The organism is Riemerella anatipestifer (genome assembly GCF_009663465.1).
Lineage (GTDB): Bacteria > Bacteroidota > Bacteroidia > Flavobacteriales > Weeksellaceae > Riemerella > Riemerella anatipestifer_C.
Genome location: NZ_QXHU01000005.1, coordinates 1 through 91,228, shown reverse-complemented (window position 1 = coordinate 91,228; position 91,228 = coordinate 1). Strand labels below are relative to the sequence as shown.

88 protein-coding genes and 2 pseudogenes are annotated in these 91,228 nt (G+C 35.2%); 73 read left to right on the top strand and 17 right to left on the bottom strand.

Translation table 11 applies throughout. The features are described from left to right. A partial coding sequence (locus D1003_RS08065) for an HU family DNA-binding protein (protein ID WP_153936521.1) occupies positions 1 to 354 on the top strand: 354 nt, incomplete at its 5' end. Between the two features lie 291 nt (positions 355 to 645). Further along, a complete protein-coding gene (locus D1003_RS08060; protein WP_153936401.1) occupies positions 646 to 2,265 on the top strand; it encodes a hypothetical protein in 1,620 nt (539 codons plus the stop codon). A gap of 100 nt (positions 2,266 to 2,365) precedes the next feature. Here the strand turns inward: D1003_RS08060 and D1003_RS08055 are convergent, their stop codons facing one another. Both D1003_RS08055 and D1003_RS08050 read right to left on the bottom strand, forming a co-directional pair. Then, positions 2,366 to 3,526 (bottom strand): GlmU family protein, encoded by a 1,161-nt coding sequence (locus D1003_RS08055; RefSeq protein WP_038693832.1) that lies wholly within the window; start codon positions 3,524 to 3,526, stop codon positions 2,366 to 2,368. Positions 3,527 to 3,616: 90 nt separating this feature from the next. Continuing rightward, positions 3,617 to 3,871, bottom strand: a complete 255-nt coding sequence (locus D1003_RS08050; RefSeq protein WP_004918253.1) for a type B 50S ribosomal protein L31 — start codon at positions 3,869 to 3,871, stop codon at positions 3,617 to 3,619. A 168-nt stretch (positions 3,872 to 4,039) separates the two neighbouring features. Here D1003_RS08050 and D1003_RS08045 point away from each other — a divergent pair, with 168 nt between their 5' ends. The 4 genes from D1003_RS08045 to D1003_RS08030 are packed head-to-tail and all read left to right on the top strand — an operon-like array spanning position 4,040 to position 7,815. Next, positions 4,040 to 5,431, top strand: a complete 1,392-nt coding sequence (locus D1003_RS08045) for a hypothetical protein (RefSeq protein ID WP_153936400.1) — start codon at positions 4,040 to 4,042, stop codon at positions 5,429 to 5,431. A gap of 12 nt (positions 5,432 to 5,443) precedes the next feature. Then, complete coding sequence (locus D1003_RS08040; RefSeq protein ID WP_153936399.1) at positions 5,444 to 5,776, top strand: nucleotide pyrophosphohydrolase; 333 nt, start codon at positions 5,444 to 5,446, stop codon at positions 5,774 to 5,776. Position 5,777: 1 nt separating this feature from the next. Next, a complete protein-coding gene (locus tag D1003_RS08035) occupies positions 5,778 to 7,010 on the top strand; it encodes a 3-phosphoshikimate 1-carboxyvinyltransferase (RefSeq protein WP_153936398.1) in 1,233 nt (410 codons plus the stop codon). A gap of 4 nt (positions 7,011 to 7,014) precedes the next feature. Continuing rightward, the gene (locus tag D1003_RS08030) at positions 7,015 to 7,815 is read left to right on the top strand and encodes an SDR family oxidoreductase (protein WP_014938063.1); all 801 of its coding nucleotides are present in this window, start codon (positions 7,015 to 7,017) and stop codon (positions 7,813 to 7,815) included. Between the two features lie 75 nt (positions 7,816 to 7,890). Here the strand turns inward: D1003_RS08030 and hchA are convergent, their stop codons facing one another. The 4 genes from hchA to pgi form a co-directional block, all read right to left on the bottom strand. Then, positions 7,891 to 8,739 carry a glyoxalase III HchA gene (gene hchA / locus D1003_RS08025; protein WP_153936397.1) on the bottom strand — a complete coding sequence of 283 codons (849 nt, stop codon included), beginning with the start codon at positions 8,737 to 8,739 and terminating at the stop codon, positions 7,891 to 7,893. Between the two features lie 141 nt (positions 8,740 to 8,880). Next, on the bottom strand, positions 8,881 to 9,453 hold the full coding sequence (locus D1003_RS08020) for a Crp/Fnr family transcriptional regulator (RefSeq protein ID WP_153936396.1): 573 nt from the start codon (positions 9,451 to 9,453) through the stop codon (positions 8,881 to 8,883). A gap of 4 nt (positions 9,454 to 9,457) precedes the next feature. Further along, positions 9,458 to 10,342 (bottom strand): bifunctional 5,10-methylenetetrahydrofolate dehydrogenase/5,10-methenyltetrahydrofolate cyclohydrolase, encoded by an 885-nt coding sequence (locus D1003_RS08015; RefSeq protein ID WP_013446910.1) that lies wholly within the window; start codon positions 10,340 to 10,342, stop codon positions 9,458 to 9,460. A 38-nt stretch (positions 10,343 to 10,380) separates the two neighbouring features. Continuing rightward, positions 10,381 to 12,018 carry a glucose-6-phosphate isomerase gene (gene pgi / locus D1003_RS08010; RefSeq protein WP_153936395.1) on the bottom strand — a complete coding sequence of 546 codons (1,638 nt, stop codon included), beginning with the start codon at positions 12,016 to 12,018 and terminating at the stop codon, positions 10,381 to 10,383. A gap of 179 nt (positions 12,019 to 12,197) precedes the next feature. Here pgi and glyA point away from each other — a divergent pair, with 179 nt between their 5' ends. From glyA to rimO, 28 genes are all read left to right on the top strand, one after another. Beyond that, the gene (glyA, locus tag D1003_RS08005) at positions 12,198 to 13,466 is read left to right on the top strand and encodes a serine hydroxymethyltransferase (protein WP_153936394.1); all 1,269 of its coding nucleotides are present in this window, start codon (positions 12,198 to 12,200) and stop codon (positions 13,464 to 13,466) included. Positions 13,467 to 13,544: 78 nt separating this feature from the next. Next, the gene (locus tag D1003_RS08000) at positions 13,545 to 14,033 is read left to right on the top strand and encodes a regulatory protein RecX (protein WP_185148339.1); all 489 of its coding nucleotides are present in this window, start codon (positions 13,545 to 13,547) and stop codon (positions 14,031 to 14,033) included. Between the two features lie 89 nt (positions 14,034 to 14,122). Then, positions 14,123 to 16,051, top strand: coding sequence for a nucleoside-diphosphate sugar epimerase/dehydratase (locus D1003_RS07995; protein WP_153936393.1), 1,929 nt, complete (start codon positions 14,123 to 14,125; stop codon positions 16,049 to 16,051). A gap of 52 nt (positions 16,052 to 16,103) precedes the next feature. Then, on the top strand, positions 16,104 to 16,907 hold the full coding sequence (locus D1003_RS07990; RefSeq protein WP_153936392.1) for a polysaccharide biosynthesis/export family protein: 804 nt from the start codon (positions 16,104 to 16,106) through the stop codon (positions 16,905 to 16,907). A gap of 30 nt (positions 16,908 to 16,937) precedes the next feature. Then, entirely contained in the window at positions 16,938 to 19,310 is a 2,373-nt protein-coding gene (locus D1003_RS07985; RefSeq protein ID WP_153936391.1) for a polysaccharide biosynthesis tyrosine autokinase, read from the top strand. Positions 19,311 to 19,323: 13 nt separating this feature from the next. Next, positions 19,324 to 20,289, top strand: a complete 966-nt coding sequence (locus tag D1003_RS07980) for an SDR family oxidoreductase (RefSeq protein ID WP_153936390.1) — start codon at positions 19,324 to 19,326, stop codon at positions 20,287 to 20,289. A gap of 60 nt (positions 20,290 to 20,349) precedes the next feature. Next, positions 20,350 to 20,751 carry a four helix bundle protein gene (locus D1003_RS07975; RefSeq protein WP_153936389.1) on the top strand — a complete coding sequence of 134 codons (402 nt, stop codon included), beginning with the start codon at positions 20,350 to 20,352 and terminating at the stop codon, positions 20,749 to 20,751. Positions 20,752 to 20,758: 7 nt separating this feature from the next. After that, positions 20,759 to 22,075: a nucleotide sugar dehydrogenase gene (locus tag D1003_RS07970; RefSeq protein ID WP_260393373.1), complete on the top strand. Its 1,317-nt coding sequence runs from the start codon at positions 20,759 to 20,761 to the stop codon at positions 22,073 to 22,075. Positions 22,076 to 22,087: 12 nt separating this feature from the next. Beyond that, positions 22,088 to 22,429: a phosphomannose isomerase type II C-terminal cupin domain gene (locus D1003_RS07965; protein WP_153936388.1), complete on the top strand. Its 342-nt coding sequence runs from the start codon at positions 22,088 to 22,090 to the stop codon at positions 22,427 to 22,429. 21 nt (positions 22,430 to 22,450) lie between these two features. Next, positions 22,451 to 23,704, top strand: a complete 1,254-nt coding sequence (locus D1003_RS07960; protein ID WP_311709975.1) for an oligosaccharide flippase family protein — start codon at positions 22,451 to 22,453, stop codon at positions 23,702 to 23,704. Positions 23,705 to 23,706: 2 nt separating this feature from the next. After that, a complete protein-coding gene (locus D1003_RS07955) occupies positions 23,707 to 24,723 on the top strand; it encodes a glycosyltransferase family 2 protein (protein WP_153936387.1) in 1,017 nt (338 codons plus the stop codon). After that, positions 24,723 to 26,075, top strand: a complete 1,353-nt coding sequence (wzy, locus tag D1003_RS07950) for an O-antigen polysaccharide polymerase Wzy (RefSeq protein WP_153936386.1) — start codon at positions 24,723 to 24,725, stop codon at positions 26,073 to 26,075. Before D1003_RS07955 ends, wzy begins: the two co-directional genes overlap by 1 nt. Before the next feature lie 3 nt (positions 26,076 to 26,078). After that, on the top strand, positions 26,079 to 27,131 hold the full coding sequence (locus tag D1003_RS07945; protein ID WP_153936385.1) for a glycosyltransferase family 4 protein: 1,053 nt from the start codon (positions 26,079 to 26,081) through the stop codon (positions 27,129 to 27,131). Then, on the top strand, positions 27,104 to 28,735 hold the full coding sequence (locus D1003_RS07940) for a hypothetical protein (RefSeq protein WP_221410924.1): 1,632 nt from the start codon (positions 27,104 to 27,106) through the stop codon (positions 28,733 to 28,735). Before D1003_RS07945 ends, D1003_RS07940 begins: the two co-directional genes overlap by 28 nt. 9 nt (positions 28,736 to 28,744) lie before the next feature. Further along, the gene (locus tag D1003_RS07935) at positions 28,745 to 29,785 is read left to right on the top strand and encodes a glycosyltransferase family 1 protein (RefSeq protein WP_153936383.1); all 1,041 of its coding nucleotides are present in this window, start codon (positions 28,745 to 28,747) and stop codon (positions 29,783 to 29,785) included. A gap of 5 nt (positions 29,786 to 29,790) precedes the next feature. Next, entirely contained in the window at positions 29,791 to 30,615 is an 825-nt protein-coding gene (locus tag D1003_RS07930; protein ID WP_153936382.1) for a glycosyltransferase family 2 protein, read from the top strand. Next, positions 30,612 to 31,511 (top strand): NAD-dependent epimerase/dehydratase family protein, encoded by a 900-nt coding sequence (locus tag D1003_RS07925; RefSeq protein ID WP_153936381.1) that lies wholly within the window; start codon positions 30,612 to 30,614, stop codon positions 31,509 to 31,511. The genes D1003_RS07930 and D1003_RS07925 overlap by 4 nt, the downstream gene beginning before the upstream one ends. Before the next feature lie 5 nt (positions 31,512 to 31,516). Next, positions 31,517 to 32,065, top strand: coding sequence for a sugar transferase (locus D1003_RS07920; RefSeq protein WP_153936380.1), 549 nt, complete (start codon positions 31,517 to 31,519; stop codon positions 32,063 to 32,065). 1 nt (position 32,066) lies between these two features. Next, a complete protein-coding gene (locus D1003_RS07915; RefSeq protein WP_153936379.1) occupies positions 32,067 to 33,200 on the top strand; it encodes a DegT/DnrJ/EryC1/StrS aminotransferase family protein in 1,134 nt (377 codons plus the stop codon). A gap of 156 nt (positions 33,201 to 33,356) precedes the next feature. After that, a complete protein-coding gene (locus tag D1003_RS07910) occupies positions 33,357 to 33,941 on the top strand; it encodes a sugar transferase (protein WP_153936378.1) in 585 nt (194 codons plus the stop codon). 33 nt (positions 33,942 to 33,974) lie between these two features. Then, positions 33,975 to 34,520 (top strand): dTDP-4-dehydrorhamnose 3,5-epimerase, encoded by a 546-nt coding sequence (gene rfbC / locus D1003_RS07905; RefSeq protein ID WP_153936377.1) that lies wholly within the window; start codon positions 33,975 to 33,977, stop codon positions 34,518 to 34,520. Between the two features lie 16 nt (positions 34,521 to 34,536). After that, positions 34,537 to 35,616 (top strand): dTDP-glucose 4,6-dehydratase, encoded by a 1,080-nt coding sequence (gene rfbB / locus D1003_RS07900; RefSeq protein ID WP_153936376.1) that lies wholly within the window; start codon positions 34,537 to 34,539, stop codon positions 35,614 to 35,616. A 3-nt stretch (positions 35,617 to 35,619) separates the two neighbouring features. After that, positions 35,620 to 36,537: a glycosyltransferase family 2 protein gene (locus D1003_RS07895; protein WP_153936375.1), complete on the top strand. Its 918-nt coding sequence runs from the start codon at positions 35,620 to 35,622 to the stop codon at positions 36,535 to 36,537. Beyond that, positions 36,527 to 37,225: a GNAT family N-acetyltransferase gene (locus tag D1003_RS07890; RefSeq protein ID WP_153936374.1), complete on the top strand. Its 699-nt coding sequence runs from the start codon at positions 36,527 to 36,529 to the stop codon at positions 37,223 to 37,225. Before D1003_RS07895 ends, D1003_RS07890 begins: the two co-directional genes overlap by 11 nt. Beyond that, the gene (rffA, locus tag D1003_RS07885; protein WP_153936373.1) at positions 37,222 to 38,346 is read left to right on the top strand and encodes a dTDP-4-amino-4,6-dideoxygalactose transaminase; all 1,125 of its coding nucleotides are present in this window, start codon (positions 37,222 to 37,224) and stop codon (positions 38,344 to 38,346) included. The genes D1003_RS07890 and rffA overlap by 4 nt, the downstream gene beginning before the upstream one ends. Next, entirely contained in the window at positions 38,336 to 39,940 is a 1,605-nt protein-coding gene (locus tag D1003_RS07880; protein ID WP_153936372.1) for a hypothetical protein, read from the top strand. Before rffA ends, D1003_RS07880 begins: the two co-directional genes overlap by 11 nt. Beyond that, entirely contained in the window at positions 39,937 to 40,794 is an 858-nt protein-coding gene (gene rfbA / locus D1003_RS07875; RefSeq protein WP_153936371.1) for a glucose-1-phosphate thymidylyltransferase RfbA, read from the top strand. Before D1003_RS07880 ends, rfbA begins: the two co-directional genes overlap by 4 nt. A 104-nt stretch (positions 40,795 to 40,898) precedes the next feature. Next, complete coding sequence (gene rimO / locus D1003_RS07870) at positions 40,899 to 42,203, top strand: 30S ribosomal protein S12 methylthiotransferase RimO (protein WP_153936370.1); 1,305 nt, start codon at positions 40,899 to 40,901, stop codon at positions 42,201 to 42,203. A 10-nt stretch (positions 42,204 to 42,213) separates the two neighbouring features. On the opposite strand, the gene D1003_RS07865 is transcribed toward rimO, so the two are convergent. Next, the gene (locus D1003_RS07865) at positions 42,214 to 42,705 is read right to left on the bottom strand and encodes a dihydrofolate reductase (RefSeq protein ID WP_153936369.1); all 492 of its coding nucleotides are present in this window, start codon (positions 42,703 to 42,705) and stop codon (positions 42,214 to 42,216) included. A gap of 66 nt (positions 42,706 to 42,771) precedes the next feature. Here D1003_RS07865 and D1003_RS07860 point away from each other — a divergent pair, with 66 nt between their 5' ends. The 6 genes from D1003_RS07860 (at position 42,772) to D1003_RS07840 (ending at position 47,822) form a co-directional block, all read left to right on the top strand. Then, positions 42,772 to 43,377 (top strand): LemA family protein, encoded by a 606-nt coding sequence (locus D1003_RS07860; RefSeq protein ID WP_052911772.1) that lies wholly within the window; start codon positions 42,772 to 42,774, stop codon positions 43,375 to 43,377. After that, positions 43,377 to 43,808, top strand: a complete 432-nt coding sequence (locus D1003_RS07855; RefSeq protein WP_153936368.1) for a TPM domain-containing protein — start codon at positions 43,377 to 43,379, stop codon at positions 43,806 to 43,808. Before D1003_RS07860 ends, D1003_RS07855 begins: the two co-directional genes overlap by 1 nt. Further along, on the top strand, positions 43,789 to 44,571 hold the full coding sequence (locus tag D1003_RS07850) for a YgcG family protein (protein ID WP_153936367.1): 783 nt from the start codon (positions 43,789 to 43,791) through the stop codon (positions 44,569 to 44,571). Before D1003_RS07855 ends, D1003_RS07850 begins: the two co-directional genes overlap by 20 nt. 122 nt (positions 44,572 to 44,693) lie before the next feature. Continuing rightward, positions 44,694 to 46,844 carry a S9 family peptidase gene (locus D1003_RS07845; protein ID WP_153936366.1) on the top strand — a complete coding sequence of 717 codons (2,151 nt, stop codon included), beginning with the start codon at positions 44,694 to 44,696 and terminating at the stop codon, positions 46,842 to 46,844. Positions 46,845 to 46,904: 60 nt separating this feature from the next. Next, positions 46,905 to 47,150, top strand: coding sequence for an NAD-dependent epimerase/dehydratase family protein (locus D1003_RS11295; RefSeq protein WP_260393368.1), 246 nt, complete (start codon positions 46,905 to 46,907; stop codon positions 47,148 to 47,150). A 9-nt stretch (positions 47,151 to 47,159) separates the two neighbouring features. Further along, a complete protein-coding gene (locus D1003_RS07840; RefSeq protein ID WP_311710015.1) occupies positions 47,160 to 47,822 on the top strand; it encodes a TIGR01777 family oxidoreductase in 663 nt (220 codons plus the stop codon). Here D1003_RS07840 and lpxB read toward each other — a convergent pair. Next, positions 47,819 to 48,919 carry a lipid-A-disaccharide synthase gene (gene lpxB, locus D1003_RS07835; RefSeq protein ID WP_153936365.1) on the bottom strand — a complete coding sequence of 367 codons (1,101 nt, stop codon included), beginning with the start codon at positions 48,917 to 48,919 and terminating at the stop codon, positions 47,819 to 47,821. The genes D1003_RS07840 and lpxB overlap by 4 nt on opposite strands. Before the next feature lie 204 nt (positions 48,920 to 49,123). After that, positions 49,124 to 49,807: a zinc metallopeptidase gene (locus D1003_RS07830; RefSeq protein WP_153936364.1), complete on the bottom strand. Its 684-nt coding sequence runs from the start codon at positions 49,805 to 49,807 to the stop codon at positions 49,124 to 49,126. Positions 49,808 to 49,888: 81 nt separating this feature from the next. Between D1003_RS07830 and D1003_RS07825 the strand changes: the two genes are divergently transcribed. From D1003_RS07825 to pth, 19 genes and pseudogenes are all read left to right on the top strand, one after another. Then, a complete protein-coding gene (locus D1003_RS07825; protein ID WP_185148338.1) occupies positions 49,889 to 51,013 on the top strand; it encodes a GNAT family N-acetyltransferase in 1,125 nt (374 codons plus the stop codon). Between the two features lie 10 nt (positions 51,014 to 51,023). Continuing rightward, positions 51,024 to 51,203, top strand: coding sequence for a hypothetical protein (locus D1003_RS11290; protein WP_153936362.1), 180 nt, complete (start codon positions 51,024 to 51,026; stop codon positions 51,201 to 51,203). 123 nt (positions 51,204 to 51,326) lie between these two features. Beyond that, the gene (locus tag D1003_RS07815; RefSeq protein ID WP_014938097.1) at positions 51,327 to 51,692 is read left to right on the top strand and encodes an NADH-quinone oxidoreductase subunit A; all 366 of its coding nucleotides are present in this window, start codon (positions 51,327 to 51,329) and stop codon (positions 51,690 to 51,692) included. A gap of 43 nt (positions 51,693 to 51,735) precedes the next feature. Continuing rightward, the gene (locus D1003_RS07810) at positions 51,736 to 52,290 is read left to right on the top strand and encodes an NADH-quinone oxidoreductase subunit B (protein WP_014938098.1); all 555 of its coding nucleotides are present in this window, start codon (positions 51,736 to 51,738) and stop codon (positions 52,288 to 52,290) included. An 81-nt stretch (positions 52,291 to 52,371) separates the two neighbouring features. Further along, entirely contained in the window at positions 52,372 to 52,866 is a 495-nt protein-coding gene (locus D1003_RS07805) for an NADH-quinone oxidoreductase subunit C (protein ID WP_153936361.1), read from the top strand. 35 nt (positions 52,867 to 52,901) lie between these two features. Next, positions 52,902 to 54,125, top strand: a complete 1,224-nt coding sequence (locus D1003_RS07800) for an NADH-quinone oxidoreductase subunit D (protein ID WP_153936360.1) — start codon at positions 52,902 to 52,904, stop codon at positions 54,123 to 54,125. A gap of 58 nt (positions 54,126 to 54,183) precedes the next feature. Then, positions 54,184 to 54,696, top strand: a complete 513-nt coding sequence (nuoE, locus tag D1003_RS07795; RefSeq protein WP_004918343.1) for an NAD(P)H-dependent oxidoreductase subunit E — start codon at positions 54,184 to 54,186, stop codon at positions 54,694 to 54,696. Positions 54,697 to 54,709: 13 nt separating this feature from the next. Further along, on the top strand, positions 54,710 to 56,071 hold the full coding sequence (gene nuoF / locus D1003_RS07790; RefSeq protein WP_153936359.1) for an NADH-quinone oxidoreductase subunit NuoF: 1,362 nt from the start codon (positions 54,710 to 54,712) through the stop codon (positions 56,069 to 56,071). 97 nt (positions 56,072 to 56,168) lie between these two features. After that, positions 56,169 to 56,891, top strand: coding sequence for a hypothetical protein (locus tag D1003_RS07785; RefSeq protein WP_252339408.1), 723 nt, complete (start codon positions 56,169 to 56,171; stop codon positions 56,889 to 56,891). A 48-nt stretch (positions 56,892 to 56,939) separates the two neighbouring features. Then, entirely contained in the window at positions 56,940 to 57,959 is a 1,020-nt protein-coding gene (locus D1003_RS07780; protein WP_153936514.1) for a 2Fe-2S iron-sulfur cluster-binding protein, read from the top strand. 3 nt (positions 57,960 to 57,962) lie between these two features. After that, complete coding sequence (gene nuoH / locus D1003_RS07775) at positions 57,963 to 59,027, top strand: NADH-quinone oxidoreductase subunit NuoH (RefSeq protein ID WP_153936358.1); 1,065 nt, start codon at positions 57,963 to 57,965, stop codon at positions 59,025 to 59,027. Positions 59,028 to 59,100: 73 nt separating this feature from the next. Then, a complete protein-coding gene (locus D1003_RS07770; protein ID WP_013446881.1) occupies positions 59,101 to 59,628 on the top strand; it encodes an NADH-quinone oxidoreductase subunit I in 528 nt (175 codons plus the stop codon). Between the two features lie 3 nt (positions 59,629 to 59,631). Then, positions 59,632 to 60,129, top strand: a complete 498-nt coding sequence (locus D1003_RS07765) for an NADH-quinone oxidoreductase subunit J (protein WP_004918355.1) — start codon at positions 59,632 to 59,634, stop codon at positions 60,127 to 60,129. 6 nt (positions 60,130 to 60,135) lie between these two features. Continuing rightward, complete coding sequence (gene nuoK / locus D1003_RS07760) at positions 60,136 to 60,462, top strand: NADH-quinone oxidoreductase subunit NuoK (RefSeq protein ID WP_004918357.1); 327 nt, start codon at positions 60,136 to 60,138, stop codon at positions 60,460 to 60,462. A 7-nt stretch (positions 60,463 to 60,469) separates the two neighbouring features. Continuing rightward, positions 60,470 to 62,359, top strand: a complete 1,890-nt coding sequence (gene nuoL / locus D1003_RS07755) for an NADH-quinone oxidoreductase subunit L (RefSeq protein ID WP_153936357.1) — start codon at positions 60,470 to 60,472, stop codon at positions 62,357 to 62,359. Positions 62,360 to 62,362: 3 nt separating this feature from the next. Continuing rightward, the gene (locus D1003_RS07750) at positions 62,363 to 63,856 is read left to right on the top strand and encodes a NuoM family protein (RefSeq protein WP_153936356.1); all 1,494 of its coding nucleotides are present in this window, start codon (positions 62,363 to 62,365) and stop codon (positions 63,854 to 63,856) included. Positions 63,857 to 63,877: 21 nt separating this feature from the next. Then, positions 63,878 to 65,278, top strand: coding sequence for an NADH-quinone oxidoreductase subunit N (locus D1003_RS07745; protein ID WP_153936355.1), 1,401 nt, complete (start codon positions 63,878 to 63,880; stop codon positions 65,276 to 65,278). Positions 65,279 to 65,537: 259 nt separating this feature from the next. Beyond that, positions 65,538 to 65,630: pseudogene (locus D1003_RS07740) on the top strand (transposase); the annotation flags it as partial. A gap of 186 nt (positions 65,631 to 65,816) precedes the next feature. Further along, positions 65,817 to 66,380 carry an aminoacyl-tRNA hydrolase gene (gene pth / locus D1003_RS07735; protein WP_014937982.1) on the top strand — a complete coding sequence of 188 codons (564 nt, stop codon included), beginning with the start codon at positions 65,817 to 65,819 and terminating at the stop codon, positions 66,378 to 66,380. Between the two features lie 9 nt (positions 66,381 to 66,389). On the opposite strand, the gene D1003_RS07730 is transcribed toward pth, so the two are convergent. The 6 genes from D1003_RS07730 to D1003_RS07705 form a co-directional block, all read right to left on the bottom strand. Beyond that, positions 66,390 to 67,514, bottom strand: a complete 1,125-nt coding sequence (locus D1003_RS07730; RefSeq protein WP_153936354.1) for a hypothetical protein — start codon at positions 67,512 to 67,514, stop codon at positions 66,390 to 66,392. After that, positions 67,499 to 68,389, bottom strand: a complete 891-nt coding sequence (locus D1003_RS07725) for a phosphatase PAP2 family protein (protein ID WP_260393366.1) — start codon at positions 68,387 to 68,389, stop codon at positions 67,499 to 67,501. Before D1003_RS07725 ends, D1003_RS07730 begins: the two co-directional genes overlap by 16 nt. Positions 68,390 to 68,506: 117 nt before the next feature. Next, positions 68,507 to 70,111 (bottom strand): SulP family inorganic anion transporter, encoded by a 1,605-nt coding sequence (locus D1003_RS07720; RefSeq protein WP_153936352.1) that lies wholly within the window; start codon positions 70,109 to 70,111, stop codon positions 68,507 to 68,509. A gap of 148 nt (positions 70,112 to 70,259) precedes the next feature. Beyond that, a complete protein-coding gene (locus tag D1003_RS07715; RefSeq protein WP_153936351.1) occupies positions 70,260 to 70,556 on the bottom strand; it encodes a hypothetical protein in 297 nt (98 codons plus the stop codon). An 11-nt stretch (positions 70,557 to 70,567) separates the two neighbouring features. Continuing rightward, entirely contained in the window at positions 70,568 to 71,251 is a 684-nt protein-coding gene (locus D1003_RS07710; protein WP_153936350.1) for a carbonic anhydrase, read from the bottom strand. Positions 71,252 to 71,384: 133 nt separating this feature from the next. After that, the gene (locus D1003_RS07705; protein WP_153936349.1) at positions 71,385 to 71,936 is read right to left on the bottom strand and encodes a serine O-acetyltransferase; all 552 of its coding nucleotides are present in this window, start codon (positions 71,934 to 71,936) and stop codon (positions 71,385 to 71,387) included. A gap of 701 nt (positions 71,937 to 72,637) precedes the next feature. Here D1003_RS07705 and D1003_RS11445 point away from each other — a divergent pair. From D1003_RS11445 to gcvP, 10 genes and pseudogenes are all read left to right on the top strand, one after another. Beyond that, complete coding sequence (locus D1003_RS11445) at positions 72,638 to 72,853, top strand: hypothetical protein (RefSeq protein ID WP_409347766.1); 216 nt, start codon at positions 72,638 to 72,640, stop codon at positions 72,851 to 72,853. Positions 72,854 to 73,099: 246 nt separating this feature from the next. Beyond that, entirely contained in the window at positions 73,100 to 73,441 is a 342-nt protein-coding gene (locus D1003_RS07695) for a hypothetical protein (RefSeq protein WP_153936347.1), read from the top strand. 99 nt (positions 73,442 to 73,540) lie between these two features. Next, the gene (locus D1003_RS07690) at positions 73,541 to 75,892 is read left to right on the top strand and encodes a TonB-dependent receptor (protein WP_153936512.1); all 2,352 of its coding nucleotides are present in this window, start codon (positions 73,541 to 73,543) and stop codon (positions 75,890 to 75,892) included. A 37-nt stretch (positions 75,893 to 75,929) separates the two neighbouring features. Then, positions 75,930 to 76,496, top strand: coding sequence for a hypothetical protein (locus D1003_RS07685; protein WP_153936346.1), 567 nt, complete (start codon positions 75,930 to 75,932; stop codon positions 76,494 to 76,496). Positions 76,497 to 76,687: 191 nt separating this feature from the next. After that, positions 76,688 to 78,022 (top strand): trigger factor, encoded by a 1,335-nt coding sequence (locus D1003_RS07680; RefSeq protein ID WP_153936345.1) that lies wholly within the window; start codon positions 76,688 to 76,690, stop codon positions 78,020 to 78,022. 118 nt (positions 78,023 to 78,140) lie between these two features. Further along, positions 78,141 to 78,778, top strand: a pseudogene (locus D1003_RS07675) (IS1595 family transposase). A gap of 131 nt (positions 78,779 to 78,909) precedes the next feature. Beyond that, positions 78,910 to 79,407: a thiol peroxidase gene (gene tpx / locus D1003_RS07670; RefSeq protein WP_153936344.1), complete on the top strand. Its 498-nt coding sequence runs from the start codon at positions 78,910 to 78,912 to the stop codon at positions 79,405 to 79,407. Between the two features lie 53 nt (positions 79,408 to 79,460). Further along, entirely contained in the window at positions 79,461 to 80,105 is a 645-nt protein-coding gene (locus D1003_RS07665) for an NAD(P)H-binding protein (RefSeq protein WP_153936343.1), read from the top strand. A 1-nt stretch (position 80,106) separates the two neighbouring features. Further along, positions 80,107 to 80,727 (top strand): J domain-containing protein, encoded by a 621-nt coding sequence (locus tag D1003_RS07660; protein WP_311709965.1) that lies wholly within the window; start codon positions 80,107 to 80,109, stop codon positions 80,725 to 80,727. Between the two features lie 439 nt (positions 80,728 to 81,166). Continuing rightward, positions 81,167 to 84,025: an aminomethyl-transferring glycine dehydrogenase gene (gcvP, locus tag D1003_RS07655; protein WP_153936342.1), complete on the top strand. Its 2,859-nt coding sequence runs from the start codon at positions 81,167 to 81,169 to the stop codon at positions 84,023 to 84,025. Positions 84,026 to 84,368: 343 nt separating this feature from the next. Here gcvP and D1003_RS07650 read toward each other — a convergent pair whose 3' ends face one another. Continuing rightward, positions 84,369 to 86,039, bottom strand: a complete 1,671-nt coding sequence (locus D1003_RS07650) for a glutamine--tRNA ligase/YqeY domain fusion protein (RefSeq protein WP_153936341.1) — start codon at positions 86,037 to 86,039, stop codon at positions 84,369 to 84,371. 199 nt (positions 86,040 to 86,238) lie between these two features. After that, positions 86,239 to 86,619 carry a septal ring lytic transglycosylase RlpA family protein gene (locus D1003_RS07645; RefSeq protein WP_153936340.1) on the bottom strand — a complete coding sequence of 127 codons (381 nt, stop codon included), beginning with the start codon at positions 86,617 to 86,619 and terminating at the stop codon, positions 86,239 to 86,241. A 526-nt stretch (positions 86,620 to 87,145) separates the two neighbouring features. Here D1003_RS07645 and recJ point away from each other — a divergent pair. The 4 genes from recJ to D1003_RS07625 all read left to right on the top strand — a co-directional run bounded on the left by recJ (position 87,146) and on the right by D1003_RS07625 (position 91,022). Continuing rightward, a complete protein-coding gene (recJ, locus tag D1003_RS07640) occupies positions 87,146 to 88,855 on the top strand; it encodes a single-stranded-DNA-specific exonuclease RecJ (protein WP_153936339.1) in 1,710 nt (569 codons plus the stop codon). Positions 88,856 to 88,864: 9 nt separating this feature from the next. Further along, complete coding sequence (gene nadD / locus D1003_RS07635; protein WP_014937962.1) at positions 88,865 to 89,449, top strand: nicotinate (nicotinamide) nucleotide adenylyltransferase; 585 nt, start codon at positions 88,865 to 88,867, stop codon at positions 89,447 to 89,449. A 22-nt stretch (positions 89,450 to 89,471) separates the two neighbouring features. Continuing rightward, entirely contained in the window at positions 89,472 to 89,813 is a 342-nt protein-coding gene (locus D1003_RS07630) for a DUF3817 domain-containing protein (protein ID WP_153936338.1), read from the top strand. An 825-nt stretch (positions 89,814 to 90,638) separates the two neighbouring features. Beyond that, positions 90,639 to 91,022, top strand: a complete 384-nt coding sequence (locus tag D1003_RS07625) for an HU family DNA-binding protein (protein WP_153936337.1) — start codon at positions 90,639 to 90,641, stop codon at positions 91,020 to 91,022. Positions 91,023 to 91,228 lie beyond the last annotated feature (206 nt).

Below are 91,228 nucleotides of genomic sequence, written 5' to 3'. Positions count from 1 at the left end.
GGGCAACCAGGAGTTGCCGGTGGAGGCGAGAAAAAATACTACGCTTCTGCCAATGTAGTCAGCGAAAAAACTTTAGCAGGTCTGACTAGGGACATTGAGAAAATTTCCACCGTAAGCGGAGCAGACATCAGAGCGGTGCTTTACGCTTTGGTAGATGTGATGCAGTCTTCTCTAGCCGAAGGACAGATTATCCGCTTAGGCGAACTCGGTAGTATGAGGGTGAGCATCAGTAGCGAGGGAAAATCTAAAGAAGAGGAAGTAACCCCTGCAGCCATTAAAAATGCCAAGGTGGTCTTTACCCCAGGTTCTGACCTGAGAAAGATGCTGGCCACGCTAAGCTACGAAAAGCTCTAGCAGAGGGCGATAAAACGGCACGCGTGAAAAAAAAATCCGCAGGCGTGCGGTTGGGCAACCACAGGCGTGAAAATTTAAACGAGACGCCTGCGGTTTTTCAGAAGCAGGTGTGTATAAAAAAACACCTAAGGAGAAGTTCAGAATTTCCTGCCGTGAAAAAAAATTTTCCTAGCTAGGAAATCTTAATTCCCTAGTTAGGAAATTCTAAACGCCACGCTAGGGAATTTTTAACCCAAAGAATGACAAAGAAAAAATTAAACGAAATCATTAACAACTTTAAAATTAAATTTTATGAAAACAACAACAACCAAATTAAGTGTGTTAGCTTTTTTAGGCTTAGGATTAGCGGTTTATGGACAAAGTGGAAAAGTAGGGATTAATATCTCCTCACCTAGAGCTACTTTAGATGTTCAGCCCAATGCAACCAATAGCGAAGATGATGCTAAGACCAACGAAGGGATTTTAGCTCCGAAATTAAGTAAAATTCGTGTGGCAAGTATTGAGGCTCCTGTAGAAGGGACTTTGGTGTATGTAATAGATGACGTTACTAAGGTCAATGGGACTATAAATGCCTACACAGGTGTAGACCCTAAGGTCGCTAAAATTACAGAAAAAGGTTATTACTATTACAATGGTACGGAGTGGGTAAAGAGTGCCGCAGGAAACCTAGACCAAGAGTGGGTATATGATGCTACAACTAACAGAATTAACTTAAAGAGAAGTGGCACAACGCCTTTTGAAAATGAAGTGTATTTTGACCAAAAGGGAAATTTTGTAAGTAAAGACAGGGATTCTTTTGAACTTTATAATGGTACTAATGTTAGTACATATACTCCTAGCCTAGTCGCAAAAGAGAACTATATTATTAACGCTTCTAAATTAGACAGAAGTGAGTATTTTGCTTTTCCAGGACTTTATAATAAGATGCTATATAGCAGATATTTTATTGTAGATGCTGATGATGTTGGAGGAGTAGCAGATTCAAGAGAGATGAATAATAATAGAATGATTTTAGAGAGAAATAGGACAGGTGATTATAGGACATTAAGAAACGGGGTGTTTAGTTTTGAATCCTACGCAACTAGCGGAAATCATAGAATGCCTATTGGGGTTTGGGGTGCAGTTAATTACCGAGGGGGTGCTAATATTACAAATATTGCCATTGCGTTAAGAGGAGAAAATTATTTTAACTCAACGGGGACAGCTAATATGTTAGCAGGAGGATCTAATACTGTACAGGTTGCTCAAAATGCGGGAGAGGTTTCAAAAGCGTATGGTACACACTCAGCTTTGTCCATTCAAAATTTAAAAGTCAATGAAGGAGCTGCACTTAATTTATTATCAAATGTTGGTTCCACAGAAGTTACGAAGTTATTTGGAATTTCATTAAAAAACGAAGTTCCAACAACTAATAATGTAACTAGTAATTATGGCTTATATATTTATGATATAAGAAATGCAACAAATAACTATGCAATCTATACAGGTCTAGGAAAAGTTCGTTTTGGAGATAATGTAGGTATTGGTGTAGACGCTCCTACAGAAAAGCTAGAAGTAGCAGGTACTGTAAAAGCCACAGGTTTTACGGGAGCTAGTGGTGCTACTATCTTCCCAGATTATGTGTTTCAAAAGTATTACACAGGTACTTCTAGCCTAAAGGCAGACTATAATTTTAAAACGCTAAGCCAAGTAGAAGATTTTGTAAAGACTAATGGGCATTTGCCAGGGTATCAATCTGCAGAAGCTATCAAAAAGCAAGGTTATATAGACCTTATGGCTACCCAGCTTACCAATGTGGAGAAGATTGAGGAGCTTTACTTACACCTGTTAGAAAAGGACAAAGAGGTAAAAGCACTCAAAGCAGAGATTACAGAGCTTAAATCTTTAGTAAAAGACCTATTAGCTAAATAAGTTTTAACTCTAGAAGTATTTACTTTAATCAAAAAATCACTTGAAGATACATTCTTCAAGTGATTTTCATTTTATATAAAATAGATGTTAGATTGTCTGCTTAGTAATTTTCATAAATCCATTTAAGGATATTTTGGTCGTCTTCGGAGAAGGTTACATTTCGTCTTTGCATTACTTTCTCGGCAACTTCATAGGCTTTTTTTAGGTTAAACTTTTCATCTCCTCTTTGTCCGCCCCAACTAAAGTTTTCTACCAAGTTAGGCGGAAATCCACTTTTGAAAATGTTAGCCGCCACGCCCACAATAGTCCCAGTGTTAAGCTGGGTATTGATAGCCGTTTTTGAGTGGTCGCCCATAATCAGCCCACAGAATTGTAGTCCGCTATCTTCAAATTTCTTAGACTGGTAGTTCCAAAGTTTTACAGTAGCGTAGTTGTTTTTTAAGTTAGAGGAGTTGGTATCCGCTCCAAAATTACACCATTCTCCCACTACAGAATTGCCTAAGAAACCATCGTGTCCTTTATTAGAATATCCAAAGAAAATAATGTTGTTTACCTCACCACCTATTTTACAATAAGGTCCGATAGTAGTAGCACCATAGATTTTAGCACCTAGGTTGAAAATAGCATTATTACACAAAGCAATAGGACCTCTTAGATTACAGCCTTCCATTACTTCTGCATTCTTTCCGATGTATATTTTCCCTTTTTGGCAGTTGATGGTAGCGTATTCTATACTCGCACCTTCTTCTATAAAAAGATTTTCTGGGTCGCCTAAAAAGCCATTGGTTTCAGAAAGAGGTTGAGAGGTTCTTCCTTTGGTGATGAGTTCAAAATCAAAATCTATCGCTTTATCATTGAATGCAAACAAATCAGACGGTCTTTTAAAAAAGGTAAGAGGTTCTGTAATATCCGTCATTTTCTCTATTTGTTGTAGAGAAAAATCTTTCATATTTACTCTTGCTGCTATTAGTTCATCTTCGTAAACGAGAGCCTCACCAAGTTTAAGGTCTTTAATTTGGTTCAGTACATTTTCTGTAGGGATAAAGTTAGAAACTAAAAAAAGACTCTCTTCAGCCTGTGGCTTTGGGAATTTATTTTGTAAATAGTCTTCTGTAATATAAGCGGTGTGTTGAATGTCAAGTAGCTTTTGCCATCTTTCAGAAAAGGTAAGTATGCCGCACCTCATTTCAGCGATGGGTCTAGTAAAGGTAAGTGGGAGGAAATTTCCCCAGTATTGAGCGTCAGAAAATACAATTTGCATAGAGTTAAAATTTTAATGATGGGCTAATTTAATTAAAAAACCTTCCTAAATCAAATCTAGGAAGGTTTTAAAATATGTTTTGACAAAAAATTAGTTTTTAGCGAATTTTTTGTATTTGTTCATAAACTTATCTACTCTACCAGCAGTATCTACTAATTTTACTTTACCAGTGTAGAATGGGTGAGAAGTAGAAGAAATTTCCATTTTGATTAGTGGATATTCTTGACCTTCGTACTCGATAGTGTCCTTAGTTTCTGCAGTAGATTTGCAAAGAAACATTTCATCGTTACTCATATCTTTGAAAACAACTAATCTATAGTTTTCAGGGTGGATTCCTTTTTTCATTGTGATGATTTTTTAACTTTTTAATTTAATTTTAATAACTAAGCGGTGTAATGGCGTCGCTTTTTTACTATAAATTTTAGACTGCAAAAATAGAGTTTTTTTTTAATTCTGCAAAAACTTTTTTAGAATAAAAATTTCTATCTTTGAAAGGCTTAAATATAAAACGAAATGAAATCAATCCTAGTAGGTATTGTTCTGTTAATGAGTTTGTTTTTAGTTTCTTGTAGGCAAGAGATTGCTTTTGAAGAACCTTCTTTACCGTTGAGATTTTCTAAGGATACCTTGGTTTTAGATACCGTTTACCATAACACTCGTTCAGAAACCTATGCTATAAAGGTCTATAACGATGAAGATAAAGATATTAAAATACCTAGAATCCATTTAGAGAAGGGCAGTGCTTCTCCATACCGTATCAATGTAGATGGCAAGGCAGGGACTGATTTTGCAGATGTGGTGCTTCGTAGAAAAGACAGTCTTTATATCTTCGTAGAGATAGCTCCAGTGGCAACTACCACAGAAATGGTGGTGGAAGACCAAATTTTGTTTGGTAAGAATGATAATCAAAAGGTAACACTACTTTCCGTGGTGCAAGACGCAGAGTTTTTTGTTTCAACTAAAGATAATCCTAAAATAATTACAGAAAACACAACTTGGAACTCTACTAAGGCTAAAATTATTTACGGAACTTTACAACTTGCAGAAGGTAAAACGCTCACGATAGAAGAAGGGACTAAAGTCTATTTTTATAAAAACTCGGGTCTAAAGATTGCTAAAAATTCCGAGCTGAACATCAATGGAGCTTTCCAAAAGGAGGTCATTATGAGAGGGCATAGGAATGAGGCGAGATATGATACCATTCCTGCAAATTGGGACGGCATAGTGCTAGAACAAGGAGCAAGAGCTAATGTAAACTACGCTAAAATATTCGGTGGGAATACAGGGATTGAAGCCAATCACGCCGAAGCGAATTTAAAAAATACCATTATCCATACTTTCCAAGATTATGGGATTAAAGGGATTAACGCTACAGTGAGTGCAGAAAACTTAGTGATTAACAACTGTGGCTCGGCTAATATAGGCATTTTTAAAGGCGGAACTTATGATTTGCTACACGCAACATTGGCTAATTATTTCTCATTAAAATCTGTTTACACACCCTTGGGCATAGAGGCTTACAATGAATGGACGGACGCAAACGGTCAAAAAGTATATGCACCACTAAATCTTCAACTCAAAAATACTATTGTTTACGGAAAGTCAAATAATGCCATCGTTTTAAAGCCTAGCATAGGGCAAGTTTTTGATTATTCTTTCCAAAATTCGCTAGTTAAATATGGCTCGGATTCGGGTTATACTTGGGACGGTAACGCATCGGTGGTTAATTCTATAAAGAATGAAGACCCTCTTTTTGTAAATTATTTCACCTCAAAAATGAATTTAAGACTGCAAGATAAATCACCTGCAAAAGGCAATGCCAATCTCACTTCGGCTCAGAAAGCACCAAAAGATATTACACAAGTGTCAAGAACTAACAACCCAAGTATAGGGGCATATCAATAATTAATTTTCAAAATGGCTGAAATTCAACAATTACAAAATCAAGTAGATAAATGGATAAAGACTGTGGGTGTTCGTTATTTTAATGAATTAACGAATATGGCTATCTTATCCGAAGAGGTGGGCGAAGTGGCAAGGATTATCGCAAGACGATATGGCGAACAAAGCGAAAAAGAAACGGACAAAACTAAAGATTTGGGCGAAGAATTGGCAGATGTACTTTTTGTAACGCTTTGTTTAGCTAACCAAACGGGAGTAGACTTGCAGTCGGCATTTGACAAGAAGATGAAACTAAAAACCGAACGAGATGCCGAAAGACACGCCAATAATGAAAAGCTGAAAAAATAGAATGGAGCACCTTTATTTAAAACAATCGGAGCTTTTAGATCACCAAACCATTAGTATATCAGGTTCTAAAAGCGAATCTAACCGACTTTTGATATTACAAGGATTATTGGGAGATTTACAGATTAACAACCTCTCCAACGCCCAAGATACACAACTTTTACAAAAGGCTTTATATTCTAATGATGAGGTAATAGATATTCATCACGCGGGGACGGCAATGCGTTTTTTAACCTCTTACTTTGCTATCCAGGAAGGGAGAACTACGATATTGACAGGCTCGAAGAGAATGAAACAGCGCCCCATCGCTCCACTTGTGGAGGCTTTAAAGAGTTTGGGAGCAGAAATTACTTATCTTGAACAGGAAGGCTGTCCACCATTAAAAATTGTAGGGAAGAAACTATATAAGAATGAAGTTTCTATTTCGGCGGAGGTTTCGTCTCAGTTTATCAGTTCGTTATTATTGGTGGCTGGTTTTCTGGAAAATGGGTTGAAAATAGCTTTAGTTGGGCACATCACTTCTCGTCCTTATTTAGAAATGACTTTAAAAATGCTTTCCGATTTAGGCATTGAAACTGAATTTAAAGGGCAAACTATTGAGGTTAAACCATTAAAAAAAGAACTTGCAATAGACAACAAAGAATATACAGTAGAAAGCGATTGGAGTTCGGCGTCTTATTTTTATTCACTGGTGGCTATTGGGAAGAAGCAGGTGGCTTTAGAAAGTTTTAAGGAAACCTCTATGCAGGGCGATAAGGCTTTAGTAAAGATTTATAGGGACTTCTTTGGGGTAGAAACTCAATTTCAAAATGGAGAACGCTTAGTTTTAACACCTATAAAAGATTTTAAACAGCCTCTAAAAATTAATTTGGATATGAATGACTGCCCCGATATTGCTCAAACCGTTTGTGTAACGGCAGCGGTATTAGGCGTTCATTTTCAAATAGAAGGTTTAGCTACGCTTAAAGTGAAGGAAACGGATAGGCTAGTCGCTCTTAAAAACGAACTTCTAAAGATAGGCTTAGAAACCGAAATCACTGAAGACACCATCAAAAGCGTGAGGTTTTTCCAAGTGGAAGAAATCCCTTGTATTAAAACCTACCACGACCACCGTATGGCGATGAGTTTTGCACCATATGCGTTGGTGGGAGATATAAAGATAGAAGACCCAAGTGTAGTAGAAAAGTCGTATCCTTGTTTTTGGGAAGATTTTAAAACATTATCAAAAGAAAAATAAAAGTATGGCGAAGCATAGAGTTATGGTAATTACAGGAACTTCTACTGGGATAGGGTTCTGTTTAGCAGAATATTTTGGCAAGAAAGGCTATGCCGTTTACGGATTGAGTAGAAAAACAGTAGAGAGTCCTTATTTTACTTCCATTGCCACAGACATTACCGAAAACGAACAAGTTAAATCAGCTATAAATCACATCTTATCAAAAGAAAAAGCGATAGATATTCTCATCAATAATGCGGGTATGGGTATGGTAGGAACGGTAGAAGATGCGTCTAAAGAAGATATACATAAACTCTTTAATCTTAATTTGGTAGGAGCCGTTCAGATGATGACTGCAGTAATGCCAAGTATGAGGGAACAAAAGGGTGGTGCTATCATCAATATTTCTAGTATAGGGAGTGAGATGGGCTTGCCTTTTAGGGGATTTTATTCTGCCTCAAAATCTGCCTTGGATAAAGTAACGGAAGCGATGAGGTACGAAGTTTCCGAATGGAATGTCAAAGTGTGTTCTTTGCATTTAGGCGACATCAAGACTAATATTGCCAACCACAGAGTACAATCTCAAGTATCAGAGCCATATAAAAATACGTTCAATAAAGTTTACCAAGTGATGAACGCCCATGTGGACGACGGTACAGAACCTATAAAAGTAGCCGAATATATAGAAAATCTTTTGGCTAAAAAACAATGGAGAGCCCACTATTACTTTGGTAAGTTAGGGCAGAAGATAGGCGTACCTCTAAAATGGCTACTGCCACAAAACTTCTACGAAAAACTGATGAGAAAGTATAATCAAATGGATTAGACTTTGGGAGGATTTAATCAAAAAACCATTTCTTAAGAAATGGTTTTGTATGAAAGATATGAAAATAGAAAAAAGTTATCCTAGTAGAGCTTCAGCGCTCATTTTGCCGAAATTGTTGGCTGCTAGTGGGCTATCGCCTGTTACTAATTTTCTGTCCGTGTAGCACGCTCCAGAAATGTCCTCATTAAGAATTTCTATGCCTAGAGCCTTTAGTTTTTCCCCGTAGAACCAAGGCATTTCTCCTGGTACATAGCCAATAGCAGGCGTTTGCGTGTCTATAATGTCAGGGAAAGATTTTATTTTGTAGCCTTTATAAGGGAAGTTTTCCGCAGGTTCATCATGTGCTGCTGCTAATAATGCTGCTGGACCATGGCAAATAGCAAATACAAATTTCTCTTGTTGGTGAGCCCAATGGATTGTCTTTTTTAAATCATCATTTGTTGGTAGTCCTAGCATAGCACCGTGTCCACCGGGTAAAAATACGGCTACATATTCAGTTTCGGAAGCCATATCTCCTTCTACAAAATCTTTTAAACTTTTAGGTGTTTCAAATTGGGTTTTATACTTTTCAAAAACACCTTTTACGGCTTCGTCTTCGGAAGGCATTGCCCACATTTCTAAAACAGCTGGAGCACCTGTAGGAGTAAATATTTCTGCCTCAAAACCTGCTGTATCTAAATGTAACATTGGTACTAAGGTTTCTACAGGGTGGTTACCTGTGGAGAATTTTTTGCCATTTTGCATGGTCATATATTTTTCTTCGGTACACACTACTAGCACCTTTTTGTTTCTATCGGTGTTGGCATTAGGATATTGGGCAAAATCGTAGTCGGTTTTTGGAGCAACAAACATAGATAATGATAGTGGAGAAGGCTCGTAGCCTATACCGTCAAATACAGGTTGATTACTTAATTCTTGTGACATCTTTTTAATTTTTTTAGTGTTTAACATTAATTTCTTGTGCAAAGATAGACGGATGTGCTTAGAGGTCTAAGGATATAAATCACAAAAAAAGTGTGAGGTAAATCACAAGAGTAATTTTTATAGTAGGTTAGAGGAGGCTTACTATTCGCCTAAAGAAAGTCTGCTAAGAGTTTCTCTAGAAACGCCTAGATAACTAGCGATGGTTTGTTTAGGTAGTTTTTGTACTAAATGAGGATATTGTTTTAGGAAATTTTGGTAGCGTTGTTTGGCAGATTGGGTCATAAGGGAAATGATGCGTTCTTGTAAAGCAATGTATCCGAAATTAGTTTTGATTCTGAAAAATCTTTCTAATAGAGGAAACTTTTGGCAAAGAATGTCCATATTTTGCTGAGTAATGGCAAGTACACTACCATTTTCTAAACATTCTATGGAAAGTTGAGTCTTTTGTTGCCTGTAAAACGCAGAAAAATCTCCAGTCCACCACCCACTAGAGGCAAACTGGAGAATATGTTCTTTACCATCTGTATCAAAGAAACTAGATTTGAAAATCCCTGAGGCTACCCAATAAATTTCGTTACAAGTTTGGTATTCTTGTACGAGGAACTGTTTTTTTCTGATGTTTTTAATACTAAAGTATTCCCAAATTTCATCAAACTCCTCCCCCGAAAGAGAGATGATTTCTCTGATATGATTTAAGAAGTGTTCCTTTTCCAAATGGTTAGTCTTTGTATATGGTGTGTTTGTAGGCTAATAGTGTGTTTTTCATTAGCATCGCTCTAGTCATAGGACCTACGCCCCCTGGTACAGGAGTAATCCATGAGGCTTTTTCAGCACAGCTATCAAAATCTACATCACCTGCTAATTTATAGCCTTTTTCACTATCGTCATCTACTCTGGTAATGCCTACATCTATCACGATAGCTCCTTTCTTTATCATATCTCCTTTTAAGAAATAAGGGTCGCCCAAAGCGGTAATTACAATATCTGCATTTCTTGTAAAATCTTCTATATGAGGAGTGTAAGAGTGGGTAAGTGTTACGGTAGAATTACCTGGGAAATCTTTTCTTCCCATTAGAATACTCATAGGACGTCCTACAATACGACTTCTACCAATGATAACGCAATGTTTTCCTTTGGTTTCTATTTGATAGCGTTCTAGAAGGGTAAGGATTCCGAAAGGCGTTGCTGGTAAGAAGGTATCCATTTCCAGAGCCATTCTTCCAAAGTTTTCTGGGTGAAAACCATCTACATCTTTTCTTGGGTCTATCGCCATAATGATTTTCTCTTGATCCATCTGTTTTGGAAGTGGTAGTTGAACAATAAAGCCATCTACATCTGGATTTTCGTTGAGTTCTTTTATTTTTTCCAAAACTTCGGCTTCTGATGCCGTACTAGGAAACTTGTGTAAAGACGACTGAAAGCCAACTTCTGCACAGTCTTTAATTTTAGAATTAACATAAGCCTTACTTGCCCCATTATTTCCCACCAATATAGCGGAAAGATGAGGTAAACGCTTTCCAGATGCTTTGATTTTCTCTACATCTGCTTTAATTTCTGCTTTGATTTCTTTGGATATTTTTAATCCGTCTAAAATTTGAGCCATTGGTATATATTTTTATTAGATTTATTATGTATTGAAGATTATCGGTTGTCTTTAAAATAATTGATTAAACCATTGGTGGAACTGTCGTGAAACTGGGTAATTTCTGATGATTTCAGTTCCGTTAAAATATTTCCTGCCAAAACTTTACCGAGTTCCACACCGAATTGGTCAAAACTAAAGATATTCCAAATAACGCCTTGAACGAAAATCTTATGCTCGTACAAAGCAATTAGTTGCCCTAAAGAGAATGGTGTAAGTTCTTTAAATAATAAAGAATTGGTAGGGATATTTCCTAAGAATATTTTGTGATTAAGAAGTGCTTTAATTTCGTCCTTACTTTTCCCTTGTTGTTCTAGTTCGGCTTTAGCTTCTTCCTCGGTTTTACCGAAAGCAAGGGCTTCGGTCTGGGCAAAAAAGTTAGCTAAGAGTTTTTCTTGATGGTCGGCTACTTTATTACAAGATTGAGTGTAAGCAATAAAATCCGACGGAATAAGTTCTGTACCTTGATGAATGAGCTGGTAGAAGGCGTGTTGTCCATTAGTACCTGGTTCTCCCCATATAATAGGACCAGTTTGATACTCCACAAAATCTCCATTTCTGTCCACAGACTTTCCGTTACTTTCCATATCTCCTTGTTGTAGATAAGCAGGAAAACGGTCTAGATACTGTGAATAAGGTAGTACAGCATAGCTGGTAGAAGCATAGAAGTTGCGATACCAAATCCCAAGTAATCCCATAATCACAGGGATATTGTATTCAAATTCAGTGTTTTTAAAGTGAGTGTCGGTGTCGTAAGCTCCTTTTAATAAGGCTTCAAAATTATCATAGCCAATGGATAGCGTAATGCTAAGACCAATAGCACTCCACAAAGAGTATCTGCCACCAACCCAGTCCCAAAATTCAAAAATATTTTCTTCTGAAATACCAAAACTTTTAACCGCTTCAATATTGGTAGATAATGCCACGAAATGTTTAGACACCTCTTCTTTTGTTCCTGCTTTTAAGAACCATTCCTTTGCAGAAAGTGCATTGGTCATGGTCTCTTGTGTAGTGAAAGTTTTAGAAGCAATGATGAAAAGAGTAGTTTCGGGATTGAGTTTTTTTAAAGTTTCAGCTAAATGATTTCCGTCCACATTAGAAACGAAGTGAACATTAAGCCTTGTTTTAAAATGCTTAAGGGCAGAACAAACCATTACAGGTCCAAGGTCTGAACCTCCGATGCCAATATTTACTACATCGGTAATTTCTTTATCCGAAAACCCTTTGTGTTTCCCTGAAATTACAGCTTCTGAAAAGTGTTTCATCTGCTGTAGTACTTTCTGTATTTTTGGTTTAATGTTTTCTCCATCTACTATTATTTCTTTGTCAGAAAAATCCCTCAAGGCAGTATGCAGAACAGCTCTTTGTTCGGTTTCGTTGATTTTTTCTCCAGAAAACATACTATCTATCGCTTCCTTGAGCTTGACCTCCTTAGCTAGATTGATAAGCAATTTCTTGGTTTCTTCGTTAATGAGATTTTTGGAATAATCGAATAGAAAATTCTCTTTTTTGATAGAAAACTCATTAAATCTATTAGGATTGTTGAATAATTCTCGAAGGTCAAAGTCGTTTTGGTCAAAATGAGAAGTTAATTTTTGCCAAGAGGTAGTATGTGTGGGATTTATTTTAGGTAACATATCATGTCAATTTAATTCTTGCAAATTTAAGAAAATATAGATTGATTTGTCGCTTTTTTCTAAGGGTGTTGATGTAGAAAAAATAGCACTGTAAAAAATATTTTGTAAAGTATGCCGTGAGAATGTTTGGATTTTATTAAATTTGGGACTTTGTAAGTTTAGACATAAAAAGATAAAATATGAGAGATGTAATTTTTGATTTGATAGAGCAAGAAAGAACACGCCAAGTGCACGGTATAGAGCTGATTGCTTCTGAAAACTTCGTGTCTGACGAAGTAATGAAAGCAATGGGAAGTGTTCTCACGAATAAATATGCAGAAGGCTATCCAGGAAGACGCTATTATGGTGGCTGTGAAGTGGTAGACGAAGTAGAAAAACTAGCGATAGATAGAGCAAAACAATTGTTTGGAGTAGAATATGCTAATGTTCAGCCACATTCTGGTTCTCAAGCTAATGCAGCTATCTATTTGGCGTGTCTTAAACCTGGAGATACAATATTGGGGCTAGATTTATCAATGGGAGGACATTTGACACACGGTTCTTTTGTTAATTTTTCTGGAATACAGTACAATGCACAGTTCTACGGTGTAGAAAGAGAAACAGGGCTGATAGATTACGAAGCTATGCGTCAGAAAGCCTTAGAGGTAAAGCCAAAACTTATTATAGCAGGATATTCGGCATATTCTCGTGATTTAGATTATGCTAAATTTCGTGAAGTAGCTGATGAGGTTGGTGCTACACTTTGGGCAGATATTGCACACCCCGCTGGTTTGGTGGCTAAAGGTTTATTAAATTCTCCGTTTCCTTACTGCGACGTGGTAACTACTACGACACACAAAACTTTAAGAGGTCCTAGAGGAGGTTTGATAATGCTAGGTAAAGATTTTGAAAACCCTTATGGTCATAAAACGCCTAAAGGAGAAACCAAAATGATGAGTGCTGTATTGGATAGTGCGGTGTTTCCAGGTATACAAGGAGGTCCATTAGAGCACGTGATAGCAGCTAAAGCAGTAGCTTTTGGGGAGGCGATAGATGGTAAATTTGAAACCTATGCTAAACAAGTGGTAGCTAACGCAAGAGCATTGTCTAAATCTTTGATAGATAGAGGATTTGAAATTGTGGGTGGAGGAACAGATAATCATCTTATGTTGGTGGATCTCCGTAATAAAGGTGTTAACGGTAAAGAAATAGAAAAAGCCTTAGTAAAAGCCGATATTACTTGTAATAAGAATATGGTACCGTTTGATGATAAGTCGGCGTTCATTACTTCAGGTATCAGATTGGGAACTCCTGCAATTACCACTAGAGGACTTAAAGAAAGTGATATGGACTCTGTGGCTGAACTAATTTCTAAAGTGGTTTCTAATCTTAACAATGATTCTGTTTTAGAGGAAGTTAAAAAAGAAGTGAATGATTTGATGTCAGGAAGACCATTATTTCAGCATTGATTTTATTTAGTGATTAAGTAATCAAAGTTTCGAGGGTGTACTATTTTCGCCCTCGGAATTTTTTTTGTTTAGGAGTTTATGGATAAAAAATTGTTCACTTTTGACGAAATTAAACTAAAGATGGTAAATTATTGTATTTATCAAGACCGTTGCCATCAAGAAGTAGAGCAAAAAATGCGAGAATTTATGCTTATCCCTGAAGCTAAAGATGAAATCTTACTTTATCTTATGAGGGAGGATTTTCTCAATGAGGAACGCTTCGCAAGAAGTTATGTAAGAGGTAAGTTCTATCATAAAAGTTGGGGGCGAAAGAAAATAGCAAGTCATCTCAAATTTAAAGGAGTGTCTGAAAAGCTGATAACTATGGCAATGGCAGAAATTGATGAGGAGGATTATCTTGAGGTGCTAAATAAATTAACTGAAAAATATATCAAGAATTCAAAAAGTGGCATTGATTTTGACAGAAAGCAACGAGTTGTTAAGTATTTGTTAGGAAAGGGATATGAATATGAAGTTGTACAAGTAGTTGTAAATCAGTATTTTAACGGGGGGGGTAATTCTTTATAATAAAAATAAATAAATGAAAACTGACTTTTAATACCTATAGAAGTCGTTAGATTTATTACTTTTGTACGACATATTGATATGATTGAAAAATGAATTTTAGTGAACTGAAAAATAAAATCTACGGAGGGGATAATATGATTAGTCTTTCCAATGTTAGGTATTTGCCTAGATGGATGGTACTTCTTATAGATGTTTTGTTTTTGGTAGTTTCGCTTATGTTATCCTATGGAGTGGTGGGTAAATTATCTTCTGTAAGTTATCCCTATGTACTTAGTATTTACCAGAAGTATGTGGTTGTCGTGGGTGTAAATATCTTTTTTATGTTCTTGTTTCGTACTTATTCAGGGATTATTAGACATTCCACCTTTGTAGATTTATCTAAAATTTTGTTGGCTAGTTTTTGCACAGTTTTTACCTTAGGCACAGTTACTTACACGTATTATTTCTTTTTTAAACAAAAATTACTACTGTTTCCCGTTCTTTTGATATATTTCTGTATTTCTTTTACGGTTCTTTTTGTTTTTAGGTTGGTAGTGAAGGAAATTTTTCAATGGGCAAAAGAATATAGGAGAAGCTACTTAAGGAAAAAGATATTACTATTAGGAATAGGGGAAGAGTCGGTTGCTATTGCAAAAGCGGTGATAGGTAATCCTTTTTTGCCATACGAGGTAGTAGGGTTTATTACTGCTCGAAAGGATTCAAGAAAAGCAAAACTCTTAGGGAAAAGAATTTACACAAGAGATTTTTTAGAAAAAACGACTAAAGAAAATTTAGGTATAGATGGTATTTTAATCGGTAGTAATACAGCCTCAATGGAGGAGATTGCAGAATGGGTGAATTTGTTCTTAGAGAAGGATTTAAAGGTTTTTAAATCGCCAACGGTACAGAAGTTGAGAAATAATAATGGGAGTGATATTAAAAATTTTCAAATAGAAGACTTACTTAGTAGAAAGCCTATCGTTATAGAGAATGAGGAAGTTAAAAAGAGACACTACCAAAAGTCGGTTTTAGTAACAGGGGGAGCAGGCTCTATAGGTAGTGAAATTGTGAGGCAGGTAGCACAATTTGAGCCTTCGCTGATAGTGGTTTTAGACCAAGCAGAAACTCCTCTTCATGAGATACACTTGGAAACACAGGAAAATTATCCTAATATTAAGTTTGAGTTTATATTGGCAGATATAACCAATAAGGAAAGACTAGAGTCTATCTTTAAGGAGTATGATTTTTCTATGGTATATCATGCCGCTGCTTACAAGCACGTCCCATTGATAGAAAATAATCCACACGAAGCCGTTTTAGTCAATATACAAGGGAGCAAAAATTTAGCGCTTTTATCTAGTAAATTTAAGGTTAATAGGTTTGTAATGATTTCTACGGATAAGGCGGTTAATCCTACCAATGTGATGGGAGCATCTAAGAGAGCAGCAGAACTTTTTGTCCAAGCATTACAAAATGAACCAGATAATCAGACGAAGTTTATTACTACCAGATTTGGTAATGTGTTGGGGTCTAATGGTTCTGTAATTCCTCATTTTAGAAAACAAATAGAAAAGGGAGGTCCAATTACAATTACACACCCCGAAATAGTGAGATATTTTATGACTATTCCTGAAGCGTGTGAACTTGTTCTGCAAGCAGGAACTATGGGTAAAGGAGGAGAAATATTTGTGTTTGATATGGGAGAACCTGTAAAAATACTTAATTTGGCAAGAAGAATGATTAAACTTTCTGGTTTAGAGCCAGATGTTGATATAAAGATTATTTACACAGGGTTGAGGTCAGGAGAGAAACTTTACGAAGAACTTTTAAGCGATGGCACCAAAACGCTACCTACTCACCACGAAAAAATTATGATATCTAAGGATTCGGTAATGTTGTATGCTGAAATAGATGAATTAACCTCAAAGATATATAACAAAGCTAGAGCAAGAGATAAGGTGGAGGTTGTGAGAATCTTAAAGGAAATAGTTAAAGAATTTAAAAGTAATAATTCAGTATATGAGTCTTTGGATAAGTAGAAAGTTTTTAAATTCGTACATTTGCAAATACACTAATTAAGAGATAAGGTTTATGAGAATTAGGAATTATTTGGCTTCTTTATCAATATTACTTTTAGTTTTTTCATGCAAAACGAAAAGCGATATAGAGTATATGCAAGATATAGAGCAACAGGCGGAAGATGCTTATACGAGAGCTGCTAAAACTACCATACAACCAGGGGACGAAATAGCCATATTGGTAACGGCTAAAGATATGTCGGTTGTTGCTCCTTTTAATCAAGGGGTTACGCCGTCTAATAAACTTGGGACCTATTCATTATCAGAAGGAAATAGTCCTACAGGGAACCAGTCACCTATTAGTGGTTTTACTTATACTGTATATGCAACAGGATATATTGATTTTCCGGTGCTAGGAAAAATCGAGACTACTGGAAAAACTCTAGAGGATTTAAAACAAGAGCTATCACATAAATTAAAAAGGTATATTGTAACCCCCACAGTTAGTGTAAAATATACTAATTATAAAGTTACTATTTTAGGGGAAGTGAATAGACCAGGTCAATATATAATTCCTGATGGAAAAACGAGGATAGTAGATGCTTTAGGTTTAGCTGGAGATTTAACTATCTATGGTAAGAGAGATAGAGTGCTAGTGGTTCGTGAGCAAGACGGCATTAGAACTAAGGCTTATATAGACTTAACAAAGTCTGATTTTATCAACTCTCCGTATTATTATTTAAAACAGAATGATGTGGTAATGGTGGCACCAAATAAGACTCGTCAGACGGCAGCAATGTTTGGACCACAAACAGGGATTTATATATCAATAGCATCAGTTGTTGTTACTATTTTGGCTTTAGTTATTAGAAAATAATAAGTTATATCAAAGAATTAAAACGATACAATGGACAAAAAAATATCCAATCTGTCTACAAGCGAAGGGGAAGAAATCAATATTAGTGAGGTTATTAAACCTTATTTAATAAATTGGATTTGGTTCGTGGTTTCTATTGCTTTGGCGTTAGTCTTGGCATTTTTTTATTTGAAGGTTGCCACACCTATATATAAAGTTGAATCTTCTGTTCTCATTAAAGACTCTAAGGGAAGCAGTAGCGGAAGTGTAGAGGCAGATATGCTGAAAGATTTATCTGGTTTGGGAGGAATGAGTACTAATAGTATAGATAATGAGATAGAAGTTTTTAAGTCTAAAAAATTGATGACTACTGTGGTGGAAGCGAAAAATCTGCAGACTTCCATTACAGCTAAAGATGGTTTTACCAAGAGAGAACTTTACGGAGAAACCTCTCCAATTATAGTTAATATCGTTTCAGAAAAAAAAGATGAACCTTTTTTCAAAAAACCGATAAAGGTATCTGTTAAAAATAATAAAATCACTTTATCATCAGATGAGCTTTCATCAGAAGTTATTTCCGTGTTCGGGAAAACTATCGGTTTACCGTTTGCTAATATTATTATTCGTAAAAACCCAACCTTCGATTCTAAAAAAGCGGGTAATATAGATGAATTGGAGATATCTATACTTGATAAAGATAGTAGAGTAACACAATTACAAAAAGAGCTTAATGTGGCTCTTGTAAATAAAGATGTTACGGTAATAGGTTTATCCATGAATTCAGCCAATGTAGATAAGGCTAAAGATATTATCAACTATTTGGTTACGGCCTATAACGCTGATGCAATAGGAGATAAAAACTCGCAGTCCGAGGAGACTATGAAGTTTATAGAAAGCAGAATTAAAGTTATTTCTAATGAGTTGGGAGATGTAGAAACGCAGAAGGAACAATTTAAAACTCAAAATAAAATTACAGATATTCAGACAGAAGCAGAGCTTGACTTAAAAACTACTGCAGAAGCTAGAGCAAGACAGCTCGATGTAGATGCTCAACTTCAGCTTACAGATGGGCTTATTGCTTATCTAAATAGACAGGCTTCTTACCAAGTATTACCTTCTGCAATAGGTTTGGACAATCCTACAGCATCTTCAGGAATTGCTTCTTATAATGAGTTGGTTTTGGAGAGAAATAGATTGTTAGAATCTGCTACTCCTGAACATCCAGCGGTAATAAATTTATCTAAACAGCTTAATAACCTTAGAGGTTCTATTTTACAAAGTTTACAAAAAACTCGTTCAGGCTTACAGATAAGAAGTAATGAGTTGCAAGGTGAACAGAATAAAATATCAGGAAAAATTTCAAAAATTCCTACCATAGAAAAAATGTTTAGAGGAATTGAGAGGCAACAACAAATAAAAGAGCAATTATATCTCTTATTATTACAAAAAAGGGAAGAAACAGCTATTTCTCTTTCTCTTACAGGGAATAAGGCTAGAGTTATAGATAGTGCATATGCTTCTGATAAGCCAGTAGCTCCTAAGAAAATGATAGTTCTTTTAGTTGCGTTAGTGGCAGGATTGCTTATTCCGTTTTCACTTATTTACCTAAAAGAACTTCTTGATAATAAAATTAAAACTAAGCACGATATAGAGCGAATTTCTAATACTCCTGTTATAGCAGAACTTCCTAGTATAGCGAAAGGACAGTCGGATATTGTACAGTTGAATGACTTAACGCCAATGGCAGAAGCGTTTCGTATTTTGATTACTAATATGAACTTTATGCTTCCTAAGAAAGCCAAGGGGAAAGTAGTCCAGGTCACCTCTACAATTAAAGGTGAGGGAAAAACTTTTACCTCTGTTAATTTAGCATTAACATTGGCAACTCCTAGTAAAAAGGTAATTATTATAGGTTCGGATATCAGAAATCCTCAGTTGCAGAGATATAATGAATCTAGAAGAGGATTAGTGGGGCTTACAGAGTTTTTGTATGATAGTACGACTAAATTGGAAAGTATTATTCATCAAAGCTCATTTAATCCATATTTAGATGTGATTTATTCGGGGAGTATTCCACCCAACCCAACAGAACTTTTAGCGAACGGTAGATATGAAGAACTTTTGGAACAACTAAAATCTAATTATGATTATATCATTATAGATACAGCGCCTCTGTTGTTGGTGACTGATACTTTCCTTATTGCTAATTTAGCAGACGCAACAGTGTATGTAACACGCTCTAAATATACGGATAAAGAGTTGATTGATTTTGCTAATAAAAATATCAATGCAAATAAGATTAAGAATGTAGGTTTTGTATTGAATGATGTAAGTAAAAGTAACTTTGGTTATGGTAACAAGTATGGCTATGGTTACCATGCAGATGAAAAGACATGGTTCCAGAAGTTAAGGGATAAATTATAAATCATTAGATAAGATGAGCAAGATATTAATCACAGGAGGAGCAGGTTTTATTGGATCTAACTTAACGGAATCTTTTTTAAATAAAGACTATCAAGTAAGAGTTTTGGATAATTTTTCTACGGGTCATAAACATAATATAAAGGACTTTTTGGAAAATGAAAATTTTGAGTTACTTGAAGGAGATATTAGAGATTTAGAGGTCTGTAGAAAGGCTTGTGAAGGCGTGGATTATATTTTGCATCAAGCGGCATTGGGTTCTGTTCCTCGTTCTATTGAAGACCCCGTTACGAGTAATGAGGTGAATGTTTCGGGATTTCTTAATATGTTGGTAGCAGCAAGAGGTGCTAAAGTTAAACGCTTCGTGTATGCGGCAAGTTCTTCCACTTATGGGGATTCTAAATCGTTGCCTAAGGTAGAAGAGGTTATTGGAAAGCCACTGTCACCCTATGCGATTACCAAGTATGTTAACGAGCTCTATGCTGATGTGTTTAGTCGTACTTATGGTATGGAGTGCATAGGATTGAGATATTTTAATGTATTTGGTAGAAGGCAAGATCCTAAAGGAGCTTATGCAGCGGTTATTCCAAAATTTGTAATTCAGTTGATAAATCATCAGTCGCCAGTTATCAATGGTGATGGTACTTATTCAAGGGACTTTACTTACATTGATAATGTGATTCAAATGAACGAGTTAGCAATGTTAACCGATAATCCAGAAGCTGTAAATACCGTTTATAACACGGCGGTAGGAGATAGGACAACCATTAAACAAATGGCAGAATTACTGAAAGAATATTTATCGAAATACGATGAGAAAATAGGCGAAGTTGAAATTTTGCACGGTCCCAACAGAATAGGAGATATACCTCATTCTTTAGCCTCCATAGACAAAGCAAAGGAACATTTAGGATACGCTCCTACGCATATTTTTGAAGAGGGATTGAAAGAGGCGGTGGATTGGTATTGGGAGAATTTGTAAAAGTGTTAAGCTGTAAATAGAATTGAGGGGTGAAAGGATTAAGGGATGAGCAGATTGAAAATGAGTAATACAAAATATAAAGTTTATTCTTTTGAAAAGTTAGATGTATATACATCAGCTATGAATCTGAGCTTGAAAATTAGAAGAGTTATATCTGAGTTTCCAATGGAAGAAAGGTTTGGATTATCAGATCAATTGAGAAGAGCAATAGACAGTGTTCCTTCAAATTTAGCAGAAGGTTTAGCAAGGGCTGGAAATTATGATCAGGCAAGATTTACAAATATAGCATATTCCTCGATGATGGAGGTTGTTAATCATTTGAATCTATCATACGAACTTAAATATATTAATGAAGAAGATTATGTAGATATGAGATTGTCAATTGATGAAATTGTACGACAATTAAATTCATTGTATAAATATCAAGTTAATAACAAAAAAGACTTGAAAAATAAGGTATAAGATAATTATGGAATCATCTAATAAACCATTCATCAATTCATCTTTGATGAAAATAGCAATCATAGGTTTGGGTTATGTAGGTTTGCCTTTGGCGAGATTATTTGCAACAAAATATCCAGTTGTAGGCTTTGATATTAATCAGGAGCGTGTGGCAAAACTCAATCAAGGGCACGATGACACTTTAGAAGTAGCAGATGATATTTTACAAGCGGCATTGGTTCAAGAAAATCCATTTCCAACGGAAAAAATAGGGCTATACTGTTCTGCTGATTTGAAAGATATTCAAGACGCTACTATTTATATCATCACGGTGCCGACTCCTGTGGATAAAAATAATCGTCCTGTATTAACTCCATTAGTAAAAGCCAGTGAAACGGTAGGGCAAGTTTTGAAAAAAGGAGATATTGTGATTTATGAATCTACGGTTTATCCGGGAGCGACTGAAGAAGACTGTATTCCTGTATTAGAGCGAGTATCTGGTTTGAAGTTTAATGAGGATTTCTATGCAGGGTATTCTCCGGAACGAATTAATCCAGGGGACAAGGAGCATACTGTAGAGAAAATATTAAAGGTTACTTCAGGCTCAACTCCTGAAATTGGAAAAGAAGTAGATGGGCTATATAAATCGGTCATTACAGCCGGAACGCATTTGGCACCAACTATAAAAGTGGCGGAAGCGGCTAAAGTGATTGAAAATTCTCAGAGAGATATCAATATTGCTTTTGTAAACGAATTGGCTAAGATTTTCAATTTAATGGGCATTGATACCCATGCAGTTTTAGCAGCAGCGGGAACAAAATGGAATTTTTTGCCATTCAAGCCAGGCTTAGTCGGAGGACATTGTATAGGGGTAGACCCTTATTATTTAGCTCAAAAAGCCCAAGAGTACGGTTATCACCCAGAAATTATTTTGGCGGGTCGTCGTTTAAATGATTCTATGGGGAAATATGTAGCGGAGCAAGTGGTGAAAGCGATGATTAAAAAAGATATCCCTGTAAATAATGCGGAAGTACTTATGTTAGGGATAACTTTTAAGGAGAACTGTCCAGATGTCCGTAATACGAAGATTGTAGATGTGATTGCGGCATTAGAGGATTTTGGGGTGAAAGTAACGACTTATGACCCTTGGGCAAATCCAGAAGAGGTAAAACACGAATATGGCATTGAAAGTACCAAGGATTTGCCTGTACAAAAGTTTGATGCGGTAGTTTTAGGGGTGGCACATAAAGAATTTTCGGACTTGTCTATTGAGGCATTGAAGAAAGATAATGCTGTCGTTTACGATGTGAAAGGAGTATTGAAAGAAGCAGAATATAAGTTATAAATAGATTGTGATATGGAACATGATATAAGACCTTGGGGGGAATATTGGGTATTGGAAGATGCAGATACACATAAGGTAAAAAGAATACAAGTAAATCCGGGGGGAAGATTGTCTTTGCAATACCATCATAAAAGAAGCGAAGTGTGGACGATAGTTTCAGGTGTAGGAACCATCACTCTGGGAGAAGAGGTGATGGATTTCAAAGCGGGTGAAGTCGCTCAAATTCCGCAGGGAATGTTACACAGAATTGAGAATAAAACTTCCGAACCTGTAGTGTTTATTGAAGTTCAATATGGAACTTATTTTGGAGAGGACGATATTGTTAGGGTAGAAGACGATTACAATAGACAATAAGAGAATAAATGTAAATATATTGTGTTGGATATTAAGAATATAAAAGAAGTTATCTTGGGTAATAAAAAAATTATTGAAAACTATTTTTTTATGACCTTTTTGCAACTTCTCAATTCGTTCTTTTATTTGTTAATTTACCCTTATTTGATACGAGTTTTTGGAGCGGATTTGTATGGTGTATTTGTTTTTGGGACATCAATTGCGGCTTATTTTACTTTTTGGGTAAATTTCGGATTTGATTTACCAGCTACAAAGATGATTGCACAGAATGTAGATAATCAAAATGTTTTAAACGATACAGTTTCATCAATATTTACGGCAAAAGTTTATTTATTTTTGATTAGTTCAATAGTATTTTCTTTGGTGCTTTATTTTGTGCCGTTATTTCAAGAAAATTGGAAAATTTTTGGTTTGTGCTATTTAGCGATTTTTTCACATATATTATTCCCTCAATGGTTTTTTCAAGGGATACAGAAAATGCGTGTCGTAACAGGGATTCAATTGGTATGTAAAATTTTATCACTCCCATTTATTTATCTATTTGTAAATGATAATAATGATTTGATACTATACACATTGATTGTATCTTGTACATCCTTGTTTGGTGGAGTGATTGCCTTTTTTATGCTTAGGTATAGATATAATATATTGGTAAGCTTGAAAAAAACTTATCATCTGAGGGCTTGGTTTATAGAAGCATTACCTTTTTTTTACAGCTCTATTATTGGAGCACTTAAGGAATACAGTACACCAATTCTCATAGGATTGTTTTTTGGAATGAAGGAAGTAGCAGTTTACGATTTAGCGAACAAAATAGTGATAGTCCCTCGTACCCTATTTATGAGTGTAAATGCCGCAATATTTCCGAAGTTAATCAATAATATTAGGAATAGTATAGTTAAAAAGATAATATTTTGGGAAACAATAGTTTCGTTAGGTGTTATTTTGTCCATTGTGGTTTTTGGAAAATATGTAGTAGAAATTATGGGAGGTAAAGGAATGGAAGCAGCATATTATTTAGCAATATTACTAAGTATTACAATAATGTCTTGGTTAGTTGTAGGAGCTTATATCAATTTTGTGTTTATACCAAATAATAAAAATTATTATATTACAATAAATCAACTGATAGCATTAGTTACTTTTATTTTTTTTACGATAGTAGGATTGTTAATTTACAATAATATTTTGATTTTGGGAGGAGCTATTGCGTTATCTGGAATATTTGAAATATTATACTGTAAGTATAAAACTTATAAACATGAAATGTTGTAGAGATGAGTCTGTTTTCAATTATAGTTCCCGTTTATAATGCTTCAAAAACTTTACGGCAATGTATTGAAAGTATTTTGAAGCAGTCTTTTAAAGATTTTGAGCTTATATTGGTGAACGATGGTTCTACCGATGACAGTGGCAAGATAGCAGAAGATTATATTGCTAAAGATGGAAGAGTAAAAATTATTCATAAGGAAAATGGAGGTGTTTCTTCTACAAGAAATAGAGGAATAAAAGAGGCCAAAGGACAGTATCTTTTGTTTGTAGATAGTGATGATAGGATAGGAGATGATTTTCTTTTAGGATATTATGAAATATTGAAAGAATTCCCAAGTGCTTTGATATATCAAGGGTTTGTATCAGAATATTTAGATAGAAATGTTGTAGAAGCTTTGCCGCAAGCCGTTTACGAACAAAGTGCAATTGTAGATGCTCTTGCTATTTTGGAAGAGAAAAGGTGTTTGGGAGGAGCTTGTAATAAAATATTTGTGAGAGATATTATAGAGAAAAATTGTATTCTTTTCAATGAAGAATTTAGCTATGGAGAAGATAAAATTTTTACGCTACAATACATTCAGTATATAAATCAAATTGTTTTTTTAGATAAGACAGCATATTTTTATAATAGAAAGACAGAAAATTCTCTTTCAAAAAAGCATCATAGTGTGGCAGAATTGCAAAAATTTCTTAAAAAAGAAAGGTATTATTTTAATGTAATATTAGAAAAATACCCCAATAGCTATTTTAGAAAAATAGTAGATAGCAGATATTCTTCATTTGCAAAATACATTCTTTTATCGATGTATAGAAAAAATGAAAGTGTATCTCGTAGAGAAAGAGGAAGTTGGCGAAAAGACATTATAAATTTTGATAAACAAAATAAGCGGTTAGAACAATTTGAGATAGAAGTACCAGCATTGGTAAATAAGATTTACAAAAATGATGTAATAATGAAACTTCTGATGTTTTTTAGAGAAAATTTTATGTTGTTGTATAGATTAATATTAATAAGAAGGTAATGGATAAAATATATTCTTTTGTATTGTTAATGGTGTCATTGGTTGTGTGTTTATTGGCACCGTCTTTTTATAAATATGAATATACGGTACTTTGTGTTATACTGTTTTTTATCAATATTTTTTCATATTTGCTCCTTAAAAAGAAAAAAAACTATTTTGATTTTGATTGTTTATTTTTCATTACTTATTTTTTCGTAAACTTATATTATGGTATGTATATGTATGAAACAGATCCATACCGGTATGTTTTTTATCAATTATCATTTGATAAAAATACAATTCCGCTTTCTTCAGGTTTGGCTCTTTTAGGGATTTCAGCATATATTTTTGGGGCAATGCTTGTATCCGAGAAGAAAAAAGATAAAATAAAAAATAGTTTATCGTATAGTGGAAAAAAAATAAGTAATACATGGATGTATATCACTTCTATAATGTTATTCGTAGTTTATGTGGTAACAGGAGGTTATAAAAAATTAGTAAGTGAATATATAGGAAGAGGGAGTGGAGAAATTATTGAAGGAGAGGGAATTTTTGTTTATTTCAATGTTTTTTTTCCAGCCTTTCTATTATCAGCTATTATTGTCGAATTTTACAATTTAAAAGTAGAAAATCCTCAAAAAATAAGATTTTCTAAAATCAATAAAGTAGGTGTGGTTATTACAGTCATAGTTTTTCTGATGTTTCTTCTTATAGGGAGTAGGACATTGCCATTGCAAATTGTACTTATTATTTTAGGATTCTATGCATTACTATATCGCCCTTTAGGACTTATAAAATTTATCTCATCGGTAGTTATAGGTTTTGTAGTGATGGCATTTGTAAGAATTATTCGTTCTAAAGAAGGAGAAGATTTTCATATAGAAGATTCTGCAATGGATTTAATTGTTAATAACCGAAACACTTTTTTAGCCGTAGAGATAGTGCAGCGTGAAGATATTACTTATGGCATATCAATGCTATCCCCTTTATTCGCTCCAATACCATTTGCACAATCTTTTATTATTAATATTACTGGAATCAATGCAGATGATATGAGATCTGCATTAATATTTACCAAAGAAACTTTTGGATATGTTGGAGATTGGGGATTAGGAACAAGTATTGTCGCAGATGTATATTTAGCTTTTGGTATTTTAGGGACTTTTATTTTATTCATAGGTTTAGGGTATTTTGTAAATAGAGCAAGAGTTAATGCACAAAAATCATTGTTTTCGTTGGTTTTATATGGTGTGTTAATATCTTACGCCGTGTATTTAGTAAGAGCGGAGTATTTGTATTTTGTTCGTTATTTTGTTTGGTGTAGTTTGATTGTCCTATTTGGTTGGAAATTACAGAAAGCAAAAAAATATTAAAATATGAAAATATTAGTTTTTATTGCAGACATATCAAGAGCAGGAGGTACAGAACGAGCCACCATTAATCTTGCTAATATACTGACAAAAAATCACAAGGTGAAGATCGTGAGTCTATCGCATTCAGCACAACCGTTTTTTTTATTAGACGATAAAGTAGAGGTGGTTTGTTTAGGAGCTGGTGAGTTTCCTCAATCGATGAAAAAAAAAATAGGTTGGTATTTTCAACTTTTCAGTTTGTTGAAAAAATGTATAAAAGATGAAAACCCCGATATACTCATAGGTGAAGGGCATAATATTAGTGCATTTTTACCCTTAGTAAAGACTAAGGGAATGAAAACCATTGCTTGTGAACATATTGATTTTGATTCTATCCCTATAATTTCTAAAGTGATGATTAGATTACTTTATCCAAAATTGGATAAAATAGTGACGCTTTCTTCAATAGCACAAGCCAAAATACAACATTTGAATGCGAACACAGAAATTATTCCTAATTCATTATCATTTTCTGTGTCAAATCCATCTAATCTCAAGGCTAAAAGAATTATAATGGTTGGTAGAATCAGTTCTGAAAAAGGATACGAACGAATAGTACCAATTGCAAAAAGATTAATGGTTGATTTTCCAGAGTGGAATATAGATATTTTTGGGAATGGAGATTTAAAAGAAGAAATTCAACGATTATACGACGAAAACCAATTAAAAAATGTTAGAATAAATCTGCCAGTAAAAGAAATTAAGCAAGAGTATCTAAATTCTTCTCTTCACTTGATAACTTCCTATAACGAGGCAATGCCAATGGTCATTTTGGAGGCACAAAATTGTGGTTTGCCTGTCATTGGCTACTATTGCGAAGGTACAGCAAGCCTCATACAAAATAAAAAAACAGGATTTATAGTAAATAGTGAAGATGAATTTTATGAAAAAATAAAACTGATTATTGAGAATGAAGCTATAAGAAAAGAAATGGGAAATAATGCGAGAACGGAAGCCCAAAAGTATGGCATGGAAAATATAGAAAAACAATGGATAGAGTTGTTAGAAACCATATAAATATTTTTGTTTTTATATTTTGTTTTTGTGCAATGAATTATGCACAAAGTATAGAAATAAACGATTTTATAGAGGTTACTCATAAGCGTAATGGAACTCCTTATACGGATGAGGATGTTTTAGAAAGTATAGTAATAAAAAAGGATGGGAAGTTTTACAAAAGAAAAAATATACATTTATTATCTCCGATAGATTTTGGAGCGAAGGGAGATGGCATTTCAGATGATTCACAAGCTTTTATTTCAATACTAAAATATTTTTCACAAAATGGTCTGTCTATTGTGAATTTAAGTGGAGATTATGTTTTCAATCTTAATGCTAAAACTATCAATATTCCTAAAAGACTTGCTTTAAAATTCAATGGAGTAATATTAAAAAATGGGACATTAGATGGAGATAATACTTCGATATTGGCAGAACCAGTTAAAATATTTGATAATGTAGATTTAGTAGGGCATTTTGTTGATAATGGTAATAATTTTGTTGAGTGGTTTGGTACTTTTCCCAATGAAATAAATTCTGTGGATTTAAAATATTCAATGGAAAAGCTAAATAAAGTTTTTTTTGAAATTAAATTAAATAGTGGAATTTATTATACCAAAATTGGAAATATACCCCTTAAAGGATTAAGGGGAGTAGGACAAGATAGAACTTTCGTAGAACTTGTTACTGCCAATACTGGAGAGCATTTATTTCATATAGGTGAAATAGGTGGAGTAGTGGCACAGCGTACTTATGATTCCAATGTATTAGAATCGTTGTCTTTGGTATTAACTCCTAAAAAACGAGTGAACTCTACTGCATTATTGGTAATAGGAGCAAGCCATAAAGCAGTGGTTAGAGATGTGAAATTTATAATGAACTCCCCGGATTCTTCCATAAATTCTGATGAAGAATTGTATAGAATGGTTTCCGATGAATCTCTGATGGAAAAAGCGAATGTAGGTATTGTTTTTGACGGTTGTAGTGAGCTAATCAACATTGATAATATATTTACCCTTTCAGATATAGGCATTAAGTTTAATAAAAATGCAGATTTCGTAAACATCAATAATTATACTTCTTGGAATGGTAAGTATGGATTGGCAACAGTCTATTTTAAAGATACCACTTCTTCTAATATTTTATTTGGGGGAAATCAAAGTTGGAGTCAAGGTCTGTTTGGGGTATATGCGACCAATGAAACGGGATATAATAGTTTTGTCAATGTGAAATTTGAGAATTTGAGGATAGAACAGCTTAATGATAATATAAAGTCCAATGGGAAAGCAATAGCAACTTCTTTTAGATTTGGAAATTACACACATATACCCAATTTGATATTTGATAATATTATGTTAGGAGGAACAGGAAATGGTTTCCGATTTGGAAAAGTAAAAGATGGAAAAATAACGATAAGAAACACACAAGTTTTTTATGATAAAACTGTTCCCAGAGATTATGCTTTTTCCATTGAATTTTCACCAGATGCGGAAATGAATGTAGAATTTTTTTCTACACAGCTTCCACAGGATTTACCGATGAAAATAAAAGGGGCAAAAATTGTTTCTGAAGAAAAAGGAACAAAAAATTATTGGGGAACAGCCAAAATTGAAAGGTATTAAATTATAGTTATGAGAGTGAAATTTAATATGTCGATGACGAATGGTCGCGCAAATGGGGTAGAAATTTATTCTATAAAATTAAGGGATGAAATTTTGAGAATAGAGAAAGATTTAAAAAAAGACTTTTGGTATATAAAACGAACCAAGTTATTAGCTTTGTACAGAATTTTTTGGAATTTTTTTATACTTCCTTTTAAAGCCAAAAAAAACCTTGTTTACTCTTTCTCTACTCACGGTTCGCCGTTTGTTAAAAATCAAATTGTTACTATTCACGATTTGATCTGTTTTGCTTATCCAAAACAGCATTTATTTCAGTATTATTATTTTAAATATTTGGTGCCAATGATACTATCTTCTTGTAAAAAAGTAGTCGTTATTTCAGAATTTACGAAGCGAGATGTATTGGCGCATTATAAAATAGAGGAGGATAAAATAGAGGTTATTTACAATGGATGCAATTTTTTAGAGTATAATGAATGCGAAAAAGATGAGATAGAGTTTCGAAAAATAACTCAAGGTAAAACATTTTTTCTTACAGTAGGGGCAAGTTATCATCATAAGAATATAGAAAGATTATTAAAGGCGATTAAAGAAAATGAGGAAACTGATGCTCTTTTTGTTATAGTGGCTAAGAAAAATAAATATGGCTCTATGTTAGTAGATTTATCAGACAGATTAAATTTAAAAAATGTTGTATTTATTCATTCTATATCCCAAAATCTGTTAGCAAAACTTTATCAAAAATGTCTATGTAATATTTATATTAGTCTTTACGAAGGATTTGGTTTTCCACCTTTAGAAGCGGCAAGTCTTGGAACGGTGTCTCTTGTTTCTGATATTCCTGTAATGCGAGAGGTGTTGGGAGATAGTGCTATTTTTGTAAATCCTCAATCCGAAAAAGATATTGCAGAAAAAATAAAAGAGATTTATGAAAATTTTGTATCGCTGGAAGAAATTAAAAAAAGTTTTCCTTCGTTGTTGTCTAAGTTTTCTTGGAATAAAAGTGCATCTCAAATAATAGATTTAATAAAAACGGAAATTCTAAAATAATTGTAATGATTGTAACAGCTAGTATTGTATTATATAAGAACGAGAGAAAAAAGTTACAGGAAGCTATCAATAGCTTTTTGAATTCAAAAATGGATTTCAAAAGTATTCTATATTTAGTGGATAATTCACCTACTGATGATTTAAAAGATATAGTGGAACATTCTAATGTTGTCTATATTTTTAATCCATCTAATCCTGGTTTTGGTGCAGCTCATAATATTGCAATAAAAAAGGCAATGAATGAAAACTCTAAATATCATTTGGTGTTGAATCCTGATGTTTATTTTAATGAGGATGTAATACGAGAGATAATAAATTATATGGAAACTGATGTGTCTATAGCTAATGTAATGCCCAAAGTGTATTATCCAGATGGAAATATTCAGTATTTGTGTAAGTTATTACCGACACCGTACGATTGGATTGGGAGAAGATTTAATCCTTTCAAGAAAATGGTTGAAAAAAGAAACCAATTATTTGAATTAAGATTTACCAATTATGATAAAACGATGGATGTTCCATATTTGTCAGGCTGTTTTATGTTTTTAAGATTGGAGGCAGTCAAAAAAACAGGGTTATTTGACGAGAAAATTTTTATGTATGGAGAAGAAACAGATTTATGTAGAAGACTAATAGCAAATGGTTTCAGAACCGTATTTTATCCGAACGTTTCTATTTATCATCATTTTGAAAAAGGTTCACATAAATCTTGGCGGTTGACAAAAATAGGAATACAATCGGCAATATACTATTTTAATAAGTGGGGGTGGTTTTTTGATAAAGAACGAAAGAAAATTAATAACCAAACACTACAAAAATTGAGAAAATGAATATTTCAATCTTAGGTTCGTCTAGTTTCATTGGTCAAAATCTTCTCAGAAACTTCTCAAATTCAAAAGGTATTTCTTTGAGAGATAAGGATTGGAAACAATGTATGTCCGATGCAGGTATAGTAATAAATTTAGTTGGTAAGGCTCACGATCATAAAAGAGAGGCTACTGAAAAAGATTTTTATTTCGCTAATTTAGAATTGGTTAAAGAGATATTCAATGTTTTTTTGAACTCTGATGCGGAAATGATGATTCATGTTAGTAGCATTGCTGCAATAGAGGAGTTTGAATCAAATAAACCTTTGATAGAAGCCGATTGTTGCAATCCTTATTCTTGGTATGGAAAATCAAAAAGAGCAGGAGAAGAGTGGCTTTTGGAACAGCAAATACCACCAAATAAAAAGCTAATTATTCTTCGCCCACCGATGGTTCATGGGCAGGGCGATAAAGGGAATTTAGGACTTTTGTATAAACTAATAAGCAAAGGGATTCCTTATCCGTTAGCTTCTTTTAATAATCGTCGTTCTTTTATTTCGATTGATAATTTTACTTTTTTTATCAAAGAAATTATAGAAAATGGTAAAAACTTGGAAAGTGGAATTTATCATATCGCAGATGATGAGGCGGTTTCAACTAAGGAAATTATATCTATAATTGAAAAAGTAACAAATAGGAAGAACTTGAAAGTGAGTCTGCCAAAATTTTTAGTTCAAGTAATAGCAAAGGTGGGAGATGTTTTTCCTATTCCTTTAAATACAAAAAGGCTAAGAAAAATGACGGGGAATTTGGTGGTCTCTAACCAAAAAATAAAATCGGCTTTAGGGATAGAAAAGTTACCTTATACGGCTGAGGAAGGCTTAATAAAGACCCTAAAGAGTTTTCACAATAAAAAATAAATTTCATGATAAGATTGATAGATTTTTTAGCATCGTTTTTTGGGCTGTTGTTTTTGTGGCCTATTGGTTTGGTTTTGTATGTGATAGGTTTATTTGACACAGGTTCCCCTATATTTGTGCAAGAGCGGGTGGGTAAAAATAAAAAGCCCTTTAATTTATACAAATTTCGTACGATGCATAAGGATACTAAGTCAGTGGCTTCGCATTTGGCCAGTCAGGCCTCAATTACGAAATTCGGTGCGTTTTTGAGGAAGACCAAACTGGACGAACTTCCACAGTTGTTTAATGTGCTTAAGGGGGATATGAGTTTGGTAGGAGCGAGACCTAATTTATTTAATCAAACTGAACTGATTGAAGAACGAGAAAAATTAGGTGTGTATAATTTTTTGCCTGGGATTACGGGGTTGGCTCAAATTAACGAAGTGGATATGTCCACTCCCAAAAAATTGGCAGAGCTAGATGCTCAGCTGTATCAAACTTTAACATTGAGTAAGTACTTTTATTATATATTTGCTACGGTTGGGGGAAAAGGTCAAGGGGATAGAGTGAAATAAAATGAAAACAAAACTTTCTTTATCTTCACCACATATGTCGGGTTCAGAAATGCTTTATTTGAAAAGAGCATTTCAGGAGAACTATATTTCTACTTTAGGGCAAAATATAGAGTTGTTTGAGGATAAATTGAGGGTATGGCTTGGAGGAAGTATTTTTCCTATTGTATTAAATACAGGCACTGCCGCCTTACATTTGGCTTTGATTATTTTAGGGGTTAAGGCGGGCGATGAGGTCATTTGTCAGAGCATGACTTTTTCGGCATCGGCGAATCCGATTGCTTATCAAGGGGCAACACCTGTGTTTGTGGATAGCGAAAAAGAAACTTGGAATATGTGTCCTGTGGCTTTGGAAGAAGCCATCAAAGATAGACTGTCTAAAGGTAAAAAGCCAAAAGCCATTATTGTGGTCCACCTTTACGGAATGCCTGCAAAAATGAACGAACTGACAGCAGTTGCTTCTAAATATGAAATTCCAATCATTGAAGATGCAGCAGAGGCATTGGGAAGTAGCTATAAAGGACAGAAATGCGGCACTTTTGGAGAGATGAGTATTTTGAGTTTCAATGGTAACAAAATCATCACCACTTCGGGGGGCGGAGCGTTGATTTGCAAGACCTCGGAGCAGAAGGATAAAGCCGTGTTTTTATCTACCCAGGCAAGAGATAACGCACCACATTACCAGCATTCAGAAATTGGGTACAATTATAGAATGAGCAACATTTGTGCAGGAATAGGGTGTGGACAAATGGAAGTTTTAGATGAAAGGATTTCTCAACGAAGAGCCAATCATCAGTTTTATATCGATTTGTTCAAAAATATGGAAGGTGTAGAGGTGTTCACAGAGCCATCGGAAGATTATTTTTCCAACCATTGGCTATCAGCGGTGGTGATTGATGCTCAAAAGTCCGGTTTTTCCAGAGAGGATTTACGCTTGAAATTTTTGGAAGATAATATCGAATCTCGTCCATTATGGAAGCCAATGCATTTGCAACCTGTTTTTGCTGATGCTCCGTATTACGGCGGTCGGGTGGCAGAGCAGTTGTTTGAAAACGGATTGTGTTTGCCTTCGGGGTCTAATTTAACCGATGCGGATAGACAGAGAATATCAGAAGTGGTTTATAAACTGAAAGGTTAGGGTGTATCCCTCTCCAACGCTATTGCCAATCGCTGGGGTCGGGCTATCGTTCATACGCCTCGGTCATTGCCGCTCCGCTTCGCTCCGCGGCGTCTTCCCTTCGGGGGATCCACTCTATCCCTTACGCGGGTGCGGTGGGTAAATAAAAATGAGTATATGAAAGGGGAACCATACACCTATCTGAAAATAAAATATACACTCGCTATAATTTTAGCGGGGGTTGTTATTGTGGTTATCTCTCCGTTGCTTTTGATGTTGTTCATTTTGGTATCCGTAGATACATTTTCCTATGGGATTTTTGTGCAGGATAGAGTGGGGCAGTATGGCAAGCTATTTAGGATATATAAGTTTAAAACCATTCGTCCGGTTTCCCGTAAAATATCAAAGGTCGGAGCTTTTTTAAGAAAAACTAAGTTGGATGAGCTTCCCCAATTGTTTAATATTTTGAAAGGTGAGATGAGTTTCATCGGTCCTCGTCCAGATGTGTCGGGCTATTATGACAGTCTCAAGGGAGAAGATAGAAAATTATTGATTTTAAAGCCTGGTCTTTTATCGGAAGCCAGCTTAGAATACCGAAACGAAGAGTATCTTTTAAATCAAAAAGAGAACCCATTGAAATATAACGACGAGATTATTTTTCCACACAAAATCAAACTAAATTTAGAGTATTTAGAAAGAGTATCTTTTAAGGAAGATATAAGAATATTACTAAAAACTTGTGGTATTTTTTTTAATAAGTAAAAAACTTTATTTTTGTACAGTATATACAAGATTATGAATATAAAAGAAACACCATTAAAAGACTGCTATATTATAGAGCCTACCATTTTTGAAGATGAGAGAGGCTACTTTTACGAGAAGTTTAACGAGAAAAAATTTGAGGAACTTACGGGCATGAACGGTCGTTTCGTTCAAGATAATATATCTAAATCGTCTTACGGGGTTCTTAGAGGGTTGCACTTGCAGAAAGGAGAGCATGCTCAAGCGAAACTTGTATCTTGCTTAGAAGGAAAAGTTTGGGATGTGGCGGTGGATTTAAGGGAAGATTCGCCTTCGTTTGGGAAATGGTATGGAGTGGAATTAACGGCAGAAAATAAGTTACAGTTTTATGTACCGAGAGGCTTTGCCCACGGTTTTGCTGTGTTGAGTGAAACGGCAGTTTTTGCCTATAAATGTGATAATTTTTACAATAAGGAGTCTGAAGGTGGAATCCTTTGGAATGATGTGGATTTAGCGATAGATTGGAAGTTGGAGGAGGCAGACATTATTCTTTCCGAAAAAGATAAAGTACAGGCTTTGTTTTCCGAGAAAAATTATTAAAAAAAATACAAAAGAAATGAAATCAATTATAATAACGGGAGGTGCAGGTTTTATTGGCTCTCATGTGGTAAGAGAGTTTGTAAAAAACTTGCCTAATACCAAAATAATCAATTTAGATGCCCTAACTTATGCGGGCAATTTAGAGAATTTAAAAGATATTGAAAACGAACCCAACTACACTTTTGAAAAGGCAGATATTACCAAAGTAGAAGAGTTAAGAAAGGTATTTGAAAAACATCAGCCTGATGCGGTGGTGCATTTGGCGGCGGAGAGCCACGTGGATAGAAGTATTACCGACCCTAATGCCTTTATCAATACCAATGTGATGGGTACGGCTAATCTGTTAAATCTTTGTCGTGAGTTTTGGACGCTTAATCCAGAGCATACACACGGGAATTTCCCAAACGAACCAAGACAAAATTTATTTTATCATGTTTCTACTGATGAGGTTTATGGGGCTTTGGGCGAAACAGGGTTCTTCACCGAAGAAACGCCTTACGATCCAAAATCACCTTATTCGGCGAGTAAAGCGGCTTCCGACCATTTGGTAAGAGCGTATGGTAACACTTACGGAATGCCTTTTATTGTGTCTAATTGTTCCAACAATTACGGTCCAAATCATTTTCCTGAAAAATTAATTCCGCTTTGTATATCTAATATTATCAACGAGAAACCGTTACCTATTTATGGCGATGGTAAATATACGAGAGATTGGCTGTTTGTCATAGATCATGCAAAGGCGATTTTCCAAATTTTCCACGAAGCTAAAACAGGCGAAACTTACAATATTGGCGGTTGGAACGAGTGGCAAAATATTGATTTAATTAAAGAACTTATCAAACAGATGGATGCCAAGTTAGGTCGTCCAGAAGGATATTCCGAAAAGTTAATCACTTTCGTGAAAGACCGTCCTGGGCACGACAAACGCTATGCGATAGATGCTACGAAACTCAATAAAAATTTAGGCTGGAAACCAAGCGTTACTTTTGAAGAAGGTTTGGCTAAGACTATTGATTGGTTTTTAAATAATCAAGATTGGTTGGAAAATGTAACCAGTGGGGCTTATCAAGAATATTACGAAAAACAGTATTCATAGCTAATGATAAGTATAGTAAGTCCGGTTTATAGAGCAGAAAAGATATTGCCTACTTTGGTGGCTGAAATTCATAGGGTGATGCAGAAAATTGCAGAGCCTTATGAGATTATTTTGGTAGATGACCGAAGTCCTGATAACTCTTGGGAGGTAATGAAAGCACTTTCTGCGGAAAGTGAGAATCTAAAAGTGTATAGATTAAGCAGAAATTTTGGACAACACGCAACCATTTTTGCCGGACTGAGCAGGGTTTCAGGAGATTGGGTTGTCGTGATGGATTGTGATATGCAAGACCAGCCTAAGGAGATTGAGAAGTTGTACAAAAAAGCAAAAGAAGGTTATAAGATCGTTACTGCAAGAAGGAGACAAAGGAAAGACAAATTACTAAAAATATTGAGTTCTAATATTTTTTATAGGTTGTTCAACTATTTATCAGGGATGAAGATAAACAGAGAGGTGGCTAATTTTGGTATATATCACAGAGAGGTTATAGAGGCTGTTAAATCTATTGGAGATTATATTAAGTTTTTTCCTTTGTTTATTAATTTTGTAGGGTATACTACGGCGAGTATTGAGGTGGAACATTCAAAAAGGGGAGAAGGAAAGTCCAGTTACAATTTTAGAAAATTAGTTTCATTAGCTTTTAATGTAATATTTTCTTTCTCAGATAAGCCGTTAAGGCTATTTGTTACTTTTGGAGGATTGGTGTCATTGCTTTCACTTCTTATGGGGCTATGGTATCTATACAAGTTTGCAATGGGATATATTGTAGAACCGGGCTTTACCTCTTTAATACTTTCCATATGGTTTTTGTCGGGAGTTCTAATCTCTTGTATAGGGGTCTTGGGAATATACTTAGGGAAAGCTTATAATCAAATGAAAAACAGACCAGTGTACATTATAGAAGAACATTATGAAAGCTAAGCTATTAGAGTGGGATACTGATTTTTTTGGGGTTAATGTTGGAGCGATTGACGATGATAATGATAAGAATGATTTGTTAGAATTAAGTTTTTTTGATGTGCTTGTAATTAAACAAAAACGAGATATTTCCCTGGATATAGAAGGCTTCCAAAAAACGTTTCAGGAGACGAAAGTTATTTTTGAGAAAAAATTAGAGGAAGGGAAAGAGGTACAGGCTACACAAATTAAAATTTTTGATACTGATGAAACCAATGTCGGTTGGGAATCGTTTAGGAAATTAGCTTATGAGAGCGGTAAGATGAGTCGTTTTAGATTGGATAGTCGTTTTGGCGTGCATAAATTTCAAGAACTTTATGATCAATGGATAATCAATAGTTTGAATAAAAAATTTGCAATCAAGACTTTCTATGTCGTTGATGGTAAAGATGTTCCTATTGCTTTTGTAACTTTACAGAGAGGTAGAGGAACTATTGGAAAAATAGGACTTATTGCAACATGCCCAGACTATCAAGGAAAGGGAATAGGAAAAAAAATGTTGCAGAAGGTGGAGCGATATTGTCAAGAAAATAATATCAGTACTTTAGAAATTCCTACACAAGAAGAAAATAGTCAGGCGTGTGCGTTTTATGCTAAAATGGACTATGTGGTAAAAGAAAGACAAGTTATAAAACATTATTGGAAAAAATGATACCATTTAACAAGCCCTATTTGACGGGTAAGGAAACACAATACATAGAGGAGGCTGTAAAATCAGGTAAAATATCAGGTAATGGTCTTTTTACTCAAAGATGCCAATCGTTTTTTGAAGACAAATATGGATTTAAGAAGTTTTTGTTAACCACTTCTTGCACCGATGCTTTGGAGATGTGTGCAATATTAGCAGACATAAAAGTGGGTGATGAAGTCATTGTCCCGAGCTATACCTTTGTTTCCTCAGCGTTAGCCTTCGTAAGACAAGGAGCAAGGATAGTTTTTGCGGATTCTGAAGCAGAACACCCTAATCTTGATGCACAAAAATTAGAAACTCTTATCACACCAAAAACAAAAGCGATTGTTCCTGTGCATTATGCAGGAATGGCTTGTGATATGGATGCCATAATGGAAGTAGCTGAAAAGTATAACCTTATTGTGATAGAAGATGCTGCACAAGGTATTGATAGCTATTATACTAACAAAGCGGGAGAGAAAAAAGCTCTGGGAACGATAGGGCATTTGTCTGCATTCTCTTTCCACGAGACCAAGAATATCATCTCTGGTGAGGGGGGCGGATTAGGAATTAATGATGAAAGATTTGTAGAAAGAGCCGAAATCATTTGGGAAAAAGGAACGAATAGAAGTCAATTTTTCCGAGGAGAGGTCAATAAATATGGATGGGTAGATACAGGCTCATCTTTCTTGCCAAGTGAAATTATATCTGCTTTTCTTTGGGCTCAGTTGGAGAATTTAGAAGATATTCAAAATAAAAGAAAATCTATTTGGAAACAGTATTACGAAGGGTTGAGAAATCAAAATAAAATATTATTACCAAAAGTACCTTCTTATGCCACGAATAATGCACATATGTTTTATGTGATTTGTGAGAGTATAGAGCATCGAACAAGATTGATCAATGTACTGAAATCAAATAATGTTTTAGCTGTGTTTCATTATTTATCTTTACATAAAAGCGATTTTTATAGAGATAAACATGATGGTAGAGTTCTTGAAAATTCGGATTATTTTGAGAACTGTTTATTAAGATTACCATTGTATTATGAGTTGAGTAATGAGGAAGTGAACTATGTATTAAATTTGATGAATGAGCAATAAAGTGATGAAAGGCAATAAGTACCAACGGACAATATTGTTTTTATTGGCAATATTTTGGATTCTATTACAGACGTTTTTTGCTCTACATCAGCCTGTTTTGTCCGATGATATAGGACATTTATTATTGCAAGAAAAATTTATAGAAGGGGAGATAAGTTTTGGTGAGTTATTTAATTCGTATTTTGAAGATCCTAATAGGCATTCAAGACCGACGTCTGTTTTATTGATGAGTTTGATGCATTTGTTTTCAATAACGAAATCGGCGTACTTGTTTTGGGGAATTTTATCGGTCGTAAACATATATCTATTTTACAAAATATTGAAGTTATATTTTGAAGATAATAATACATTTATTACTTTAGCAGTTGTCTGTGTGCTATTGTTTCCTTTGAGCAGTGCCAATATGTTTTCTGTGGTGATGCAACACATACAATACATTGTATTTGCTGTATTGCTTTCAATTTTATTGATTAATAAAAAATCTAATTGGGGGCATTTGGTGGCGGGTGTATTGATGGTTCTTTCGTTTTTATTGTACGAGATTAACCTATTCCTTACTCCGTTGATAGGTTTACTCACAATACACCGCTTTGGGCTTAATAGAAACGCAGTTGTCAAGATTTCTTTGTCATTATTTTTCCCGTTGATATTATTTGCAGTTTTTAGGCTTTGGTTATTAAAAATAATCCATCCGAATTACTTTGATTATGGAGTAGCAAAGGTTGAATTTAGTTTAGAAAGGAGTTTTGCTTTGATAGGAGCCTTTGTGAAGTTATTTACCTTAGATTATTTATATATTTTATGCAAATCAGTGATTGAAATGGTAAACTATCATTGGTATGATTTTATTCTACTACTATTGGGCGTTTTTATTAGTGCATTGATAGTGAGAAATTTTAGAAAACACGAAAAATTAGTTTCCCTAAAAAAAATATTTATATTTTTCTTTTTTTTCTTATTGACGTTAGTATTGTTTTTTATTTCTGTCTATCCTCCTATTGCATTTGGTTTTGAAAATAGAATTCTAATTTGGGTGAGGTATTCTTCAGGGTTGTTAGTGGCTTTATGTTTGTATCAATTTTTGACATTTACTAAAAACAAAAGCTATTTTGTGTTATCACAGATAATTGTTTTTATAGTGCTTTTGCTTAATATAGTGGCTGTAATATCAGAAAAAAACAGTTATATAGCCGCTTCGGATTATAATAGAAGATTAGTTGTTAGACTGAATGACCTTTTCCCTGATGCGGATCAGAATACAAAAATCCTTGTTATAACGGAAGAAGGAAGAAGTAAAGAGTTTATTACAGACGAATCCTTGTTAGAAGCAGATTATGAAGTTCGTGATGCGTTACAACTATACTCAAAGTCAAAGTTAGAAGGTGGTAATATTCTGTTTTTTAATCCCTCAGACTACGCATTGTATTCTTTCTTAGGAAAGAGGTTGAATAATAGATTTAAAACAGAGTGTCATATAAGTGATATGGGTATTACAATAGGTAAGAGAACATTATCTTTTCCATTGTATATTTACGACCTAAATACAAACAAAATTCAGTTAATATCTAATTCAAAAGAAATAGCATTGCCATGAAAGGAATTATACTTGCAGGAGGTTCTGGTACAAGACTTTACCCATTAACTATTGCGGTGAGCAAACAGCTAATGCCCGTTTATGATAAACCGATGATTTACTATCCGCTTTCTACTTTGTTGTTAGCGGGGATTAGAGAAATCCTTATCATTACGACACCACACGACCAAGACGGCTTTAAAAAACTTTTGGGTGATGGCTCACAAATTGGTTGTAGAATAGAGTACAAAGTACAGCCCAGCCCAGACGGATTGGCACAAGCATTTATTTTAGGGGAAGAATTCATCGGTGATGATTCGGTGGCGCTGGTATTGGGCGATAATATTTTCTATGGTACAGGGTTACCGCAGTTGCTAAATAGTAAGACTGAAATCAAGGGAGGTTGTGTGTTTGCTTATCAAGTTTCTGATCCAGAAAGATATGGAGTAGTAGAGTTTGATTCTGACAACAAAGCGATTTCCATTGAGGAGAAACCTAAAAATCCAAAATCGAATTATGCGGTGCCAGGATTGTATTTCTACGATAATCAAGTGGTAGAATTTGCCAAAAATTTAAAGCCTTCACCAAGAGGCGAGTTAGAAATTACGGATATCAATAAAATTTACTTAGAAAGGGGCGAGTTAGAAGTTGGAGTAATGAGCCGAGGAACCGCATGGTTAGATACGGGAACATTTGACTCTTTACATGAGGCTTCGGAGTTTGTAAAAGTTTTAGAAAAGAGACAAGGGTTCAAAATTTCTTGTATTGAAGAAATTGCCTATAAAAAAGGCTTCATCAATAAAGAGCAACTTCTAAAATCAGCGGATAAATACGGCAAAAGTGGTTATGGAGAATATTTAAGAAGAATTTTGTAACAATTTCTTAGACAAATAAATATCAATAGGGTACATCTTTATGAGGTGTACCTTTTTATTTGTGTAAAAATCCCTAAATTTGCAGGCTTTTAATCCATAATGTTATGAGAACTAAATCCACAGGAAAGAAAAAAATCAATGTAGTAACGCTAGGGTGTTCAAAAAATTTGTACGACTCGGAGGTGCTTATGGGGCAACTTAAAGCCAACGGAAAAGAAGTGGTGCATGAGCAAGAGCGTGGAGATATTGTGGTAATTAACACTTGTGGATTTATAGACAATGCGAAAGAAGAATCTATCAATACAATATTAGATTATGTGGAGGCGAAGAATAGGGGCGAAGTAGAGCAAGTTTTTGTAACAGGCTGCCTTTCGGAGCGATATAAACCAGATTTGTTGAAGGAGATTCCTGATGTAGACCAATATTTTGGGACGAGGGATTTGCCTATTTTACTCAAACATTTAGGAGCAGATTATAAGCACGAATTAGTAGGAGAAAGATTGACGACGACTCCTAAGCATTATGCTTATCTTAAAATATCCGAAGGCTGTGATAGACCGTGTTCATTCTGTGCTATTCCGTTGATGAGAGGAGGGCATGTTTCTACACCGATAGAAAAATTGGTAGAGGAAGCGAAAAAATTAGCCAAAAAAGGAACTAAAGAGCTAATTTTGATTGCACAAGATTTAACTTATTATGGTTTAGATATTTATAAGAAAAGAGCTTTAGGAGATCTTTTAAAAGAGTTGGTAAAAGTAGAAGGGATTGAGTGGATAAGGTTACATTATGCTTTCCCTACGGGATTTCCAGAGGAGGTATTGGATATTATCAGAGAAGAGTCTAAAGTATGTAATTATATTGATATTCCGTTGCAGCATATCAATACTGATTTGCTAAAGTCTATGAAAAGAGGGACAACGCACGAAAAAACCAATACTCTTTTAAATAAGTTTAGAGAAAAAGTGCCAAATATGGCGGTGCGTACCACTCTTATTGTAGGTTATCCAGGAGAGACGGAAGAGCGTTTCCAAGAATTAAAAAATTGGGTAAAAGAGCAAAGATTTGATAGGCTAGGTTGTTTCACTTATTCTCACGAAGAAAATACTACGGCATATCAGTTAGAGGATGATGTGCCTCAGGTGGTTAAGGAAGCTAGAGTGGAAGAAATAATGGCGTTACAATCTCAAATTTCTTGGGAGAAAAATCAAGAGAAAGTAGGGCAGGTATTCCGTTGTATTTTTGATAGAAAAGAAGGTAATTACTTTGTAGGGAGAACCGAGTTTGACTCTCCCGATGTAGATAATACTGTACTAGTGTCAGCGGAAAATACCTACATTTCTATTGGGGAGTTTGCTAATGTTCGTATCACTTCTGCAGAGGAATATGACTTATACGGGGAATTAGTCTAATCGTATTTGATTATTTCTGTACTCTTTCATAGGTCTGAAAACAAAAATCATAAGGATTTTGTTCATCTTTTTCGTGGCAAATTTCATCAGTTTTTAGCCATTCTTTTGGGTTGATTTTTGGGAAAAAGGTATCTGCCTTTAGAGTGGTATCCACCAAAGTTACTTCCAGTCGGTCAGCTTGGTCTATGGTCTGCTCATAAATGCTACCGCCACCAATGATGAAAATGTTTTCGTCTATTTTTTTTGCGAATTTAATGGCTTCCTTTAAAGTGCCAACAATTAGAATACCCTCTTCAAACCAATCATTTTTTTGACTAACTACAATGTTGGTTCTATTGGGAAGAGGTTTCCCGATGCTCTCGTAGGTTTTCCGCCCCATAATTATAGGGTGTCCTGAGGTTAAATTTTTAAAGTGTTTTAAATCTTTAGGTAAATGCCAAAGAAGCTGATTATTAGCACCTATTCCGTTATTTTTACCCATTGCTACTATGATGGTAGTCATTTTGTACTATTTTCTGACAAATTTAGCACATAATTTGTATACTAGGAGCAGATTTAATTTAAAATTATGAACAATAAAGGATGTATGAGTGCTAGTACTATTTTTATAGCACTAGGTGTTATTTTGGTAGGGCTTTTCTTTTGGGGAAAGTCAGGTTATAATACTTTTGTGGAGAAAGATCAAGAGGTAAACTCTAAATGGTCTAATGTGGAAACGGTTTACCAGAAAAGAGCTAACTTAATCCCTAATTTGGAAAGAACAGTAAAATCTTATGCTCAGTTTGAAAAAGAAACTCTAACAGGAGTGATTGAAGCCCGTTCTAAAGCTACTTCGGTAACTATAGACCCTACTAATATGACGGAGGCTGATTTAGCAAGGTTTCAGTCGGCACAAGGGGAATTGAGCGGAGCGTTGAGCCGTCTAATGGCTGTGGTAGAGCAGTATCCTAATTTGAAGGCAGACCAGCAATATACCAATTTCCAAAGAGAATATATAGCAATAGAGAATAGCATTAGAGCAGAAACGGTTTATTTTAACGAGGCGGTGAAGGATTACAATAATACGATTAAAACTTTTCCTAATAACATTTTAGCTAATTTTACTAACTTTAGAGATAAACCTTATTTCCGCTCCGAAGTAGGAGCAGAAAAAGCTCCAGAAGTTTTCAAATAATGGTTAAAGATTATCTTACAGAAGAACAACAGGCTTCCCTTGTGGAAGCCATTAAAATAGCTGAAGGTTTCTCCACGGGGGAGATTAGAGTTCATATAGATACCCAAACGGAGCTTCATCACGCTAAGAGAGCTTTTGAGGTGTTTCAATTGTTAGGTATGCAAAATACGAGACACAGAAATGCTGTGTTATTCCATATTAACTTTGATAATAAATATCTTACGATTATAGGTGATGAGGGCATTCATAAAAAGGTGAAACAAGAATTTTGGGACGGATTGCACGATGAAATTACCGCTTCGTTTGCTCAAGGTAAATATTATTTAGGGTTAAAGGAAGCTATTTTGAAGGCAGGTCAAGAACTCAAAAAAAATTTTCCTATAGAAGGACAAAATCATAATGAATTACCGAATGAGATTACATTCTCTTAAAATATTTTTATTTCTATCTTTTATTTGGTTTGGGGGGCTTGCAGCTCAGTATCAAATTCCTAAAAAGCCAAGTGTGCTTTATCCAGTTTATGATGAGGTAGGCTTACTTTCTGTCCAGGAGAAACAACAGCTCAACCAAAAGTTAATAGCCTTTGCAGATTCTACTTCTACCGAAATAATGGTTATTATTATTCCAACGACTAAGGGAGAAGATATTAACTATGTGGCTACAATGTTTGGGCAACAGTGGAAAATAGGGCAAAAAAAGGTAGATAATGGGGTGGTTTTTCTCATAGCTACGGAAGATAAGAAGGTGTCTATACAGCAAGGGCGTGCGGTAGAGCAGTATCTTACAGCTTCCACAGCGGGACAAATTATAGATTATCTTGTGGTACCTCGCTTTAAGACAGGTGCTTGGTACGAAGGTATAGATTACGGAACAACTGCGATTATAGAAGCTGTACAAGGTAAGTTTAAACCTATTCCCAAGTCTGAAGCAAATAGCGGATTGGTAAAGAGTATCATTATTTTTATTATAGTAGTATTCATTCTACTTATGTTTTCTGGTAGTGATTCTAATGGGAGAGGTGGTTATGATGATGAAGATGTAATGATTACAAGAAGAGGGAGACGCTCTTATTCTGGAGGATTCTTTCCTTTCCCTGGAGGTGGTTTTGGCGGTGGTTCTAGTAGTGGCGGCGGTTTTGGTGGTTTTGGTGGTGGCGGTAGCTTTGGCGGAGGTGGAGCTAGTGGTGGTTGGTAGTTGCTAACTTAAATTTTTAGATTACGTTTTAACAGATTTGTTTTAAATTCTAGGAGCTAGAAAGTGTTTTGTTTTCAGTGTAACATTTTTTAGTATCTTTGAGGTTAGAACAAATTATCGTTATGAAATTTAATAAAAATTATTGGCTAGCTCTGTTAGTAGTAGGATTATTACCTGCTCAAAAGCAAAAGTTTACAATGAGTGAAGCTGTCAATGGGCTTCGTTCTAATTTGGCGATTAAGAATTTACCTCAATTACGGTGGGCAAAAGATGGTTCAGGGTATATTCATTCAGTTAAGAATGCCTATATGATTACAGAGTATCCGTCAATGAAGTCAGATACTTTAATTTCTCTTTATCAAATCAACCAAAATTTAACAGGGGGTAGAAGATTATTTGGTTTTCCTAATCTTAATTTTATCAATAATAATACAGCTTATTTTTCTCAAAACAATACTTATTATTTGTTGGATAAAAAAGATAATGGCTGGAATATTAAAGAGTGGGAGCGTTTACCAGAGGATGCAGATAATATTACACTTTTATCAGATAATTCCACTTTTGTTTATACGGTTAAAAATAATCTTTATTGGCAAAAAAATGGACAAGCGTTTGCAATTACTGATGAAAAGAACGAAAATATCATTAGCGGACAATCAGTTCATCGTAACGAGTTTGGGATAGATGGAGGTATTTTCTCTGCTCCCGATAATTCTATGATTGCATTTTACAGAATGGACCAAACGATGGTGAATGATTATCCTGTGATAGATTGGTCGGTTACGCCTGCAAAAAATCATAATATTAAATATCCTATGGCGGGCGGTACTTCTCACCAAGTGAGTTTAGGAGTTTATGATGTAAAATCGAAAAGAACTCATTTTCTAAACATAGAAGGAGATAAAGAACAATATTTAACGGCGGTTTCGTGGAGTCCAGATGCTAAATATATTTTTGTAGGTGTTCTCAATAGAGACCAAAATCACCTCAAAATGAACCAATATGATGCTAGAACAGGTGTGTTTATCAAAACTCTTTTTGAGGAAAAAAGTGATAAATATGTAGAGCCACAGCACTCGTTGGTATTCTTCCCTAATTCTAATACAGATTTTATTTGGCAGAGCCAAAGGACGGGGTATAATCATTTGTTTCACTATAATTTGACTAAAGGTTTGGTTGGTCAAATAACAGAAGGCGACTGGTTGGTAAGTAATATTTTAGGATTCAATGCGAAGAAAAATGAAATTTATATAGAGGCAACTAAAGAAACACCTTTAGAAAAGCACTTATATAAGGTTAATTGGCACAACAAGAAAATGGTGCGTCTTTCCAAGTCGGCAGGTGTTCATAGAGGGTTGCTTAATCAGTCTGGGACGGTCTTGTTAGATAGCTATTCTAACGCAACTACGCCAAGAAAAATAGAGGTCATCAATACCAATACAATGGCATCTAGTACTTTGTTGTCTGCGGATAATACTTTGGAGGGATACCTTCGTCCAGAGGTTAAAAATGTAACACTGAAAGCAGATGATGGCACGCCTCTTTATGGAAAGCTGATTTTGCCGACTTCATTTAATCCAAATAAAAAATATCCTGTTATTGTTTATTTATATAATGGTCCACATCTTCAGTTAGTTACCAATTCTTTTCCTGCGAGTGGGAATCTTTGGTATGAGTATTTGGCACAGCGGGACTACGTAGTCTTTACTATGGACGGTAGAGGTTCGTCTAATAGAGGTCTAAAGTTTGAGTCGGCACCATTTCGTCAGCTAGGAACTGTGGAAATGAACGACCAACTAAAAGGGGTAGATTATTTAAAATCATTACCTTTTGTAGACTCTGAAAGAATGGGCGTTCATGGTTGGAGTTTCGGAGGATTTATGACGACGAGTTTAATGCTTCGTCATCCAGATGTCTTTAAAGTAGGCGTGGCAGGAGGTCCTGTGATAGATTGGAAGATGTATGAAATTATGTATACAGAGCGTTATATGGATACTCCACAGCAAAATCCAGAAGGCTATGCACAAGCTAATCTACTAGATAAGGTGCAAAATCTTAAAGGGAATTTACTCCTGATACACGGAGCTCAAGATGATGTAGTGGTATGGCAACATACGATTGATTTCTTGAAAGCAGCGGTTGATAAAGGGGTTCAGTTAGATTATTTTGTTTATCCAGGTCATGCTCATAATGTGATAGGTAAAGATAGAGTGCATCTGATGCAAAAGGTTACAGACTATTTTGATGCTCATTTAAAAAATAATAAAAACTAAATCTAAAGGCTCTAGGATTAAATATCTTAGGGCTTTTTTGATTAAAAAGTGGAAGCAAAGATGAAAGTCATTATTTCAGGAGGAACAGGCTTTGTAGGGAAACATCTTACCGAATATCTTCTCTCAAAGGGATATGAGATTTTTGTTTTAACTAGAAGGCTACCACCTCATAATCCACAGGATAATTTGCGTTATTTTGAATGGAAGCCTCAATTAAAAACCTTTGATAAAACGCCTTTTGAAATGGCAGATGCTATCATCAATCTTGCAGGAGCAGGTATTGCAGATGAACGCTGGACTATTTAAAGGAAAGAAATTCTCATCAATAGTAGAATTAGTGCTAATGAGACTATAATAAAGGCTCTGAAGGAGGTGGATAATCGTATTAAGACGGTAATTAGTACTTCTGCAATAGGTTGGTATGGGTTAGAAATTCCTAATGATATGCTTTGTACGGAAGATATGCCCGTTGCAGCAGATTTTTTAGCACAATTATGCCAAAAGTGGGAATACTCTATAAAGCCAGTTGAGGATTTAGGGAAAAGGCTGTGTATTCTAAGAACAGGCATTGTTTTAGGAGCAGACGGAGGAGCTTATCCTAAAATGACTCAGCCTTTAAATTATGGTGTTAAAACTTTACTTGGCAGTGATAAACAAGTGATGAGTTGGATTCATATCAAAGACCATTGTGCTATTTACCATCATTTATTGGAGAACGATCTGGAAGGTGTTTTTAATTCGGTGGCACCTAATCCAGTAACACAGAATGAATTTTTAAATCAAGTTCAAAAATCTAAAAAGAAGTATAGCCTGCCTGTAAAAGTTCCTAAATTCTTACTTAGAATGATACTAGGCGAACTATCGGATATGCTAACCTCCAGTGCTAAAGTTTCCTCACAGAAGATAGAACAAGCAGGATATAAATTTAAGTATCCTAACATAGAAGACGCTGTTGAAGATTTAGAAAAAAGTAACTAAATTTTAGTAATGATTTCTGCTGCTTTCTCGCTAGCTCCTTTTCCTCCTAGTTTTTCTTTAAGAATTTTATAGTCAGAAAGGAGATTAGTTTTATTTTCATTGAGTATCAGTTTGAGTTCTTTAACGAGGTTAGGGGTGTTGAGTTCATTTTGAATGAGTTCTTTAACCACTTCCTTATCCATAATTAAATTCACAAGCGAAATGTATTTAATATGTTTAATGAGGCGTTTAGCGATTTCGTAGGAGATTTTACTTCCACGATAACAAACCACTTCTGGGACTTCTAATAAGGCAGTTTCCAAAGTAGCCGTACCAGAGGTTACGAGTGCCGCATCGGAGCATCGGAGAAGGTCATAGGTTTTATTAGAAATAAAGCTAACCTCCCTATCTACATAACTTTCGTAGAAGGATTTAGGTAAACTAGGTGCTCCAGCGATTACAAATTGATAGTCCTTAAACTCGCTTCTAACGGAAAGCATTATTGAAAGCATTTTTTTTACTTCTTGTTCTCTAGAGCCTGGTAGTAGTGCAATGATTTTTTTATCGCTTAGTTGATGTTCTTTTCTAAAATTCTGAATATCAATCGGTGGTAAATCAGATAAAGCATCTAAAAGAGGGTGTCCAACAAAATGAGCTTCTATTTGATGTTTTTTATAAAAATCCTTTTCAAAAGGCAGAATAACGAGCATCTCATCTACATATTTTTTTATAGTATTTACTCTACCTTCCTTCCACGCCCAGAGTTGAGGGGAAATGTAATAAACTACTTTAATACCTAGCTTTTTTGCAAACTTGGCAATTCTAAGATTAAAACCAGGGTAATCTACAAGAATTAAGACATCAGGGCGAAAATTACGAATATCCTCTTTACAGAATTTAATATTTCTGAGTATAGTCCCTAAGTTTTGGACAACTTCTACAAATCCCATAAATGCCAAATCTCTGTAATGCTTTACCAAAGTGCCACCTTGTTGCTCCATTAAATCGCCACCCCAAAATCTAAAAGTAGCGTTAGGGTCTTTTTGTTTTAGAGCTTTCATAAGGTTGCTTCCGTGCAAATCTCCAGAGGCTTCTCCTGCTATAATGTAGTATTTCATTTATGAAGGATTTAGGGCAAAGATAATTAAAAATATAGGAAGCTATGCTCTGATATACAACTATTATTGTTGGAGAACTCTAAAAACAGAATATGAGAAATGAATTTTGGTTATATGGGAATATTCAATTAAGGAATAATTATCTATAAAAATACCCAACTCAAAAAACTTGAGATGGGTGAGTTATGTTTATTAAATTTTTATTCAATCTCTCCTCTCCATCAGCATAGAAGCAAAGTAAATTAGCTGAGCTAATGAGCCCAATGCTGCGACTACATAAGTTCTAGCAGCCCATTTTAGAGAGTCTTCAGCACCTGCATATTCTTGTGTAGTTACAGTACCTGTGCTTTTCAACCATTTTAAAGCACGGTTACTAGCGTCGTATTCTACAGGAAGAGTAACGAATGCAAATAGTGTTGTGATGGCAAATAGCCCAACTCCTACAGCTAATAAGGTTTTGTTACCGCTTGCAGCCATTACAGCGATACCGCCTATAAGAATAAATCGTAATAAGTTAGAACTGATATTAACGATAGGAACTAACTTAGAACGAAGTTGTAACATAGAATACTCTACGGCGTGCTGTACAGCGTGTCCACATTCATGAGCGGCAACGGCAGCAGCAGCGGCATTTCTTTGCATATAGACAGCTTCAGATAAGTTTACTGTTTTGTTCATAGGATTATAATGGTCAGTAAGTTGTCCAGGTATAGATACTACCTGAACATCGTGTATACCATTGTCTCTTAACATTTTTTCTGCCACTTCTTTACCAGAAAGTCCGTTACTAAGAATTACTTTAGAGTAGTGATTAAACTTTGATTTTAACCTCGCCGAAACAAGCCAACTTACTAGAGTGATGATTCCTAAAATAATATAATACCCCATATAATTTAATTTTTAGCCACTACTTAGAAAAAATTATGCCAAACTTTTATGTTATATTTGCTGTAAAAAATGACCCCAAATATGGCATCTATAGCAGTAAAAAAGGTAACTAATGACAGAGAATTAAAGGATTTTATAAAATTTCCAAATAATCTTTATAAAGAAAATTCCAACTACGTGCCACCACTTAACAACGACGAAAAGAATATTTGGAATGCTAAAGAAAACCCTGCTTTATCTTATTCTGATGCAGAACAATATTTAGCGTATAGAAATGGTGAAGTGGTTGGGCGTATTGCACTTATAGTTAATTACAAAGAGGAGAAAGAGTTAGGGATTAAAAAGTTGCGTTTTGGGTGGTTGGATTTTATAGATGATATAGAAGTTTCAAAAGCATTGATGGATAAAGCTGTACAAGTGGCTAAATCTAAAAATATTCCTAAAATTGAAGGTCCAATGGGGTTTACCAATTTGGATAAAGCAGGTATGTTGGTGATGGGGTTTGACAAGTTGGCAACTATGATAGGGATATATAATTTTGACTATTATCCAACACATTTGGAGCAACTTGGACTTAAAAAAGAAAAAGAATGGGTAGAGTTTGAAATTGATTTTCCAGAGCAACTACCAGAAAAAATAACCAAGTTTAGTGGTCTTATTAAAGAAAAATATAAGCTTAAGGTTCTTAGATTTAATCATAAAAAAGAAATATTGCCCTTAGTAGAGCCTATGTTTAAACTACTAGATGAAACTTATAAAAACTTATCTACCTACACGCCGATTTCAGATGAGCAAATCAAGACTTATAAAGAGAAATATTTTGGTTTTATAGACAAAGATTATATCATTTGTATTTCTGATGAACATAATGATTTAATTGCTTTTGCTATCACAATGCCATCTTATTCTAGAGCTTTGCAAAAGGCTAAAGGTAAGTTGCTTCCGTTTGGGTGGTGGCACTTTCTACAAGCAAGTAAGAAGAATGATAGAGCTAACTTTTACCTAATAGGCATTCGTCCAGATTACCAGCGTAGAGGAGTTACTTCTATTATCTTTGAAGAGATTTATAAAGTGTTTAAGAAGAAAGGGGTGAGGTTTTTAGAAACCAATCCTGAGCTTGAAGAAAATAAAAATATTCAACTTTTGTGGCAGGATTATAATCCGGTTAATCACAAACGAAGAAGAACTTATTCACTAGATATTTAAAGCATTTTCAATGAAAAAACAACTTTATCTTTATGCGATTTTAATTATTGTATTTATATTATATAATACGGTTTTAAAAGTAGAAGATGGGCGGATAGACACCATCATTAATATTGTCTTTGCAAGTGTGTTGTTTTTGTATATTGCTTACATAGCTTGGGTGATACTAAAGAAAATGAAAAATAGATAAAACATCTATTTAAAATAATTCTAAATTAACTAATTCTAAGTTATTTTGCTTTTAAAAAGGAGGTGGCTTTTTTAGTTTTAAGGTTTAATTTCTTAGCTTTGCAGGTCAAGAATTAAAGTTATTATGAGTATTCCAGAAAATTATGTTCCAATTTTAATACAAGCAGCTGTAGGTTTGGGGTTTGTATTGATTTCTTTGGTAGCTTCTCATTATTTAGGTCCTAGGCTTAATGGCGGTGTTAAAGATGATGCCTTTGAGTGTGGGGTAGAGATTGAGGGAGATGCGAGGACACCATTCTCTGTTAAATATTTTCTTACAGCTATTTTATTTGTTTTATTTGATATAGAAATAGTTTTTTTCTATCCTTATGCGGTCAACTTTAGAGATTTTGGATTAGAAGGCTTTTTAGCTGTCCTTACATTTGTAGCAGTATTTTTCATTGGCTTTTTCTATGTTCTTAAAAGAGGAGCTTTAGACTGGGATAAGTAAGAATGTTTAAGTAACCATTATATTTGAAAATTAGAAAAACGAGATGTCTAATAAACCTATTATAAAAACAGATGCACCAGCTCCTCAAGGGTATTCAGGAGAGGGATTCTTTGCCACAAAATTAAGTAGCCTTATAGGGATGGCGCGTTCTTATTCTTTATGGCCGTTACCATTTGCAACTTCTTGTTGTGGTATTGAGTTTATGGCAATGGCAATGCCGACTTATGATATGGCAAGGTTTGGTGCAGAAAGAATGTCTTTCTCTCCAAGACAAGCAGATTGTCTTTTGGTTTGTGGAACTATATCTAAAAAATTAGCACCTGTACTTAAGCAAGTTTACTCTCAAATGGCAGAGCCTAAATGGGTGATAGCTGTGGGAGCTTGTGCAAGTAGTGGTGGTATTTTTGATACTTACTCGGTATTACAAGGAATAGACAAGATTATACCTGTAGATGTGTACGTGCCAGGGTGTCCGCCTAGACCAGAACAAATATTAGAAGGGTTTATGCAAGTTCAAGCGCTAGCACAGAGTGAAAGTCTTAGGAGAAGGGATATGCCAGAATATAAAGCATTGTTAGAGAGCTACGGTGTTAAATAATTAAGATAATTTGAAATTGAGAGCTAGATTATCAAAAAATTAAAGAAGTTAAATCATTGTCAAATTATCATATAAAAAGATATGAACAACGAATTTGTTTTAGAGGCCATAAATAGAGAATTTCCAGAAGCGGTATTGTCAGTTTCTGAGCCTTATGGTTTATTAACATTAGAGGTTAAAAAAGAAGAAGTAAAAAAACTTATTCATCATCTAAAAGATTCTTCATTAGAAATAGGTTTCCTTACAGATATATGTGGTATCCATTACTCTCAAGATAAGGCTAAAGAGTTAGGGGTTATTTATCATCTTCATAATATGAAGACTAATTTTAGAGTTCGTCTAAAAGTGTTTATGCCGATAGAAGAAGCAGAGGTAGATACCATTTCAGATTTATATTCAGGAGCTAACTGGATGGAGAGGGAAACATTTGATTTTTACGGTATTAGATTTAAGGGGCATCCTGATTTAAGAATTATCTTAAATGACCCAGATATGGGCTATCACCCAATGCTTAAACAGTATCGCTTAGAAGATGGTACTAGAGAGGATAAAGATGATAAAATGTTTGGTAGATAGAGCTATTGGATATTTTACCTAAAATAAAATGAATTATGAAAGATAACGAACTATCTAATATACTTAACCAATACGAAAGTAGCGAGCAAATTGATGGACAATTATATACCCTCAATTTAGGACCTACGCACCCCGCAACACACGGTATATTCCAAAATGTACTAACGATGGATGGGGAGAAAATACTTCACTCAGAGCAGACGGTAGGCTATATTCATCGTGCTTTTGAGAAAATATCAGAGAGAAGACCTTACGCTCAGATTACTACGCTTACAGACCGTCTTAATTATTGTTCAGCTCCAATCAATAACTTAGGGTGGCATATGACGGTGGAAAAACTCATCGGTTGTAAAGTACCGAAAAGGGTAGATTATATGCGTATTATCATTATGGAGTTGGCTAGAATTGCAGACCATTTGGTATGTAATGGGGTAATAGGAGTAGATACAGGAGCCATTACAGGGTTTACCTATGTGTTCCAAGACAGAGAGCGTATTTACGAAATGTACGAGCAAATCTGCGGAGCTAGAATGACTACCAACATTGGTAGAATTGGTGGTTTTGAGAGAGATTTTAGCCCTAAATTTCACGAATTAATTAAAGATTTTATTAAAAACTTTCCAAAAAGATTCCAAGAGTTTTGTAACCTAATGGAACGAAACAGAATCTTTATGGATAGGACTATCGGGGCAGGACCTATTTCGGCAGAAAGAGCTCTTAATTATAGCTTTACAGGACCAAATCTTCGTGCAGCTGGGGTAGATTATGATGTGCGTGTAGCACAACCTTACTCATCTTATGATGATTTTGATTTTATCATTCCAGTAGGAACGGCAGGAGATACTTATGATAGATTTATGGTTCGTCAGCAGGAGATATGGGAAAGTTATAAATTAGTTAAAAATGCTTACGAAAACCTTCCAGAAGGTGATTATCACGCAGATGCTCCAGAATTTTATTTGCCAGCTAAAGCAGATGTTTACACCAAAATGGAAGCACTTATCTATCATTTTAAAATTATTATGGGAGAGCAAGATATTCCTAAAGGAGAGGTGTACCATTGTGTGGAAGGTGGAAATGGAGAGTTAGGCTTCTATCTTATTAGTGATGGTGGAAGAACGCCGTACAGACTGCACTTTAGAAGACCGTGTTTTATATACTATCAAGCGTTCCCAGAGATGATAAAAGGCTCTATGATTTCTGATGCTATTGTAACTATGAGTAGTATGAATGTAATTGCAGGAGAGTTAGATGCCTAAAATTTTGCTAAAACTAATATAAAGACTAGAGTACAAAGTACTTTTACAAGATAAAAAAATGAACGAGACAGTTATAGCTTTTAAGCCAGAAACCTTAGAAAAGGTTCATAAAATCATCGCTAGATATCCTGAAGGGAAACAAAAATCGGCACTTATTCCTGTTTTGCATATTGCACAAAAGGAATTTGGAGGGTGGCTTAGTGTTCCCGTGATGGACTATGTGGCGGAGGTGCTTAACATATTGCCAATAGAGGTGTACGAAGTGGCTACCTTCTACACGATGTTTAATATGAAGCCGGTAGGTAAATATGTGCTAGAAGTGTGTAGAACAGGACCTTGTATGCTCAATGGGAGTGATGATATTTTAGATCATATTCGTAAAACACTTAACATTAAGGATGGAGAGACTACGGAAGATGGTTTGTTTACATTAAAACCAGCGGAATGTTTAGGGGCTTGTGGCTACGCACCAATGATGCAGTTAGGGAAATTTTATCATGAACATTTAACTAAAGAGAAAGTAGATGAAATCCTTGAGCTATGCAGACAAGGAGCCATTGCTTTGGATTAAATAAAAAGAAAAAATGAGTAAAAAACTTTTACTTAAAGATGCACATATAGAGGGTATTCGTTATTTTGATGTTTACCGCAAACAGGGAGGTTATCAAGCGGCAGAAAAAGCGCTTAAGATGACTCCTGAAGAAATTTTAGAAGAAGTAAAAACTTCTGGACTTAGAGGTCGTGGGGGAGCAGGTTTCCCTACGGGGCTTAAGTGGAGCTTTTTAGCTAAGCCAGAAGGAGTGCCTAGACACTTGGTAGTGAATGCCGATGAGTCAGAGCCAGGTACTTTCAAGGACAGATATTTGATGGAGTTTATTCCTCATCTTTTAATTGAGGGAATGTTAATTTCGTCTTATTGTTTAGGTTCTAATGCTTCTTACATCTACATTAGAGGAGAATATTCTTGGATTCCTGATATTTTAGAGGAAGCTATCGAGGAGGCTAAAAAAGCAGGATTTTTAGGTAAAAATATATTAGGTTCTGGTTTTGATTTGGAAATTTATGTCCAGAGAGGAGGTGGAGCTTATATTTGTGGAGAGGAAACCGCTCTTCTAGAATCATTAGAAGGAAGAAGAGGTAATCCTAGACTAAAACCTCCATTCCCAGCGGTTAAAGGGCTTTGGGAAAGACCTACGGTAGTTAATAATGTGGAGTCTATTGCCGCAGTAGTGCCTATTATCAATATTTCTGGAGCAGAATATGCTAAAATTGGAGTTGGGCGTTCTACAGGAACTAAGCTAATTTCAGCGTGTGGTAATATCAATAAACCAGGGGTTTATGAGATTGATATGACCATTACCGTAGAAGAATTTATATATTCTGATGAATATTGTGGTGGAATACCTAACGGAAAGCGTCTTAAGGCGTGTATTCCTGGAGGAAGTTCTGTGCCTATTGTACCAGCTAATTTATTGCTGAGAACCATAGATGGCAAACCAAGATATATGAATTACGAATCTCTTTCGGAGGGAGGATTTGCTACGGGGACGATGATGGGGTCAGGAGGTTTCATCGTTTTAGATGAAGACCAATCTGTAGTGAAACATACGATGACTTTAGCTCGTTTTTATAACCACGAAAGTTGTGGGCAATGTACACCTTGTAGAGAAGGAACAGGATGGATGTATCGTATCCTGAAAAAGATTGTAGAAGGTAAAGGAGAAATGTCAGATATAGATTTACTTTGGGATATTCAAAGAAAAATAGAGGGTAATACCATTTGTCCGTTAGGAGATGCGGCGGCGTGGCCTGTGGCAGCAGCTATTCGCCATTTCCGTGATGAGTTTGAATGGTATGTTAAAAATCCAGAGCTGGCATTAACTCAAAACTATGGTTTAGGGAGCTATGCAGATCCTATTCCTTTAAAAGTGGAAGAAAGTAATTAGAATGAAAACTAAGTATATATACATATTTTTGCTCTTATTTGCTTGGAGTTCTGTTAGCTCTCAAGTTAGGGATAATAGACCTTTTAAAAAAGGTGCTATGTTTCTTTTTTGGGGGTGGAATAGGGCTTGGTATTCAAACTCTGACATAGGTTTCAGTGGTTCTAGATATAAGTTTATGCTTCACAATGTAAAAGCAGCGGATAGACCCACAGATTTTGATTTAGGAGTTTATTTTGGACCTACTAAGATTACAATACCCCAAACTAATGCAAGAGTAGCTTACTTCGTTAAAGATAATTTGGCATTAGTTTTTGCTATTGACCATATGAAGTATGTAATGGAGCAAAATCAAGTAGTTGATTTTAGTGGTGAAATCAAAAATCCATATGCCTATTATGTTAAAGATAGTAAAGTGGATTTGAGTGATGAACAGTTTTTGACTTTTGAGCATACAGATGGGCTTAACTATGTTAATCTTGGTCTAGAAAAATATAATTCTTTAGTCAATACTAAAAATGTAGATATTTATTGGGCTTATGGTGGAGGAATAGGTGGTTTATATCCTAAGACTAATGCTAAATTGTTTGGAAATGAAAGAAGTGATAGATTTCATTTGGCAGGTTTTGGAGCTGACGCCAGAGTAAATTTGAATTTAGTATTATGGAAGCATTTTTTGGCTAGACTTGAAGTGAAGTATGGATACATAAATATGTTTGATATAAAGACGACCTTAAACAATACAGATAGAGCTTGGCAAGATTTTATGTTTGGTCAAGTTAATTTTGGGATAGGATATACATTTAATACTAAAAATAATTAACCAAATAGGTTTTATTTGATGCTTCAAATAAACCAATCGTATAATATTATGAGTGAGGAAGTTAAAAAGTTTAAAGTAACTATAGATGGGCAGACTACAGAGGTTGCTCCTGGTACTAGTATCTTAGAGGCTGCTAGACAAATCGGGGGAAAATCTGTGCCGCCTGCAATGTGCTATTATAGTAAATTGGAAACTAGTGGGGGGAGATGTCGTACTTGCTTGGTAGAGGTTTCTAAAGGCTCTGATGCTGACCCAAGACCAATGCCTAAACTTGTGGCAAGTTGTCGTACAACAGTGATGGACGGTATGGAGGTAAAAAATTTAACTTCTGAGAAAACTCAGGAGGCCAGAAAGGCAGTTACTGAGTTCCTCCTTGTCAATCACCCTTTGGATTGTCCAATTTGTGACCAAGCAGGAGAGTGTCATCTTCAAGACTTAGGCTATGAGCATGGAGTAGAAAATACAAGAACGGAGTTTGAAAGACGAACTTTTGAGCCAGAAGATATAGGTCCTTATATTAAACTTAATATGAACCGTTGTATCCTATGTGCTAGATGTGTCTTAGCTGCTAATCAGCTTACGAAAGAGAGAGAGCATGGGATATTATTTAGAGGAGATCACGCCGAAATATCTACTTACCTCAATAAAGCACTGGAGAATGATTTTATAGGAAATGTGATTGATGTTTGTCCTGTAGGTGCTTTAACGGATAATACCTCTCGTTTTGCGAGTAGAGTATGGTTTACAAAACCGATGAACGCAACTTGTAAGTGCGAAAAATGTAGTGGTAAAGCGGTATTGTGGATGAAGGGTGATGAGGTTATCAGAGTAACGGCTAGAAAAGACGAATACGGCGAAGTAGAAGAATTTATTTGTAACAATTGCCGTTTTCATAAGAAAGATGTTAAGTATTGGAATGTTGAAGGTCCGAGACATATAAGCAGACATTCTGTAATTTCTGCTAATCATTACGAAGACTCAACGAATGCTTATGAACTTTTGGAGGATAATACAGCGAAGGAAATAGAAAATTCTACAGAAAATAGAAATCAAGAAGAAGAAAAATAAGTTATGGATTTATTGATTTTTAAAACGATATTAGTACTCTCTCTTTTTATTCTGTCTCTTACGGTAGCAGCTTATTCTACTTGGGCAGAAAGAAAGGTGGCTGCGTTGATGCAAGACCGCATTGGTCCTAATAGGACTGGTCCATTGGGGTTATTACAGCCTTTGGCTGACGGTGGTAAATTTTTCTTTAAGGAAGATTTTATTCCTAAAAATTCAGAGAAATTTTTATTTATTTTAGGTCCTGGTTTAGTGATGTTTATATCACTTATTACAGGAGCAGTTATCCCTTGGGGGAAAAGCCTTAACATCGGTGGAGAATCGTTTAGTTTACAAGTAGCTAACATAGATGTTGGGGTGCTTTACCTTATAGGTATGGTATCTGTGGGAGTTTATGGTATTATGATAGGTGGTTGGGCATCTAATAATAAATATTCGCTTATAGGTGCTATTCGTGCCTCTTCTCAGATGATATCTTATGAATTGGCTATGGGATTAGCATTGTTGTCTATCATTATGATGGCAGGTTCATTAGATTTAAGAGTAATCACAGAAGTACAAGGTACAGGCAAACTATGGGGCGTAATTCCTGTAGGCTCTGGAATGAATTGGAATATTTTTTATCAGCCTGTAGCGTTTTTAGTTTTCTTGGTGGCTGCTTTGGCAGAGTGTAACCGACATCCGTTTGATTTACCAGAGTGTGAGGCTGAGCTCGTGGCTGGTTTTATGACAGAATATTCTGCAATGAAGCTGGGATTATATATGTTTGGAGAGTATGTTAATATGTTCATTTCAAATGCCTTAATGGTTGTTTTATTCTTTGGTGGTTACAACTATCCAGGGATAGAATGGGTAACGACTACCTATGGCGAAAATGTAGCAGGAATTTTAAGTATTGTTGCGTTTTTGAGTAAAACATTCTTTGGTATCTTCTTGTTTATGTGGATTAGATGGACGCTTCCTCGTTTCCGTTACGACCAACTGATGCATCTTGGTTGGAAGACTTTAATCCCATTAGCATTGGTTAATTTATTGATAACAGGAGCGGTAATATTAGCGTTTGGAAGTTAATACCAAATTTATAAAATTGAAATACAAGATAAAGACAATTAAATAATGTCTAACATCTAATATCTAATAGATAATGAAATTAACAAATAGATCAAAAGTAGTTTCTAATAAAAAGATGACTTTGGCGGAAAAGGCTTATCTCCCTGCTATAGTTAAGGGTATGAGCATTACACTAAAGCATTTTTTTAAGAAAGATAGTACGATACAATATCCAGAACAAGAAAAGCCAAGGGCTAAAGTATGGCGTGGGAGACATGTTCTTAAAAGAGATGATGAAGGTAGAGAAAGATGTACCGCTTGCGGGCTTTGTGCAGTTGCTTGCCCTGCGGAAGCCATTACGATGACTTCGGCTGAAAGAACTAAGGAAGAAAAACATCTTTATAGAGAGGAAAAATATGCTTCTACTTACGAAATTAATATGTTGAGATGTATTTTCTGTGGATTGTGTGAGGAGGCTTGTCCTAAATCGGCGATTTATCTTACAGATAGATTAGTAGATGTAGAGTCTAACCGTGGTTCTTTTGTCTATGGAAAAGACAAACTAGTGGAGGATATGAACAATAGAATAGATATTAGTGAAAGACAAAAGAAATCTTATTAAGTAATGGAGCAGATTGTTTTTTATATTATTTCAGGTTTAGCGGTTATTAGTGCTATCTATTTTGTAGCAGCTAAAAATCCGTTATATAGTATATTGTCTTTAGTAATTACATTTTTTTCTATAGCAGGATTGTATATATTACTTAACGCTCAATTTTTGGGAATTGTGCAGATTATAGTATATGCAGGAGCTATTATGGTTTTATTCTTATATGTGCTTATGATGCTCAATCTAAAGGAGAAAGACGAAGGCAAAAAGAATAACCTAATGAAATTTGCAGGAATTTTCTCTGCAGGACTTCTTTTAGTAGGTTTTGTAGGAGCTTTAAGAGGTTATGTAGGAAATGAATTACCTGTAACTGAGATTACAGAAGGTGTAGGGCTTACCAAAAATTTGGGAAGATTATTGTTTAATGAATATGTATTGCCGTTTGAGTTGGCTTCAATTTTAATTCTTTCGGGGATTGTAGGAGCGGTGCTAATTGGTAAAAAAGATTTATAAAATATTATGGAAATGAATTCTTTTGTACAGAACATTCCTTTGGATTATTATGTAGTTTTATCTACATTTCTATTCTGTTTGGGTGTTTTGGGTGTTTTGTTAAGAAAAAATGCCATTGTTATTTTGGGATGCGTAGAGCTTATGCTTAATTCTGTAAATCTATTATTAGTAGCATTTTCTACCTATTACGGAGATGCTCATGGGCAGATGTTGGTATTTTTCATTATGGTGGTAGCTGCGGCAGAAGTAGCTGTGGGACTGGCTATTATTACTATGATGTACCGAAATATAAAATCAGTAGATATTAGTATTTTAAATAAATTAAAAGGATAAAAGAAATATGGAAAATATAGTTTATGCAATTGTTCTTTTTCCTTTATTAGGCTTTTTAATCAACGGATTATTAGGGAAAAGATTACCTAAAATTGTAGTAGGCGGTTTGGCTACTGCGGTGGTATTTGTTTCATTTTTACTTTCGGTTTATATCTTTACACAGTTCAATTCGGATAGCCCAGCTTTAGTGGTAAAGGCTTTTGAATGGTTCCGTGTTAATGGTATGCAGGTTAATTTTGGGTTTCAGGTAGACCAGCTTTCTTTAATGATGATGATGATCATTACAGGAATTGGTTCTTTAATCCACTTGTATTCTATTGGATATATGAGCCATGACGAAGGCTTCTATAAATTCTTTACTTATCTCAATCTGTTTATATTCTCTATGTTACTTCTAGTAATGGGAAGTAACTATTTGATTCTGTTTATCGGTTGGGAAGGTGTTGGTCTTTGTTCTTATTTATTGATTGGTTTTTGGTATAAAAATCAAGAATATGGTAAGGCGGCTAGAAAGGCTTTCATTATGAACCGTATAGGGGATTTAGGTTTGTTGATAGGTATTTTTATGTTAGCTTCTAAAGTAAATGCGGTAGATTATCTAAGTGTAGCTCAAAACTCATCTACGTTCGCTATTGATAGCCCTGTGGTTATCTTTATAACATTGAGTTTATTTGTAGGAGCGGTAGGTAAATCGGCACAGTTGCCATTATTCACGTGGTTACCAGATGCTATGGCGGGACCTACTCCAGTGTCTGCACTTATCCACGCAGCTACGATGGTTACAGCGGGGATTTATTTGGTAGTTCGTTCTAACTTTCTATATTCTTTAGCACCTACAACATTAGATATTATCTTGTATATAGCATTGCTTACAGCGGCTTTAGCAGCGTTTATGGCATTAAGACAAAACGATATTAAAAAGGTATTAGCTTACTCTACGGTGTCCCAGTTAGGGTTTATGTTTGTAGCTTTAGGAGTAGGAGCTTATACAGCGGCGATGTTCCATTTGATGACACACGCTTTCTTCAAGGCATTACTGTTCTTAGGTTCAGGTTCTGTAATCCACGCAATGAGTGGAGAGCAAGATATGAGATTTATGGGAGGACTTAAAAAGTATATTCCTATAACTCACGCTACTTTTCTTATAGGGACATTGGCTATATCAGGAATGCCGTTATTTTCAGGTATGATTTCTAAAGATGAAATATTGGTGTCTGCGTATGCTAAAAATCCAATATTCTGGGTAATTCTTTTCATAATAGCAGCTATGACGGCTACTTATATGTTTAGGTTGTATTACCTTACTTTCCACGGTTCTTTCAGAGGAACGGAGGAGCAAAAACATCACCTTCACGAAAGCCCAATTAATATGACTTTACCATTGATGGTTTTATCAGTGCTGTCTTTGTTGGGTGGTTTCTTGAATTTACCTCATTTTATAGCTCACGGAAAATACCAAACTTTATACCATTGGTTAGAGGGCTTGTATGTTTACAAAAAGGAAATGGTGGAAGTACCATTTAATACAGAAATGATTTTACTAGGGCTTACAATACTAATGTTCTTGGTAGTTTGGTTTGCAGTAAGATACTTATATGTTACTAAAAATAAACAACCTAAAGCTGAATACACAGGTTGGGAAAAACTGTCTGCTCAAAAATTATATATAGACGAAATTTACAATGCTGCTGTAGTAAAACCAGTAGAAGGTTTGGGTAAATTGGCTTCTATGTTTGATAAAGGAATTTTAGACCGTTTAGTAACGCTTGTAGGTTTAGGTTCGATAGGTTCAGGTAGAGTATTCAAAAAAGTTCAGAATGGAAATGTAGAAAACTATATTTTGATTATGTCTTTGGCGATAGGTATTATTTTAATTATTAACTTTTTAGTTCTATAATAGATGTTATTATCATTATTACTATTACCTCTTGTAGGTTCAGGATTGGTTTTTGCTTGGAAGAGCTCTCAGAGTAGGTATTTGGCATTTGGTATAGCTTTAGTCCAGCTGTTACTGGCATTTGTGATGTTGTTTAATTTCAACTACGCAGATTCTGTAGGTGGGGAAATGCAGTACCAAATACAATACGATTGGAGTTATTTGATAAGAAGTAGCTTAAGCTTCGGTGTAGATGGTATGGGAATGCTAATGATATTGCTTACCAATATTTTAGTGCCTTTTATCATTCTGTCTTCGTTTAATCAACAGACATCTTATAGAAATACTTTTTATGGACTTATCTTATTGATGCAGTTTGGTCTTTTAGGCGTTTTCACTGCGTTAGACGGTCTATTATTCTATATATTTTGGGAAGTTACCCTTATTCCGATATGGTTTATATGCGGAATTTGGGGGCAAGAGGACCAAAGAATCAAAACAACTACTAAGTTCTTTGTTTATACTTTCTTTGGGTCTTTATTTATGTTGGTAGGTTTAGTTTATTTATACAATCATTCAGACTCTTTTGCTTTGATAGATTTGTATAATGCAGCTTTAAATGCTGAACAGCAGACCTTTGTTTTCTGGTTAATTATGATGGCATTTGCGGTTAAGTTGCCGTTGTTTCCTTTCCATACTTGGCAGCCAGATACTTATACTTATGCACCAACGCAAGGCTCTATGCTTTTGTCGGGGATTATGCTTAAAATGGCAGTTTATGGAGTGCTAAGATATCTATTACCAATAGCTCCAGAGGCTGTACTAGGTCTTTCTGGAAAAATAATAATGGTAATGGCAATAGTGGGTATCATCTATGGAGCGTTGATAGCCATTGTGAATAATGATGTTAAGAGAATTATCGCTTATTCATCTCTATCGCATGTGGGACTTATGGTAGCAGGAATTTTTGCTTCTGCTATTGTTACACTTAATGTAACATTTACTTATGAGGGTGCTGAGGGTGCTATGGTACAAACTTTTGCACACGGTATAAATGTAGTAGGATTATTCTACTGTGCTGATATTCTTATCAAAAGATTTGGGACAAGAGACCTTCGTCAGATGGGTGGATTAGCTAGAGTAGCACCTAAGTTTGCAGTTCTGTTTATGATTATTTTATTAGGTTCTATGGCAGTTCCGTTGACTAATGGATTTATCGGAGAATTTATGTTACTAAAAGCCGTATTTAGCTACAATACACTAGCGGTGATAGTTTCTGGGCTAACAGTAATCTTAGTAGCGGTATATATGTTAAGACTTTATGGTAAAGCAATGTTTGGAGAAGGAGATGAAACTGTTTTATCACAAGTTAAAGACCTTTCGGCGGTAGAATTTTCGGTATTGGCAGGGTTATCTGTTTTTGTAATAGTGTTGGGAGTATATCCTAACCTCATTATAGAGATGGTGCAAAGTTCGTTAAAGTTTATTTACGAAACTTCTATGAAGAAATTAGGTTAACAAAAATGATATTTTAAAAAGATGAGTGTTTTAATTACTATATTTATCACAGCAATTATTGCTTTGTTTACAGGTGTTTTTAATCAGGGTAAATATGCTAGGTATGTAGGAATTCTTGGTTTGGGAATTGCGTTATATGTTAGTTTCCTTCCTGATTGTACTTTTTTTGAAAAATACAATGCAATGTTTAGCTATAGTGCTAATACAGCATTATTTACCAAAATATCTTTGGTGGTAACTCTTTTATTATTTTTTATTGCAGGTTTTGCATTTAGTAATCATAGAAGTCACCAGTCGGAGCTTTATGCTTTAATGCTATTTTCTCTTTGTGGAGGTATTATTTTGTTTGGATTCCAAAATATGGTTACTCTATTTTTAGGGATAGAGATACTGTCTATACCGCTTTATGTTATGGCGGGTAGTGCTAAAACCAATCTTCGTTCTGTAGAAGCGTCTATGAAATACTTTTTGATGGGTGCTTTTGCAACGGGCTTTTTGCTTTTCGGTATCGCTTTAATTTATGGTAGTACAGGAAGTTTTGATTTAGCAACTATAGGAGCACACGGAGCTACAAGCAAGATGTTTTTGTTAGGAATTGTAATGATGTTGGTAGCTATGGCATTTAAAGTCTCTTTAGCACCATTCCATATGTGGAGTCCAGATGTGTATCAAGGAGCACCATCTCTCATCACAGGCTTTATGGCATCGGTGGTTAAGATAGCAGGATTTTATGCATTTTTCAAAGTGATGACTTTAGCGTTTATCGGAGGTTTTTCTATGTGGATTAACATTGTGGCTGTGCTTATTATATTAACGCTCATCTTGTCTAATATTATGGGATTGGCACAAACCAATGCCAAGAGAATGTTGGCTTACTCTAGTATTTCTCATGCAGGGTATATTGCACTAATTTTTTTTGGAGAGATTGGTCTTTCTGCATATAATAACTTAGCTCTCTATGTATATAATTTAGCTTTTTATCTATTTGCTTATTCTTTAGCAACGGTGGGTGTATTTATGTGTTTAATATGGGTAGAAAAAATTAAAAGAGAAACTTCTTTTGAGGCATTTAACGGTTTGGCAAAAACAGAACCTTTGTTGGCTGTTGTAGCTTCTGTATCTTTGTTGTCAATGGCTGGTATTCCGCTTACAGCAGGGTTTATAGGTAAGTTTAATGTTTTTAGTCAAGCTATTTCGGGCAATGCTACTCTGTTGGTCATTATAGCTATTTTAGGGTCTGCCTTGAGTATCGCTTATTATTTAAGATTGATTATAGCGATGTTCTTCTATCAAGAAAGTACATTTAAAACTAGTGAAAAAGTAAGCATTACTTATAACATTGTGGCGGTAGTACTTGTGTTGTTGTTGGTAGCGATGGGAGTGTATCCAGATTTATTTGCTATGCAATTTAGACTTTATTAAGAAATAAAACAGAAATCAATTAGTTGATATAGAGAGCATAAACTTTTCGGAGTTTATGCTTTTTTATTGGTATTTATTAGATATAGTTAAATCAAAATAAATTGTCATAAATTTATGTAAATCACCTGAACTCAGAATAAGGATATAAGATTTTGGAATTAAAGCAGAGAAGTTTCGTTGTTTTTTCTTTATTCTCAAAAGAAAGGTGTTTAGGAAAATATATAGGAATCAGTTTTATGGACAACACTACATTAAAGTCCACAAGATATTCAAGGGATTGGCCGAACGAGGAAAGTCTTCTATGAGGTGGTTTTACAGCTTCAAACTACATTTTGTATGTAATGAAAAGGGGAGAGCGGGAGCTTTTATCGTTTTATTTAACCTGAATTCAGGTTGAGTAAATTTTGATAAACCCATCCCTCCAAATCTACTGGAGGGATTTTTTGTTGCTTCTCATAAAGGCTTTCTTAGATAGTAAAACTTTTTTAAAACCAATTATTACTCTAAATTTGCACCGCATTAAAAATAAAGTAAAACCATGAAATACCTTATCGTAGGGCTTGGCAACAAAGGAGACGAGTACACAGAGACTCGCCACAATGTAGGCTTTAAAGTTGTAGAAAAAATTGCAGAAAGCATAGAGGCTCCTTTTAAAACAGCTAACTTTGGCTGGGTAGCAGAGGGTAAATATAAGGGCAGAAAAGTAATATTACTAAAACCCGACACCTATATGAATTTAAGCGGTAACGCCGTGAAGTTTTGGCTAAAAAAAGAGAACATTCCGCTAGAAAATTTGCTTGTCATCACTGATGATTTAGCCTTGCCTTTCGGTACGCTTAGAATGAAAATGAAAGGCTCAGATGCAGGACATAACGGACTAAAGAATATCCAAGAACTCCTACAAACGCAAAACTACCCAAGATTAAGGTTTGGTATTTCTGCCAATTTCTCCGAAGGTAAGCAAGTGGACTATGTACTCGGCAAATGGACTGAAGAGGAACAAAGCAAACTCCCAGAACGCCTAGAACAATTTACTAAGGCTTCTTTAGCTTTTGTATTTGCAGGTATCCAAAATGCGATGACGGGCTTTAATGGAAAGTAATCCGCTTCGCTAAATTTCCTTTTTATAAATAGTGTACTCCTTGTACATTCTGTGGTTAGGCAAACGCTCTATCTCTGCACGCATCTTATGGTTTTCTCTCATAATCAGGTGGCTATCTACCGATTTAAAGCCTAGCTTAATCGCAGAACCAAAAAGGTGCGTCGCCAAAACCGCATCTAGACCTTTGTTTTGATAATCTGGTGCAATGCCTCCTAACAATAGCACCAATCGTTTAGATATTTTAGACGCTCTTAATATATGGAACCAACCCAATGGCAACAGTCTACCTTTAGCCTTTTTAATCCCTTGGCTTAGGTCTGCCATCGCTATTACAAACGCCACTACTCTCCCCGAACCATCACTAATAATTTTAATTAACTTAGGATTTAATAATGGGAGAAAACGGTTGGCAAACTCATCCATTTCTTCCTCAGAAATAGAAGTAAAACCATAGATTTCTTGATAAGTAGCATTGATAAGGTTAAACACCGACCTCACAAAAGGCTTTACCTGTTTCGTTGAAGTGAACTGATGCACCGTGATGTTCATTCTGCTTTGTATTCTTTCTGTAAAAGCCTCGTAGCGTTCGGTAATTTTAGAAGTTAGTGGAACATCATATTGGCACAACTCCACAAAAGAACTATACCCCGAAGCCAAAATCATTCTAGACATATACTCAAAACTAGAATTGGTAATCATCATCGTAGGTTCAGAGAATCCTTTGGTAAGAAACCCTTGAGGCTCTTTGTCGGAAAATCCCATCGGTCCGATAAGCTCTTCGCAACCTTTAGACTTCGCCCATTGCTCTACCTCTTTTAGTAACGCCGAGAATACAGCTTCGTCTTCATAACATTCAAAATAGCTAAATCTTGCTGTTTTAAGGTTTTGTTTTTTGTTATACTCATGTGGTATAATCCCCATAATTCTACCCACCGCTTTTCCATTTTGGTAAGCTAATAATAGAATGGTGTCGTTATGCTGAAATGCGGGGTTTCTCTTAGGATTAAAAAACTTCTCTTCATCTATGTAGAGAGGCGGTAGCCACTCCTGATGATTATGGTGTATCTTCTCTGGAAGGTAGATAAAAGTATTAAGTTCTTTAGCACCTTCTACTTGTTTTATAATGATTTCCATTGTTTTCGTTTTTTTATAAAAAATAAAGTCATACTTGAACTAAGCAAGTAAACCAATACTCCTGTAACTCCTCCCACTAAAACATCTACCGCATAATGTGCTTTGATATACACCGTAGAGAAAACAAGAATAAATGTAAATGGCAATATTAAGAAAAATAATTTTCTGTAATGTTTAAATAGCCAAATCAGAACGACTACACTCACGCCCACATGAGAACTCGGAAATGCCGCTGTAGGAGCTTCGCCCATCAACTGGATTTGTTTTACTGCCATTCCAAAAAGACCATAGGCTTCTACCGTATTGCTAGGATATGGGAAATAAAACTGCGGTCCTTCTGCTGGAACAAAAATAAAAATAGTGTAATAGATAACAAAAGCAGTTATCAATAAAGAACCAAAAAACTCCAGTAGATGAGGCTTGTACTTGAAAAGCATTCCCATCACAATGGGAGGCATTAGGTAATAGAAGAAGTACCCTAAGAACATTAGCTCACTAAACCAAGGATAATCAAAAACCTTAGAAAACTCTAACGAGGGCTGAAAGCCAAACAAGAGATTGTCTGCTTTAATCAGCCAACTATCTATTTTATCAAAAAACATAAGATTGAGTTGTGCTGTCTCCTTATAAACCATACCTAAAAGGGCATAAGCCAACAACCAGCTTACCAGCATTTTTATCTTTGGGTAATTTTTCAGTTGATTATCAAAAAATAAAGCCCCTAAAAACACTGCAAAAAAATAAAATCTCCCTTCTAATATTGGCATAAGAAAAAAGCCATCGGGTTTTACCAGCAACACCAATACTAGCGTAACCATCATATAAAAGGTTAAACTAAACCAACACAACGAAACTCTCTCTAATATTTTCTTCATAGATAAAAAAGCCCCCAAAGATACAAGATTTATGTTTAAGGGCAATTAAAAATAAAAGTTGGGCTTCAGCTTTATAAACTGACGCCCAACTCCTAGTGAAAAACTTATAAAATGAAATTAAATTGCTTTACCGTGACCAAGTTCTATATGAGAATGCTGGTCGTCTTCGTAGTCTTTATAAGAGGTTTTAAACCCTAATAAAATAACTTCTATATCTTCCTCCTTAGCTCTTACATTAGCAAAATCTTGTATCAATTCTAATACATCTGTAGTAATATAAGAGGTATTTCTCGCATCTATAGTTACTTTAGAATTAGATTTTATATTTTTTAAAGTCTTCTTTATAGCCGCTTTGTTCAGGAACGACACCTCTTCTGCTAATCTTATAGTAACCTCATCAGCTTCGTCTAACTCTTCACGGCTAAAATAGTACGCTCTTTTCATATTCCCTTGTAAAATATAGAATATAGAAATCGCCATACCTACACCCACTCCTTTCAGTAAGTCTGTAGCCACAACTGCTACTACCGTAGCGATGAAAGGAATGAATTGATACTTCCCTTTATGCCAAAAATGAGCAATTGTAGATGGTTTTGCTAATTTATATCCTACCAAAAGAAGTACTGCTGCTAAAGTAGCCAAAGGTATCTTATTAAGGATAATAGGTATAGATACTGCACAAACTAATAACAATACCCCATGTATAATAGCCGAAACTTTAGATGTAGCTCCCGCATTGGCATTAGCTGAAGAACGAACTACTACCGAAGTCATTGGAAGTCCCCCAATAAAGGCACTCACCATATTACCTATCCCTTGAGCTCTAAGTTCTAAGTTGGTATCTGTAATTCTTCTTTTATTATCTAATCTATCTGCTGCTTCAATACACAATAATGTTTCTATAGAAGCTACAATAGCTATAGTAGCCCCCACTACCCAAATTTGGGGATTAGTAAAGCCTGAAAAATCAGGTAATACAATCATATTTTTAAAATCTTCAGCAGATTGAGGTACAGGTAAATTAACCAAATGTTCTTCATTTATTGCTAAAGAACTTCCACTAGCCTTGAAAAATTCATTTAATAAAATACCTACCGCTACCGCTACTAATGCTCCTGGTAACATTTTAAGCTTTCTAAGTGCTACCAGATTGTCCCATAACAAAAGAATTGCAAGAGAAACTAATGTTACTATAATTGCACCCATATGAACTGATGAGCTAAGATTTTGAAGATAGCTAGATATAGAATCAAGATTATAGCCGTTATCAAAAATGGTTTCATTTCCTTCAAAATCGCTATCATACCCTAAAGCGTGCGGGATTTGTTTCATAATAATGATAACTCCAATACCAGCAAGCATACCTTCTATCACATTAGTAGGGAAATAATTAGAAATACTACCTGCACGCACAAACCCTAAAATCAACTGTATCACACCTGCTATAATACCAGCACAAAGGAAAAGCTCAAACGCTCCTAAATCTGTGATAGCCGTAAGGATAATAGCTGTTAAACCAGCAGCAGGTCCTGATACGGATATATGTGAATTACTAATATAACCTACCACAATCCCACCTATGATACCAGAAATAATACCAGAAAGTGGTGGTGCTCCAGATGCTAATGCAATTCCTAAACACAATGGTAATGCTACCAAGAACACAACAAGTCCTGAAGGAAAGTTTTCTTTAAAACCTCCTAATAAAGATGTCTTTTTCATTTTAAATATTGAATTAAGTAGAACTTTCGTTTTTACATAACCTGCAAACCTTCCTCTCAAGAAGGCTCACCATTATTTCAAACGACTAAAATTGATAAAATATCTAATAAAACTTCTTAAAAAACAAAGAAGAGATAATTAAGTAATGTTAAGCCTCTGGAGGCGTGTAGTGTACCGATAAGAACGGAGAAAGGTAAGCTACATCATCAATACTTACAAATACTTGACTGATGTATTCGTAGCTAGATAACGAAGAAAAGCCCTGCAAACTCATAGCTTCTGAAATCATCTTTTCCGAAAACAACGAGGCTTCTCCAGATGATGTTTCTTCTTCAGAGATTGTAAAAGTAACTGACGAAATATCCTCACCAAACACCTTGGCAATACTCGGTAACGCCATAAAGTTTAGGAAAATCATCAATAATAAAATACTTTTAAACCTCATCTAAAAAACTTTTAAGGATTTAGATTTTTGTTATTTCTTCTACTCATTACCCAATCAGAATCTGTTAGGTTATAGATTTTTTGAATATCTTTAAGCATCTTAGCAAAATCAAGATTCAAATCTATCAACTTCCCAGTCCTTAAATCAAATACCCAACCGTGTACAATAGGAAACTCTTCTAAAATGTATCTTTCTTGCACACACGCCATTTTAATTACATTGATGCATTGCTCCTGAACATTAAGTTCCACTAATCTATCAAAACGTTTATGTTCGTCCTCGATAGCATCTAGCTCTGCTTGGTGTAATCTGTAAACATCTCTAATGGTTCTCAACCAAGGATTAAGCAATCCTAAATCTTGAGAAGACATTGCCGCTTTTACACCTCCACAGTTATAGTGTCCACAGACTACAATATGTTTTACTTTGAGATGCTCTACCGCATATTGTATAACGGCTGTAGAACTCATATCCAAAGTATTCACCACATTAGCTATGTTTCTGTGAACAAACACTTCGCCCGGCTGAGCCCCCATTAACTCCTCTGCTGTAGCCCTACTATCCGAACATCCAATATAAAGAAAATCTGGTGTTTGATTTTTAGCTAAGTTTTTGAAAAAATCAACATCTTCTCCTAGCTTACTTTCTACCCACTTTTTGTTGTTTTCGAAAATTACTTCATACGAATTTGGCATAATATATAAAATTTAAAATTAGTCTCCTCGTTTTAAATAATTTTCAAACTACCGTCAACACCCTAGGGTATCAAAAATCGTGCAAATATAATGTTTTTGAATGAATTAAAGTGCTTTTTAACACTTTTTATAATTAAACTTTATGATTGATGTACCCTTCTGTTGCTTGGTCATTGGGGATAATTTGTGCTGGATTTCCCATAACTACGGAACCACTAGGCACATCGGTATTCACATATGCATTAGGAGCAATGAGCACATTATTCCCTATGGTTACTCCACCCACAATTACTGCGTTAGCTCCAATCCAAACTTCATCTCCAATAGTAGGTACTCCTTGTTTTTTACCTCGGTTCTGCTGACCTATAGTAACCCCTTGCGCTATATTGCAATTTTTACCAATAATAGTTTTCGGATTGATGACTACCACCCCCCAATGCCCCAAATAAAAGCCTTCTCCTATTTGAGTTTCGGGATAAATCTGAAAACCGTATTTTATTTGATAATGCCTAAGAATAAATCGTACAATAGTCCCTAAAAAAGGGGTACTTTTGTATTTTTGGGCTTTACGAAACCAATAAATATAATGAAGATTAGGGCTAAAACATTTTTTCAATATCTGTATCCCCGAAAGCCACTTTCCGCTCTCTCGATAGAAGTCTTTTTGTACAGTTGTATAATTCATCTAAGGTAGATTGATAACAATTATGGCAAAGATAGAGAAATATCTCTATAATATCCAGACCGTGCGTGAGGGCGAAGGGCATTGTGGGAGCTCATCTTATAAAAAATAAAAGGAATTAACCTTTGGATTTTATAAGATAGCGACTGCCCGAAGACCGAGCCCAAGCCACCGCAAGGACTAGAGGGCACAAACAGCTTTAACTCCCCGCTGTTTAGGAATTAAAAGAGAGAAAAGATTATCTATGATAAGAATAGTATATTTAATTATAAGTGCATTAAATGTATAAGCGTTCTCGTCTAAAATTACAGATTTATTCTAAAATAAACCTAACGAGTGGTTCGACATAAGACTTCCAAACAGACGGATTAGACCTCTTGGTTGTCTGATTTGGAAGTTATGGTACTCAATAATATGCCTATAAAAGTTGTGTTAGATGTATTTCAGAACTGATTTGGAAGAAAAAATTGAATGAAGCGTTATATAAAAGGAAAAGAAAGCTTGAAAAAATCAGGGAAACTTTGAGTCACAAGTTTTTAGATTTTATTGGTATTTTCATTGTAGATTCGATACCGATTCAAATAGGTAAAATTAACTGTGCAAACTGTTTTTCAATTTGTTCAACGGATGAGATTAAACCTGTCGCTGCATAAAAGTCGAAATATTTAGGCTATAAATTTCACGCTGTTTGTGACAAGAAGGGAATCTTCCACTCTTTCGATTTTTCATCTACAAATGTTCACGATGTGAATAACCTTCGCAATATTAAAGAAAACTTAAAAAATTGTTTGCTAATCGGAGGCATAGGATACATCAGTAAAGCATTGCAGGTAGATTTATTCAATTATGCTAGGATAAATCTTTCGGTTCCGATGTGGAAAACGGATATTACTTTGTTAAATTTTCCAAAACAAAATTGAAAATAAGAAATGAAAATAAAAAAGAGAATAGAAACTAATATTGCTCAATTATGTAGGTAATTTTCCCTCGACTCAACTTTGTGAAAATCTTTTAGTATTTAGTACTAAGGATAGTATCGAAATTCATATTTTTCACAATGATTCAATATCTTATTTTTTTGCTTTCAAGAGAGGTTTGAGTAACTTAAAAAATCAATTTGTTCTAAATGTACAATAGGTTAAATAAAAGTTTTTTACCTTTGCAGAATGTTTTTTGGAAAGCCTTTTTTTAGAAAAATCACAAGTATAAGTCTAGCGTGGGTTTACACATTGGTTTTACTGATGGCTAGTGTATTCCACTCGCACCAAGAAACTTTCAATAGGAATTATAGTTCTTCCCAAAAACAGAATCACAAGATAATCAATTTAAAGGGAGATGATTGTTCTATCTGTCATTTTTTCATTTCAGGACATTCTCTACTTCCCGAAAAGGTAAACTTTGAAGTTTTAGTATCAGTAATTACGATTCTTATCGTAGGCTACAAAATGCTAAATACCCTTCAAAATCAGACTATTTATTTCTTACTTAGAGGACCGCCTTCCATTTAATAGAAATAACATCGTTTTCACTAGGTGTTCTACCATTGTTAGAACACGGTTTTAACCTTTTAATTTTCATATCTTTAAATGAAATCAATTTGGATTGGAATGATGCTGTTTTTCAGCACTGTTCTAAATGCACAGCTTTATCTCATAGAAGGGCAGGTAAGAGATTTGCACGACAATACACCTTTAGCTAATGCTAAAATAAGTATTAACGGAAAACTCATCACCACTTCTGACACTCAAGGAAATTTTAATTTTTCTTACAAAAAAGGAACTTATCATCTTTTAGTAACTCACTTAGATTGTGAATCTTTTACTAGAAAGATAACGCTTAATAGTAATATTAAAATCAATATCTTCCTTGAACATCATACTAATGAAATAGAAACGGTAGTAGTACACGGTATTCATAAAAAGTCAGGGACAGCGGTTATCAAAACATTAGAACAGTCTTTTTTAGCACAAAAAACTACCGAAAATCTAGGCAATATATTGTCTGAAATTTCTGGGGTAAATAGTATCAAAACAGGGAATAACATTTCTAAACCCGTCATACAAGGACTTTACGGCAGTAGAGTATTAGTGATGAACAACAGCATCAAAATGGCAGAACAAGAGTGGGGCATAGAACACGCTCCTAGCGTGGACCCCAACACTTTTGACCATATAGATGTTGTAAAGGGAGCGTCTGCACTAAAGTACGGTGGAGATGCCATAGGTGGCGTTATACTATTAGAAAGTCCCAAATACCCTAAAAAAGACACCCTTATGGGCAAAGTAGCTTTATCGGGCATCAGCAATGGTAAAGGCTTAGCTCTGAATATGGACATTACAAAGACTTGGCAAAACGGTTGGGCTTTGCGGACGCAAGGTTCTGCCAAGAAACTAGGAGATTTGGAAACGCCTCATTATAGTTTACAAAATACAGGTACAGATGAAAACGCCTTCCATTTTTCTCTACAAAAAAGGGAATACGAATACGGAATCACGGCTAAATATTCTTTCATCAACCAAAATTTTGGAATTTATAAAGGAGCTCATATCAGTAATGCACGAAACTTTGCCGATGCCATCAATAACGGACAATCCTACTTTACAGGTAATTTTGGTTATAAAATAGAGAATCCTAAACAAGAAGTCAGCCATCATATTGCTAAATTGGAGGCTTACAAAAGGTTAGGAAAACTAGGAAAATTTACTTTAGAGTATGCCTTTCAGCAAAATCATAGATTTGAATATGATATTCGTAGAGGAGCGTACAACGATAAACCTGCTACCGACCTATTACTAACCACCCAAAGTTTGGCTCTTTATCATCTATTAGAAAGACCCAACTGGCAGTGGGAAACAGGCTTATCAGGAAATTATCAAGTTAATTTTCCCGACCCAAAAACGGAGCGTTCTCGTTTAATACCAGATTACCACAGGTATGATACTGGTGCTTTTTCTATTTTCAAGTATCAAAAAAATCTTTGGAAATGGGAAGCGGCTTTAAGGTATGATATGAATTTCTATGATGTTTATAAATATTATCTTAATAAAGATTGGGTAGCTTACACCCAAGCATTTCAGAAGTTTGTAATTGAAAGCAAAGGTGTGAAAACATTGGTGCGTCCGAAACTTTATTATCACAATATATCAGCATCGTTGGGTATGGAATATCAGCCCACTCGCTTTCTTACTACCAAACTTAATTTGATAAGAAATAGCCGAAGTCCTAATATCGCAGAATTATTCGCTGATGGACTACACCACGCTGCCGCCATCATTGAAAAGGGAAGTATGAGCATCAAAAACGAGGAAACCTACCAAGCCCACCTAAGCATTGGTATAAAAGCCTCCGTTCTTAATGGTTTTAAACTTAATCTTAATCCATACTATTTCACCTCCGATAGTTTTATTAACCAAACGCCTAACGGAGTGGAAAGTACCATTCGTGGGAATTTTCCTGTATGGCAATATCAACAGATTAAAGCCAAAATGTATGGAATAGACATAGATTTGGAGCTTAACATTACCCCAAAATTACAATGGAATGGAGCGATGAGCTATGTGTACGGACAAGATTTAACTCACAAAGAACCTCTGATACTTATGCCTCCAATGCAGATTAAAAACGCCCTAAGATATGATAGCAAAGATAAAAAACCGTGGCATATACAAATAGAAAACCTAGTGGTATTTAAGCAGAAAAGATTTCCTATGAGACTTTTATCCTACGATGTATATGAGAACAATACAATAACCAAAGAGTGGCTAGACATTAGCACACCGCCCACAGGTTATCAGATTTGGAACTTCAATGCTGGAGCAAAGCTCACTAGAAACATTCAGCTTAATTTGAGTGTTAATAATATATTCAACACAACTTACAGAGAATATCTTAATCGGTTGAGATTTTTCTCTGATGCTTTGGGACGAAATATTATTTTCACTTGTCAATTTAATTTTTAACTATTAACATTTTTAATTTAAACAATTTTAAAACATTATGAAACATTCACTTTTAAAAACTGTAGTATTATCTGTAATAAGTATTTTAGCACTCAACTCTTGTAGAGACAATAATGAAGTGCCTGTAGAAGTGCATAACCACGATGAAGTACAATACCTCACCGTTACACTTACCAATACTGCTGACAACAGTACTCAGACGGCTACATTTAGTGCAGAAGGCGCTGATAAAGAGTTAATTTTAAAAGAAAACAATACTTATAACGTTCAACTATCTTTAGTGGCTCCTCATGATAACCATACCCACGATGTAACTGGTGAAATCATAGAACTAAAGGAAGAACATTTTTTCACTTACAATTTCTCTAATGTAGACGTTAAAATTACCAGAAAAGACGAAGCTGAAAGCACCAGAAAAGATGGCTCTAAGATAGGGCTAAAAACACAGTGGCAAGTAACATCTGCTCCAAAAACAGGAGCTAAAGCCAATATTAGACTTTACCACCTTCCCACTTCTGTGAAAATGAGCGATGCTAATGGAGATGAAGCAGGAACTGTAACAGGTGGAGAAGAGGATATTGATGCTACATTTAATGTTAAATAAAATTATATAACTATGAGCAATTATTAGTATTTTTTGCTTTCATTTACCAAAATTGCACTTTACAATAGTTATTTATCACTATACACGAAGAATGAAATCAGCTCCGAAAATTTGAAGCTGATTTTTTCATACTAATATTGCCCAAAAGCCAGTTATTTTTATTATTTTTGCCACTATAAAAATTTCAATTAATGAAGGTTACGAGTAAAAATCACGATGAAGTAAGCGCTTTGCTTACAGTAACTTTGGATAAAAAAGATTACAAAGACAAAGTTGAAAAACAGTTAATTAACTACGCTAAAAACGCTACTATTCCTGGTTTTAGAAAAGGTAAAGCTCCACTAGGAATGATTAAAAGACAGTACGAAGCTGGATTAACTTACGAGGAAATCAACAAGCAAGTTTCAGAAGGTCTTAATAACTATATCAACGAAAATAAACTAAGACTATTAGGACAGCCTGTACCAGTTCCAGTAGAAGAACTAGACACTAATCAGGAGCAATTAGAACTTTCTTTTGAAGTAGGTTTCGAACCAAGTTTCAACATTGATTTAGCAAAATATGAAGCTCCTCACTACAAGATAGAGGCTTCTGATAAAGAAGTAGGGCAAAGCATAGAGAATATGCAAAAGAGATTTGCCGAAAGAGAAGCTCAAGAAAAAATAACTAAAGATTCTTACATCTCTCTAGAAGTTTCTCAAGTGGTAGAAGAAGATGCAGAAGGTGAGCACCACCACGCGCCTAAGCATGTGGTTATCAATGCTGAAAACAAAGTTGCTTTTGAATTGGTTAAAAAACTTAAAAAAGAGGAGTCTGTAAAAGTTTCTAAAGAAGACCTTACTAAAGATGAGGATTTAGCTAAGTTTTTAGGATTTGCTAAAGAAGAAGCGGAGCAACTACATCACAATGAAGTTGAAGTAACTGTAAAAGATATTTACAAACTGAACTTAGCTGAACTAAACCAAGAGTTATTTGACTCTGTTTACGGTAAAGATACTGTAAAGTCTGAAGAAGAGCTTAAAGCTAAAGTAAAATCTGAATTAGACGAATATTTCCAACAGAATGCAGATGTACACTTTGTAAATAAGGTATTGGAGCAAATCACCGAAAAGGAAGAAGTAAAACTTCCAGAAACATTCTTAATCAAGTGGTTAATGTTCTCTAATCCAAATATTGCAACAGAAGAGCAAGCTAAGGAGATATTTGAAGCGGAAAAGAACCAAATTAAATATCAAGTTATTGAAGGTAAGCTAATGTCTGACAATGATGTTAAGATAGATTATGCTGATGTTTTAGCTCAAGCTGAGCAATTAGTGAGAAATCAGTTAGCTATTTACGGCATCCACCATCTTTCTGATGAGGAAATCCAAAAGTACGCTGTAGAAATGCTTAAAAACCAAGAGCAAGTAAGACAAATATCTTCAGAGGTAGCTATGGCTAAACTAAAAGATGTTATCTTAGAGAAAGCTTCTAAAAAGGAAAGTAAAATCTCTCATGATGATTTCTTAAAAGAAGTACAAGGTTAATATTACCCTTGTAATTTAATATATTTTTAAAATCCTCGCTTTTATATAAAGCGAGGATTTTTTATATCTAGTAACCAATAAATTAAACAGGAATAACAATAATTCTATTCAATGCATTATTAAAGTAAAAAATAATCAAGTGTTTTGTAGCAATATTGATGCAGCGAAAATAGCAGAAATTTTAGAGCTCAATAGAAACACCATTAACCGATATTTTAGGATCTTTCGGGAAGTAATTTTTGAAAAAACAACAAGAAGATTTAAATTTATTTTTTTTGGAGAAGTTGAATTAGATGAGGTTTATTTTGGAGCAAGGCGATTACGAGGGACTAACAGACCACAAAAACGAGGAAGAGGAACTTGGAAACAATCTGTTTTTGACGTTTTTGAAAGAAAAGACGTTTTATACCGAACTGATTCCAAATGCAAAAAGTGAAACGTTAAAAAAAGTTATTCGAGGAAAAGTTTCATTGGAAAGTATTTCGTTTACAGATGTTTGGCGAGGTTATAGTGGACTTTTAGATATGGGATACAAGAAGCATTTTAGAATTGATAAGAGTAAAAGTTTTTCAAATCAGAATGGTGTTCATATTAATGGAATAGAAAGTTTTTGGAGTTTTACCAAGCGAAGATGAACAAAATTTAATGGGGTGAAATCTACTTTTGTACTCTATTTATAAAGAGTATGAGTGGAGATGGAGAAAAGAGTCAAAGGATATGGAAAAAGAATTATGGAAACTACTAAATTTTAACTAGTTGCTAGTCTAGAGTCTTACTTTATTTACGAAAATCAATCCATGTTCTATAATACAATAAATTATAATGACTTAATAAATAGGTTTGTAAGAAATTTATATTTATTTTTGATAAATATTAAAACATTTAAAATGGCAAAACTAACATTAAAAGGTAATGAAATTAGTAGTGTAGGAGAACTTCCTAAACTAGGAGAAACGATAAAAGACTTTAATCTAGTAGCTTCAGATTTAAGCGAAAAAACTAAAAATGACTTTTTAGGAAAAAGAAAAGTACTTAACATTTTCCCTAGTATAGACACGGGAGTATGTGCGGCTTCAGCGAGAAAATTTAATGAAGAGGCATCTAAATTAGAAAACACGGTAGTAATAAACATTTCTAGAGATTTACCATTTGCATTGGGGCGTTTTTGTGCTGCGGAAGGTTTAAATAATGTAGAAACATTATCTGATTTCAGAAGTAATTTTGGTGAAGAATTTGGCGTTACTTTAGCAGACTCACCACTTAAAGGATTGTTGAGTAGAGCGGTTATCATCACTGATGAAAATGATAAAGTGATTTACACAGAACAAGTATCCGAAATTACTAACGAGCCTAACTACGAAGCCGCTTTAGCGAGCTTAAAATAAATCTTTTTGAAGGGAGAACTAATGTAGGCTCTCCCTTTTTGTATTTTAATGAGATGAAAAAAGCAGTAGTTATTGGTGGGACGGGAGCTACGGGTAAGGCTCTATTAGATACACTTTCTAACGATTTGTCGTATCAGTCGATGGTGGCGTTATCTAGGAGAGAGGGTGCTTTGTCGTTACCAAAAGTGGAGGTTTGTAAAGTAGATTTTAATCATTTAGAACAAAGTTCGGCTATTATTAGCGGAGATGTTGCATTTTCTTGTTTAGGAACTACACTTAAAGACGCAGGAAGTCAAGACGCTCAGTGGCGTGTGGATTATGATTACCAATACACATTTGCTAAAATAGCTAAAGAAAACGGTGTTTCTACATTGGTTTTAATATCTTCTATGGGAGCAGATAAAAATTCGCCAATTTTCTATTCTAAAATGAAGGGTAAACTAGAGGAGGCTATTACAGAGCTTAATTTCCCTAGCCTTCTTATTTTAAGACCAAGTTTACTTATACGCCCTGAAACCAAGAGATTGGGAGAGCGTATTTCACTACCTATATTAAATACTTTTAATAAAGTAGGATTGTTGAAAAAATATCAGCCTATATCAGTGAAAGATTTAAGTAGAGCAATGGTAAAATCGGTGGAAAGGTACAAAACAGGCACTCATATTTTAGAACTAAAACAAATTTTGGAATTGGTTTGAGGTGAAAAATTACTATTACTTTTTAGGAATTTCGGAAGAGGCTACATCGGAAGACATCAAGAAGGCTTACCGAAAGTTATCGCTTAAATATCACCCTGATAAAAACGAAAACGATTCATTTTTTGTGGAGCGTTTCAGAGAAGTTCAGGAGGCTTACGAGGTGCTTATCAACTCAAGTAGTAGAAGTTTACACGACCAAAAACTAGCACAAATACAACAAAACATCAAATCCGACCAACCGCCTTATATCAAGACTTTCCACGCAAATAAACTCCGAGTAAAAAAGGGCGAAGAAATTATCCTGAATTGGCAGACACAAAACGCTGATGTAATAAAAATAATCCCTTTTGGTCTAGTAAAAAACTATGGAGAAAAAAAGGTGAAAATCACACAATTTGATGCGAACGGAGAGTGCCGAATTTTACTGAACGCCACCAACACACTATTGCAAAAAACCGTTGCCAAAGGCATTACTATAAAAGAAATACAAGAGGTAGAAACACCTCTCCCTGAAACTCATTTTACCAATACAGAACAGAGTATTGCCAACCAATCTAGCAAACTTCCGTATATCATAGCTTTACTATTAGCAATTATACTTTTGCTATTGCTTTTTCGTTAAGCCATTTTCAATCTGCCAGGGCATTTTTTGCACCTTTTGCCCTTTTTAAACTTTTTACAACATTTCTTTTTGCTGCAAAACATCTCTTGTTCAGCCGAAAATGCTGGCGTAAGCACAGGTACTTTAAAAGGAATTACTGCTGTATTCATGTTGCAAATATAGTCTAATTTGGATTAAATACAAATAAAAATAAATTTATAAATTAGCTGATATTTATCAGATTTTATTTAGGAGCTACTTCCCGCTATCCGCTTATACTCCTCGCTCAGAGGCTCCGCTTCACTTCGCCTCTTCGCTGTGGGGTATCCGCTTCTATCGGGGCTATTAGTGTAGTGCAAATACAAAAGATTGGTGTATAAGTGAACAAAATCTTTGTATAGAAAACTAAAAAGTAATAAATTTACGCTCTGTAATCTAATAAAAAAACAATAGAAAATTTATGAATACACAAGCCTTTGTTAATCGTCACATTAGTCTTAACGAGCAAGACACACAGGCGATGCTTTCTAAGATAGGAGTATCTTCAATAGAGGAACTCATTTCTCAAACCATACCAGCAGATATTAGAGCGGATAAAGATTTAAGCATTTCAGAACCCTTATCGGAGTACGAAATGCTTTCTCATTCTAAGGAGTTAGCCTCTAAGAATTATCTTTTTGATAATTACATTGGGTTTGGCTATCACAATGTTATATTGCCGTCGGTAATTCAGAGAAATATTTTAGAAAATCCTAGTTGGTACACGGCTTATACGCCATATCAGGCAGAGATAGCACAAGGTAGGCTAGAAGCGTTGCTTAACTTCCAGACAGTGGTGTCTTCGTTAACGGGCTTTCCTTTAGCCAATGCTTCTCTACTAGACGAAGGTACAGCAGCGGCAGAGGCTATGCATATGTTCTTTGAAAACCGAACTAGAGAGCAGAAAAAAGCAGAAGCTAATCGTTTTTTTGTGTCAGAGTTAGTATTACCGCAGACGGTAGCTGTACTTCAAACTAAAGCAGATGGACTAGGAATAGAAATCGTAGTGGGTTGCCACGAAAAAGAAAATCTAAGCGAAGGCTTTTTTGGTGTGCTACTTCAGTATCCAGGTAAAAACGGAGTGGTATTAGACTATACAGAGTCTATCGCTAAGTATAAAGAAAACAATCTACAAGTAGCGGTGGCTTGCGACCCAATGGCATTGGTTAAGCTGAAATCTCCTGCCTCTATGGGGGCGGATTGTGCGGTAGGTACTACACAGAGGTTTGGTATTCCTATGGGATATGGTGGTCCACACGCAGCATTTTTTGCTTGTCAAGAATCTTACAAGAGAGATATACCTGGTAGAATTATAGGGGTTTCTCAAGATATGTATGGTAAGAGAGCGCTAAGAATGGCATTACAGACTAGAGAACAGCATATCAAAAGAGAAAAAGCGACTTCTAACATTTGTACAGCACAAGTTCTTTTAGCAGTAATGGCAGGAATGTACTGTGTATATCACGGACCTAAAGGTCTAGAGTTTATTGCAGATCAAATTCACTATAAAGCGAATGCACTTGCGGAGTCTTTAAAGATATTAGGCTATCAAGTGGTGGAGGAAGCTAGTTTTGATACCGTTAAAATAGCACTTTCAGAGGAAGAAAAACTCAACTTGATGATGCTAATGAGAGGTCAGAGTATCAACCTAAACTACTTTACCGAAGGCATCGTAAGTATCGCACTCAATGAGGCTTGTACTGAAGATAAGTTACAAAAATTATTAGATGCTTTTGCGAACTTTAAAGCGAAGCAAAGTTTCAAAATCAATATAAAAGAAGCGTGTACTTTACCTAAAGACTTATTAAGAACGGACGAAATCTTGAAAGATGAAGTATTTAATAAGTATCATACAGAAACGGAGCTGATGCGCTACGTCAAGAGATTAGAGAGAAAGGATTTATCTCTAACTCACTCTATGATTTCGCTAGGTTCTTGTACAATGAAACTGAATGCTGCCACAGAAATGTTGCCATTATCTTGGGCAGAGTGGGGTAGTGTTCACCCATTTGTACCTACGGAACAAGCAGGTGGTTATCAGTTATTGATTAAAGAATTAGAAAAAGATTTAGCAGAAATTACAGGTTTTGCAGGAACTTCTTTACAGCCTAACTCTGGAGCTCAAGGCGAGTATGCGGGGCTTATGGTCATTCGAGAATATCATAAATCTAGAGGAGAAGGACATAGAAATATAGTGTTGATTCCTCAGTCTGCTCACGGTACCAACCCAGCATCGGCAGTAATGGCAGGTATGAAAGTGGTTGTAGTGAAAAACCTAGAAAACGGAGAAATAGATTTTGAAGACTTTAAAGCTAAGGCAGAAGAACACCGCGAAAACCTTTCTGCGGTAATGATTACCTATCCTTCTACTTACGGCTTCTTTGACGCTAATATCAGACAAATTACCAGCTTAGTACACCAATACGGCGGACAAGTTTATATGGACGGGGCAAATATGAACGCTCAAGTAGGCTTTACAAGTCCAGGGCTTATTGGGGCAGATGTGTGCCACCTTAATCTTCATAAAACATTTGCAATCCCTCACGGTGGAGGTGGTCCAGGGGTAGGACCTATCTGTGTGGCAGAGCATTTAGTTCCGTTTTTACCGTCTAATCCTAATATTGGGGTAGGGGGTTCACAGGCAATTCAGGCAATTTCTTCTGCACCTTATGGGTCGTCATTAGTGCTTAATATCTCTTATGCTTATATCAAGATGTTAGGAGCTCAAGGTCTTAAAAAGGCTACGGAGCATGCCATACTTAATGCCAACTATTTAAAAGATGTTTTAAAGGAGCATTTCCCTATTCTTTATACTAATGCTCAGGGCAGAGTAGCACACGAGTGTATTGTGGACTTCCGTCAGTTTAAGACACTAGGGATAGAGGTAGCCGATGTTGCTAAACGATTGATGGACTACGGTTTCCACGCACCTACGGTAAGTTTCCCTGTGGCAGGTACGCTGATGATAGAGCCAACCGAATCTGAAAGTAAGGCTGAACTAGACCGTTTTGCAGAAGCTCTTATTTCTATTAAGAAAGAGATAGAAGAAATAGCTAACGGACAAGCTGATGCTCAAAATAATGTGCTTAAAAATGCACCACATACAGAGCAAGTGGTACTTTCTGACTCTTGGGACAAACCTTACTCTAGAGAGAAGGCAGCTTATCCTTTAGATTGGGTACGAGAGCATAAATTCTTTGCATCTGTATCTAGAGTAGATGAGGCTTATGGAGACAGAAACTTAGTGTGTACTTGTGCACCTATAGAGAACTATATGTAAGGATTACTTTTTCTACAAATAAGTAATGTAATAAAAAAACTACCTCCTTTTATGGGGGTAGTCTTTTTTGTGCTTTTAATGTCTAGTCCTAAAATATCGTTACGCAAAAAATAATGATGTGGCAATATATAATAAAACGTTATTGTTAATTTGATATATTTTTTAATATAATTAATTGAGTATAACAATTTAAGAATATCTTTTTTATAATCGCTATTTTTGTTTATTTAATATAGTTTCCTAGTCTTAAGTCTATCTGTAACAGTCTTTTAGGATGGAAAATAAAAAAGGTCAAATACCGTTCCATGCATTTGACCTTTTTTATGATTTAAAAATATTTATTTTATTCAGGTTTGTAAGAGTCTTTAAGAGTAACGGTTCTATTGAAAACTAGTTTCTCCTCTGTGGAATCTTGGTCTTTAGTGAAATATCCTATCCTTTGGAACTGAAGTGGAGCTTCCGTATCTACTTCTTTTAGTGATGGTTCACCATAGCCTTGTACTACTTTTAGAGAGTCAGGATTAAGGTATTCTAAGAAATCGGTTTCTTTTTCTGCATCTGGCTGTGCCGTAGTAAATAAGCGGTCGTAAATTCTCACCTCTATAGGCAAAGCGTGCTTTGCTGAAACCCAATGCAGAGTCCCTTTTACCTTTCTAAGACTTTCTTCTGTACCGCTTCCAGACTTTGATTTAGGGTCGTAAGTAGCATATATCGTAGTAATTTCCCCATTTTCATCTTTCTCTACACGCTCTGCTTTAATTATGTAAGCCGATTTTAAACGAACCTCGCCCCCTAATTTTAGTCTAAAGAACTTCTTATTAGCTTCTTCTTTGAAGTCCTCTCTCTCTATGTAAAGCTCTCTAGCGAAAGGGATAGTTCTAGTTCCTGCAGTTTCATCTTCAGGGTTATTTTCCGTTTCTAGCCATTCTTCCTCGTTTTCGGGGTAGTTTTCTATAATAAGTTTTACAGGATCTACCACTGCCATCACTCTTTTGGCTTTTTTGTTGAGTTCTTCTCTTACAAAAAATTCTAGTAGCTGTACATCAATTAAATTTTCTCTTTTGGTAACGCCTACTCGCTCAATAAAGTTTTTAATAGCAATAGGCGGATAGCCTAATCGTCTCATACCAGAGATGGTAGGCATTCTAGGGTCGTCCCAACCAGTAACTACTTTTTCGGCTACTAGACGCTGTAATTTCCTTTTGGAAGTAATCATATAAGAAACATTCATTCTAGCAAATTCTCTTTGCTTAGGAGCATTTTTTCCTTCCTCATAGACGTTAGATAAGTACCATTCATACAACGGACGATGATTTTCAAACTCTAATGAACATAGTGAGTGAGAGATTTGCTCCAAATAATCACTTTCGCCGTGAGCCCAGTCATACATAGGGTAGATTTTCCACTGTTCGCCTGTTCTGTGGTGTGGTCTTTTCAAGATACGGTACATCACAGGGTCTCTCATATTCATATTTGGAGAAGTCATATCTATTTTAGCACGAAGACTCATACTACCTTCTGGAAATTCTCCGTTTTTCATCTTTTCAAATAAGTCTAAAGACTCTTCTATTGGTCTATTTCTGTAAGGAGATTCTACTCCATCTTCAAAAGGAGTTTTTCTTTGAGCGGTAATTTCCTCTGAAGATTGTTCGTCTACATAAGCCTTGCCTTGTTTTATCATTTCTACTGCCCATTCGTAGAGTTGTTGGAAGTAGTCAGACGCATACAGTTCTTTATCCCATTTAAAGCCTAGCCATTCTACATCTTTCTTTATAGAGTCTACAAATTCTTGCTCTTCTTTCTCTGGGTTGGTATCATCAAATCTTAGGTTTACGGGAGCGTTATATTTTTCGCCTAAACCAAAATTGATGCAGATGGCTTTGGTATGCCCAATGTGTAAATAGCCGTTAGGCTCTGGTGGAAACCGAAATCTTAATTTTTCTTTAGGTAGTCCGTTTTCTAAATCTTTTTCTATAATTTGTTCAATAAAATTGAGTGATTTCTTTTCTTCCATAAGGGTTGTAATAACTTAAAGACGCAAATTTAGGAATTTTTTGCGAGTTTAAAATTTGTTTTTATTTTCACTTTTTGCATAAACCATTTTTGGTATAAATGGTTTATGAGATTACTATCTATTATTTTATTTCAAACATTAAGAATAGAAAAAACTCATCTTTAGATAAGATGAGTTTTTGTTTTCTTTTTATGTTTAATTAAATCTCGTCTTCACTTAGAACTTTATAAGTGATAGGCATTGTACCTCTTCTGTGGTCTCCTATGGCATTATAAGCAGCTTTGCTGAGGTCAAAAGAGCGTCCTTTAACATAAGGACCTCTATCATTTACTCTTACTACTACACTTTTACCAGTTCTAAGGTTAGTTATTTCTACCAGTGTTCCGAATGGTAATTTCTTATGAGCGGCAGTGAGGTCATTATTGTTAAAAATTTCGCCACTTGCTGTTTTTCTTCCATTAAATTTGTCGTGGTAATAAGAAGCGTAGCCACTGCCTGTTTCACCATTATTACTTTTAAACGAATAAATTCCTACAAAAGAAATAATCATTATGATTACGAGAATGGTTCTTTTCATCATTTTGAATTTTTATTTGTTTTATAGGAGCAAATTTATACTTAGTCTCTTTACTCACCATATTTATATGTTAATAATAGTTAACTTTTCATTAATAAAATGTTAAGTTTTTTCTAAAAACCTTTATTTAAAACGATTTTAAAAGGTTGTTAAAAAATGTTAAAAAAGAATTTCCAATGTTAATTATTTTATAACCGCTAATTTTTCTCCCAACAAAAACGACCAAGTTTTAAGACAAAACAATGGGGCTTTTAGCAAATATTGATGAATGCTAAAAGCCCCCAACAAATGTTGGCGGAATAATACTTTGTTTTAACGATAAAAGTCTAAGTAATTTTCTAAATAGTCGGGCACATACCCACGAAACTACTTGTTGTGTGTTTACACAATTATTTGGAACTTTTTTGCATTTTCTTGTATGTGGTTGATAGTGTACTGCATAAACTGGGGCAAACTTAGAAAGTTTTATCAGCAAGACTGCCATCATCCTAATTTTATATTTATCCTTTTTTCGTTACTTTTGTGGTCTATGAATCAAAAATGGATTTACAAACCAGAACCTAGTGAGGAAGTAGTAGATGCCCTTATTTCATCTATAGGCTATGGCACACTAGAGTCTAAAATACTCGTCCTTCGCGAGATAGACAATTATCAGAAAGCAAGAGAATTCTTTAAACCCAATTTTGAAGATATACACAACCCATTCTTAATGGCAGATATGCAAAACGCCGTAGAACGCATTGCTACCGCTATAGAGAACGGAGAAAAAATATTAGTCTATGGAGATTATGATGTAGATGGCACCACTGCTGTAGCACTAATGTACCTATACCTTAGTAAAATTGTAGAGAAGAAATATCTAGATTTCTACATTCCTGACCGAAATACAGAAGGTTATGGTATTTCCAAAGAAGGGATAGATTTCGCTAAAGAAAACGGCTTTTCGCTAATTATTGCTTTAGATTGTGGCATAAAAGCTATTGATAAGATAGGCTACGCTAAAGAGTTGGGGATAGACTTTATTATATGCGACCACCACTTACCAGGAGAAAACATTCCTAAAGCAGTGGCGGTGCTAGACCCTAAAAGAACCGATTGCCGTTATCCTTTCAAGGAGCTTTCGGGTTGTGGTGTAGGGTTTAAACTATGCCAAGGGCTCAACAACATTTATAAAATACCTGATGAGGAGCTGTATGAACTTACGGACTTATTAGCCATTTCTATCGCAGCGGATATTGTCTCTATGACGGGCGAAAACCGTGTACTCGCAAAGTTAGGACTTAAAACCTTGAGAAAAACTAGAAATTTAGGTATAAGGCTTTTAATCCCAAAAGAAAAACTAGCGACTTTTGACATTTCTAATATCGTCTTTGAAATTGCTCCAAAAATAAATGCCGCGGGAAGAATTTCACACGGTAAAGCGGCTGTGGAACTCATGGTTTCAGATAACTTAAAGCACGCCACACAGATTGTAGAAAATATCCTAAACCTCAACGACCACAGGAGAGAAATGGATATGAGTTCTACCACCGCTGCACTCCAGCAAGTAATAGACACCCAACAAACTCAAAACGCCACCACCGTAGTTTATGGCTCCGATTGGAACAAGGGCGTTATAGGAATTGTAGCCTCGAGGCTCACCGAAACTTATTATAAACCTACCGTTGTATTTACCGATGGTAATAATGGGGAGATTGTAGCTTCGGCAAGGTCGGTATCAGATTTCGATGTTCATGCGGCTTTGGAGGAATGTTCGGATTTATTTCTAAAATTCGGAGGACACCCTGCTGCTGCTGGACTTTCTATGGAAAAAGAAAAGTTTGAACTCTTTAAAGAAAAGTTTGAAAAAACAGTTGCAAAGAATATCAAAGAACATCAAAAAGAACCTAGCATCACTATTGATACCGTAGTAGATATAGACGACTTAAATAAGGATTTCTATAATTTCCATAGAAAACTAGCTCCGTTTGGTCCTCATAATATGAAGCCTATTTTAGTCCTTAAAAATCTTAATATCAGTGGGCATGTAAAGCAAATGGGTAAGGATAATAGCCACATTAAGTTTTATATTCAAAACCCTAACAATAAACGGAATATAGAATGTGTAGGATTTAAACTAGGTCATTTCGCAGACGAGTTCCGTAATAAAACCTTTGATTTAGCCTTTACCGTAGAAGAAAACCACTGGAAAGGCAATGTAACTTATTACCTCAACATCAAAGGCGTTAAATTCTCTTAATATCAACCAATGAAGAAAGTAAGCCTGTTTTTCGGTTCATTTAACCCCATACATATTGGGCATCTTATCTTGGCTAATTACATTTTGGAACACTCCGATATGGACGAGCTTTGGTTCGTGGTAAGCCCTCAAAATCCGTTTAAGGAAAAAAAATCTTTACTAGCAGACCACAACCGTTTGGAAATGGTAGAGCTTGCCATTAAAAACTACCCTAAAATGAGAGCCTCTAATATAGAGTTTTCGCTCCCACAACCTAGCTATACCATAGATACCTTAACCTATCTTCATGAGAAATATCCTGACCATAGTTTCAGTCTTATCATGGGTGAAGACAACCTAGCGTCTCTACACAAATGGAAGAATGCCGATAGGTTGGTAGAACAGCACCAAATTATAGTTTACCCTAGAATTTTTGAACACCCAGAGGAGGAATATCCTTACAAGAATCACCCTAACATTCACCAAATCAATGCTCCTATTATAGAGCTTTCTTCTACGGAAATTAGAAATATGATTAAGAATGGGAAAAATACTCGTCCTATGCTTCCTATTGAAGTATTTGAGTATTTAGACGGAAGCCATTTTTATAAATAAACTTTACAGCTTACATAGAATTATGAATATAATTGATAAATTTTTCAGCAAATACCCTGAAAATAAACTCATAAAATGGTTTAAACAAATCTGCGTTGCAGAAGCCATTTCTTGCTTCTTACTCTACGGCATCGCTATGATTTGGAAACGCTACGACACCGAAGGTCTTCTTCCTACGATATTCATCATCATTGCAGGTAATATACACGGTTTGTTTTTTACTTTATATTTATTGCTCTGTCTTCCTGCTAGAAGAATTTTTAAATGGGACGATGAGGATTTCGTATTTGCTCTACTGGCGGCATTCTTTCCGTTTGCAACAATATGGGTGGAAAGAAAACTCGCAAAAATGGATAGAGAGTAAAATCCGTATTACAATAAAGATTAGAGTTTTTTATTACTTCTTGTTTTTTAATTCCGATAGGAGTCTTTTATTTATAGACTAGACTTAAACTTTTAAAGGTTTTTTTAAGTAAAAAATTACTAAAAACTTGCATACTTCCGCAAAAGATAATATGTTTGCCATAGTTTTTATGATACGCAATACCAACGATATACAAAAAAGTAAAAAAAACTTACACAAAAATTTGGTAGTTCCAAATAATTGTGTAAACACACACACACACACACACACACACACACAGAATAGTTGCGTGCGTACGCGTATTATACCACTTTTTATCTAGATTTTTATCATCAATTATCAATTATATTCCTCTAGCTTCCGTTAGAGGCATTTGGCATTTAGCACACGCTAAGTTTTGTTTTCATAAATATCCGCTAGAAGTTAGTCTTTTTCATAAGCTGAATGGGTTGTTTTGGTTAGGGGCTTCTAGCCTACAGAAGGGGTATTTTGCTCGTTCTGTTTTAGCCTTCCTCCTCGTTTTGTGTGTGTTGAGAGGGGGGAGGCGTTTTCTCATTGGTTCAAGAGTTCAAGGTTTAAAGTTCAAATATTCAAGGTTCAAGAGTTCAAGGTTGAATAAGCGTACATATCCCTTAAACCTTAAACATAGAACCTTGAACAGCTTCAGCTCCTTGAACTTTGAACAGCTGAACCTCCAACCTCTAATATCCACTAACAACTTAACCATTAGCAATTTTACAACTTCACAATTTCACAACCAACAACTAGCAATTAACAACTTAACAATTTAACGACTTAACAACTAACAATTAAAATCTAAATCTTATGCCAATCAAGTACAAAGTGATTCAGAAAGGGCAACCTGGGGTTGCCGGTGGAGGCGAGAAGAAATATTACGCTTCTGCAAACACGGTAAGCGAGAAAACTTTAGCAGGACTTACCAAGGACATCGAGAAAATTTCCACAGTAAGCGGTGCTGACATCAGGGCGGTGTTGTATGCTTTGGTAGATGTAATGCAGACTTCTCTAGCGGAGGGGCAAGTAGTAAGGCTGGGCGAAATGGGCAGTATGCGGGTAAGCATCAGTAGCGAGGGTAAAGCCACGGAGGAAGAAGTAACCGCTTCGGCAATTAAAAATGCCAAAGTGCTTTTTACCCCAGGTACAGACCTCAAAAAAATGTTGGCTACGCTGAAGTATGAAAAAATGTAGCGTGTTTGGAGGAAAAAACACGCGTGAAAAAAAAATCCGCACACGTGTTTTTCTCCAAAAACACGTGTGTTTTTGGGGTGCCTCGCGAACGCCTTTGTATAGGGCGTTTGCGGAAGGCGTTTTTTCATTTAGTTCAAAGAGCTTTAGTTCAAGGTTCAAGTATTCAATGTTTAAAGTTGAATAAGCGTACATACCCCTTACCCCTT

Excerpts from the sequence above, each read along its gene's own strand:
- D1003_RS08040 (WP_153936399.1), top strand. The coding sequence starts at position 5,444 with ATGGCTGAAATTCAACAATTACAAAATCAAGTAGATAAATGGATAAAG.
- D1003_RS07850 (WP_153936367.1), top strand. The coding sequence starts at position 43,789 with ATGAGATTACATTCTCTTAAAATATTTTTATTTCTATCTTTTATTTGG.
- D1003_RS07810 (WP_014938098.1), top strand. The coding sequence starts at position 51,736 with ATGTCTAATAAACCTATTATAAAAACAGATGCACCAGCTCCTCAAGGG.
- D1003_RS08030 (WP_014938063.1), top strand. The coding sequence starts at position 7,015 with ATGGCGAAGCATAGAGTTATGGTAATTACAGGAACTTCTACTGGGATA.
- D1003_RS08045 (WP_153936400.1), top strand. The coding sequence starts at position 4,040 with ATGAAATCAATCCTAGTAGGTATTGTTCTGTTAATGAGTTTGTTTTTA.
- D1003_RS07630 (WP_153936338.1), top strand. The coding sequence starts at position 89,472 with ATGAATATAATTGATAAATTTTTCAGCAAATACCCTGAAAATAAACTC.
- D1003_RS07975 (WP_153936389.1), top strand. The coding sequence starts at position 20,350 with ATGAGTAATACAAAATATAAAGTTTATTCTTTTGAAAAGTTAGATGTA.
- D1003_RS11290 (WP_153936362.1), top strand. The coding sequence starts at position 51,024 with ATGAAAAAACAACTTTATCTTTATGCGATTTTAATTATTGTATTTATA.
- D1003_RS07940 (WP_221410924.1), top strand. The coding sequence starts at position 27,104 with ATGGATAGAGTTGTTAGAAACCATATAAATATTTTTGTTTTTATATTT.
- rfbC (WP_153936377.1), top strand. The coding sequence starts at position 33,975 with ATGAATATAAAAGAAACACCATTAAAAGACTGCTATATTATAGAGCCT.
- nadD (WP_014937962.1), top strand. The coding sequence starts at position 88,865 with ATGAAGAAAGTAAGCCTGTTTTTCGGTTCATTTAACCCCATACATATT.
- D1003_RS07650 (WP_153936341.1), bottom strand. The coding sequence starts at position 86,039 with ATGGAAGAAAAGAAATCACTCAATTTTATTGAACAAATTATAGAAAAA.
- D1003_RS07705 (WP_153936349.1), bottom strand. The coding sequence starts at position 71,936 with ATGAATTATACAACTGTACAAAAAGACTTCTATCGAGAGAGCGGAAAG.
- D1003_RS08035 (WP_153936398.1), top strand. The coding sequence starts at position 5,778 with ATGGAGCACCTTTATTTAAAACAATCGGAGCTTTTAGATCACCAAACC.
- D1003_RS07745 (WP_153936355.1), top strand. The coding sequence starts at position 63,878 with ATGAGTGTTTTAATTACTATATTTATCACAGCAATTATTGCTTTGTTT.
- D1003_RS07945 (WP_153936385.1), top strand. The coding sequence starts at position 26,079 with ATGAAAATATTAGTTTTTATTGCAGACATATCAAGAGCAGGAGGTACA.
- D1003_RS07780 (WP_153936514.1), top strand. The coding sequence starts at position 56,940 with ATGAGTGAGGAAGTTAAAAAGTTTAAAGTAACTATAGATGGGCAGACT.
- D1003_RS07730 (WP_153936354.1), bottom strand. The coding sequence starts at position 67,514 with ATGGAAATCATTATAAAACAAGTAGAAGGTGCTAAAGAACTTAATACT.
- D1003_RS07830 (WP_153936364.1), bottom strand. The coding sequence starts at position 49,807 with ATGGGGTATTATATTATTTTAGGAATCATCACTCTAGTAAGTTGGCTT.
- D1003_RS07990 (WP_153936392.1), top strand. The coding sequence starts at position 16,104 with ATGAGAATTAGGAATTATTTGGCTTCTTTATCAATATTACTTTTAGTT.
- pgi (WP_153936395.1), bottom strand. The coding sequence starts at position 12,018 with ATGTTACCTAAAATAAATCCCACACATACTACCTCTTGGCAAAAATTA.
- rfbB (WP_153936376.1), top strand. The coding sequence starts at position 34,537 with ATGAAATCAATTATAATAACGGGAGGTGCAGGTTTTATTGGCTCTCAT.
- D1003_RS07770 (WP_013446881.1), top strand. The coding sequence starts at position 59,101 with ATGAAATTAACAAATAGATCAAAAGTAGTTTCTAATAAAAAGATGACT.
- D1003_RS07970 (WP_260393373.1), top strand. The coding sequence starts at position 20,759 with ATGGAATCATCTAATAAACCATTCATCAATTCATCTTTGATGAAAATA.
- D1003_RS07680 (WP_153936345.1), top strand. The coding sequence starts at position 76,688 with ATGAAGGTTACGAGTAAAAATCACGATGAAGTAAGCGCTTTGCTTACA.
- D1003_RS07890 (WP_153936374.1), top strand. The coding sequence starts at position 36,527 with ATGAAAGCTAAGCTATTAGAGTGGGATACTGATTTTTTTGGGGTTAAT.
- rimO (WP_153936370.1), top strand. The coding sequence starts at position 40,899 with ATGAGAACTAAATCCACAGGAAAGAAAAAAATCAATGTAGTAACGCTA.
- rffA (WP_153936373.1), top strand. The coding sequence starts at position 37,222 with ATGATACCATTTAACAAGCCCTATTTGACGGGTAAGGAAACACAATAC.
- nuoF (WP_153936359.1), top strand. The coding sequence starts at position 54,710 with ATGAGTAAAAAACTTTTACTTAAAGATGCACATATAGAGGGTATTCGT.
- recJ (WP_153936339.1), top strand. The coding sequence starts at position 87,146 with ATGAATCAAAAATGGATTTACAAACCAGAACCTAGTGAGGAAGTAGTA.
- D1003_RS07845 (WP_153936366.1), top strand. The coding sequence starts at position 44,694 with ATGAAATTTAATAAAAATTATTGGCTAGCTCTGTTAGTAGTAGGATTA.
- D1003_RS07825 (WP_185148338.1), top strand. The coding sequence starts at position 49,889 with ATGGCATCTATAGCAGTAAAAAAGGTAACTAATGACAGAGAATTAAAG.
- glyA (WP_153936394.1), top strand. The coding sequence starts at position 12,198 with ATGAGAGATGTAATTTTTGATTTGATAGAGCAAGAAAGAACACGCCAA.
- nuoL (WP_153936357.1), top strand. The coding sequence starts at position 60,470 with ATGGAAAATATAGTTTATGCAATTGTTCTTTTTCCTTTATTAGGCTTT.
- D1003_RS11295 (WP_260393368.1), top strand. The coding sequence starts at position 46,905 with ATGAAAGTCATTATTTCAGGAGGAACAGGCTTTGTAGGGAAACATCTT.
- D1003_RS07930 (WP_153936382.1), top strand. The coding sequence starts at position 29,791 with ATGATTGTAACAGCTAGTATTGTATTATATAAGAACGAGAGAAAAAAG.
- D1003_RS07765 (WP_004918355.1), top strand. The coding sequence starts at position 59,632 with ATGGAGCAGATTGTTTTTTATATTATTTCAGGTTTAGCGGTTATTAGT.
- D1003_RS07955 (WP_153936387.1), top strand. The coding sequence starts at position 23,707 with ATGAGTCTGTTTTCAATTATAGTTCCCGTTTATAATGCTTCAAAAACT.
- D1003_RS07855 (WP_153936368.1), top strand. The coding sequence starts at position 43,377 with ATGGTTAAAGATTATCTTACAGAAGAACAACAGGCTTCCCTTGTGGAA.
- gcvP (WP_153936342.1), top strand. The coding sequence starts at position 81,167 with ATGAATACACAAGCCTTTGTTAATCGTCACATTAGTCTTAACGAGCAA.
- pth (WP_014937982.1), top strand. The coding sequence starts at position 65,817 with ATGAAATACCTTATCGTAGGGCTTGGCAACAAAGGAGACGAGTACACA.
- wzy (WP_153936386.1), top strand. The coding sequence starts at position 24,723 with ATGGATAAAATATATTCTTTTGTATTGTTAATGGTGTCATTGGTTGTG.
- D1003_RS07665 (WP_153936343.1), top strand. The coding sequence starts at position 79,461 with ATGAAAAAAGCAGTAGTTATTGGTGGGACGGGAGCTACGGGTAAGGCT.
- D1003_RS07625 (WP_153936337.1), top strand. The coding sequence starts at position 90,639 with ATGCCAATCAAGTACAAAGTGATTCAGAAAGGGCAACCTGGGGTTGCC.
- nuoE (WP_004918343.1), top strand. The coding sequence starts at position 54,184 with ATGAACGAGACAGTTATAGCTTTTAAGCCAGAAACCTTAGAAAAGGTT.
- D1003_RS07695 (WP_153936347.1), top strand. The coding sequence starts at position 73,100 with ATGTTTTTTGGAAAGCCTTTTTTTAGAAAAATCACAAGTATAAGTCTA.
- D1003_RS07690 (WP_153936512.1), top strand. The coding sequence starts at position 73,541 with ATGATGCTGTTTTTCAGCACTGTTCTAAATGCACAGCTTTATCTCATA.
- D1003_RS07645 (WP_153936340.1), bottom strand. The coding sequence starts at position 86,619 with ATGATGAAAAGAACCATTCTCGTAATCATAATGATTATTTCTTTTGTA.
- D1003_RS07920 (WP_153936380.1), top strand. The coding sequence starts at position 31,517 with ATGATAAGATTGATAGATTTTTTAGCATCGTTTTTTGGGCTGTTGTTT.
- D1003_RS08015 (WP_013446910.1), bottom strand. The coding sequence starts at position 10,342 with ATGGCTCAAATTTTAGACGGATTAAAAATATCCAAAGAAATCAAAGCA.
- D1003_RS07720 (WP_153936352.1), bottom strand. The coding sequence starts at position 70,111 with ATGAAAAAGACATCTTTATTAGGAGGTTTTAAAGAAAACTTTCCTTCA.
- lpxB (WP_153936365.1), bottom strand. The coding sequence starts at position 48,919 with ATGAAATACTACATTATAGCAGGAGAAGCCTCTGGAGATTTGCACGGA.
- D1003_RS07815 (WP_014938097.1), top strand. The coding sequence starts at position 51,327 with ATGAGTATTCCAGAAAATTATGTTCCAATTTTAATACAAGCAGCTGTA.
- nuoK (WP_004918357.1), top strand. The coding sequence starts at position 60,136 with ATGGAAATGAATTCTTTTGTACAGAACATTCCTTTGGATTATTATGTA.
- D1003_RS08055 (WP_038693832.1), bottom strand. The coding sequence starts at position 3,526 with ATGCAAATTGTATTTTCTGACGCTCAATACTGGGGAAATTTCCTCCCA.
- D1003_RS07895 (WP_153936375.1), top strand. The coding sequence starts at position 35,620 with ATGATAAGTATAGTAAGTCCGGTTTATAGAGCAGAAAAGATATTGCCT.
- D1003_RS07935 (WP_153936383.1), top strand. The coding sequence starts at position 28,745 with ATGAGAGTGAAATTTAATATGTCGATGACGAATGGTCGCGCAAATGGG.
- D1003_RS07880 (WP_153936372.1), top strand. The coding sequence starts at position 38,336 with ATGAGCAATAAAGTGATGAAAGGCAATAAGTACCAACGGACAATATTG.
- D1003_RS07865 (WP_153936369.1), bottom strand. The coding sequence starts at position 42,705 with ATGACTACCATCATAGTAGCAATGGGTAAAAATAACGGAATAGGTGCT.
- D1003_RS07915 (WP_153936379.1), top strand. The coding sequence starts at position 32,067 with ATGAAAACAAAACTTTCTTTATCTTCACCACATATGTCGGGTTCAGAA.
- D1003_RS07925 (WP_153936381.1), top strand. The coding sequence starts at position 30,612 with ATGAATATTTCAATCTTAGGTTCGTCTAGTTTCATTGGTCAAAATCTT.
- D1003_RS07860 (WP_052911772.1), top strand. The coding sequence starts at position 42,772 with ATGAACAATAAAGGATGTATGAGTGCTAGTACTATTTTTATAGCACTA.
- D1003_RS08050 (WP_004918253.1), bottom strand. The coding sequence starts at position 3,871 with ATGAAAAAAGGAATCCACCCTGAAAACTATAGATTAGTTGTTTTCAAA.
- D1003_RS07910 (WP_153936378.1), top strand. The coding sequence starts at position 33,357 with ATGAAAGGGGAACCATACACCTATCTGAAAATAAAATATACACTCGCT.
- D1003_RS07715 (WP_153936351.1), bottom strand. The coding sequence starts at position 70,556 with ATGAGGTTTAAAAGTATTTTATTATTGATGATTTTCCTAAACTTTATG.
- D1003_RS07710 (WP_153936350.1), bottom strand. The coding sequence starts at position 71,251 with ATGCCAAATTCGTATGAAGTAATTTTCGAAAACAACAAAAAGTGGGTA.
- tpx (WP_153936344.1), top strand. The coding sequence starts at position 78,910 with ATGGCAAAACTAACATTAAAAGGTAATGAAATTAGTAGTGTAGGAGAA.
- hchA (WP_153936397.1), bottom strand. The coding sequence starts at position 8,739 with ATGTCACAAGAATTAAGTAATCAACCTGTATTTGACGGTATAGGCTAC.
- D1003_RS08060 (WP_153936401.1), top strand. The coding sequence starts at position 646 with ATGAAAACAACAACAACCAAATTAAGTGTGTTAGCTTTTTTAGGCTTA.
- D1003_RS07800 (WP_153936360.1), top strand. The coding sequence starts at position 52,902 with ATGAAAGATAACGAACTATCTAATATACTTAACCAATACGAAAGTAGC.
- rfbA (WP_153936371.1), top strand. The coding sequence starts at position 39,937 with ATGAAAGGAATTATACTTGCAGGAGGTTCTGGTACAAGACTTTACCCA.
- D1003_RS07750 (WP_153936356.1), top strand. The coding sequence starts at position 62,363 with ATGTTATTATCATTATTACTATTACCTCTTGTAGGTTCAGGATTGGTT.
- D1003_RS07995 (WP_153936393.1), top strand. The coding sequence starts at position 14,123 with ATGAATTTTAGTGAACTGAAAAATAAAATCTACGGAGGGGATAATATG.
- D1003_RS07985 (WP_153936391.1), top strand. The coding sequence starts at position 16,938 with ATGGACAAAAAAATATCCAATCTGTCTACAAGCGAAGGGGAAGAAATC.
- D1003_RS07725 (WP_260393366.1), bottom strand. The coding sequence starts at position 68,389 with ATGAAGAAAATATTAGAGAGAGTTTCGTTGTGTTGGTTTAGTTTAACC.
- nuoH (WP_153936358.1), top strand. The coding sequence starts at position 57,963 with ATGGATTTATTGATTTTTAAAACGATATTAGTACTCTCTCTTTTTATT.
- D1003_RS07785 (WP_252339408.1), top strand. The coding sequence starts at position 56,169 with ATGTTTCTTTTTTGGGGGTGGAATAGGGCTTGGTATTCAAACTCTGAC.
- D1003_RS07685 (WP_153936346.1), top strand. The coding sequence starts at position 75,930 with ATGAAACATTCACTTTTAAAAACTGTAGTATTATCTGTAATAAGTATT.
- D1003_RS07805 (WP_153936361.1), top strand. The coding sequence starts at position 52,372 with ATGAACAACGAATTTGTTTTAGAGGCCATAAATAGAGAATTTCCAGAA.
- D1003_RS07965 (WP_153936388.1), top strand. The coding sequence starts at position 22,088 with ATGGAACATGATATAAGACCTTGGGGGGAATATTGGGTATTGGAAGAT.
- D1003_RS08000 (WP_185148339.1), top strand. The coding sequence starts at position 13,545 with ATGGATAAAAAATTGTTCACTTTTGACGAAATTAAACTAAAGATGGTA.
- D1003_RS07980 (WP_153936390.1), top strand. The coding sequence starts at position 19,324 with ATGAGCAAGATATTAATCACAGGAGGAGCAGGTTTTATTGGATCTAAC.